This window comes from Dyadobacter sp. HNCC25DJ186 (assembly GCF_056895235.1).
In genome coordinates this window covers 57,672-173,014 of the sequence record NZ_JBXHAS010000008.1, presented here as the reverse complement: position 1 = coordinate 173,014, position 115,343 = coordinate 57,672, and the positions used below count along the sequence as shown (strand labels likewise).

Here is a 115,343-nt window from a genome sequence, read left to right as displayed (position 1 = left end):
CACCGCGCCAACATCAGAATATACTGCATTGTTCTTGCTGTCCAGAGGCAAAATGCCTTCCTGCCCAAAACTCATATAATTAACCGAAGTAAGTAACAGGAAGGCAACCAAAATTCTTTTCACGCGCAAATAGTTAGTGTGGGAAACTGAACAGAAATGACAAAACCTATGCCTCTGTCAAAGCGTTTATTTTTTTAACAATATCCTTCAAAACGATACTTTCATGGGAAATATTAAAAATACACGCTCCGTCTTTCACGATTAAAACCTGAGGTGATTCGTGTTTGACAGCAAAAGTTTTAGCGATAAGGCCAGAAACTTCGCGGTCCTGAATTACGTCCACAATATGAAATGGAATGCTATAATCTGACTCCGCACCCGATTTCATATTTCTGAAAGCCATTAAGCTTGTCATGCAGCGCGGGCTATGTTTATAAATTAGGGAATATTCGTTGGCATTAAAAAGTTCTTGAACGTCTGCTTCTGATTTTACTGATTTCCAGTTCATGCTTAAAAATTCTAATTTCTAATTTGGTTAACAAAGTAACAACAAATAACTGCGGTTTGCAGTTTAAAAATATTATAAATAAATACAAAAACTGCCATAAAAACTACCTGCAACGCCTTTTTGGCAACCTGTTCCCATACTTCAAGCGGACTTTTCAATTTGTTTAAGTATTTCGAACAAAGGACAATCTTTAAGTATCAATGAGTGCCTGATCGTCAGTGCATTCAGCTGTTTAAGAATACTTTATCCATCCTATTCTGATTGATATATTTAAAAATCAGTCATTTTGGAATTGTTCTGATAATCACAATACAGAAAAATAAATTGATAACCGATGAAGAGAAGAGATGCCATAAAAAGTGTTGCGCTCATGCTTGGCGGAACATTTTCGGCGCCGACACTGCTGGCAATGAATCAGTGGCAAAATCCTGAAACAAGCCTGGCGCTACCTGTTGAATTCGTCGTGACAGACAATCAAAAACTGATCATTGCAGAAGTTGCAGAAATCATTATTCCCAAAACCAGCACACCCGGAGCGAAGGATGTTGGAGTGCCTGCTTTTATTGTGATGATGCTTAAAGACTGCTACAAAATTCCCGAACAAGTCAGCTTTTTGGAAGGGGTCAAAAATTTGGAACAAAAGGATTTTCTTTCCCTGACCACGTCACAGAAAACCGAAATGCTAAAACAAGTGGAAAGTGATACCGTTGACCAAATGAAGGCATATCAGGTGCAGCAAACCAAGATGGGCGACAATGAAGATCGTGAACAGATGTCGGCGCAGGCGAAGGGTCTCCCCTATTGGCGTCTGATGAAAGAACTTACCTTGCTGGGGTATTTCACTTCGGAAGAAGGACTAAAATCATCTTTCGATTATGTACCGATTCCCGGAAAACTGGAAATGATCAAGTTGAAACCCAATCAGAAATCTTTCGCATACTAACGTCGGATCACCATGAATTTAAATCTAAAATCAGATAAAACACATACGTTCGATGCCATCGTAATCGGTTCGGGAATGACCGGAGGCATGGCCGCAAAGGAACTTACCGAACGCGGATTGCAGGTTTTAATGCTCGAACGCGGGCGCGAAGTGAAACATATTGAAGACTACGATACTGCTATGAAAGGCCCCTGGGAATTTGATCACCGGGGAAAGGTTTCGATCCAGTCGGCAGAAGAATATTGGGCAAACAGCCGGTTCGGAAGTTTGGCGAATGAGGAAACAGCCGAGTTTTTTACGGACGACAAGAAAAATCCATACATAGAAAAACGTCCCTTTGACTGGATCAGGGCCTATCACACTGGCGGAAAATCCATGCACTGGGGACGGCAGTCTTACCGGATGAATAAAAATGATTTTGAGGCTAATGCAAAAGAGGGAATCGCGATCGACTGGCCGATACGTTACGAAGATCTCGAACCTTGGTATGCACATGTTGAAAAATTTGTAGGTATCAGCGGGCAGGCCGAAGGATGGGAAGTATTGCCCGATGGTCATTATCTGCCAGCAATGCCGATGAGTGCGCCGGAAGCGTATTTTAAGGACACGATGATGAAAAAACTGAACCGACCGGTTACGATCGGACGGGTTGCCAATCTTACCAAACCGCAGCCCTGGCATACCGAATTAGGCCGGGCATCGTGCCAATACCGAAGCAAATGTTCCCGGGGATGTCCTTATGGAGGCTATTACAGTTCTTTGTCAGGATCCATTCCGGCTGCTCGGAAAACCCAGAAACTGACCGTTTTGCATGATACTATCGCCAGAGAAATTATTTATGACGAAAAAACGAAAAAAGCAAAAGGTGTCCGTGTGATCAAACAGAACACCATGGCTGTTGAAGAGTTTTATGCAAAAATTATTTTTCTAAACGCAGGTTCAATGAACTCTGCTGCCTTGCTTCTTAACTCAAAATCTTCCCGTTTTCCGAACGGACTGGGCAACGACAGCGACCAGGTTGGGCGAAATATTATGGACCATCATCTTGGTGTTGGTGCAAACGCGACTGTCGATGGATTTGAGAACGACTATATTTTTGGACAACGACCAAACGCGCTTTACATTCCCAGATTCCGAAACTGGGGAAATGATAAAAAAGATTTTCTTCGTGGTTATGGATATCAGGGTGGCGCAAGCAAAAGTGACTGGAAACGGGGTATCACGACCGATGGCTTCGGGGCAAGTTTCAAAGAAGATATGACAAGGCCAGGAACCTGGACGATGGGTTTTGGCGGTTTTGGAGAAATACTCCCGGATCCTTCCAACAGGATGTTTCTGGATAAAGACAAAAAGGATAAATGGGGAATTCCAATGATTGTTTTTGACGCAGCTTTTGGGGAAAACGAACTGACCATGCGTAAAGATATGATGGCTTCGGCCGTAGAAATGCTTGATGCCGCGGGTTTTAAAAATATCTCAGGATTTAACCGGACAGACACGCATCCGGGATTGGGAATTCACGATATGGGAACGGCAAGAATGGGGAAAGATCCGAAAACTTCGGTGCTGAATAAATTCAACCAGATCCATGATTGTAAAAACGTATTTGTTACGGATGGCGCCGCGATGGTTTCTTCTTCTTGCGTAAATCCATCAATCACTTATATGGCGATGACTGCAAGGTCAGCTAACCATGCGGTTGAAGAATTGAAAAAACAGAATTTGTAATATACCGTTTTGAAGAAAAAAATCACACAGTCAGATTTTGTAGGCTGACTGCGTGATTTTACATGGTTACCTCCATCCGGTAACCTATGCCATGAACCGCGGCGATTTTTACCTTTGCATCTTCGGCCAACATTTTCCTCAGCCTCGAAACAAAAACATCAACACTTCTGCCTACAATTATCCCTTCATCTTCCCAAACCGATTTTAGAATGAAATCGCGTTCCAGAATTTTATTTTGATTATTGGTAAACAGGTGGAGAAGCTTCGCTTCCCTGTATGTCAGATTATAAGTTTTACTTTCTGAAATCAGAATTAAATTGGTCATATTCAAAACAGAACTTCCGAAAATTATATTGTTGTCAATTTCATCGTGAAGTGGATCACTAACCGAATTAGTTTCCTTCTTGTTTCTTTTCCAAACAATCAAACCCAATCCTGCAAGCAAACTTCCGACTGGGAAAATCCACCAGTTACTGGTTGCAGACGCGGTTTTTTCTTCCGGATAAAAACTTACCTGCACAACATAACAACCGGCTTCCAACTTTCTTCCACTGCATGGCACGCCTTCTTTTTCATTTAAATCCTGAAAACTATAACCCAGAATAATCGCGCTGTTTTCGCAATGGAGTACTGAAACATTGTAGCCCTGATCTATTCCGTGGATTTTTAATGATTTCTGTAATAAATCGGGCAGCTTGTCATAATCAAAAAGTTTATCAATCCTTACAGAAAATGTGTTTGCGTCCAACTGTTGAACCGGCGTAATCACGGATGTAGAATCTCCATTTTCAACAAGTAAGAGATGAGCCGTTCGCCGCAAAGCAAGATTTACTTTTTCAGAAAACCGGACAGAATCATTGTTTCCGCTCACGTTTTCAAGCGCAGAAAATATCAGAAAAGTCATCACTAAAAAAGTGACTGTCGCGGTTGTTTTCGGTCTGACAGCTCTTAAATTCATCCTTTTAAAATTATATCATAAATTCGACAAAGCTGAATTAACATCCTCCCTTGTTTTTATTCAAAAATGGAAACCAGTTAAATGCCGGGAAAAGCATAGAATAACTAACATATATTATTTTTCTAGCCGAAACATTCGTTTTGTCCGCAGGTTCAATAATGATATCATCCCCCAATTTCGCCGATTCTAAAATCTGACTCAAATCAATACTACGGACTGAAAAATTATGTGCATAGGCATTTACATCGACGATTTTTCCAGCTCGTCTAAGATAAGCGAAAAATGGCAATCCGGTTCTCGTGCCCGACTTGGAATTTATTTCGATCAATGTCAAACGCCCATTTCTTATGTGAACAAAGTTTCCCGGTTCTACCGATTTTCCATTAAGAAGCAATGAAATATCATTGATGTTATTATTTGGTAAAGCATCGGAAATTGAAACTGTCGATATATAGATCAGAATGATCAAGAATCGCGGAATATGGTTTTTCATGTGTTTCAAATTAATTTTATAAAACAAGAATTTCATTATGTGGTAAAGCATATTGGCTATCCGTCGTGACCAAAACAATGTGATCTCCCTTTTCACATTTTTTCAGTACATTTTGAATACTGATCTCGCTGAAATCCAGGGCAGAAAATAAAGTCAGCATGTTCGTTCTTTTATCCCGGATTGCTACTTTAAAATGTATTTTCTCAATCGCCCTTGTCTGCGTCGGGCTACTTATTTCAGCCGTACATACGGTCAGCATACCCATGGCATTGGCGGCAAGTTCACTTTTGCCATTGTCACCATACGCACTGGCCACCATTTTATTATTTAGAAACACTGCCGAACAATTGCCAAAAGCTTTTTGTCCGAATGAAATTCTGCTGCTCATCAGCAGCAACGCGATTACCAAAAGTCTGTCTTTTCTCATGATTTGTTGTTTTAAATGTAAATGAATTAAACTCCGAATGCATGACTAAAAGTAGAGAAGCCAAACTTTGCTTTGGTAAAAGGCATGTAAAACATTGTAATGGAAATGTAAATGGGGGGAAGTTTTTTGCTAAATGATGCTTTAAATAAGGAAAGTCTTTCCGTTAGATCAATTTTACGTATCAAAAAGAATCCTATCTTGCAGCTTTGTTATAAATCATAATTCAGATGTCTAAAAAAATAATTCCTCTCTTCTTATTCATACTCCTCTCGGCTTCTGCATTTAGTCAGACGGGCATTGGTATCAAAAAAATTGCTCCGTTTCAGATGACGCTGACAAACGGAAAACCTTACAATTTTGCACAATTAAAACCGGGTCCGGTTGTCCTAATGTATTTTTCTCCCGACTGTGACCATTGTCAGGATTTTACAAAAGCATTACTGAAAAACTACACGGTCATTAGTAACAAGCAACTGGTAATGGTTACTTTTCAGTCGATGGAAATGATCAAAAAGTTTGAAAAAGACTACAATCTTGCTGCATATCCAAACATCAAAATCGGGACAGAAGGAACCTCTTACCTGGTACAGAAATATTATCAGATAAGATCATTTCCCTACATCGCGATGTACGATAAAAATGGAAAACACGTCAGAACTTTTGAAGGAGAACAGCCTTATACCGAGATTTTCAAGGCTTTAAAATCTTTCTAAGCAAATCTTGGAGGATAAAAGAGCTTCGCCAAAACTGTTCGGCGAAGCTTTTTTTTGGTTCTTAATATACAACGATCAGAAGATTTGTTGATCAATCCGTTAGCTTAAAGCACCAACTGATTGAATAACTGATCCAAAGTTTCTCCGGCATTTTTACAAAAACCGGGATGAACTTTTGAGGTTTGCACAACGGTACTGCGCGTTGCCGTTAACCAGCGAAAACGAGAAGCTATTGGCAAACTTCCAATTGGCCCGGATTTCGTTCCGCCGATACATATTTTGTTCAATGAAAATAAATATTCTTCCAATTCGGAGATGTCCAGAGAGCCGGAAAAAGCACGAAGACGGCCCAAGTCGAGATTAAATTTACTCTGTAAAAATCCTTGCTTCTGACAATAAAGGATCACGCCAACATTTAGAAATTCTTCACGTTCGACTCTGGGTACGACGCGGATGACGGCGTACTCAAATAAGTGATGTTCTTGCATTCTGCGCTTCTTTTACAAATACTTCCGATACTGAAACTCTTGAAATTAAAAACCGGGCGTAAGCCTGGCGGTGCTCTTCTGCGGTTTCAAAAGGAGCATCACGCAGCAGCCAGTCGTCCGGGATGAGCGAACAAATTGAATAAATGAGATCGTCCGTTAAGATCTCCCGGAAAAGCGCATCGACAACTTCCAGTTCACTTGCTTGCTTCAACAAAACATGATCCTTAACCTGCATGAAAGGTCGTTTTGCCTGTTCTTCCCAATTTGTCCACGAATGGTGAAAATACAACGCCGCGCCATGATCAATCAACCACAATTCTTTGTGCCACATCAGCATATTTGTATTTCTCGCCGTTCTGTCCACGTTTGTCAAAAGGCAGTCGAGCCATACAATTTGAGACGCCAGTTTTGAATCGACAGTCGTCACCTGGGCGTCGAAAGTGATTGCTCCGGACAAGTAATGCATGGCCAGGTTAAGGCCTGTACTTGCCTTCAAAAGATCCTGAATTTCTTCATCCGGTTCGGTCATACCAAACATTTCATCCAGATTTGCGAAAACTATTTCCGGAATTCTAAGTCCCAAAGCGCGGGCAATCTCTCCACCAATTATTTCTGAAATAAGCGCTTTGACGCCTTGTCCGGCACCCCGGAATTTTAAGACGTAAAGAAAGTCATCATCTGCCTCAGCGATGGCAGGCAGTGAACCACCTTCACGCAGAGGTGTGACATAACGTATTACATTGACGGTTCTTAGTTGAGGTCCGTTTTTAATCATATTATTATCATTTCGAAATTACATGAGATACGTATCCATACGTGAATAGCAGTATTTCGTGAATATAAAAGTAGTTGTTTTTGAATTTATAATGACAAGAATGACGATTGGATGGCAGGTGCATAACCAATTTTTTAGGTTATATTTCGGTGCGCTGCACCTATGAGAGAGTTCTAGTCTCACTGCTTGCTACAAATATTTCGGTGCTCTGCACCGTATCCCAGAAAAGAGTAACACCAAAACAATATTTGTAGAAAGAAAAATGTAAATTTCAAAGCAAGGTGCAACGCACCAAATTATTTGTAGCAACAAAAAGGCAAATTTCAAAGCAATGTACAGCGCACAGGAATTTTTGTAGCAAAAAATAGGCAAGCCCCAAATGCAAGGTGCAGCGCACCGGAATATTTGTAGCAAAAATAGGCAAGCTCCAAATGCAAGGTGCAGAGCACCGGAATATTTGCAGCAAAAGTAGGCAAGCTCCAAATGCAAGGTGCAGCGCACCGGAACACTTGTAGCAAAAAATAGGCAAGCCCCAAATGCAAGGTGCAGCGCACAGGAATATTTGTAGCAAAAATAGGCAAGCTCCAAATGCAAGGTGCAGCGCACGGGAATATTTATAGCAAAAAATAGGCAAGCCCCAAATGCAAGGTGCAGCGCACCGGAATATTTGTAGCAAAAAATAGGCAAGCCCCAAATGCAAGGTGCAGCGCACCGGAATATTTGTAGCAAAAAATAGGCAAGCCCCAAATGCAAGGTGCAGCGCACCGGAATATTTGCAGCAAAAATAGGCACGCTCCAAATGCAAGGTGCAGCGCACCGGAATATTTGTAGCAAGAATAGGCAAGCTCCAAATGCAAGGTGCAGAGCACCGGAATATTTGTAGCAATAATAGGCAAGCTCCAAATGCAAGGTGCAGCGCACCGGAATATTTGTAGCAACAGCCGTTAATTAAACTTCGGCTCCAACCAAACCGCGGTAAAACAAACCATGATAGCCAGAAACCATATCCAATCCGGCATACGGCTCTCATCCAATGGCTGAGATTTTGGATCCAATAATTTTGCTGAATCTGAAAGATTGGATTGAAGATCTGCCCGGGCATTCACAAAACCTTCAACTTGTTTGCGTTGGTAAACAGAATTGAAATTCAAACTATCATTTACCAAAATTTCAGAATCCTCTGCGAACGGCATCCAGGATGGTTCCTTAGGAATGAAAAGTGCATCTGCTGTTCGGCTATTGATCGTGGAATAATTCAAAAAAACGGTATCTTTTCCAATCGCCAGTGACTTTGAATTTTCTGTTAGATTATTAAGTCTCAGTACTGTTTGAATGTTTTTATAAACCGGTGCTGCAACTTCAATATTTGTCTTGTAAGTCGGGTGAATAGCAGCTAGAACAGAAGTCCAGAAATTTCCGTAAAGTAAACTGTCACCATTCAGCATAGTAGGAAAAGTCTCATTTAATAAGCTCACAGCAACCTTCCCAACACCTTTTTCAATAGCAACAGGATATTTTGGCAAAGGAATATAGCTATTTGATTTAGCGAAGTCGAATGGCAATTTTGTCAATTCAGCCGTTACAGGCAAAACCTCCTCATTTGAGATTTTTTTAATCCTCAACCTCGTTCCTAAGGCGGAATTAATAGAAGCAATTTCGGTTGAAGGATCGGTAAGATTTATAAATAAAATACTCTTTCCTGCATCATAAGCTTTTTTAACTTCAGCCGTTCGTGCGTTTTTTGGATCGGTGACGATGATGTCCGGATTCCCTTTTTTATTAATGGTAAGGTTGCTGCGAATATCTTTTGAAAGGTTGGTAGAAATTTCAACAGCATGACCTTGATTTGCAAGCCAGGATGCCAATGTTTTGCTTTCGAAATCGGGATTATCCAATATGAATTTGACCGTCAAAGGTGACAGTGACTGAGCAAAAAAACCAATTTCTCCGAGATTCTCGTCGCCCAAGAATAAATTTACCTTTGTCCGCTTCTCTGTAAATACCGGAAACGTCAGACTGAAATATTGCTGTCCTTTTTCAAGTTTTAAACTGTCCAAAACCTGCGCACCGAATTTGACTTTAATCCATTGGACATCAGAAAAATTGAGAACTCCCATAATTTTCTGAAGCTGGCCTTTTCTTAGTATACCTTTCCATGAAATGGACTGTATCTGATTTTCTGGAAAATAAGGAATCCAGTTTACACGACTTTTGGTCGGTAAGTACTGGCTGAGCCTCGCAAAAAAAGATGGACTAAAATCCTGCCCCACTAAAGTGAGCGTGTCAATATCTCTTCCTTTATAATTACTTTCTGAAAAAACTTTACTTACCCGCAAACTGTCTTTTATCCTGGCAATTTCTTTCTCAGGAACATCATTGCCAACAACCAGAATTTTGTTTGATATGACGTTTGATTTAAAAATTGGTTGAAAGATAAATGCAGCGATAACCAGCCATAATAAAAGGTTTAGCCCGATTTTGACATTCAGTCTTTGTCTGAAAACTTGCCCTGAGCTCCGCGACAGAAGCCTGGCCTGTAAGCCGCCAAAAAGAAAAAGAAGGAGGACCAGTACCAGGTTGAGCGGAGCTGACCAGTCAAAATCAAATGCAATCATACGTTGTCACCGGGTCGGATTCACCCGATTATTTAAGTTTCTTCCAGAATATATTTTCCAGCTTTTTTTCACTGGCATAAGAACGGGTACTTTGTAAACCAGTTCCGGCCCGCTTATAAAGTTCCGTTTTTAACTGCTGTTTTTCTTTTGCCGAAATCATTTTTCCACTAATCAACTTCTGCAAAGAACCAAGTACCGGCCAGTTTTGCATCCCGCCGTTAAACGGACCGCTGTTTATTAATTGATTTGATAACTGAGTTCCGGCAATTTGAAATTTAGCTTGTTGCGCCACACTCAATTTTTCATATTCCAGATAACCCAAAACTTCGGCTACCAATTGCTCTGTCCGGATTTTGTCAACCGTTTTTTCCTGATTAAAACTCTTGCTTAAATCAGTCAGTTCTCCGCTTAACCGCTTCTCCTTTTCTTTGATCGGAGGCGGGTCGTAGCTGCTTTTTTTCACAAATGCACGCGCTTTATGCTGCGCCTGTTTCAGGTATTCGAGTGCTTTATTTTCAAATGGCAAGGCCTTTTCCGGTTCATACATGCGTAAATGCAGCTCCGACTGCCACATTTGCTCCAAAGCCATTTTCAGTAAACTCTTCGTCGACTGTTCATGAAACGTGTTTACTTCTGCGTCGTCATGGGCATGCACATATTGCTCCATAAGTTCTGCGATGGCGTCTTTCGAACCTGCGTCAGCGTGACTTTCATGTACATGCTGATGCTCCTCAGGTTGTGACTTCCGGTTTTCCGACGCCTCTCCTTCGGAATCTGACTTATGCGTGAATTTATCCAGGATATTTTCCTGGTGACCTTCGTCGTGTGGCGCATCGCCTCCCCCGCCGCCAATATTTTGTTCAAATTCTTCTCCCAAAAACTGACCATAGCGTAACCGTAAAACTTTCTGGTCAAAGCCGATTTCATTCGACACACTATTAAATTCTTCCTTTTTAATTTTCTTGCGTCTGGCAATCAGTTTTTCAGTATCGATGATAATCTGGCGCTGACTTCTGAAATATTCCGGAACTGTGTTGACCGACATCGTTGCAAGCTCCGATTCCTCAACCTGGGCAGTATCCTTGTAAACAATAAAATAAGTATCCGATTTTGAGAAATTGGCTTCCGGCTCTCTGTTGTCGATGGCTGCCCAATAATAATAGAGCTCATCTCCGGGAGTAAAATCCAATGCTTTCAGATCGATGGATTGAGTCAGTTTCGCCTCCTTGAAATTGGCAGGTGAAAGTGGAATTTTCATTTCCCGAAATTTGACATTTTCGCCGGATCCACGTGCCAGAGTCGCAACGATAAAAGCTTGTTTCACCTTGAAGTCGTCTGAAATCTTTGCTGATACTTGTATCGTTTTATTGTCTTTTAAAAAATGATACTGATACAATTCTTTTGAATCTGGTTCTATTTTTGGAGTCAGATCCGGCCTCGCTTCCAGTTTGTAAAAGTCTGATTGATATACTAATGAATCTTTCCAATACGCCTTGATCGAATAAAGCCCTGAACCAGCCAACTTATCCTGATATGAAAATAATCCGTTCGTTTTCTTAAATAACTGCTCATCTCCGCGACTGTTAGCCAACCGAACTGACAAATTTTCCTGATAGCTGAAGGTAACATCCCATTTTAAAAATGAGCCAGAAATTGCACTGACGTTCAAATCTTCGCTTTTTGTATTCGGCAAGCCCGTGTATACTGGTGGAATTATACTGACAGACGCTGATTCAAAAGCAGGCGGAATTGATACAATTGCCTTCTCTCCATTTTTCGTTTTATTTAAGATATCACCGGGACTATTCGTGGAAAAGTTAAGTTGCGGATATAGGTTATAAAAAACAAGTGAGAACAGAAACATGACCGCATAGATCATTGTTCCATCATACAAATTCCGGAAGTGAAAACTTCTAGCGGAAATGTTTTTATTAAGCCTTTCCAGCTGTAATTGTTCAGCAATATTGAGTTCCTTCTTTTCCAGCAAATGAAGACTGTACTCCGACTCATCTACGGTTCTGTGTATCCAGATTATGGCCTGAGGTTTTTTACTTTGGTACAACTTCGTCAAATAAGCGCCGATACAAAGCCCGACTAATCCTGCAATAACGGGGACAACGACAGATGATTTCTCAAAAACAGATGCCAGGACAAACGCCGAAACAGCCAGCAACATACACCTGATGAAGGCGTTTGCATAGAGCTGCGCAGTTACAGAATTAATTATTTTTTTTAGCTCATGCATAACTTTTCTGGATCGTTTTCTTCAACGCCATCCAGCGTTCAAGAATTAGTAAGATTAGAAAAATAACCAAAAACCAGGATCTCAGATTACCTTCAACATTTCCTTCCAGAGGTTTTGCCCGAACGAAGAGCGAATTAATCTGCTGATTACTTAAAATTCCATTTGACTCGCCAAGATCAAAATGTTTGATTAGTAAGTCTCCAAGATATTCAGGCAATTGCCCCGAATTCACCATTTCTGATGTTTGAATCCGAAGCGAGTCGGCTAAGACAGCAACGTTGAGATGATTGTCAGGTAACCACCCGGTATTATTTCCTGAAAATACATAAAGCACATCCGGATTAATCTTTTCAATTTTCTGGTCCGTCAATATCCAGTCATATTGCTTATTGGCATTGGCTACCTCATCAATTTGAAAGGGCAAAGAATAAACTGCTCCAAGAGCGCCTATGGCTGCTTGCACCGTCTGACGTTCAGCCTTGTCTTTATAGTCAATTAAAATTTTTAATTTTCCTGAATGCGCAGGATAGGACGCCAGTTTTGGTAAATTCACAGACTTTGCATCTGACGTATTCAATTGTCCTTTGTAGACAAAAAGCTTTCTGTCATCTCCTAAATCCAGGTAATTGTGAATATAATTTTGCGAAGAATCAATGGCTGTGTGTATCGTGTAGTCGCCGGGTATGTAAGTTTTTGGCTGATCGAATATTTTCTGGTTATTCAACAAGTATATATCTAGCTTTGCACCGGGCTTGCCTACTTTATTAACAACATCCTGCAAATACCGGATCCCGCTGTTCTCTTGATTTGTAACAGACATTATATCCTCTATTTCTTCGCTAGAGGCATTTATCCAGTAGACCTTTTCTCCCTTCTTCAATGCTTCTTCCAGTTCAAACCGAAAGTTGTCAGCCAGATAAACTGATGGCTCGACCAAATGAATCCTTTCTGAATGCTCTGATTTTTTAAACCATTCCAAAACCGGCTGGGTCATCAAAAACACGAGGAGCAAAACCAACAGGCAGCGAACAATTAACAGCGGCAGGTCATCGAGGCGGAAACCACGGCTTTGCTGCTGGCTTTTGTCAATCAGCCATTGCATAGCGGCCCAGTCCAATTCTTTACCTTTTTTTTGATGCCAAAAATGGATAAAAACGGGAATGACAATTGCCAGAGCGCCCCAAAACATGAAAGGTTGTAAAAAAGTCATCAGCCCTTTCTTTTCGTTAAAAATTCTTTTAAAACCATCCCCAACGGATCGCTTAGTCGCGCCTGAACCAGATTTACATACGGAATACGAAGTTCTTCTTCCAGCATATCAAAATATGCCCTTGATGATTTCCGGAATTCATCCCGCACCGCTTCCGCCTGCAATTCGATTTCTTTTCCCGTTTCAAGATCGCGAAAACGGTAGAATCCATTCAGATTAAAATCCACCTCATGATCTCCTAAAATCTGAAAAATAACAATTTCCCGCCGCGGACTTGCGATAGATTTGATCAAAGTCAGCCACTCCTCGCCCACTTGAAGAAAGTCCGTAACAAAAACCAGTTGTTCTTTACTTTTTGTAGCAAATTCAGGAAACTGTAATTTTCCACTATCTGCATTAGCCGATCGCCATGCTCCTGATGCCAATGTTTTTTGCAGGCTAAACAAAATTTTATTGAACGCCTGTTTCCCGGAAGTCGAAGCGCCACTGGCCAGGCTGTTCACTTTCCCGTCCTGCAAAGCATATAAACTCATCTGATCGTTCTGGATATATCCTAAATATGCGAGCGATGCGATCAGTAGTTTCGCATATTCCAGACGACTCATACCATTTTCAGCATAATTCATCGATCCGGAAAGGTCAAGCAAAAAGCGGATCTGACGATTACTCTCAGCCGACGATTCTTTTACCAAATGTTTATCCGTTCTGGCAAACAATTTCCAATCGATGCGTTTTGGATCATCACCGGGCTCATAATGCCTATACTGCTCGAATTCTGTCCCCATACCCGATCGTTTGCTCGCATGAACACCGAGCATAAGTTCTTCACTCACCAGTTTTCCAACCAGTTGAAGATTCCCGAGTTTGATCAGATCGGCGGCAAGAAGACCAGTACGTTTCTGGGACATAGTTTTTGGGCTTTCGGCGGTCGGTAATCGGCTGACAGATTTTGGCGTAATAAAAGTGATGGCTTAACTAATATTTCTAGTTTAAAATATAGCTTTCGGCGGTCAGCTGTCGGCTGTCAGATTTTGGCGATCAGAAGCCGAATTATCAGCAAGCCGAAAGCCGACCACCGAAGTTATCTTAGGTTTTTAATTAAATCTGCAATCACATCATCCGATGTAATATTCTCTGCTTCTGCCCGGAAATTCATCGAAATCCTGTGTCTTAATATGGGATAGGCAAGCGTATGAATATCTTCCGGAATTACAGAAAACCTTTCATTCAGAACAGCTCTCCCTTTTGCACAAAGTACAAGCGCCTGCCCCGCTCTCGGACCCGCGCCCCAATCACACCATTGTTTTACATAAGCCGACGGACTTCCATCCGGCCTTGTAGCACGTACCAGCCTATTGATAAAACTGATCTGATCATCACTGATATGGACCTGTCGTGTCAGTTTTTGAAGCTGAACGATATCGATATCATTTAAGATCCGGTCAATTTCGACACTCTGGAAACCGGTCGTATTTTTCAAAACATCCAGCTCTTCCTGCTCGCTGGGGTAGCTAAGTTTGATATATAATAAAAATCGGTCAAGCTGAGCTTCCGGCAGCGGATATGTTCCGGATTGCTCGATCGGATTTTGAGTAGCAATGATTAAAAACGGATTTGGTAAAGCATAATTTGTCCCGGCATAGGTAACACTTTTTTCCTGCATGGCTTCTAAAAGGGCAGCCTGCGTTTTAGGCGGAGTTCGGTTGATTTCATCTGCGAGCACCACATTGGCAAAAATCGGCCCCTGGTTAAACTTGAAAAACTTCTTGCCCGTATCGTGGTCTTCTTCAAGAATTTCTGTTCCGACAATATCTCCGGGCATCAAGTCAGGTGTGAACTGAATCCGTTTGAAACTCATATGAAGAGCCTCCGACATCGTTTTCACCATCAGTGTTTTTGCAAGTCCCGGCACGCCTTCAAGCAAACAATGGCCGCCAGCCAAAAGAGAAATCAGAATTTCATTGATTGCATCTTCCTGCCCTACAATCACTTTTCCTATCTCTTTTTTAAGAAGTGGCAACTTGGCCACCAACGCTTTATAATGGGTTAGTTCCTGTGTTTCCAATCGTTAAGCGGTTAAAGCATACATGACAATATTGACACCAAACCTGGTGTTGTCGACTGCCAAAAAACGTTTATTTCTAAAATCATAATCCCATTCGCAGCCGTAATCCTTATTGCTGTAAAGCACTCCAATCCGCCCGTTGACGGTAATAGCTTTCAAATAATCATGCACCAGATCGTCTCCCCAGCCATTCAGTTCAAAAGATGTTGTCGGCGGGCCTTCTTCAAAATGAAAGAAACTGTTATAGATCGGATGGTTATTCGGGATTTTTTGTAAAGCCTTTGGACCAAAAGTTCTGGACATTTCCTGTTCAAAACTTTTGGCAAACAATCCGTCAATGTCATGATTGCAGTCGTCAACAAAAACAAAACCGCCGTTCTGGACGTAACGCTTGAAATGGTCACGTTCCTGCTGTGAAAATTCAACGAGTTTATGTCCGCTCAGATAACAGAACGGACTTTTAAAAATTTCATTACTGCTCAGCAACACTACTTTTTCTTTTTCGTCAATCGGGATTGTCGTATACTCCACAAGCGAATGCAGCAGATTCGACGGCATGCGCTGATCGGTATCCCAGTTCCCTGAGGTATATTGAAGACGGGTAAAGAAAAACGGTTTCATAAGTTGGGCAAATAGGTTTACAGTGAAAGATTTATTTTCATTGTAAACTAAATCTAAACGGCATCGGATAGTGACGAAAAGGTAAATTCCCGGATTTTCATCGGTGGAATCAGATAATTCTGGTTGGTTTCTGTACTGACCACCCTTTCCGATTTTCCAAGTGTTTCAAGATTATTGAGCATGATGACAGGACTTTCGTTAAAACGGAAGTTTTTGACCGGATGTTTGATCTTTCCATTTTCAATGTAGAAAGTACCGTCCCTCGTCAGTCCTGTAAGCAATAAAGTCTGCGGATCAACTTCGCGGATATACCACAACTTCGTAACCAGAATTCCCTGTTTCGTGGAAGCGATCATTTCTTCAAGCGTGGCCGTACCGCCTTCTACAATCACATTATTTGGATATGGAACAGGTTTCACACCTTTCTTCTCAGCCCAGTAACGTGAATAGGCCATATTTTTCACAACACCCTTTTCTATCCAGCTGGTCTTTTCCATCACCTGTCCGTCGCCAGCCCAGGGCGAAGAAGGCAATTCGGGATGGGCCGGATCAGAATAAATATTGATCCGCTCGTCCACAATTTTTTCGCCCAGCTTCGTCTTTCCTCCTTGTTTGCTAAGAAAAGACCGGCCTTCATCAGCGCTGCGGGCGTCGATATTGAAGAAAATATTTTCTAATAAAACAGCTGCTGCTATTGGTTCTAAAATAACCGTATACTTTCCAGGTTCGAGCGCCTTTGCCCCTAAGGAACCTTTTGATTTTTGGATCGCTATTTTCGTAGCAGCCTCAATATCCAGTTTAGACACGTCGCTGTAACCACGGGCAACATAACCTGAACCTGTTCCGTCGGGCGTCCGAACTGTCAACGAAAAGTTCACATTCGTACTTGGATAATAGGCAAAAAGCTGCTTCGAGTTCAGCATCGCAGAATATCCATGCTGATCTTCCCAGAAACCAGCAGCTGCGAGGTTTTGTGTTCTTGACAATTCCAGACTTTTGGCAACGGCACTTGCACGAAAATCAGGCGTTATTTTTGCAGTTGAATCAAAAAAACCTGATAACTTTTTATATTGCTGCGGTGCCAGAACACCCATATATTCAGGATTCTCAGGAGCAAGCTGCGCCAATTCTTCCGATTGACGAACTACTTTCTGAAAAGCTTCCTCACTGAATTCATTCGTAGTGGCAACGCCCACTTTTTTCCCAAAAGCCGACTGAACGACCAGATTTTGCGTTAATTGCGATCCACTGGTAGAAACCTCATTTCTGGCATACCGCAGATTTCCGCTTTTTTCACCAGAAATATTGATCTCACATTCGTCCGCTTTGGAATATTTTAAAACCTTTTGTAACAAAGCTTTCGCTTCTTCCTCTGTTAATATTACTGCCATTATTTATATCCGTTAAATCTTTCTGGCTGTATTAATTACGTTCACGCCGTTAAATCTCGCCGTTGAACTTCCATGTGATACGGCACTTGATTGGGATGGCTGTCCTTTTCCATCAAAAAACGATCCGCCAAGGCGATAATCTCTGTCGTCACAAACCTTCACACACGAATTCCAGAATTCCTGGGTATTGGATTGATACGCAACATCTTTCAGCATACCGGCAATCTTTCCGTCCTTAATTTCATAGAACAGCTGCCCGCCAAACTGGAAATTATAACGCTGTTGATCAATAGAAAACGAGCCGTCACCAATAATATAAATTCCCTTTTTCACGTCCTTGATCATCTCTTCAACCGAAAGCGGAGTTTTACCGGAAGCCAACGAAACGTTCGCCATCCGCTGGAACTGCACTGATCTCCAACTGTCGGCATAACAACAGCCGTGCGATTCTTTCTCGCCGATAATTTTAGCCTGATCACGGATTGCCTGATAATTAACCAGAACCCCATCTTTCACCAGATCCCATTTTTTCGTATTCACACCTTCGTCGTCCCATCCAACAGCGCCTAATGAACCAACCTGGGTTTTGTCAGCAATCAGATTCACCTGATCACTTCCGTATTTAAATGATTTCGATTGCCATTTGTCCAAAGTTGCGAAAGATGTTCCTGCAAAATTGGCTTCATAACCAAGGACGCGGTCAAGTTCCAGCGGGTGACCAACCGATTCATGGATCGTTAGCCAAAGGTGAGATGGATCCAGAACAAGGTCATATTTCCCAGCCTCAACCGACTTGGCACTCAGCTTCATTTTAGCCTGCTGGGCCGCAGACGTTATATCTTCCAGCATGTCATAACCCATGTTATAACGGGTCGTGATTCCGGAAATTTTATCTTTCGGATTTGTCTGTAAATAGTCATAACCCATCCCCATCGGGGCGCTCAGCGAGTTGCGCGTCTGAAATTTACCGGAAGCAGGATCAATCGCAGTGACGGTAAAATTCGGCCACATTCTATGAATATCCTGATCGATGTATGAACCATCCGTCGAAGCAAAATACTTCTGTTCATTTACCATGAAAAGAACAGAATTGACATAATTCGCGCCGTTTTTCATCGCCGCGTCATTTACACCTAGCAACAGATCAACTTTTTCCTTTACAGGCACCTCAAACGCATTTTTCTTGATCGGTGCTTTCCAGCTTACCTCACCAAATCCTTTCTGCGGAGCCAGTTCCACCGGCTCTTTCATCAATTTTGAATTTGCTTTTGCAATGGCCACCGCATCTTCCGCAGCTTTTGCAATCTGTGCGTCACTTTGCGCATCCGCCACCGCCGCAAACCCCCAGCATCCGTTCGCGATAACCCGGATACCTACCCCATAAGATTCCGTATTGACAATATTTTGAACCTTATCCTCTCTCGTAATTACAAATTGGTTCAGGTATCGTCCGATCCTGACATCCGCGTAGGTCGCTCCTTTTGATTTCGCTGCGTTAAGCGCCGCATCTGCCAGTCTTTTTTTAACAGCAACATCAAGCCAAGGCTCCATTAGGGCCTCCGGTGAAACAGTTCTGCCGCTGGCAAAACCGGGTAACATTATTGCTCCGGTACCAAGTCCGGCCATCTGGATAAAGTCGCGTCGGTTCAAGTTGAGTCCCTCCTTTTTAGTTTCGAATAATGATTAAAAAATAAACTGAATGTTGCATCAGACGGCTAAACAGCATCCGACAAACTCGTAAACGTGAAGTCACGGATCTTCAGCGGCGGTATCAGATTTCCACTGGCTCGCATGGGTTTCCCCGCTGCTTCCAGATTATTCAGCATGATCACCGGACTCTCGTTAAAGCGGAAGTTTTTTACCGGATATTTTATTTGCCCATTTTCTATGTAAAAAGTACCGTCGCGCGTTAGGCCCGTGTAGAGCAAAGTTTGCGGATCTACTGCGCGGATATACCAAAGACGTGTTACTAAAATCCCTTTTTCAGTTCCTTTAATCAGGTCAGCCAAAGATTCTGTCCCACCTGCAAAAATAAAACCAGACGGTGGAGCAATCGCTTTTACACCCTTTTTCTCAGCCCAATAACGGGAATAGTACATATTTTTCACCACACCATTTTCCACCCATACGACTTTTTCCTGTGCACGCCCGTCGCTTCCGCCGCCGCCAAAACGGCCGCCTCCGCCACCGAACGGAGAACCCGGAATTTCCAGATTTTGAGGATCGGAATAGATGTTCACGCGTTCGTCAAAAAGTTTTTCACCCAACCGGGTGCCGCCACCTTTTTTCCCTAAAAAGCTTCTTCCTTCATCCGCATTACGCGCATCCATACTTCCCATCATATTTTGAAGGAGATCAACGGCAGCGGTTGGTTCGAGAATTACGGTATATTTTCCAGGTTCGAGAGCTCGCGCCTTCGAAGAAGCCTGCGCTTTTTGAATAGCAACTTCTGTCGCCAGGGCAGTATCCAGTTTTGATACGTCGTTGTAGTCACGGGCGGCATAACCTGACCCCAGTCCGTCGTTAGTTCTAACAGTGATAGAAAAATCAACAGAGGTAGCTTTGTTATAACCAAAAAGGCCTTTGCTGTTTGCCAGGGCTGAAAATCCTGTCCGGTCTTCCCAATATCCTGCTGAAGTCAGATCTTTTTTGACACACGGATCTATACTTTTGAATGCAGCCTCTGCTCTGAAATCAGGATTTATAGCAGCAGTTTTTTCGGCAAAAGAATTGATTTCCAGATAATTTTGTGGTCCAAGCATGGGCACGTATTCCGGATTTTCAGGAGCCAGCTGAGCAATTTCCTCTGCACGCCTTACCGTTTTTTCCAATGATTTATCATCAAATTCATTGATGGTCGCTGTTCCTGATTTCTTGCCATATACAGACGTAATGGAAAGACCAAGGTTCGTTGCTTCGCCACTTGTAGAAACCGAATTTCTCGCATATCGAATATTCCCGACGCGGCTTCCCGTAAGGCCAACGCTCATTTCATCTGACTTTGAAAAGGCCAGCACTTTGTCCATTATTTGCTTTGCTTCCTCCCTGGATAAGACAGCCATATTTTAATTTTTTAATATTGAAAAACAGTCAATTAAGCACGCATTATTTATTCAACATATCATTTAACTACCGATTTAATAAGATCAGTATCAGATCTTCCTCGCTGTATTGATGACGTTAACGCCGTCGAAACGTGTCGTTGCACTTCCGTGTGATACCGCGCTGACCTGAGACGGCTGTCCTTTTCCGTCGAAGAAAGAGCCGAAGGTTCTGTAATCATCTTTATCGCAAAGCTGTGAGCATGAGTTCCAGAATTCCTGGGTATTGGACTGATAAGCAACGTCGTCAAGCATACCAACAACTTCTCCCTTTTTTATTTCATAGAAAACCTGACCGCCAAACTGGAAGTTATATCGCTGCTGATCAATGGAATAAGACCCTCTTCCGATGATGTAAATTCCCTTTTCAACGCCTTTTATCATATCCAGTACGCTACGTTTTTCTGTGCCTGGTTTAAGAGAAATATTCGGCATCCGCTGAAACTGAACCGAATCCCAGTTGTCCGCATAACAGCAGCCGTGTGATTCCTTTTCACCTATGATTTTTGCCTGATCGCGAATAGCCTGATAATTTACCAATATACCATCCTTGATAATATTCCATTCTTTGGCAGGCACACCTTCATCATCGTACCCAACCGCGCCCAACGTATGCGGCTGTAATCTGTCGGCAACAATGTTGACATGTTTGCTTCCGTAATTGAATTTTTTCGATTGCCATTTATCTAATGTCGCAAAACTGGTTCCTGCATAATTGGCCTCATAGCCAAGCACACGATCCAACTCTGTCGGGTGGCCAACCGATTCGTGAATTGTTAACCCTAAATGGTTTGGATCCAGAACTAGGTCATATTTACCAGGCAAAACCGATTTAGTTGTTAATTTTTCTTTCGCTTGTTTCGCCGCCCTTATCGCATCTTCAACCATGTCATAAGAATTCCGATAACCCACCAGGCCATTGGGTCCTGCAATTTTTTCAGAGGCCAGGCCGTCCAAATACTCGTAACCCATACCCATCGGCGAACTGATCGCATCACGGGTTTTAAATTTTCCGGCAGCTTTGTCAATCGCCGTTACCGTGAAAGTTGGCCAGATCCGGTGAATATCCTGATCAATATAGGATCCGTCAGACGAAGCAAAATATTTTTGCTCATTGATAAAAAACAGGTTTGAAGTAACAAAACCTGCACCGTTTTCCATCGCCCGGGCATTGACCTTCATCAAAAGATCAATTTTCTCTTTTGGCGCAATTTCAAATGCATTTTTCTTAACCGGCGTTTTCCAGGAAACCTCTCCTACTCCTTTTTGCGGCGCAAGCTCGACTGGTTCTTTCTGAAATTTTGAGTTTGCTTTGGCAATGGCGACCGCCGTTTCCGCACATTTTGCTATGCCTTCTGGCGTAACATCGCTCGTCGCGGAAAAACCCCAGGTTCCATTGGCGATAACCCGGATACCAACGCCATACGATTCTGCATTGACAATGTTCTGAACTTGTTTTTCGCGCGTGAAAACATATTGCTGCAAATAACGCCCGATACGGACATCAGTGTAGGACGCACCTTTACCTTTCGCCGCATTCAAGGCGATGTCTGCTAATTTTTTCTTGATAGCAGCATCAACTCCCGGTTCAAGCAAATGCTCACTCGAAACAGTATTCCCAAGTACAGGCACGGAAGGCATCATCAAAGCACCTATTCCCAAACCCGACATTTGCATAAAATCTCTTCTTTTCATTCGTTGCAGCTAATCTGTATAATTATACGATGAAGAATAATAATATTTTCAATAAGGAAATTTATAATCGTAACTGGAATACGGTTCTGTCGTCAATATAGATAAAAAGGCAACATATGACAATTTTACCAAATATTTTTTTGATTTTAATCCTATTTACCCCCATATCAAAACATCTTACAAATATTTAACCATACAATCTATGGATGACTTAAATGCAAAAAACTACATGGTTAACCAACATAGCATATTAAAAAAATTATATTAACAACATTCCTGGTTATTAAGGAATATTTTTCGGGCACTGTCGCCATGCAATGCCTTCCGACTATTATCTTGCGAATATTCCTATATGCAAATGGCTATTATGAACGATAAAAAGCACTCCATTTTATACCTCACTGATCTATATTTTGAAGCAAACGGGCGAAAATATTACGAAGAAGATCTATACCTGACTTCCAGCTTACGCACGGATTTTGAAATTTTGATCTGTCATCCGTGCGATTCATATAAATTTGAAAGTGCCGTGGATATGATTGTATTTAGAAATGCCGGTCCGGTTATGCACTTTAAAGAATATTTTGATGCCTTTAAAGTCAGAGTTAATTCGCATAATATTCTTTCCTACAATGCCATGAAAGGCAAAGCGGATATGAATGGAAAAGATTATCTGATTGAAATGACGCAAAAAGGCTTTCCTGTCATTCCTACAATCGAAAAATTAGATGATCTTCACCTGCTCCCGAATTCGGATCGCTATATAGTGAAGCTAAAAAACGGTGCGGACTCGATCGGTATGTTTGTTGTAAATCCAGCCGGGCTTACTGAAATAAATCTCGAAGGAAGCATCGTTCAACCCTTTGTGGATTTTATTTATGAGGTGTCGTTTTATTTCATTGATCAGAATTTCCAATATGCTTTATACGCACCAGACAAAAACAAGCGGTGGGAATTGACTACTTATGAACCCACAAAACAAGATATGGAATTCGCAAGCAAGTTTATTGATTGGAACCAGCTTTCTCACGGTATCCAACGGGTGGATGCATGCAGAACGCAGGAAGGCAAATTACTTCTTGTTGAACTGGAAGACTTGAATCCATACCTGTCACTTGATTTGCTAAGCAATGAATTGCGGGAAAAATTTGTTACTAATTTCCGGAACTCACTTTTGAAAGTAATCCGGACGCATAATCAGATTAAAAATTAATTAGATATGCAGGAAGTGGTTATCGGGCCAATCTGAATTTCCTTAGGAATATATACTTTTACCAGGATTATTACCGTCAGACGCACTCGAAAATAGCTTAACAAACCAAAGGTGCATTTGTTTTATTATTTGCATGACAAACACCGATTGTCAAACAGACACCAATTAAAGAGTATGATTTCCAGTATTTGGGGAAAGATGTGGGAGAATAAATCATATAAAACCACCATGTTCTCCGGCGTTATTACGCTTAGTATTATTTCGCTTTTTTTAAACCCGTTTTTCCAGGCGATAGAACTACGGGAAGGCTTTCAGATTAATGACATCCTTCTTTCGACTTTACCGGCAAAGGATTGTTCGGAAGCCATTTTCATTCTGATCTGGTCCTGCGTGGCATTAGCGACGATCCGTTTTTTGAATAACCCGATGTTATTTATCGTTTTCTTGTGGTCGTATGTTTTACTATGCCTTACCAGAATTATTACAATCTCGCTCGTTCCGCTGAACGCTCCCGACGGGCTGATTCCTTTACGGGATCCTTTAAGTAACTACTTTTATGGGCAGGTATTTATTACGAAAGACTTGTTCTACTCAGGTCATACAGCAACACTCTTTCTGATTTTCTTATGCCTTGAAAAAAAGCGCGACAAGCTCATGGTTCTGCTCGCCACAGCCGTTGTCGGTTTACTATTGCTCGTTCAGCATGTTCATTATTCCATGGATGTTCTGGCAGCACCATTTTTTGCTTATTTCAATGTTTTCTGCGCGCGAAAATTGCTTGGAACTGGAAAGTTATATGCAATTGAAAAAGCTCAAAATGAAACTAAGCCGATAACCGAGGCAACAGATTCAAAGGTTTAATTTTCTTCAGAGACATGTAAGGCCAGCAATTTTTCAAATTCAGCTATAAACTTCCCAACATGGATGCCATCGCACAGAGCATGGTGGACATGTACTGATACCGGCAGCTTCATACGGCCCTCGGAGAGATGAAATTTACCAAAAACAATCTGTGGAACGGAGTGTTTTGTACCAAGCTTTTGCGCATGTTGAAAGCTTGTAAATTGAACCAAAGGCAAGATGGAATAGTGAATTAGACTGATGAGATCAAAATCCGGTTTCAGGCCGACTTGTTTTTTCTCATTTGATAACGATTCTTCGACGTCAGCTCTGAACAATTGAAAGTTTGAATTATATTTAAAATTGGCGAACCCGAAAGTTTCATCCTCCCGCAAAACAGTGACAGATCCCGATATTTCACGGTATTCAACCACATCCTCCCCTTCAATTCGATATCTGAATTCTTTGATTCGGTTGGCAGCTAACAATGATTTGTGAAGGTAAAAAGCAAAAAATGGTATGTTGTTCTGCTTGCAATGCTGGTAGGCATCCGTGCAGTCCACCGCAGTGGTGACACCCCAGAACGGCTGTTCAAAGTTTTCAAAAAAGGCAAAATGTTCCCTTCGGTTCCAGGTTGCAAATTCAATTTTCGTTTTGTTTGTTGTATCTTTCATACCGCAAAATTACCAGCCTGAATCAGTTCCCGGATTGGCATAAAGGGATTAAAAATTAGCAGAAACGGATTATGTTTACACTTAAAGGAAATGAATTTTCCAGTTTGATATACCGGGAGTTTGTACAACACTTTTCTGTTAAGGAAACATCTGGTTCATTAGAAGGCAAATTCGACTGCAACAGTAAGAATATAAGAGATGAGCATTTTGACATTCTTTTCTTCTCCTCAGAATTCCAGGATGACATTAAGATCGAGAAATTACAGGACACAAGCCATGTAAGTCTGCATTTTCAAATGAACGGAAATTCCGCTGCCGATATTTCAGGTTTCAAACCAGGTATGCAGATGGGTACCGGGCAATTTAATCTAATAAACTGTGTAGATCCTGTTAGTACTTTTTTATTTCCAAAACAGAAAAAATACGAGTATATCTGCGTTGGATTAAAGCCTGATTTTTTTAGTGCTGTGTTGTTGGAGTGCGGAAGTGAGTTTGAAAACTTGTTAATAAAGATTCAAAGACCTGATCCATTTTCGTTATTCCCAACCAATCGCCTTATCAACCATTTTCAATTGGGTGCGTTGAGGTTTATACAAAACCCGGATCTGGCCGATTCTTTAAAAATTCCTTTTTTAAGATCGAAGGTGAAGGAGCTGGTCTTACTGACGCTGAATGATTTTCATGGCAGCGTTTCAGCCCATGTTAGCCAGATTAGCTCTTTAGATACTGATAAATTAATTGAACTCAAAGAATATCTGACCAAGAATTATCTCATCCCGCATACCTTGGAAAACCTTTCGAAGCAATTTTTGCTGAATGAATTCAAGCTTAAAAGTGGTTTCAAACATCTTTTCGGAACGCCCGTTTTTAAATATATTCAACAGCTCAGGCTTGAACATGCTTACTTTTTACTCATGCATACCGACTTTTCGATCTGTGAAATTGCTACGCTGATCGGTTATGAAAGTGACGCAACCTTCATAAGAGCATTCAAAAACAGGTATCATAACACCCCAAAGAAAATCAGGCCTGATCTTTAATTTTTTCTGTTTTTTAACGCCTTTAATGTCCTGCTATTGATTTTTGTAATTGTTCCGTGTTTATGATCTTTCGGGACGCTTACTTGTTTCGAAACATCTTTAAATGTTTTGAAATCATGTGTTTTTACCGCACCATAAGTCTTATCCCGGTACTGATCAAAATAAATCAGCCAATCTTTTCCAACTTCGAGTACTGTTGGCCCTTCGGTAAGGTATCCTGTAAATGGGGGCGACACATCGGTATATGGCCCTAAAACTTTTCCGCTGAAAGCCACTTTAATATTTCTGTTCGGGCGCGTGTTATCTTTTAATACCAAAACATATTTCCCCTTTTCCTGTCTCACAATAACCGCATCAATAATACTGAAACCAGGGTCAGAAAATAATGCAGCCTTTGAAAATGTTTTAAAATCCTTCGTGACGGTAAAATACATCCGGTGATTATTTTTTTCGTCTTCTTCGCCTTTCTGGAAACGAAAGGGAATTGTAGATGCCCAAATGATAATAAATTGCTCGCTTTCATGGTCGTAAAAAAGCTCAGGCGCCCAGACGTTTACGACATCAGGTTCATGTTCCATAACAGGAATAAATTCTTGTTTCGACCAATGCATGAGATCTTTGGAACTGGCATACCCAAAACCTTTGTCGCCTTTCCAATTTGTCGTCCATACGAGATGGTAAGTTCCATCCGGAGCTCGGACAATGGACGGATCCCGCATAAGTTTCCCACCAACTTCGGGTTTGAGAAACGAACCGGCAAGATCTGTCCAGTGGTAACCATCCTTGCTATATGCCAGATGTAAACCATCGGTTGCAGGTTCGCGAAAAGAAGTGAAAAGATATCGGTCCTTCGAACAGGAAATCTGGCTACAACCGATAATGATGAAAAGCAGCTGTCGAAAATTCATTAGTCGTTTTTCGCGTTGGATTTGTCGATGATCACTGCCAGTAATATCACGAAGCCTTTTACAACCTGCTGCCAAAACGGCGATACATTAAGCAAAACCAGCCCATTGTTCAAAACACCAATGATAATCGCACCCTGAACGGTTCCTAAAATGCTGCCGCGACCGCCGGATAACGATGTACCGCCAATGACGACGGCAGCAATGGAATCGAGCTCATAACTTGTTCCGGCGTTCGGCTGAGCGGAGTCAAGACGGGCGGTAACCAGAATTCCACCGATCGCTGCCAGTGCCCCCGCAATTGTGTATACTATGATTTTAACGCGGTTGACATTAATTCCTGATAATTTTGAAGCATTTTCATTACCGCCGATCGCATAAATATATCTTCCAAGCCGGGTTTTATTGGTTATTAAAACGGCTATCAAAACAATGATTCCCGATATCCAGACAGGTACCGGAATACCTAATAACCAGCCCGTTCCAAAATACAAAAACGTATCTCCCAAACCACTGATCGGGAAACCTTGTGTCCATAACATCGTTAGTCCGCGGGCAATCGTAAGCATCGCAAGCGTTGCTACAAAAGGCGGCACTTTAAATTTCGTGATTGCCCAACCATTAAAAGCACCTAATACAGAACCGGTCAAAATTCCAGCGATTACCGCACCTAAAAGTGTGAAACCTATAAAAAGATTACTTGATGGAATCTCAATTCCGTTCCTTAACAATCCGGCCGTTATTGCGCCACAAAGCGCGAGTGTGGAGCCTACAGACAGATCAATTCCGGCTGTTAAAACGATCAGTGTCATACCCGTTGAAATACAAATATTGACAGAAATCTGGCGCATCACATTCCAGGCATTGGATACCGTAAGAAATTTATCGGACAAGATACTCAGTGCCAGACACAGCAAAAATAATGCGATAAGTGACTGGAAACGAATCAGATTTGCCCGGTAGGTTTGTAAATTCATAACTGGTTTTCGTATACAGATTTAGGTATGGCAGCTTTGAGAATTGCGTCTTCGGTGGCTTCTTTTGAAGAAAATTCAGCAGTGATCATACCTTCCGCCATAACCAGAACGCGGTCTGAGACTGCAAGGATTTCCGGTAGTTCAGATGAGACAAATATGATTCCGAGTCCTTTGTCAGCCAAACCTAAGATCAGTTTATAAATTTCACTTTTTGCATGAATATCAATGCCTCTTGTCGGTTCGTCCAGCAACAGAAGTTTTGGTTTTGTAGCAAGCCATTTCGCCAGAACGATTTTCTGCTGATTTCCTCCACTCAGATTTTTTGCTTGCTGCGCAGGTGATGAAGTTTTGATTTTTAATTCGCTGATGTATTTTTTAGAAAGCAGACTTTCTTTCAGATCACTTAGAAAACCTCGTTCTTCGAGGTCGGGCAGAGTGGTCAGACAAATGTTTGTTTTAACATCCATACCCAAAACCAAGCCATCTCTTTTTCGGTCTTCCGGCACCAGTGCCAGTCCTGCTTTAATTGCATCCGAAGGTGAATTTAAGATAACTCTTGTGTTCTCAATCAGAATTTCACTTGTCGAAGCAAAGGGATGAAGGCCAAAAATAGTCTCCAAGAGCTCCGTCCTGCCCGCTCCCATCAACCCGAACATACCGACAATTTCTCCCTTTTTTACTGACAGCGATATATTTTTAAGCAAATCCTCTTTCGGTCTGACCGGATGTTTTAAAAATAATCTTTTTATTGACAACAGATTTTCTTCCTTATTTTCAACGGTTGCCTTGCGCTGTACCTGAATGCTGCGCCCGACCATTTTCTGTATCAGCAAGTCTTGGGTAATTCCTTCCATCTTGCCGGATTCAACCGATTTTCCGTCACGCAGCACAACATAATTATCAGCAATTCGAAACAATTCATCCAGCTTATGGGACACATAAACAATGGCCTTATTTTGATTTTTCAAATCGTCAATAATTTCAAAAAGTACTTCCACTTCACTTTCCGTGATTGCGGAAGTTGGCTCGTCCATGATGATTACCTCCGAATCTGTCAACAGCGATTTTGCGATTTCGACAACCTGCTGCTGACCGACTTTCAAACCTGCCACCAAAGCATCCGGCTTAACATCCAGTTTCAACCTGTTCAGCAATTCCTGCGTCCGCAGCTTCATTTTCCGTTTGTCCAGCGTGCCATATTGCGTAATCAGCTCACGGCCAAGGAAAATATTTTCTGTAATACTGAGATAAGGAATCAGGTTAAGCTCCTGGTGTATGATGGCAATGCCCTGCTCCTGCGCATCTTTGGGATTTTGAAAACGAACAACCTGGCCTTTGAAAATAATCTGACCTTCGTAATCCTGATAAATTCCTGAAAGAACTTTCATCAGCGTGGATTTCCCTGCTCCATTTTCTCCGATAAGCGCAGTAATTTTTCCGGCTTCAAGCGTCAGACTTACGCCATCCAGAGCAAGCACACCGGGAAACCTCTTGGTTATTTTATCTACTTTTAACATAGCTGATGCGTTGTTTCAATATCCCTGACCACAAATTTTTTCCTGTAAAAAAATATTAGTCAGTAATTTTCAGATCAACAGGAATAATCTCAATTGACCGCGTGTTCAAATGCTCCTTGTTTAATTCTATTGCGCCGGTAAAAACAATGGTGTCTCCATTTTTAACTTTTGACCGAAACGGCGGAATTACTTTTTCACGGATTATTTTATTTATTTCTGCCGAAACATTATTGAAGTCCATGGAATTGGTAAAGGCATTGATATCAATTTCACCTGACGCATCCCGGACTGCGTTACCAAAAATATACTCGGTCGCCAGCATAACCTCAGGTTTTTCATACTTCGAATCAATCCGAACAGAGACCTGATTTTCCTCCACACCCAGCACCTGACCTCGACCTTTTACAAGAAAATATCTGACATTTCCGATTCCCAGGGCATGAGAGTAATCAGCAAAAGTTTTGTTCTTATCGGTTTGAAGCAAAGTCAGTAACTGCCCTATTTCGACTGCTGTTACCGTATGCAGCGGCAACTTTTTTGTCCAGAAGTCAGCGGCGTATTTCGCCGCGTCAAAGGATGTTGTTCCCGCTTTGACCTCATCCAGTTTTTTGAAATAAACCGAATTGTATGCGACCACAGCGACCATCACGAGCAAAGCGAAATACCTGATATTTTTTTTCATTACTTTTTACCGTAAGCAGCGTAATTTTCTACGTTATCTTTCCTAACCATTTCAACGGCAACCGGCATTTTTTTAGGAAAATCCCGCTTTCCTTTGAAATATTGATCTGCCATCGTTGCAGCGGTTTGCGCCATAACTTCGGGAAACTGCATACCGGTGGCCTTAATTTTTCCGTCTTGAATAGACCTGACGACATCCTCAGCACCATCAAAACCAAAAACTTTCACTTTGTCCGCTTTTCCGGAAGCTACAAGTGCCTGGTAAGCACCCATCGCCATCGCGTCATTCCCACAGAAAACTGCGTCAATATCCGGGTTGGCTTGTAAAATTGATTCCAGCACTTCCATGGCTTTATTTCTATCAAAATCTGCACTTTGCTGCGCCACCATCTTTAATCCCGGATAATGATCTACGACACTATGAAAACCTTTCGAGCGGTTCCAGGTATTGTTGTCGCCCACCAAACCGAGCAGCTCGACATATTTACCTTTCTTATTTAAAGTTTCTACAAAATATTTCGCGATGGTAACACAGCCGGAGTAACTATCAGATAAGATTTGCGAGGTCGCAGCGTTGGTAGAATTAATTTCCCGATCCATACAAAATACCGGAATACCCGCCGCGGTGGCATTTTTCACATTGACCACCGAACCGTCAGCGTCCGTTGGATTAAATAAAATCGCGTCATATCCGGAGGATATTGCATTTTCGAAATGATCCGTTTCCAATGAAGTATTATTCTGACAGTCGAAAACTTTCGATTCATAACCAAGTTCTTTCGCCTTTGCAGCAGCTCTTTCTGCCAGAAAAACAAACCAAGGGTTATTCAGCGTAGAGACCACGATAGCCATTTTTTGGGGCTCATCTACACTTTGTCTGGTTTTACAACGGATTAATCCAATCCAAAAAAAGACAAGGATTAACGCTGTGAAATATTTTTTACCAAATCTCATTCAGGAAAATTTATTAATTGTTCAAGACCTGATTTTGTGAATAAAACCGTTGATTACTCAAAATTATTTTTCGGGAAAAACAGTTAAGATTACGCGCTGATATCTCGTTAGCGCTGGTTTCCCCTTGTCTGTAACCGCAAGAATAACGTGGATCGTTTCCGGTTTTGCGACTTTGGGTGCTACAAAACTTGTATTGGCAGCATGCACGTCCAGAATTTTTAAAGGCTCCTTTTCTGCGTAACTTCCCGGTTCCGGATAGTAGATCCATTCATAACCTAACTCATCTCCATCGGGATCAGTTGACCCTTCTGCGCTCAGGAATACCTTGTCGCCACTGATTGCTTTAAGTGTTTTGTCATGTTTCAAAGCAGCAACAGGCGGATGATTTGCCTCCTTATATGGCTTGATCGTCCAATCCATTCTTGCCGCAAAATCATTTTGAAAAGCAGACCTCCAACGCCATATTGTGGCCTTGTTACTAGTCTGATAACTGCCATCCTTGCCCAGCACTTCATCGACTGCATCTGTCCATAGCGGGCGGATCTCTAGCTCTAAAAACCATTTTTGTGTGCGTGGTGTATAGTATTCGTAGCGACCGCCCCAGCCCCCAAAATTCGGTTTTTCAGGATCATTTAATCCGTTACTGATCAGCCCTAAAAATGACGGAGTATCACCTTCCATGAGGAATTTCGTAAAGGGATATTCTGCACCTAACGGCCCATGGTTACGTACATTTTCGTCCAGCCAGGGGTTGTCTACAATGTCAAAATCTGCCCCGGAAAATCTGCCGTGGAATTTATCGCCACTGATGCCCGACCAGGTTGCATAATGATAGGCTCCTGCTGCATGGTATCCCGGACTTGCTACGAAGAACAGATCAGGAAAATTTTTGCGAATCCATGGCCCCGTATCATCCTGATCAGAAATGGAATAAACGCGAATTTTTGATATGAATTTTTTCAAATCATCAGGAGAGCGGGTCATACTAACTTTCCACAAAGCCTGTGCAAGACAATTCGCTCCGCCCCAGACGGGAATCCAGACAGGCCTGTCATCTTTTTTATCAACGACTGTAATAATCCAGTCCGAACCCTCAGAATCCTTACCTTTTCCCACAGCATTCATACCAAATTCGGGAAAGCCCGCTTTCGTGACATGAAGCAGATATTCGGTTTCCGGGTATCCTTTTTCATGAAGAAGCAGGTTCTTTCTTACCTTACCGTAAGCCCCAATTATTTCCTTAATCTTACTAACTGCAATCTTGTTTTTCTGATGAATTGAAGTCGTTGCAATCAACCCTTCCACATCCCACTGATTTGAATAAGTCAGAAAACGAATCAAAGACTGGGTGTCATCAGGTTCATTTTCAATATCCGTCAAAACCAACACCCGTTTTTTGACAGAAGTCTCCTGCGCCTGACAAATTGTGCAGAACAGATTTACTGAAAGTAGAATGAAAATCTTCAATAATTTCATAAAACGGGCTTGAATTTTTATTGATAGCTAATTTTGTGACTGGTAGTTTCTTTTTTAACCCTTACATAATTTTAATGCAACCTCAGCAATTCCACTTTCCGATATGCCATAATGATCAAAGATCTCCTGTTGAGAACCTGTCACAGTATATTCATCAGGGATACCCATGATCTTGAATTTATTTCTGAAATTATTTTCAAATAAAAAGGATGCACAAGCCTCACCCAACCCACCAAAAACGCTGTGTTCTTCTACGGTAATGATAGGTTTCCCATCTTTGGCGATTTCACCCAATAGATTATAATCGAGCGGCTTAATTGTATGCATACTAATAACCGTTGCCTCGATTCCGAATTCGTTTAACATTTTTTCAGAAGCTTTTAAGGCTATCGCAACTGTTTCTCCTGTGGCGATAAGTACCACATCAGCACCTTCCCGGATCGTCCTTCCTTTTCCGAATTCAAATGTTGTTTCTTCGGTAGAAAGTAGTGGCATCGCCTTTTTTCCAAAACGTAAATAAACCGGACGATCCGTCTCAGCAGCAAGACGAATGGCCTGTTCCGTTTCAAAATTATCTGCCGGCGCAGCAACGATCAGGTTATTGATCGTGCGAAGAACCGCGAAATCATGAAGGCTGTGATGCGTAGATCCCAAAGCACCATAACTGACGCCGGCGCTGATACCGATCAGTTTAACAGCATTGTTCGAATATGCGACATCATTTTTGATCTGTTCCAAAGCACGTGCGGTGAGAAAACAGGCGGGAGAGACTGCGAATACTTTTTTGCCCACCGAGGCAAGACCGGCAGCAACACCAACAAGATTTTGCTCAGCGATCCCGACCTCTACAACCTGGTCAGGGAATGCTTGTGCGAATGGTACCAACTTCCCTGAGCCACGTGAATCGCTCGTTACGATGATGATGTCCCTGTCTGTTCCTGCAAGCTCCTGTAGCGTAGCTGAAAAAATTTCCAGATTTGCCTTACTGCTCACAGATATATTCTCAAACGTAGCGTCCACTTTGAATATGATTATTGATTACCACAATATTTACAGCTTTACAGGATACTTCCATCCTGCAAATCAAGTTCTCGTAATGCATCTGAATACTGTTGCTGACTCGGAACTCCGTGATGCCATTTGAGCTGATTTTCCATATAACTCACACCTTTTCCCTTCACCGTATGTGCGATTACCATACTCGGCTTTCCTTTTACAAAAGGTATTGCGTCAAAAGTCTCTTTCAACTGTTTAAGATCATGACCGTCGACATGGCGCACTTCCCAGCCAAAGGCTTCGAATTTTTTATCAACCGGATCCGTATTACATACGTCTGTTGTTGGTCCGGAAATTTGTAAATTATTCTTGTCAATTATTGCGCAGAGATTATCCAATTTGTAGTGGGCTGCCGTCAGGGCTGCCTCCCAGTTAGATCCTTCAGGTAGTTCGCCGTCACCTAATAATGTGAAAACTCTGTAATTTTTCTTATCGAGCTTCCCGGCAATTGCAGTACCGACGCTCAGCGGTAAACCATGTCCAAGTGCCCCGGTATTTTGCTCAACGCCATGTACTTTTCTGGTGGGATGGCCAATGTAATGCGACTTATACTGACACAATGTTTCCAGATCAGATTCAGGAAAGAAACCTCTGGAAGCCAGCACTACATATAAGGCTTCAACGGTATGCCCTTTGCTCTGGATGTAACGATCACGATCCGGAGAACCGAAATTGTCGGCTTCAACATGTAATGTGTGATTGTATAGAACGTTTAAAATATCAATACAGGAAAGGCTGCCCCCGGTATGGCCAGCATTCGCCTTAACGATATACTTTAATATTTTCCGGCGGTAGTCAACCGACTTGTGTGCCAATTCCTGTTCTGACATCGTTCGTTAGATTATTTGTGGGACTAACATCCGTAGATTAGACCTTGGATGCCACCCGCGGGCGTTACCCGCGGTTAAGTTAATAAGTCCGTTGGACTGTTGTCTTTTGCGTATGGTTCACGATTCATGGTCGTGATCTTTAATTCCGCGGGCGTTACCCGCGGTTGAGTTAATAAGTCCGTTGGACTGTTGTCTTTTGCATATGGTTCACGATTCATGGTCGTGATCTTTAATTCCGCGGGCGTTACCCGCGGTTGAGTTAATAAGTCCGTTGGACTGTTGTCTTTTGCGTATGGTTCACGATTCACGCCTGGTTTTCGTTAACCCATGTTTGTTGTTTATTCAGTTGGCTCATTAAAATACTGGACTTCCCAACCCATGTAATTTTCAAAGGCTTCTTTTAATATGCCGGCAGTCTTTGATGCGTTCATGACCACATGGTGCTCAAATCCATTCCGGCATATGTATTGCATTAATCCCTGCAAGTTCGGAATCTCTGCAACTGCACGGTTCCCAAAGGTTTTTAACGTATCGTCTGTGAGTCTGCCTTCGCCGATATATGCTTTCATGATTCCTTTTGGATCATCCGTACTAATCCTGCCGAATGTCAGCGGAGAAGCTGGTGTGCGTCCTGAAAGTGCCCCATAGGTATTTTCCTCGCCGACCGATGTCCCGAGAATTGGCGCTGTACTGATTTCGATATCCGGCAAAAATGACTTCGCCCAGTTTCCACAATGGAAAAGAACGCATTTATTGTCATCATTTGCATAGTTGTTATTCCAGTCGACAAGCGCACTTGGGGAGCCGGATGCCAGTTGCAGGGCATACATGCTCAACGTTCCTGTAACATCCACCTCACATCCGCTCGGAAGCATATTCTCGCTCATCATGCTCATACTGGTACACACATTGCAGCCATAATTTTGCTGAATGGAAGTCCAGCATTGAATGGCTGTCGCGTCAAGTGCATGAAGCTGTACAAAATCATTCAACGCAACATCCAGTTTCGCCATCTGAATCAAAGACTCATCAGGGGTACGTCCAATAGGTGCATAATCTTTGATTTTCTGGATTCTTTGCTGGACACTGCTATCGTGTTTGGTAAGCTTGTTGGCATTGCCCAAAATTTCTGATAAATCGACAGTTACAACGGAAATACCGTTTCGCTGTAAAATTTTCTCACTGTAACGAACAGTGTTGAACCCGCCCGGGCGCGCTCCGATTGCACCAATCCTTACTTTCCGAAGCCCTCTCGTCACACGACAAACGCCTGTGAAATTTAACAAGTCCCTGATAAAAACAGGATCTGTCGGACGAACGACATGTTTTGTGGTCAGGGAATATTTTATACCAAACTGATACAAATTATTACATGCCGAAATTTTTCCGCACCAGGAGTCTCTGCGTCTGGCAACATCAAGTTTGTCCAGATCGTCAGGATATCCCTGCACCAAAACCGGCACATTTAACTCGGCAAGTTTAAGGGTTTCTGCAATTCCTCTTTCGTCGCCGAAATTTGGCAGAATAACGAGTACGCCAATTATTTCGTCGCGATGCTGCCTGAACAAAGCAGCACATTTTTGGGCATCCTGAAATGACTCAACCCCACCAAGTTTGGTATCGTTGGTATCCAGCATGATTGGTTTGATACCCAAATTTTGAAATAATTCAATAATTTCAATTCTCGCCTCAGCCACCAGCCGGTCCGGAAAAAAATCACGGTTTCCGATAATTACACCTAAACATCCTTTTTCGCCCATGTTCGTTCTTTACTGTTAGCCGATCTCTTTAATCGCAGCTGTATTTTAAATATTTTAGAAACTTTTTTAACCGGCGATAATGACTTCAATCTCGTTATCGCTGAAAAGCTGCTTGTGTTTTTCTTCTATGCCTCCGTCTGTAATAATATAGTCGATCAGCGACAATGCACCCAGGCTGGCGAAGGCACTTTTTCCAACTTTCGTCGAATCCGCAACCAGATAAGTAGTATCCGCCGCATCGATCATCGCCTTTTTTACGACCAGATCACTAATACTTGGATAGGTCAAACCTGATTTTAAGGATAATCCGGCCGTTGCCAGAAATAGTTTTTGGACATTCAGCCCTTTAAAAAAATCAGCAGCTTTTTGCCCTGTCAGTGATAATGTCGGCGGCTTAAATTCTCCCCCGGTCATAATCACTTCAATACCGGTTTCCGCACCCAGCAGCAAAGCAATGTTTAACGCATTGGTTATCACTGTCAAATGACGGTTACTCCCTCGTAACTTTTTCGCAATTTCGGTAGTCGTTGAACCCGAATCCAGAATAATCGTATCGCCGTTTTCAATAAATTCAAGACACTTTATCGCGATCAATTCTTTCTTATCCAGATGATCCTGATTTGCCAGAGAAAAATTACGAACCTGGTCTTCCACATTTTTCAAAAATGCGCCTCCATGTTCTTTTATTACCTGGCCGTCTTTCTCAAGTTTATCCAGATCCTGACGTATCGTTACTTCTGTTACTTTAAATAATTTAGCAAGGTTGATCACTTTTGCTGATCCATCCTCTTTCAGTAATTCAAGTATTTTATCCCTTCGCTGGTTTGCAAGCATTTTTGATATGGTTTGTAGTTCTTTTTATTTTTTACCTAAAAATAAAGGGAAAACAATTAACCCGAAACAATATCTTAAAAATAAACACACCAACAGCACAAATAGATAAACTTTAATTAACAAAAGCAAATTTTAGAAAATAAAAGAAAATAAAAATTAATAATTAAATATTAAATGATATCATTGTGTTGTTGTTGCCAGTCATCCGCAATCCCATTTAATACTCATGATTCGCTTAATCTCTTCGTTTTTTTATTTTTCAATTCTATTATCATTGACATTTAATACAAATGTTAACGGCCAGAATAACTCGTCGACTCCCGCTCTTCAATACAAAATTTTGCCGTTGGACGATTTGAGTCACTTTCAATCGTCGAAATCGAAAGACTGGATCATTGCGGGAAATATCTCCACGGACCGTAATCAGGAAAAAAATCTTGAAGTAAAAAATGGAACAGGCGTATTGGTTTATTTACCTAAACAAAAAGAAAGTAAAACACTACAAACAAAAATAGTACATAGCGATATCGACCTGAATCTGGATTTCCTGCTCAGCAAATCCGCCTCATTTCGAATACTCTTGCAGGGACGATACGAGGTCAGAATTATTGATTCGTGGCTAAAAAGCGGCAGTAATGCAATGAAAGCCCCAGGGCTTTGGCAAAATCTCTCTATCCGCTTTACTGCTCCCGAATTTGATTCAAACGGAAAGAAAATTAAAGATGCCCTTTTGGAGGAGGTGCTGATCAATGGAGTGAAAGTGCAAAGTTCATCGGCGATACTGGTTTCAAAAGCTGTTCCTTTTAAAGACGAGAAAAATCCCAGACCTCTGTCTATCCTGGGCGAACAGTCGTCTTTTGCTATTAAAAATATCCGTTATAAAACGTTTAATAAAGACAAGATTAAATTTACTGATGTGAAGTTTGCCGTCTACCAGGGACTTCACAAAAACATCGATACTTTAAAAAATCTTAAACCAAAGCGCACAGGAACCACGGATACCATTTCTCACCTCGTTGGTGACAAGAAGTTGCAGCTCGTTTTCGATGGTTTCGCGGATATTCCTGCTGATGGCGAATACCTTTTCAAATTGACGGCCGGCGGCGGTGCCTGGCTCTTTATTGACGGTGCTTTGGTCATTGACAACAAGGGGTCAAGAGACTTTGAAAAAGCTTATTTTGCTAAAAAAAGTTTAAAAAAAGGAAGAGCATCTTTCAAAATTATTTATTCCAACTCTGATGCATGCCTAGTTCTAAGTTATGAAGGTCCACAAATTCCTTGGCACTCACTGACAACCGCTGCTTCTGTCCGACTCGCTGAGCAATTTGAGCCACTTGAATATAAAATCGAAAACAAACCTGTTTTACAACGTGGTTTCATGCTGACCCACCGCGGAGTAAACCCCTATATCGCAGCTGTCGGTATTCCCGGAAATACAAACTCACCAGGCTTGAATTATGCTTACGACATGAAAAACTACAACCTGTCAGCAGTTTGGCACGGTAAGTATATCGACGTCTCCAACATGTGGACCGAGCGCGGAGAAAAACAGTTAGAAATTCCCTTAGGCGCAAAACTCGAACTTTCAGCTAAACCAGTTTTATCAAAAAACTTAAATAATAGTATGGCCTGGCCGGATTCTGTTCAGGCGCCGGAAGGGGTATACTCCCAGCGAGGTTACAGGTTGGACCAACATAACTTTCCAATTTTTTACTACGCCTTAGACAACACTTCTGTTGAAGACAGTTTTTATCCTAATCAGGCTAAAACCGGATTGACCCGATGCTTGAAAATTACAAATCCAGTCGGAGCCTTATATTGTTTATTAGCGGAAGGCAGTGTCATCGAAAAACTCGGCGAGGGTAATTTTACAGTCGACGATAAAAAATATTATATCGCAGATTTGGAAACAGGCGCGTTAGAGGCAACCATAAACCACGGCGCAGATGGAGATAAGCTAATTATCTCTATACCAACACAGAAAGAAAGTATTACGATTAAGTTTGATATAATATGGTAGTTCTTAACAGAAATTCTTATGATATTCTTTTGGCAAAAATGGAAAAAGTGAAATTTTTAAAACTTCAACGGAACGTCTTCATATTTGCCATTCTGGTCAGCTTTTTTTCACTAAAAACTTTCGCCCAAAGTGATATTTCCAATCTCGAAAATCAATATTATAAAATGACTTCTGTCCCCATACCAGACAGCATAAAACTCGAAGTGGGCGGACTGGCATTTACGGACGATGATAAACTTGGGGTTGCTACCCGTCGTGGAGAAATCTGGACGATCGAGGATCCTTACCAAAAGAAAAATGAGCTTCCGAAATATTCCCTGTTTGCATCCGGGCTTCACGAGCCACTGTGGCTGGCCTATAAAAAGGGAGCTTTTTATACAACCCAGCGATCAGAACTAACAAAAATTTCAGATACAAACGGCGATGGTTTGGCAGACAATTTTCACACCGTTTACTCCTGGCCAATTTCCGGTAACTACCATGAATATTCATACGGACCTCTGATTTTGCCTAACGGCGATATGCTTGTGACGCTTAACCTTTCCTGGGTTGGCCGCGGTGAAAGCCTTACTAAATGGCGGGGCTGGATGTTAAAAATCACAGAAGATGGAAAAATGACTCCGTTCGCAACCGGTATGCGATCACCCGCAGCCTTTGGATTGAATAAAGCGGGCGATATTTTCTTTGCTGAAAATCAGGGAGACTGGATTGGATCCGGACGAATTACCCACTTGAATCAAGGCGATTTCGCGGGTCACCCGGCAGGTCTGCGATGGTCCGGGGAAGCAAACTCTCCTATTCAATTAAAACGTGCTTCATTTCCGGACTCAATAGGTTTAATGTTTGATTATGCAAAAGGTAAACCGAACTTCAAGCTACCGTCGGTCTGGTTTCCTCATACAGTGATGGGCATTTCGACATCCGCGATTCTTTCCATAAATACTGATCAGTTCGGTCCATTTGGGGGACAACTTTTAGTGGGAGACCAGGGACATAGCAAAGTCATGCGTGCGTTTCTTGAAAAAGTGAACGGACAGTATCAAGGTGCTTGTTTTCCATTTCGGGAAGGTTTTGCATCTGGTATTCTTCGTATGGCCTGGGGCAGCGACTATTCGCTTTTTGTCGGTATGACGAGCCGCGGATGGGCCTCTACCGGGAAAGATCTATACGGACTTCAACGATTAAAATGGAATGGAAAGATTCCGATGGAAGTCAGGGAAATGCGCATTACCAAAGACGGATTTGCTTTGGAGTTCACAAAGCCTGTTGAGAAAAAACTTGCAGAAAATATCTCAAATTTTACAATGACTGGTTTTACATATAGTTATCATAAAAAGTATGGAAGCCCGATCATCAATTCAGCAAAATGTGATGTGAGACGCGCTACTGTCTCCGCTGATGGGTTAACCGTAAAACTGGATATCAGCGGACTTCGAGAGGGATATATTCATGAATTAAAAATCGCTAATCTTACATCTGTTGACGGAGAAGCCATTCTGCATCCGTCGGCCTATTACACCATCAACGCTTTTCCGGAAGGAACTATCCATAAACATCATGTAATGAACGAATCAGGGAAAACCGCGACTTCAGGATGCGGAGGAGATCCTGAAAAATCTGTGCATGAATTACCTGCGGATTGGCAAAAAAGTCCCGACATAACCATCAACATGGCTACAAAACCGGGACTAAAATTTGATACCGAGCTGTTTGAAGTAAAACCGGGAGCAAAAGTCAAACTTATATTCAACAACAACGACGACATGCTTCATAACCTGGTAATCACCAAGCCGGGAAAAGGTGATGAGGTCGGACAACTTGCGATGGATATGGGACTGAATGGGACAAATGCCGGATACATTCCTTCCACAGATGCGGTTTTATTTCATACCTGCCTTATTCAGCCTGAGACTTCACAAACCATTTATTTCACCGCTCCAAAAGCAGGTGATTATCCGTTTATTTGCAGCTTCCCCGGCCATTCGTTTGTAATGAAAGGGGTAATGCGTGTTAAATAGCAGTAGAATACGGCTTTTTGTTTTAATTTTTGATCAATTTACTTTCTTATGCAAAGTACATCAATTTTCACTTCGATACTGATCCTGTCGCTGGCGTATCATTATTCTTTTGCGCAATCAGACAATTTTCAGCCCCTCCCACCTGCCTCGGCCACGGAGGATTGGTCAAAGAAGCCTCCACTGGTAACGCCAGCTTCCTACGGAATGCCACCTTCTGACGCTATCATTCTATACCGTGACAAAACTGATCTCAATAAATGGCAGCACATCGGCGGTGAGCCTGTAAAATGGGATGTTATTGAAAACGAGCTTGTCATTGTTCCGAAGGCAACAGATATTGAAACAAAGCAAAAGTTTGGAAGCATACAGTTGCACATAGAATGGAAAACACCTGACCCTAAGGGAGATAAAAGTAATAACCGCGGAAATAGCGGCGTTTTTTTGATGGGATTGTATGAATTACAGATTTACGAATCTTATAACGATGAAACCCGGATTTATTACAACGGACAAGCAGGAAGCATTTATAAACAAAAAACTCCGCTCGTAAACGCCTCAACAAAACCCCAGTCCTGGCAAACTTTCGACGTCGTATTCGATGCTCCGGTTTTTAATGATGATAAAACATTAAAAACGCCCGGTTACCTGACCGTTTTTCATAATCATGTGCTAATCCTCAATCATGCGGAAATAAAAGGCCCGATGGTCTATCAGGGCTATCCGACATATGCGTATCACGAAGCCAAACTGCCACTCAGATTACAGGAACATAACAGCCGGGTTAGCTTTCGGAATATCTGGGTTCGGGAATTGTGAAAGCATGTGGAAAGTATTAAAAAAACTTAATCATAAAGTTCACTCAAATAACCAATCCAAAACGCGTTCATTTCCACCCTTCCCAGCCACTGCATTCATCAATTTTAGTTCCTGATTCCCGTTCATAAACCCAAGGATCAGCACTTTGCCTTTTCCAAGAACGAGCTTATTTTCACCCGATTTAAAGTAATAAGTATGGACATTAATATCAGGTAAATCGGAAAATTTGATAGCGCCCGCGAGCCGAACTTCCGCCTGTCCAAAATCATTAGCACTGGCATCGGTTTCCAGATTCGGAGGTGTTAAATAGCCATTTCCCTTAGTTTGAAAATAGCCTACCAGAACTTTTACTGGCTCTTCGTTCTTGAAACTGACAACGGTCTGCTGGTCAGTTTGACTATATGCACTGTATCGAATACCTTTTAATTGATTCAATACGGCGGGTATTTCCTTGATCTCCGACCCCATATCAGCGAAAACTTTTGCGCCTTTTTCGAGGTTGTATAACTCGGTTTTTTTTTGCTGTAAAACTATATTTGCAGGTTTCACAGCTACATCACCCGAAGTCGATAAAACCATTTCGGCTTTAAGCTCAGAAATATTTTTTCTAAAATTTCCCAATTCCGTTTTATAAAAGGGCAGCAATTCTACCCAAGTTTTATTTTTTCCATCATCCCCTCCAACTGGGATACGTCGCTGCGCGGTTTGCATACTATTCGCATACAAGTAAGTATCTCTCGTCAAAGCGGCTAGTTTTTCATAAAACACAACACTTTTTTCGAGATGCGGAAGAGCCTTTTCTAGATCTGTTATGTCTTTTGAATGACCATACCGGATAACCAAAGAAGCCGCTTTCACTTTTTCTGAAAAGAAATCAGCCAAGGCCTGGTTGCAGTAAATGTCATTTTTCACGCGGTCAAATTCATCCTTGTTCATCCTGACATTTGGCGCAGCCCTCTCAATAGCATCGACTGCCAATTTCCCATGTTTCACAACCTCATCAATGATCTGAACCGGCGTTTCTCCGATATGCTTTTCACCTTTCCATTCTTTCTCAACAAATTCAGTCAATTTTTCACCCTCCGGACCGTCTGAATTATACAGTTCAGGCCAGACACGGTATTTCCCGGGATTTACGAATTGGCTCATTGTCATACCCAACGTCAGCGTCTGGCGATTTCCATTGGTAATCCCGAATCGGCGTAGCAATTTTGGCGTTATTTCACCAGCTTGTTCGTAAGCTTCCAGTATGTCTTTTCCGGAAGATCCGGCATCAAAATCATCCCCAAGTTCTTTCGTCCAATATGCAACTTCCTGATTTCTGTCGCGACGACAATTCCAGGCATAACGCGCCCAGGCCTTGTACCAAACCCAGTCACGATCAATTTGCAGCTGCCGTGGTTTGACATTATCGGCTGAATATGGCCAGTCCCAGTAAGAGGCTTCTGGATATAAATGCAGCCCGTTCGCACCATGAATATCATGCATGGCCTGCACACTTTTCTGAATAAAATCCGCAGATCCATACCGGAAAGGTTCCAGATTCGCGAGTATGTGGACGTTATCAATGTGCGTAGAACCCAATTCGCTCATCTCTTTGTGCATTTTTGCCCACGGTCCTCGTGGCTGATAGGTCGTAAGCGCTTCGCCATTGTATTTGTTCATCGTGTAAAGATTTTTGTACATCGGCAGCGCAGCTTTCATAACAAGTTGCGGATTCGTATCATGTCCCCGCAAAACCACAGGCGGCTGAATGGTGGTCCCAAATGCCGCAAGGCCATCTTTTACACCCGGAAGAATTGTTTTTGTAAACCATTCCACGTCTGTATCATCTCCTTCCATAGCCTCTCCTAAGGTGATCAGCAGACCGACATTCGGATATTTCTCAACAAAGGCAGCGATTGATTTTCTGGTATAATCCGAAATTAAAGGTGTGATTGGCCTTTTCCGGTCCTGTGTTTTAATTCCATTCCGTTCTGCAAATGGCTTTGAAACAAGTATGTTGTAAAACATCTGGATGACCCAAATACCACGCCGGTCTGCTTCTTTGGTCAGAAAACCAAACATTTCTTCATTTTTCTGGAAAGTCGCATCGTCAACCTCCACGGCATAGGGATAATCCTTTAACTTTACCAGCGAAGCAAACGGATGTCCGTTCCACAGGTATAAAGAATTCATCCTGTTTTCGACCAGCATATCAAGGTATTTTATCCATAAAGCTTTATCGTAAAACCACGGAAAATTTTCAGGCGTATATGGGTATTCATACACCGTTCGGCCGGGAAGATAATACGGCTTTTGAATACCGATACATGCTCCCCTAAGAACCATCTCCGGCTGGTCTTTCATCGATATTTTGACAGGAATTTTTCCTGTTTTTTTAATTTGTTCCGATACTTCGAGGCAACCATATAAGACTCCGGATTCATCCGAACCCGTAATCAGAATATTTTGTCCGGAAGAATATATCGCAAAACCCTCCTTCTTTGGTTTTTCTCCAAGATTGACATTCAAAGCCATTGCTAGCTCTTTAATGTCAGTATTATCAATTAGTCCAATAGTGATTATCTGCCCTTTAACAGATTTTGATGAATTTCTTATATCCGTTTTTAAGCCGGCACTTTCGAGTGATTTTTTTAGTTTTTCAGTGCCATAGACAATTCTTGCATGTGCATTTGCGGGAACAACAATGGTCACTTGCTCCGTGCTTGACGCAAAAACATAACGCCCAAGGCAAGCGAGCAGTAAAAAAGTCAATAAAAACTTCATCATTTTAGTATTTAAATTTAGGCAGTCATTTTCATCCTTAAAACCGGGCAGACAAGGCTTATCCGTGTTACTCGGTTTCAATTTTAAAGACATAAGCGATATCGGACGGCACTCTGGTTTTTGCAGGAACTGTGAATTTTAATCCGTTTTCCATCTGCTGGCTTTCGCATTTTACAAGATTTTTCAATCCGAGTAACTGAACCGATTTAACGTTTCCTTTCAGATTCTCTTTCGATAATTGTTTAAGACTGACCGCGATATTATCACCTGGCCAATCCAGGAAAATAGCGTAAACATTTTTTCCTTTTTGAGTATAATAAACCTTCTTTTTTGAATCCGTTGTTTCACCAAAAACCGTGAATGGACGTGTATCATAAAGTGCTTCACCGAAAGACCACATCCACCGGCCGACTTTATAAACAACTTCCTTTTGATCATCAGGAAACGTTCCATCCGCTTTTGGGGAGAGATTCAAGAGCATTTGCCCGTTTTTACTCACCACTTCGATCAGCGTATGAATTATTTCTTTCGCCGGACGAATTTCCATTCCTTCGGTGTAACCCCATGAATAGGACAATCCCGTCCCGATAGAATAATCACACAACCATGGCTTATCAATTATTTTTTCAGGATTCGAGTTTTCGTGGTCTTCCATACCCACGCCCGCAGGAATATCTTCGCCTTTATAGGTGACAATAACATCCTGATTTCTTTTTTCAGCTTCGTTAAAATAGTGGGCGAGATAATTTTGCAGGTTTTTTTCAGGAACCTGTTCGAGCCATGCGTCGTGGTAAATAATGTCAGGGTGATACTTGTCAATCAGTTCATTGCACTTATCCATCCACATCTGCTCCCATGCTTCCTTTTTCATTGTCGACCCATATAGTTTGGCGTATTTCGGATCCGTTCCGGCCCATCCGGGTTTCATTTTTACATTGGTGTAGTTCAATTCATGGTGCAATTAAGTAAAAAACTTCATTCCCCTGCCTCGAATTGATTTTTCAAGTTCTCCTACAACATCCCGTTTCGGACCCATCTCCTTTGCATTAAACGGTGTCAGTTTGCTATCCCACATTGAAAATCCGTCATGATGTTCTGCGACAGGTCCGGCGAATTTGGCCCCACCTTTTACGAACAAATCAGCCCATTCATCTGCATTGAATTTTTCGCCTTTGAACATGGGGATAAAGTCATGGTAATCAAATTTCTCCAACGGACCATAAAGCGCAAGGTGACGCTTGTAAGTACCCAGTTTCGAATAGTCCGGATTGTCGTTGTGCATGTGCTGGATATAATGCTCATTATTATAAGCCGGCACCGCATAAACGCCCCAGTGACAGTAAATTCCAAATTTTGCATCACGGATCCAGTCAGGGACTTCGTTATGTTTTTCAAGAGAAGACCAGTTTGGCTGGAAGGTTTGTTGGGCCGATAATTCATTGTCTATGAAGAAAATCAGTCCAATTAGTAAAACTAATACGATTTTATAATTTAGCATTTTATTTCAATTATTAAAATATAATTTTAAATAAGGAAAGATTTGAGTAATTTTATCAAATTTCACACACTATAAAATGGTCATAATATCGAAGACGATTCTAATGAATTTATGGACAGAGAGCCCCGCGCTATGGATTCGCTGTTGTATTGGTATAAATCGACGAAGGACGCCGACTGGTCAAACTTTCAGGATGTAAAGAATACGTTTAATTCTGTCGATGCAGTGGGAAATGACCGCTATGTCTTCAATATCAAAGGAAATAATTACCGGTTAGTAGCAATTATTCACTTCAATATCCGGACGATATACATTGTCTTTGTTGGCACTCATTCGGAATATGATAAAATAGATGCTTCATATATTAAGTTTAAAAATTGAATCATGAAAAACAATAATGTAACCTTCCAGCAGGAAGCTGAATACAATTCAGCAATGAAAAATATTCTGACTTTGATGAACAAAGGAGAAGGAAACCTTTCACCTGCTGAAGTTCAAAAACTAAAAACGCTGGCGATTGCTGCCGAAAAATATGAAGACACGCATTATCCACTTCCCATGCCAAAAACGATCCCGGAGATGGTTGAATTAAAACGCTTTCAACTCAAACTTACCCAGGCTGCGTTAGCTGATATGCTGGGTTTGGGGAAACCAAAACTTTCGCAAATTCTAAGCGGAAAACGTGAGCCGGATGTTTCCTTTTTAAAAGCTGTCTACAAAAAACTGGATATTGACCCAGGATTTCTGTTAGACAATGCCTGATTATCGCGCCAGAGGCAACCAAACCGACATATCATTATGTCCACGGTTGCCCCAGGCGTAATATGGAACCAGTCGAACAGGAATTATTTTCAGTGTTTCAGTTGAAACCTCGCGGTATAACTTTTTAGTCCAGTTGGCATTATCGACAAAGATCGCCTGGCCATCCAATGCCATAATCGGACTATTTTCAATGGTTATGAGAGTAGGCTTTAGATTATTTTTAACGGGGATTGCGATATCGAAAATAGTCTTCCCCTTCGGAAGATCCGTAGATTCAAGACAATACACGATGGGCCCGCGCTTGACAGCCACCTGGTTTCGCGTTTCTTCAACCAAGGGATTGGATTCGATAAGGCGAACAGGCATTGGCAGCAGAAGCTCAATTCTATCACCTGCTTTCCAGGTCCTGTTTATCTCAGCATATTCTCCCGGAGTCAATTTTGTAGTTTGTGGTTTCCCGTTGACAAGCATCTTTGCACCGTTGCACCAACCCGGAATGCGAAGAAAAAAAGAAAAAGCTTCGACGGGTGCTTCTACCAATTTGACAGTAATTTTGCCATCCCAAGGATAATCTGTGCTTTGCGAAAGCTTCAGACCTGCACCGTTTTTTAGCCTGGTATCCAGATTGTTACCACCATATAGATTTAAAAAAATCCCTTTATCCGAAATGCTGTAAGCATACTGACTAACTTCTGAGATAGTACGAACGGTATTCGGTGGACAGCAATTTGATAAACCAATATAATGCTGACGATCTTTCGACCAGCGTTGCGAAAATGGCAGAGCATCGGAAGAACTCATTGGGTTTGTATATAAAAACTTATCGCCACTTAAACTGATTCCCGACAAAACACTGTTGTAAAGTGCGAGTTCCACAATATCTGCATACTTCGCTTCGCCAGTAATCTGAAGCATCCGCCAGTTCCAAAGGACATTACCGATATTTGCACAAGTTTCATTGTGCGCAGTAAAATTTGGAAGCTGAAAATCGCGACCATAAGCCTGATGTATTTTCTGCACTTCGTTGGTTTTGTAAGAAGTTCCATCCGGCGAGACACCGTCATATAGCGAGCCACAACCGCCAGTAACATACATTTTATGCTGTGTCACATCATCCCACATAACATGCAACTGTGACAGAAGCGCGGGGTCTCCTGTTTCCGCATAAACATCTGCCACACCGGCAAACAAATAATTCGCTCTCACCGCGTGCCCCATCACTTTGGTTTGTTTCAAAAATGGGATCCGATCCTGATTATCATCCGTTCCCTCTGTGGCTCCTTTTATTGCAATCAAATGTCTGACCAACGTGAGATATTTCCCGTCGCCTGTGGTTCGAAAGAGTTCAGAAAGCCCCATATAGTGTGACGGACAAATGGCATTTCGTGCTTGTTCATCCGAAGCGGTATCATAAAACCCGATCAGAAAATCAGCCGATTTTTTGGCCACATCCAACAAAGAAGTTTTTCCGGTTGCGCGATAATGAACGCATGCGGCCGTCATTAAATGGCCGAAGTTGTATGCCTCAAAACTCAGCCGATCTTCGAACATTTTAGCATCTCCCTTTTGCTTTTGCTCGATAATCGCCTTTGTATAAATATAACCATCCGCTCGCTGTGCTTTTGCGATCACAGCAATAGCGTGGTCCATGATTTTGTCCAGCTTTTCATCCTTAGTCACCGCATACATACTTGCTACGGCTTCAAAAGTTTTATAAAAATCTCCATCGTGGAAAGACGGCCCTTTAAATTTTCCCTCTTCCAAACCCGCGGCAATTTCAAAGTTCCGGAATGAATGACTCAGTTCCGGATTTGTGTACGTTTTCCAGAGGTCGGGAACCATCATTTCTTTGCACACCTTAAACCTGTCGGCCCAAAAACCGTTGGTCCATTTTATGTCATCCAGATCTGTACTGTATAGTTTCGCATGAGAGCTCCTGGACGTATTGACCAGACCTTTATTTTGTCCACTACTTTCCTGGCTTGCTAAAAAAAAACCAAGAAGTGCTCCCAGAAAATATTTTGAACTACTTCGCATCATCACTTTCATCTGATTTTTTCACCTAATTTTCACGATATATCTGCACATCATTTTTTAAACCTAATCCAATATTTCTTTTCAAATCCACAAGCCAGAATTAGCAAGACAGCCGAAATTGACTGTTCAAAAGCTGCTCGTTTTCAGGGACTTGATATAGTATTTAGCCTCTCTGTCTAGTTTTCCTGCATTTTTCAAATCATACATTTGGTCGGTCGGTGTATCTGCATTTGGGAAACGGCGAACTTCTCCGGTACGAAAAACGATACGTTCAACGTACTCCAAAGGTGCAAAAAGGATATTATTACCGGTATTTTTACCATTAACCATGACAGAATATAAACGGGTTTCCGTATTCAGTTTTACGATGATATTATAAGTCTCATCAGCGTCATATTTCAATAATGTTTTGTTACGATATCCGGCTTTCGTTTTAAAAACCCCTGTTGAATCAAAGGAAAGACGGATGCCCGGCGTGCCTTTCGAATCCTGAAACTCGATATCCAACAGCCCATTTCCATTTTGATCAGGCGTTAGAGAAATCTCTGCCTGTAAATGTTTTGTGGCAGGTATGACGCGCTCAGCTTTGGCATAGTCAAACCGATCTGAATCCTTTAAAACAAGTACTTTTTTACCACCAGACAGCTTTTCAATCCGCACAGGAGCTAATAACGGACTATAAATATTCCAGGAATCGAGTGTTGCGAGTTGCTGCATTTTGTCAAAATCTTCATCGGCATGACGTTCCGCTTTTTCCTTAATGGGTACAGGGACAGAGGATACCCAAATATCCTCTTTGTTCATGCTGTAAGTCAGCCAAAGTTTTTGGTCTGGCGGCGTGCCGTTTCCTTCTTCAATTCCCCGAACATATTGCGGCCCGTAAGATTTGTAATTACCTCCGTAGCGCATGGAGGTAATTTCTCCATTCACAAGTAACAAATTTTTGTAATCAAGGCCGTTATTGCTCACAGACAAAGCCAGAGGCCAACGAAATTCAGATGGATTGTACACAGTTACGAATTTATTATCAGACGTTTTTTGCCCCCAGATTTTCGCATTGCTGTTTACAAAACCCGGTGCTCTTTTGGGACTGTACAACCACGATTTGCCCTCATCTTTACTAAGGCTTGTCAAAGCATTTTTCCAAAGCCCTGCCACACGGCCATCCGGCAGGTGGTAGTAACTAAATGCTTTATATCCTCCTTTCAATGAGATAATTGTATCATCTCTATCTGCTTCCTCGACCCATTGCTGGGTCATTAATTTATTGGATAACAATTCTTCACAAGCAGCAATAAAATCTTTATCCTTACTTTGCGTGTACAAAGGATAATCCGATTTTTGTTTCCAGGAAGCATTATGGCGGATGAAATAAATCGGACCGAAATCTCCGTCTTGATATACTTCCCTAACAACACGCCCTATTCCATTTCCATCATTCGGATCATCTTTTGCATCAAGGGCTATTCCATAATAGCCTAACGTCAACAGTCGGTTACTCTTTGAAACAAAAAAACCCATACGCTGGTGCATAACCGAGTAAAGATCTTTGGCCACACCTGGATAATCCTTTTTTCTAGTCCCGTCAGGGATTTTATAAGGCGGAAATATAACTTTTGGTTTTGACCAGGAATAACCATCAGATGAAGTCTGCAAAAGAGTCTGCCCAGGGGGTACATGCTCACCAACCGGATTGCTGAGATAATTCAGATAAAATGTATTATTCCAATACGCGAGCATCGGAGCATGATTGTAGGTCCAGCTCGAACCTATTTCATCGACATCACGATTAACGCGCAGGGTCTGAATGTTATGTACGCCTATGGCCGGACTTAATTGGCCATGATGATAATCAACATTTACAAGTTTTTTTCCCGTATACCGAATCGTGTCCTGCGCATTGCTTTCACTGAAACTACTCAGAAGCCCAAAAACACAAAGTCCGATTGATTTAAAAGTCATTATTAATAATTTACTGTTATGAAGTTGACGCTACTTGACAAATACCAGAACCTTGTCATTTCTATTGATGAATCTATCGGCACGTCAAATTTGGACACAACGTTGACTGATATAATGCAACATTATTTTGACTAAAAATCAGGAAGTTAACAGACCTCACTGAACTGCTAACTTCCTGATTTAAAACATTAGTATCCAGTATTCTGCGTTATTTTATTATTTTGATCGCGAACGATATTCGGTATAGGTAAAACTAATTTGTCAGTGGTTACATTTTTACCCTTTGCCGACAAAACAGGTACCGCGCGATTGGTCCTTTTTAAATCAAACCAGCGATGAAATTCGAAGGCAAGCTCCACTCTGCGTTCGTGTTCCAACGCCAGGGGAACTGTTGCATACTGTGCAGGATAACCCGCTTCACCATACAAAGGCAGATTTACCCTTTTACGAACCTGATTCATGTAAGAAACTTCGCCTGTCGCTTCTGTAAGTAACAACAAAAGGTCGGCGTAACGCAGAACCATGAAATTATTATTAGCCGCCACGGATTGATTGATCAGCGGAGCTGTTTTATCCGTCCACTTTTTAGGAAATTTTGCAGCAGTAAAATTCCCTTTTGCATCCGTAAAACCCGTATCGATCGACGCCACACGGCGGCTGTCACCTGTCTCATATTCATTCCATACGTCATTGACTACCTGATTCATACCCGCTCCGTAAAAACCAAGCGCGTTGGAATTCGGAAAGAAGACGAGGTAATAATTGCTGTAAGGGTTAATCGCAGATCCGCCAAGATATTGAATTTCAAAAATCGACTCCTTTGTGTTTTTATTTTTCACATCCCACAACGAAGCGTAAGATGGCAGGAGCTGATATTGGTTACTGTCATAAACCTCTTTCAATTCTTTTGCACCATTTGTTTTATCTCCCATCGAAAGGTATACTTTCCCAAGCAACGTTTGTGCGGCGCCTTTTGAAGCACGACCAACTACTGCTGATGTCGCCAGAGGCAATTTTCCCTTAGCATCCTGCAAATCTTTTACAATCTGTGCATAAACCTCAGCCGCTGGAGAACGTAAAATGTTATAACTTTCAGCAGCAGAAACCGGAACGGTTACGATAGGCAGATCACCCCAGATCTGTACCATTTGATAGTAATACAACGATCTTAAAAACAACATTTCTCCCTGCATTTTTGCCTTATAATCCGCGTTCAACTCCGCAGTTTCAATTTTCGAAAGAATGATATTGATGTTATACAATGATTTGTAGAAATCCTGCCAAAATTGATACACCATCGTATTCGCCGGAGCCAGCGAATAATCCCTGAACTGCCATTTATCGGCCTGGTTCCCGGAAATATTATAAATTGTTACGTTATCTCCCATCAGCTCACCAGCATAAGAAACCGGGCCTTCCGGGTTATAGACCGTATACAATGTATTGTAGGCGGCATTTGCAGCCAGGTCAAAATCGGCAGTGGTTTTGTAAAAATTCTCTGCGTTAGGATTCGATACGGGAGCCAGTTCGAGGAACGAGTCGCCACAGCTCATACCTGTTATCAGCAGCCAAAACATTGCCAGATATCCTGCTATTTTTTTCATAATTTTTATCGGTTAGAAGGCTTTCTGCCTTCGTTGATTCTTTTAAAAGTTTAAATCAAAAATCAGCTTTGATACCTACCGTTATCACGCGGGGCAATGGATAGGACCCATAATCTACACCCTGAAAAGCACCAGGCACCGGTGCGTTTCCACTGCTGTAAGAACCAGAAGTTTCCATGCTGCTGCTATAAGATGTGGTTCCGTAGGTTGTGTTTTCAGGATCATAACCTGTGTATTTGCTGAACAAATGCACATTCTCAGCATTTACATAAATCCGTGCATTCGTCATGCTCAGTTTACTGATCAATTTCGACGGAACAGCGTACGAAATCCGTACATTTCTTAATCTCACGAAAGAAGCATCCTCAACCCAATAAGACGAAAATTGCTTTTGAAGACCCAGATAATTTACGTTTGGTTTGAAATGTTTTCCGTCGCCGGGACTGCTTTCCGAACGCCAGTAGTCATAAGTATTTGAGAAGAAATTTCGTCCATTGTCCCAGGTTCCCAGATAACGGATATTGTTGTTCGCAATTTCACCTCCAAACGAGCCCTGAAACATGAACGAAAGTTCAAAACCCTTATATCCAACTGTATTAGTGATTCCGGCGATGAAATCCGGCTGATAATTTCCAATAATTGTTCTGTCTGCATCCGAAATTTTCCCATCGCCATTCACATCTCTAACCTTCGGATCACCCGGGGTTGTGCTTGCGTGATGCGGATAAGCGTCTATTTCTGCCTGATTTTTAAAAACACCATCAAATTTATAACCGAAGAAATTGGATACCGGCTGACCCACTTCCGTTCTCACAGTCACCACATTATCGACGTACTGAATCGGTGCATTTCCTGGGCCGAGCTGCAAAACTTCATTGCGGTTTCTTGAAATATTAAAATCCGTCGTCCAGGTCAGACCACCACCTTGCCCATTGCCACCAATGTTCTTGCTTGAAATATTAAACTCAACCCCGCGGTTTCGCATTTTCCCGATATTGGAAAGTTGTGATGAAAACCCTGTGATATCAGGTACAGGAACATACAGCAGCATATCCCGTGTGATGGAGTTATAAAACTCCGCCGACAGCGTGATACGGTTATTGAAAAGCCCCAGATCGACACCCGCATTAAACTGATTTGTTTTCTCCCATTTTAAACCTGAATTGGCCAGACCGCTCACCTTCAATCCGTTGGAAAGATTAGTTCCGGTAACATAGTTGGCAGCTCCAAGAAGACTGATCGCCCCATAATTTGGTATTTGGTTGTTACCGGTAACACCATAACTAACACGCAATTTCAGATTATTCACCGCCGTAACACCTGACATAAAACTTTCATCCGAAATCAGCCAGCCTCCTGAAACAGATGGAAAATAACCCCACTTATTATCCTCACCAAACCTCGACATACCGTCACGGCGAAGGGCGCCGGTTACGAAGTATTTATTCTTAAAGTTATATTGGATACGTCCCAAATAAGACAACAATGACCATTCACTTGCGGTCGTATTTCCAGCTGTAACTGTTCCAGCGTTCAGGGTATGAACAAGGTCGTTCGGGAAATTATTTGCAGCGACATACATCGTTTCATCACGCTGTTTTTGAATCGTGTAACCAAGCAAACCTGTGAAAGCATGATCTCCGATTTTCTTATCATAAGAAAGGGTATTTTCACTTAGCCAGTTTAACATGTAAGCATCACCGGCATTCCCCTGGGCTGCCAGCACAGCGGAATAACCATATTTTTGTTTATCATTCCAATAGAAATGATTACGGTTATTAAAAAGATTTCCACTGATGCTCGTCCGGAATTTTAAATCATCAAGAATGTTATATTCAAGAAAGGCAGTACCTAAGGTATTGAAGGATTTATTTCCTTTGTCAACTTCTCTTGTCAGGGAATATGGATGCCATAAATTCATATCTGCATAAGGTGTAAAACGGAACCATGCCGAATTTGGATCCCGGAACCCATAGTTTCCATTTTCATTGTAAACCGGAAAAATCGGAGAGCTTTGCAAGCCCAGACTGATGACATCACTTTTCCCCTTTGTCCCTTCCGTCCTGTCGAAAATTGCGGTAACGCCGAGGTTAAGCCCGATGACGAGCTTTTTGCTAACCTGTGTTCTTATATTCGAGCGAAGTGATAATCGCTTGTAGTAATTTCTGTCTAAAACAGCTGTCTGATCCAAATAAGCTCCCGAAAACAAATACTGCGTTTTTTCAGTACCGCCGGAAACAGATAACTGCGCATTGACCGAGGGGGCCGTGCGAAACATGACATCCTGCCAATCAGTACCTTTACCAAATTGCTGAGGGTTATTTGTAAAATCTTCCGGAATTTTCAGCGTCGCCGGACGTGCGCTGTTTGGATCAGTAGCTTTTCCTCCCTGTGCCATCCAGGCATTGTTCTTTGCATCAATATAAGTTGAGATAAATTGCTGCGCGTCCATCATACCCACTTTACGAATCACCTTTTGCGATCCATACTCCACATTGGCACTAATATTGGTTTTGCCTGGTTTACCCATTTTTGTTGTAACCAGAATTACACCGCTTGAACCCCGGGAACCGTAAATCGCTGCTGACGACGCATCTTTCAAAACCTCAACCGACTCAATATCCTGAGGATTTATCAAATTTAAATTGAAGTTTTCGAGTGGAACACCATCCACGACGATCAACGGATTCGTTCCTGCGGTAATAGAGCTGACGCCCCTGATCTTGATAACCGGTGAAGAGCCCGGCGCACCCTGAGACTGAGAAATATTTACCCCTGGCAAACTACCTGCGAGGGACTGGGTAACGTTACTGAATGAACGATCTTTAAACTTGTCGTAATTCACGGAAATCACAGATCCTGTCACAGCTCTTTTGCTCTGCGTTCCATATCCTACCACTACAACTTCTTCCAGCGACTTATTTTCAGAAGAAAGTTTCACCGATAGATCCGAACGGCCTCCAACGGCTTCTTCTACCGATTTATAACCCACAAAACTAAATACTAGAACTGTGGAAGCATCAGGAACTTCAATTTGAAACTTTCCTTCGGCGTTGGTCGTGGTTCCACGCTGCGTACCTTTAATAACAACACTAACACCCGGAAGCGGATCGTTGTCGCTGGCGCCCGTCACGGTACCTTTTATAGTTGGACTTTGTGCATGAGCTGATGAAAGCAGCACGAATGCAAAGAGGATACAGAAAAGTTGTTTCATAAGCAGTAATCCGGGTTATAGATAAGCATAGATATTTTCTTTTACTTTCTTTTATATTTTATTTTTTACGAAAATTAATAACAAATAAATACAGATCAAATATTTTAGAAGTATTTATGACTTATTTTAATAAAAAATTGTTAAAAAGAACTTTTTCCGCAAGAAAAATCCTCGTAAAGTGAAAATCCATCCCTATACAGAGAAGATAAAAACACAGGAAATCGTAAGAGATTAACGAATTAGCGATATAATAAAAAGAAAAATGGAGTTTGCCGGGATTTCCGGAGAGATAGATACACAACAACGCCCCCTGATAGGCAGAGGTATTCGTTTTTTAAAAGGTCAAACCAAGGACGTTCTTATCATTGAATCAGGAAGAGCAGGATTAACTATTCTTTGCTTCGTCAGCTTTTTCGATAGCTTGTATTAAAAATTCGCATTCAGCTTCTTTACGATATAAAAGCTCCTGGATCTCATCGATCTTGGCCTGACACTCCGCGTCTTTCCTGGCTAACTCCTCAGTCTGGCCTTTTTTCGCTTCACTCATAATGTATAAGGAAAGCAAAAACATCCCTGCTGTGATAAATTTGAAAAAATTGTCGTAGGAAAAAGCGGCGACCATATAGGTCAGAATAAAGGTTATAAAGCCGATCATGAATCGCGCTATCGCAAATTGTCGAAACATTAGCAGTTAGTTTTCATGGAACACTCAGATATCTTCATTAAAAATGCCGTCCAAATAATACCAACTTCCGTTTTCAAAAACAAATGTAGATTTCTCATGATGGATTTGCTTTTTACCGGATCTGTCTTTAAAATATGCCTTGAACTCTACGGAAAACGTATCAGCCGTCACGATTTCAAGTTTTTGCCAACTATTACTTTTTGCCCATTGCGCTATATCTTTTTTAATGAGCTCAGCGCGTTTTGATCCATGTGTCGTCTCAAACAGGTAATCTACCTCGGCCATCACATAGGCACTGTAGCGGGATCTCATTAGCTTTTCGGCAGATACCGCACGAGCCGTGCCTTTTATGATGGGTCCGCAGCAACGGGAATAAGGTTGATCGAATCCACAGAAGCAGGTTTTCATATTCTAATTTCAGCATTTACAAGGTTGCATTATTTTTCAACCTCTTTCAAATGACTAAGATATTGAGAATTCCCAACTTTGCCAGCACTGAGTTATTAAGCTTGCAATGATTGTGAATCAGTGAAGGTTTGGTTCAGCGCCTGTAACGCGCGTAAACAGATGTTATATTTCTGTGATCCTCAAAGCAAGATAAGGCTTCATTGGCAATCGGATTTTCTTTCTGGTTTTATCAAAAATCCGATACTCTTCAGGTTTTGCTATTTCAAAAACCTCCGGCAACTTCCTGACAGTCATATCCCAGGTATCGATCAGCTCCACCTGAAATTTTTTCCCTGCTGCCGGGCCCCCTTTTTTTGGGAGACTAAACTCCCACTCCTCTTTCATTTCTTTCCCAAAATAAATCAAGTAATAACTACTGTCGGCTGTTGCAGTTTTATGATCTTTCCAAACATCGGCGAGCGCTATCGGCCCAGGAGCTTCCTCTAAAATTTTTCGAAGAAAACCAATACGAGCCGGACTGCTTCCAATTAATCTTCCTCCTTTGGCCCAAAAAATGGTATCCCCACTGTTTTTATACGTTTCTCCATGGGTCACATAAGTACCTGCAATAACGCCTTGCCAAAAAGCAGAAGTCATTTCCTCGCCGCTCAGATGCCCCCAGCGCTGCGGCAAGTCGCCTTCGTAACATACTTCGTCGTATAACATCGGACGGAAAAATACATCACGAAGCAAAGTTGCCCGTCCAAAATCTTCGACCGTCGATCCGTTCTGTATACTTACATGTGTGAATTCAGGCTTCCAGTTATCGTAATACACACTTCCGTTATGAATTGAGCATAAATGCTTATAAGGATCGTTTTTAACCACTGCTTTGGTATAAACATCCCAAACTTCACGCGGTTTTGTTTTGATATAATCAAACTCATTTGCCATCGACCACCAAACATTTCGGAACGATGAAAGTCTGGCTGTCAGGTATTTAATATAACGAAGATCATGTTCTTTACCTAAACTGTCGAAACCCCAGTGCCCTTTGTCATAAGGATGAAAAATTATAACATCTGCTTCTATGCCAAGATTTTTCAGGTCATCAATCCGTTTTTCCATGTGCTGAAAAAAGACTGGATCAAATTTTGAGAAGTCCCAGACAAATTTAATTTTACCGTTTTCCCTTTTGGTTTCGTCTTTTTTCACAAAAGGATAAAACTCAGGTTCATTTTCTACGCCTGAATAAAACTTTGGGAAAACACACATTCTGACCTTATTAAAAGGCGCTTTTTCAAGTGTTTTTAAAGTAATTTCCTCTAAAGCCTGCGGCTGATGTGTCCATGCATAAAGGGTAGTACCGAATGGATAATACCTTTTTCCGTCCGCATATTTAAAGTGATACGTATCAGCAACTTTTACGGGGCCGTGATTGTTTCCCGTGGCTTCTACGCATAGAAACTTCCCGGTTTTACCATTCAGAACTTTACTGTTACTTGCGGTTTTAAACTTCCACTCACCTGCTGTCTCAGGCATAAAACGAAGTTTGTATTTTCCATTTCCATCATAAAAACCGTTCACTTTAACGTTTTCTTTCCCATTGGTAAAATCGGCAGAGAGGTTTATTTCATCGAAAGGATTTCCCTCGTCAGGCCCCGGGAGCGTTATTTCAAAACGGTCCCAACGTTCGATTTTTTCCGACTGAGCAATGGCGGATATTGAAAATACCAATACAAAAACTGTCGTCAGAAGATGTTTCAAGTCCATGAAGTTATATTTTGTTAGCAATTGCAGCCAGCCAACCTTCGTAGCCCGCCTTGATTTTTTCATTATGAAGATTGGGCAGAACGGTAACGATGTGATCGCGGTTTAGATCCTTCAAATAATCAATACTTTCATAAACGCCTGATTTCAAGCCTGCGAGGTAGGCAGCTCCCAGACCAGAAATTTCTGCAAGGCCTAAATTTACGACAGGTTTTTCCAGAAGGTCTGCAAGAAATTGTACGACAAACTGATTAGAGGTCAGACCGCCATCAATCATTAATTCGCTCAGCGAAATTCCGGCTTCTGACTGCATCGCCTTAACAACATCTTTGATCTGATACGGAATAGATTCCAGTGCCGCTCTGATCACATGATTTTTATTGCAGTCAAACGTGAGTCCAACGATAGAAGCTTTTCTATTCATATCCCAGTGAGGCGCGCCCAGACCGCTAAACGCCGGTATCACATATACGCCGTTACTATCCAAAATGTTCTCTGCTATTTTCTCCGTTTCCTTAATATCCTGAAAAAGATTCATGCTGTTTTTCATCCACTCAATCGTGGCCCCGCATGTCACAATCACACCTTCCAATGCGTATTCTACATGACTTTCTGTGCTCCACCCAATCGTCGTAACCATCCCTTTATGCGAAGTTTGCGGCTCCGATCCGATATTCATCAGGATGGACGAACCGGTTCCCATCGTGGCCTTGGCAATACCGGAAGAAAAACAACCTTCCCCAAAAGCAGCCGCGTGAGAATCCCCTATCATGGCAGTGATATCAATTTGCTTTTCAAACAATCCATCGAAATTTGATGAACCAAAATAGCTGGACGACGCCTGGATTTCTGGCAGGTTGAGCCCTGAAAGCCCAAACTTTTCAATCAATTCTTCATCCCAACCAAGTGTTTTAAGATTAAAAAACAAGGTTCTTGAAGCATTTGTATGATCTGTCCGGTATGATTTCCCACCAGTCAGCTTGTAAAGCAGCCACGTATCGATCGTACCAAAAAATGCCTGCCCGGATGAGATCATTTTTTCAATCCCGGAATTATTTTCATTCAGCCACATCACTTTGGTTCCTGAAAAATAAGGATCAGCCAAAAGGCCGGTTTTCTCTTTTATCTCCGAACCTAAACCAGAATCCTGCAAGCGATTACAAATGGCTGTGGAACGTTTGCACTGCCAGACGATTGCCTGATGTAACGACTGACCATATTTATCCCATAATACAAATGTCTCGCGTTGATTCGTTATTCCGCAAGTTTTAATATCTGAAAGCTGGCCGCCGCGGTAAACAAAATCTTCAAGACATTTTCCAACTGATAACATCACATTGGCATAAATATCCAACGGATCCTGCTCCACAAAACCTCCATCCAAATATGAGGTTTTTAATGACTCAATACCTCTTGCAACAGCAACACCTTTTTGATCAAAGACAAGCGTTTTAGTACTGCTGGTACCTTGGTCAATCGCAAGAACATAGGATTTATTCGTCATGTGGCAATCGGGAAACAAATTAATTTTGATTGTTTAGTTACTAAAACAAATAAAAGAAAAACAATCGAAAGAAAAGAGAAAAATATAAAATATGTGTTATTTATATTTCTCTCTTTAATCTGAAAAAATGTTACATGATCTTCAAGTCCGAACTCAGGTGATAGGTTTTACCCTTGGCTGTCCCAAATTCAATAAATTTATTTCCGTAACGCACCTTGCATTTATTGCCCGTTTTGGAAAGAATATGGGCTGATACCAGTTTCCCGCTCTTCCATTCCAACGTTATTTCGAAAGCACCTCTCGTTACCAGGCCGTTAATTTTGCCGTCTGGCAGAGCAGATGGCAGAGCGGGTAATAAATTAATTTCTTCCTGATGACTTTGAACAAGACACTCCAAAATTCCGGCAGCTCCTCCGAAGTTTCCGTCGATCTGAAATGGAGGATGCGCATCGAAAAGATTGGGATAAGAGCCTCCACCTCCCTTTTTGACCGACGCGTCCATAATGGGATTGAATAATTTACGGATCATCGTGTAGGCGTGATCACCATCCAGAAATCTTGCCCAGTAATTAATTTTCCAGGCAAGACTCCAGCCCGTTCCGTCATCACCTCTGAATTCCAGTGATTTTTTTGCAGCCTTCAATAAATCCGGAGTTTTGGTTGGTGTGATTTCTTCTCCCGGATAAACACCCCAAAGATGAGACACATGTCGATGATGGCTGGTCGTATCATCTATATCAGTGTTCCATTCCTGCAGCTGTCCGGCTCTTCCGATTCTATTTGGCGCAATTTGCGGAATCATCGTTTTCAATTTTGAAGCGAAACCTGCATCTGTATTTAGAATTTTAGCACTTTCTATGCAAGCCATCAACAATCCCCGGATGATCTGGTGATCCATCGTCGGACCAGCAACCAGGCCTCCAATTTCCGGTGAATTAGATGGTGAACTGATTAAAAAGCCGGTTTTCGGATCTTTCACTAAAAAGTTTACAAAAAATTGGGCAGCACCTTTCATCAAAGGATAAGCAGTTTGTTTCAAAAAAACCTTATCCTGAGTAAAACGGTAGTGCTCCCACAAATGCAGGCTCAGCCAGGCACCACCCGTTACCCAAATTCCGTGATTCGAAGCATTGATAGGAGCAGCTCCTCTCCAGATGTCGGTATTGTGATGTACAAGCCAGCCCGCTGCGTCGTAATGTTCCCTGGCAACCTCAGCACCCGTTTGTGACAAATCTTTGATCATTTCGAAAAGCGGCTGATGGAGCTCGCTCAGGTTAGTCATTTCCACAGGCCAGTAATTCATTTCTGTATTGATATTAACGGTATACTTACTATCCCATGACGGCTTCAATTTATCATTCCATTTTCCCTGAAGATTTGCCGGATGGGTGCCAGGACGGCTGCTGGTGATCAGTAAATATCGTGCGTATTGAACGTACAAAGCCAGAAATGCCGGATCGTCCGATGTGTCTTTAAATTTTAAAAGTCGCTCATCCGTTGGCAAAAACGAATTTTCATTAACAGGGAAATCAATATGAAACCGGGAAAAAAGTTTCTGATAATCAGCGATATGAGTTTTTTTAGCCTGGTCGTAACCGATGATATTTTTTAAAACAGTTGATGTAATATCCTGCGGTTTTCCAGTCACAGTTTTGTAGTCAACATAGTTGGTTGCCGCAGAAAGAATCAGCGTCGCAGTCGTTGCATCCTCAACCGAAATTTTCCCATCGGCCTGTTTTACTTTTCCATCCGTTACCACTTTTACTTTCGCAACACCTTCCAGAATGCCGTTATCAACTTTGACATGTAGCGTGAGTTCATTATCATTTACCGTCACCTTTTTATTCGTGTGAATCGCATCCAGTCTTAAAGCAAAATTTAACTTACCGGATTGGTCACTTTTCAGGTGAACGAAGATCGCCTTAGCAGGAAAACTTGCAAATACCTCTCTCGAAAACCCAACGCCATTACTTTTATAGTCGATATGGCTAATCCCTTCGTTCAGGTCAAGCTCGCGCTTGTAGTCTGAAATGTTTTCATGATCGGAAAAGTCCAAATACAAATCTCCAAATGCCTGATATGCCATTTGACGCATTGGTTCGCCCATAAATTCTTTGGTAGCCAAATCCTCCGCTTCTTTTTGTTTTCCCTCGTTTAAGAGTGTCCGGATCTGTGTTAGATATTGACTTGCGCCATTGTGGGCATAACTGCGGGGCTCACCCGTCCAGAGTGTTTCCTCATTAAACTGAATACGTTCCGTTTTCACGCCACCGAAAACCATGGCCGCCAGTTTCCCATTTCCAACCGGCAACGCATCCTCCCACTGCTTAGATGGCTGTTTATACCAAAGTTTTAGGTTCTGCTGTCCGTATGAAACGGATGAGATAAAAAACAGAGAAGTAATAATAATACTTCTTAAACCAGCTGGAATATTTGTAAACCTCATTGATATTTTATTTAGATAATACCGTATATTTTTAGTGTTTATTTTTCAGATACACCTTTCCACAAGCTCCATTGTTTTGAATGCATCTTGTACACCGGTTACAAGTCTATCTTCTGAATACTCCGTAAAATGCATAAGTTGTGACATGCTTGTGATAAAAGCGTCCGGAAACCAATTGCCTGTCAGGTCATATCTGACCCATTCCGGACTACGAACTTCATTTAAAACACAATACTCCAATGTATCAGGCAGACCATTAGGATAACCGATCAACACACCCATCCGCGCCTTGATCGCACCTTTCGTCCCCTCCCATTTGATAAAACTTTCCTGGTGTTCTGAACCAAAATCGTGGTCATGATTGGTATTGATAACCGCGCGACGATTCTTTCCATAATCCAGTAAAATCGTACTTCTTGTGGAAGAAAAGAATTTCTCGGGATGTCCAAAACTTTTAGCAAAAACAGTGTCTGGCTCTCCCAGAAATGAGCGGATCAAATCGAGATAATGGATGCTGTGATACAAAATTTCCAGGTGTTCCTCCTGCGCCAACATCGGAAAATTCTGCCAGGGCGTATGCGTTGTCAGCCTTACTTCCATATCATATATATCGCCAATAACGCCGGATTCGATCATATTTTTTGCAGCCAGGACAAACGGCGCAAACCTTAACTGGAAATTCACCGCAGCTGTAAGATTTCTGGTCTGGCATATTTCAAGTAAAACTTTTGCTTCCTGGCCTGATCTACCGAACGGCTTTTGGATCAAAACCCTTGCATTTTTCGGCAGTAGTTTCAGAATCGTTTCATGTTGGTCCGGATTTAGCGCGAGGTCGTAAATGACATGCAGAGGTGCCAGTGTTACGGCATCCTTGACATTGGAAAAAACATGGGAAATATCATATTCCTCAGCCAAAGCAATTGCTTTTTCTATTAAAATATCAACAATACCGAAAATTTTAAAACCCGCTTTTTTATAAGCAGGCAAATGTGCATCTCGCACGATCCCACCTGCGCCAATGATCAAAATGGAGTAGTTTGTTGTACTTGATCCCTGCTCGTATTTCTCGCTATTATCTGCCATTAATTGTCCCGATACTTTATAGTCTGACTATTAATTTCAAATTCCTCCCTGAATAAAAAAAGCACATATTTTCACTTTTTTGTTATATAAAGCTGCAAATTGAAGAGAATATTGTAAAAATGACACATTTATTGATTCAACCTTCATTTTTAATATTGTTGGTTTACATATAAATCGTTTCTTTACAAATAAACCCACGCACAGATTAACTTCACCTGCATTATGAAGGATAACGAATCAAAATATCAGGCACCTGCGCTTGATAAAGGCCTTGATATCATGGAATATCTCTCGTTAAAAGCGACTTCTTTATCACAAACGGAAATCGCGGCCGGTGTGAACAAAAAACCAAATGAGATTTACCGGATGCTGGTTTGTCTGGAAAACAGAGGATACCTGATCAGGGATGAAGTTTCGGGCAAGTACAAATTATCCCTCAAACTTTTTCATTTATCACACCGCCATTCTCCCGTCGACGACATTCGCCGGGCTTCGCAGCTACCAATGGATGAGTTGTCGTCGGACATCAATCAATCCTGCCACCTGGGAATTTTGTATATCGAAAAACTTATGGTGATTTCCCAATCCAGAAGTCCGGGAGCAATTTCGCTTTCCATTGAAGAAGGCAGTTTATTTCCTCTCTTATTCACTACATCCGGCAGAGTTTTACTGGCTTTTATGCGGGACGAAGAACGCCTTCATTTATTACAAAGGAACGATCTTTATATGAGCCAGACTGTCAAACAACAAAAACAAACACTTGCTCTGCTTGACGAAATAAGAAAGTTAGGATACTGCGTAAAAGACAGTGATTCGACCCGAAGCGTTACGGATATCTGCATTCCATTATGCACCTCTCAGGGAGATATAATCGCAGCACTTACAGTGGCCGCACTTACTTCAAAATCAGACCAAAGCGTTTCATTTGAGCTGATCGTTGAAAAAACAAAGGTTGCTGCAAATAAAATTATGGAACGCCTGGGATTGAATTGATACTGATTATATTCCGGGATCTTCCGCTTTGGCCTATATTTCGCTGACCGGAAGTCCTACATTAACGTCCATTCGATTTTGCAGCCTTCAATCTTTTTTCCCATTCTTTGCGTTCTTTTTGAATATCATAGCCCGCAGAGGACAGATAATTGTTGATTCTCCCTTTGTATTTTCCGAAAATCTGATGTTTCGCATCTGATGTTCCCGCGTCCATGGCGAGCTCGCGCGCCTCCGTTAACCAGCTTAAAATTTGCTGTTTTTCAGCAGGTTTGAGTGTAGGGATCATATCTGCGTAAGCCTTGTAAGTCACCTGAAGAACGCCGTAAGTCATGCCGTCTTTTATCTGGTCAACCTGCTCAGAAGAAAGGTTTGATGAAAGGTCACCCAGGTATTCCCTATGCAAAATAAACAAATGCTTACCCGCTTCCGCTTCTATCAATTTCATATTTCTGTCACGCTGTTCCTTGTCGACACCTTCTCTGGATTTTTCCTTCTTTAACTGGTTATCTTTTTCTTCATGAATTTTGTTCAGGTTCAGATATTGCGACACAACGATCTGCCTAACCTTTCTATATTGTAAAGAGTCTGTTAATTGCAGAGGCACCAGTAATTTTTCAACTCTTTGCGTTATTATTTTAACGTAAGTCGCGTCATTATCTGTATTATTTTGTCCGAAGGACGCATTTACTGCAAGAAAAACTGTACAAATTAGCAGGAGTATATTTCTCATTATCTTCTGAATTACTGTTGAAAAATCGTTTTTAAATAAGCTGTATTTGCACTAAAATTACCCTTAACATCTTGCGGCTTGGATGCATCCCTTGACCGCTCGACGACCAGCCAACCTTTCCAGCCCATTTTATCCAGCGTCCTTTTTGCCTTTTTCATATCCAGCCGGGTATTGTTTTCCAGCCAGACACCATCTTTGTCGGTGCAATGGATCTGGCAAATCCTGTCCTTCCCCAGAATTTCTAATTCTTTATATAAATCACGGCCAGCTTCCAATGGGTTGGAAAAATTAAAATAAATCTGAATGGATTTCGAGCCAATCTCCTTTAAAAGAGCAACTTCCTCTGTTGCGGTCAACGAGGTTTCTATACCTATAATCACATTTGCTTTTTCGGCCATTTTAGCCACCAGCTTTAATTTTTCTACGATCACAGGCCGTAGTTCCGAATTTTTCACCAGATCACCCTGAACACCAAGCGGCAGAAAAGCCACCTTAATATTCATTGATTTCATAGAATTGATACAGTCCTCAACCATTTTGTCGGTATGCTCCCGTTTTGCGAAAGACTGAGCGTAAAAACCAGTCATTGCTAACGAGCAAAATTTCAGATTAAGCTCTTTGGCTTTGCTCATATATTGTTTTCTTATCTCAGGATCGGCGAGTTTGTTATCAAAAGTCTCCCTGTTTCCAAGTCCACCCATATCAATTTCTAACCCGTCGGCGCCAATTTCCTGTGCTAGTGGTAAGGCACTTATTTTTTGACGTTTTAAAATCATCAAGTCAATAACTGCAATTTGGTATCGCTGATTTTTCTGTCTTTTATCTCTTGCTTCAACATTTATCGATAGTAAAACTAATAGGAACAGTATTCGGATAAATCGTTTTTGTCTTACCATTGATATCGTTGTTTAATTTAAAGCCCCTGTAAAATCACCAGTTTGTAGAAAATTCCGACCTCCAATAATCTCTAAGCCGAGAAATCTATTCCGGCCATACTTCATTTACAATTGGCTTCGACTTCAACCTGGTCGGGTCAATTTTAACATATTTAATGCGTTCTCTGCGCCAGGTATACACGACGTGAACCATACCATCCGCAGATTGAATAACCGAGGGATAGGAATACTGACTAATCTGAGAATCTTCCAGGATCAGCGCTGCATTCCAGTTTTTCCCATCATTTGAAATGGCCATGTTTAATGGGGTCCGTGAACCTTTTTTCTCCTGTTCGGGTGTCTTCACATGGTTGTATGCCAGCAATTGCCGACCATCTTTCAGCGTCACAGCGTCCGTTCCTGAGTTGTTATTGGGCATATTGGTGAGTTGCATTTCTGACCAGGTTTTTCCCTGATCGCGAGACCATGATTCGGCGATCGAGCGATTTCTGCTTCTGCATAAAATCTGTAAATCACCATTTTTATAGGTAAGAATACTTGGCTGAATTGCATTAATTGTCTTCCCGTCATTTATCGGCCCAACTTTTCGCCACGTTTTTCCATGATCAGCTGTCACCTCAAAGTGAACCTTCCATCCATTCCCTTCTGTGCTCGACGGACACCATAATTCACCATTTGGCATCAAGATGGGTTTATTTTTTACCGGACCAATGAATCCTTCCGGTAACGAATTTGGCTTTGACCAGCTTTTTCCGTGATCCTTAGAGGCGGTCATATAACCTTTCCAACCAGCTACGTTCGGCCCGACTTTGTAAAAAAGCAAAAGACCTCCGTTTGGCACCTGATACAAAACAGGATTCCAGCATGCATATCTGAGCGTATCATTTACGATACCATTCGCAACTTCAACGGGTGGCGTCCATTGATCATTATTTAAAAAACTTATCCAGATACCCACATCGGGATTACGCTCCTTTGTCCCGCCAAACCAGGCAGCGACTAACCCGTCCGGAGTTTCTGCGATGGTCGCTGCATGACTTTCAGGAAAGGAGGTTTTTTCAAAAATGAATTCTTCTTTGATAATACCTTCCTTCCAAATCTGTGCAGGCAAAGTGACTGACATCAAACAGAATACCCCGCTAATCAGTAGTTTCGTTTTGTAATTTTCCATATTTATATGCTGTCAACTTTTTGTTTTTACTGATCAAATGATGAAAACACTGCCTGAGCTGCCTAATTGTTAACCAGAATCCGTTCTATGTTATCCGAAGAACCTACCTTTTTCCCATTGACAAACACCATCAATCCTTTTCCTTTTTGATAGTGGTCCCCATGCCTATCCCATACGACGGTTAGTATTTTTCCGTGGTATAAAATATTATCCAAACAGAACCAATCCCACTTTTCCTGAGGAATCAGCGGATTAATTTCAACTACCTCATCGGCTCTCGGACGCAACCCGATCAACCCTGAAATAATCAGGTCGTTGAAAGTGGAATGGTTATAATAACGGCTCCTTTCCTGATCACCTTTGAGCCAATAACCCGTAGATTCGTCTAGATATTCTCCAATGTATGGTTTCCCACGGTAGTATTGTGACTCTACGTAGAGTTCCAGCAATCGAAAATAAGCGGTGTCTGCCAGAATTTTCTGTTGGTCATTGTTCATCCGGTTCGCCATTCCCGTAAGTGTTTGCGAAGTGGCAAAAGGCCAAACGGCTCCATCCCACTCACATTTGCAGCAGCCATGTGTACGAAAATCAGGATGACGGCGCTCTGCGGTCGTAAGGCCGAAGGGTGCCTTAAAACCTTCCGGATCCGATACCTGTTTCCATGCGGCGTCATATTTTTCATCGGGTAAATTAAAGTACCACGGAATGAAACCTATTGCTTCGCGTACCTGCGCAAAATCTCCGTTCCCTTGTTTCTTAACCGTTTCAAAAAACTGGCTTTCCTTATTCCAAAGTCTGTTCTCGATCAAACTTTTTATGGTATCTGCTTTATATTGATAAAAAGAAGAAAGCCCCGTGTCGTTTTTCAACAAAGCTATTCCGGCGATGGCTTTGGCATTTCCAAACATATAACTGTTGATTGTCGGGCGTGCGTTCTGCTCCCGTCTGCCACCGCTGAGTGATTCCTCCATGCCATCTTTTACATCGCTTTGCCAAAACAGACCACTTTTCGCCCGACGCTCCTCTTCCCAGGACTTGTACTCGCCGACAAGGTCGGGCAACATATTTACCACGAAATCTTTGTCTGCATTTACTTTGTATCGATTAAAAAGTGCATCTGCCGTCCAACTGCTGAATGACAGTAATTTTTTCATCTTTCTGCCATCGTTTCCACGGTACCAGACATGTACATATTCATCCAGATACCGCTGATCATGTAGCCAGCGACCTTCATAAATGTGATGCCCCAAGGCACAGCTAATCATGTTGTATTTGTCGGCATAATTTCTATCGACCAGAAATTCTGTCAGTATGAAACCCTGCGGAGTCTTGTGGATATGCTTTCTGAATGTCCACCAGCGGTAATAGTATATCTCTTTAAAATTATCCTGGGGACAATCAAAAAGTGGAATGTTGGCTTTCATCCAGTCCCATGACTGCGCATTCGAAATTGCATTTACCTTGTTTTCATCTTCCATCCGGTTAAAATGTTCAACGTGGTGCCGGTAATTTTCAGATTTTAAAACAGCTGGCCCCCTACTTTTTGGAGAGCAGGAACATAAGAAAAATACAAAACACACCAGCAAATAAATCAATTGATTGAATCTCATCATTTCTTTTTTGATATCCATAATATGACCGGATTATCGGCCACTTTTGCGACCGGCAATAACTTCCCTCCTTTTACAGTTTCGACTTTCCCCAAACTTTTGCCTGTTTTCGAATCGATCTTCCGTAGAAAATAACTTCCTTTAAAATCCGACAGATCGAGGGTTATATTTTCCCCTCCCGGTTGATAAACGATCATTCCTTTTCCAGGACTAATCATTCCGTATTGTTTATCTTTCTTAGGAAACACCTGCATTTTTGAAGCATCCGACAAGAGTTTATTGTCAGCGATTTTCGGAATTGCACTGATTGATCCACCGGCAAAAAAGACTGCCCAGGCATGCTGATCAAAACCCGTAGAAGAGTATAAAACGGGCTTTTCAGGATATTTTTGGCGATAGTACAAAACCGCATTGTAGATGGCATCAAAGGACGTCCTCCCCGTTTTCTGAATGCGTGCGTGCTGTCTGGGAGCAAGATTTTTCCCGCCGGCAGGGGCGTAATATGTGCCGTCTTCTTTTTTGTTCCAATATCGAATATCAATGATATCCACCACTTTTTCATAATCCGGATCAGACAGGATAGTGTCCTGAACATCCTTGGTGGTACTTAATGCCACCAGCGCATTTTTCCCCTTTTCCTTTTCCCAATCTGCAATTACGTCCAGCCAAAATTTAACAAAATGCAGAGGCCCGGTATACTCGGCACTGATAAACTGGATGACTCCACTTTGATCAATAAAATTATCAAGACATTTCCGGATATAAGATTTGTGCAATTCTTTACGAACGGGGTTGCTGATATCGTAAAACTGATCTGCCATAAAAATCCGCTTGTCACCAGCATAAGGCGGTGGCTCCGGAAAAGCGGTTTGATTAATATTGTTGGCCGGCCGCCAGGGAAAGTCAGCATAGTGAGCACCTGCTTCAAGAATATTATGCTGGAAATAATTTTGATGAAACAAGACCAGTCCTTTCTCATCGGCCAGATCAACGAACTGGTGAAGTCTGTCCCAGTACCAGGTATTGTATTTTGTCAAATCATACTTACTCAGGCCATCCCATGCTTTCTCCTGCCCACTTCTGGAAAAAGGCAACTCGTAAAATGGCGACCATACTTCGCCATCAATCCTGCGGATACGCTCATGATCATCCCTTCTCCTATCATACCAAAGACCATAATTATGATCCAGAACAGTGATATTTTTTACCAAAAGAGAATCAGCCATTTCCTCAGGAATATCTGTCAATCCGTGGCCGATCCTGCCCGGAACAAAACGCGTGATATGCGGTTTTGCAGCTGGAATATCATCCGGACGAAGACTTCCGCGCCACCAGGGGACCTCCTGACGATTACCCGTAACTACCAAGTCTCCACGGACCAGCCATCCATTTTTTATTTCCAATGAAGGCAAATGTTTTCTAACCGGATTGTCTGTGATCCCAATTTCATCAATCGTTTTAACGTGATTCTGGATAATCGAAATAGGGTTTCGTTTCCCTGCTACATCTATCCATTGAGAAAGTTGAAGCATCGGCGCCAGGGATTGTCCAGTTAATTCCGCCGCCTGTTCCAGTGTCGGGCTGCTTGACGCCTCAGTTTCTTTCGGCATCAAAAATGCGTTTTTGTAGACATCCTTTGAAATTCTTTCGGCAAGCTGGGCATAGTAAAAACTTTGCGGCTTGATATGCTCATTCACATTTTCCCAATAACCGTCACCGGCAAATTGTGACCAGCTTCCAAATGCATAATTACGCGCATTGGGAGGACTGAAATTTTCAGTCTTTGATGCCGAACATTGCCAAAACACGCTGTTTGCGGCAGCCCAACCGGCACCATGACCATCCTGACCTCTATTTTTAAAACTTAATGCATTACCATCAATATTCACGATATCAAAAAGGACGCCCGATGCCCAGCTATCGATTGCGCCACTAAAACTATATGGGAGATGAGATTCGCACTGGACAAATGCATTGGGCCCAGACGCGCAAAAACCAACTGAAAAATCGTGATAGCCGTGCTCAGCATAACAGCGCTGGAAAAGCGTTTGCTGACCTTGCGTGAAAAAAGTGTAACGCCGCTGTCCGCCAATTTCGGAAACAGGGTTTAACGACTTGCAGTCTTCTACTGTAATCTTGGATGCCGTTTCATAAATAGCGACAGCAGATCCTGCCAAATTTTTAAAATTGATCTGACGAACCCAGCCATTTTCAATGTTTTTGAAAGTAATTCCCATCCATCGGTGGTCTTCATCTTTGGCATTTTCCGGATCAAAACTGGATTCCAAACTCAGGTTTTCAATGCCAACGTGAGTAATTCTTCCTGACCATTGATATGTAGAGACAGATCCGCCTCCGTATCTTTTTTCAAGTGCGGTCGTTATGGGCGCATCAATCGTTATTTTATTTCCTGAAACAGATGTGATAAGTCTGTCCCATTTAAGATCATGCTGTCCTGGTTTCCATCCGAGCCATCCGGTTTCACCGCCAAACGCTTCCATTTTTAAATCCTGAATCCAGGTTTTGATCGAAGGTCTCTTCACGATAATTCGGTCTCCTTTTTTTACCAATCCGGGATTTTGAATTTTAAAGGTTGAGGCATTCACGGGAACATAATCGTCTAGAATCGCCATTTCCCGACCGGCCTTGTTATCATTTTTCCCTGCAACTGTGATGATCGTTTCACGCGTTTTTCCATCACCAAACAGTACAGTCCCGTCCCTGCCAAAACCACTTCCTCTTAAAACAACACCAGACTTTGCAATCACAAGATGTCCGGAAATTTTGTGAATACCTTTTTCCAAAAGCACAGTACCACGAAAATTATTTTGATCCGGAGGCAGTGAGGCGACGTAATCAATGGCTGATTGAATTCTCAACGTGGCATCGCCTGATTTAACCGGTACCCGTATCTTGATCGGTACTTCCGGAATTTCTTCGTTTCCTCCCTGGTAACCACTATGAGAAAAATCCACGATCCTGTTGCCCAGCGAATCGGGGATGTACACAAGTTTGCCATCCTCTCCCAACGCGACAGGAGCGAGTAGTTTTACTTTTTTTTGAGCCATTACCTGCACGGTAACAAGAAAACACAACCCGCAAATCAGAAGGGTTGTATTGAACATGTCAGTCGATGAAGTGTATTTTCTTTTTTTCAATTGTTTTTAGAATGTTGAAGTATGTATTTTCATTTACCCGTCGGACGGCGAAACAGCAGTCCGACGGGCTTGCCACTCACTATTTCTTGCCGGATGCTCCTTTTGCGGAAGCCAGCGTATCGACATTGTTATCCGGATTCTTCCAATCTGTTTTCTTTTTGGGATCAATTCCGTTGATAAACTTTTCAATATTTGAGTATCCGTCTCCACTCATATCTTTTTGCGCATCCGACGGATCTTTCGGATTCAAGGCATATTTAATTTCCCATTCATCCGGCATACCGTCGTTGTCAGCATCTTTGTACGGCGTTCCCTTATACTCAGGATAACCACCAACCTGCGAAATATCAGTAATAATCCCATTTTTATAAGAGTCGATCGGCAGGCGACGATGTTCGAATTGGGTCGCAGGTAATTTTACGTCATTACGCGGATTAATCTTTCCTGTACGTACCTGTGTGGTTACCCGGATATCAACCGGATCGCGTTTGGGCAGCGTGGCACCCGCGTTTGCCAGTACATAATCAAACGACTCCTTCGCACTCATCATGGGAAATTCCGGCATGGGAAGCGGTTTATTCCACTTCATTTGGTCACGGTATTTGCCGGTATTGGGAAGCTCCTCCACCTGCACACCACCATCCCAATTATCTTTTGTAACATTTTCGTAACCTTCCATGACGTTACCATGCACATAGGCGCGACCAAAAACGAGATGGTCCAATTTACTTCTACCTGCTTCCGGTTTAAGAATCCGGTGACCAATCGGCGAGTTTTTGGGTGTTTGCGGCCCCGGTTTGAAATAGTTATTGATAATGTTATACATCGCCCGATAATCGCCTCCGTCAATCGATCGGTGAACCCAGTTGAACACGACGTTATTGGCAAAATTGAATATACCAAACCATCCTATCGATGGATTCCTTCCTGCGTTATTCGCCCACAGGTTCCGCATGAACGTACAATTTTCTCCACCCAAAGTACTTCCAAAAGAGTGGTTCCAGGTATCCAGGGTTTCTGAAAAAATTGAATTTTGAATGGTAATGTTCACGGTTGGAAGTTTTTGTTCAGCAATGCCTGTGCTGTCGTTATACATGTGACGATACATTGACATGTTCTCATCCAGACCCCAGCTCGCAGAAACGTGGTCAATCATGATATTCCCGATCGGATTCCCCCCGATGGAATCGTCGCGACGACCCACAAAAGTTTCGCCGCGGCGGAAACGCATGTGCCGGATCACGACGTCATGCGTATTGATCCAGACCGTTTCGCCAGCCACACAAACACCGTCGCCGGGAGCAGTTTGTCCGGCAATGGTAATGTAAGGAGCACGGATAATTAATGGTGTTTTGATCCGGATGATACCTGCTACATTGAAAACAATAATTCTCGCACCACCTTGTTCACACGCATCCCGGAGCGTGCCCGGACCGCTGTCAGCCAGGCTCGTTACTACGAAAACCTTTCCTCCGCGGCCTCCGAAACTGAATGCACCGCCTCCCTGGGCACCGGGAAATGCCGGGATTTCTGATTGTGGCAAATCGACAGGTCGGGCTGCCCAGGGAATATAAGGTTTACCACTTTTTGCCTCCTGCTCAATAACCGGCCAGGCCTTTTGCCATGCGATATCAGATTTTTTACTTGCTTCCGCCAGTAAGGAATCACTGGTTTTTTGTGCCGCGGCTGGAATTTTAGGATATTGTGCATAGGCTTCTGCCCCGATCCACAGCGAAATAACGAGAGAATAAAAGGAATAACGTTTCGTTTTCATAAAGCAACAGGATGATGATTTCAATTTATTTTAGCGGATCAAAAGTGCCGGATGGCCATCCGATATTTTGTTCCAGACGTGCGTTATTAGCAATGGCGGTTGAAGGAATTGCGAAAAAATAATATTCAGGCAGCCATTTGATTGCGTATTTTGTATCGAGCTGTTTTGGTACGATTTCAAAATAATTTCGATAAGCAGAGTCCAGACTCATACCATCACGCTGCGACGCAAAGTTTGCTGCTGAAATAGCCGAAGTTTTTAGATTGATCGTTACACCGCTTCTCCTTTTGCCGTTCAGCGTCGATTCGAATAATTTCCAGCGGCGCAAATCCCAGAAACGTTTTCCTTCAAAAGCCAGCTCAATCCGCCGTTCAAGAAGAATTGCCTGGAACATTTCGTCTCTGGTCATATCTGCTTTCAGTCCATAAAGCCCGTCAGCACCCGGCTCAATTCCTGCACGTTTACGAATTTCTGTCAATTGTTTGTAGGCTTCGTCCAGTTTGTTTATACCACATGCAGCTTCTGCAAAATTTAGCATCACTTCCGCATACCGCATTTCGATCCAGTCTGTTCCGCTATTCGCAACGGCACCCGTGGGGAGGTTAGGATCAATTGCTTTACGCACATAAAATCCGCTCACGGTTGCTTTTTGCTCAACCGTTTTATTCTCTACAAAATAAGTCCATAACCGGTAATTGGTGTTACCGTTAATGTGCCAGGTTGATCCGTTATAAGCAATCGTATTATCGAATCTTGGGTCACGGTTTTTATAGAATAATTTCGCATCATAACCCGACCCTGGTTCAGTAATATTTTTACCATTTTTCATAGGAAACGCCTGCGTAATCTCCCAGGTTGGCTGGTTGGACCCACTTCCTGTTCCGAGATACGACGGTCTTGTATTATTATCCCAGTTCTGGTTTTTATTGATCTGGTCGCCGACTTTATTATTGTAACCCGTCACCCAGACCGCCTCAGGATTATTTGCCTCAGTAAACCAGAGATCCTTGAAACTGGTATGCAGTTTAAATCCATTCGTTGTCAGTAATTCGATCGCTTTTTTACTAGCGTCATAGGCGGCCTGCCAACGCTCTGGCATATCATTTGGATTAAATTGCGGGCTGGCATAATGAAGCAAAATCCGACCCTTAAATCCCGCAGCCGCTCCGCTGGTAATTCTTCCCCAATCGTTCGTATTTGTCCATTTCCCCGGAAGATTCGTTATGCTATAATCAAGATCCTCAACAATTTGCCGGATGCTTTCCGAAGTGCTGCTGCGCGGTATTGCCGCCTCATCTTTTGCTTCCTGACCGACACCTTCCAGTGGTGTCAGTACCAATGGGACACCGCCATAAAGCTGCACAAGATCAAAATACCGGTACGCCCTGAAAAATGTGATTTGCGCCTGTAATTCTTTTTTATACTTTTCGCCTAAAACGCTGTTGGGCATTTTGGCCAGAAACTGGTTAATGGATCGAATCTTTCCATAGTTATTTGTTGCGTTCACAGAAGTACCGAAGTCCACCACCGTGTTAACCTGCACAGTTCCTTCGAAAAACCGTGTTTCTCCTGAAATCTCATCCGTAGCTTTTTGAAAATCTCCCGTCGGCCAAACGGGTAAATTCTGATCATAAACATAATCTACGTAACCTCTGGCCAGCAGCGAATCATTAAAAACCTGCTCTTCATTAAAGGCTGAAAGGTCCGTCTTATCCAGAACTTTTTCGCAACCTGACAAAGTTAAAGCCGTAAAAACAGCGATCAGATATCTTTTTTTCATTAGTTCAGACATTTAAAGTGTGAGGTTTAAACCAAGTGACCAGGTCCGCATGACCGGATAAACATTATACGACCCAGCAGCAGCTTTATAATCGTACGGATTGTAAAAATTGACTGGGTTCATCGCAACGCCTATAATTTTCAGAGAACTGACGCCCATTTTCTTAGCAATATTTTGTCCAAGTGTATAAGACAGATTTAGGCTTCGCATTCTGAATACAAAAGAATTTCTGAACCAGAATGATGAAACGACCGAATAGGTATCTTCATAAAAAGGGTCAGGATAGGCTGCGGATGGATTTTCGGCCGAAAAGTGGTCAGCCCAGAACACTGGCCGGGAAATGTCTTTTGCCGCCCTTCTTCTCGCATCACCTTCCACCAAAGCTTGTCCTCCAAAAGAGCCGGCTGTAACCATATCCAGCTTAAATCCTTTGAACCCTATCCCAAAAGAAAACCCGAATGTGTAGTGATTGTTTTCCTTATGTGTCAGCCAGTCAAGATCATCTTCTGTTATCTTTCCATCCGGGTCGGCATAAGTTCCGTCCGTTTGCCTTGGCCCGCGGATGTCTTTATAGTATAACATTCCTGGCTTGGGTGCCTGTCCGAAAATGGTGTAATTCGCATTGGTTTCCAGAAATTTGTTCACGTCGTCCTGCGACCGGAACATACCCAGATAATGATAGCCCTGAACACCGCGGTCGCTGGATTGGCCTGTCGGATCAAGCCAGGTTCCAACATTGGAGGGAGCCACATCCACCAGGATATTTTTGTTATCATTCCATGCCAGAAAAGCATTGAGGTTATAATTTATGTTTTTTCCAATCTTATCATTCCAGCCCAAAGAAATTTCGGTTCCGAATGAATTTATTGTTTCATAGTTTTCCGAAGGCATCACTGAACCGATCGTCAGTGGAACAGAAGATGACAGCGTGGTCAGCAGATTATAACCGTGATCGTGGTAGACATCGATCGTTGTCGAAAGTTTATTGTTCAAGAACGAAGCATCCAAACCGATATTTTTCTTCGTGACATCATCCCAGCGACCAAAATAATTAGGAAGTTTTTCAAGTTTAATACCTACGGCGCGGTCACTATTTCCGCCAAAAACAGCTCCATTTGATGCTTGTGGCGTATATCGCTGCATCCATTGCCAGTTTGCCGTCCTGTCTCCTCCCAGAAATCCGATCGACGCCCGCAATTTCATAAAGTTTATAAAAGCTACTTTCTGTTTGAAAAAATTCTCCTCTGTAATTACCCAACCCGCTGAAATCTGCGGAAAAGTCCCCCACCGATATTCTGGCGCAAACTTGGTCGAAGCATCGCGGCGGAAGGAAACTTCCAGTAAATACTTTTCAGCATAGCTATAATTCAATCTCCCGACGTAAGACAATACGCCACTTTCGTTAGCAAGGTTTGGACCTATATCTTTTGCGCCCAGCGCTGACATCAGATAGTCATTTCCACCTTCAAATATCCCTTCTTTCATCGTAGCAATACTCTCCGAATAAATTTCTGATTGCTCAACCAAAGCAAGTGCGCTTACAGAATGCCGACCGAAATCTTTTGCATAACTCAGGTTAACATTCATCTGATACCCATCCGTATATCCCGGGTTAAATCTTAATCTGTCACCATTATTAAGTCGCGTAGCCGGATTTGGAGTACCACCGTAAATATGCTTGTTATCCCCCAGCATCGAAAAACCATAAGTCTTATAATAGGTACCAAACTGTTTTCCCCAGTCGTTGCCCATATTTTTATTGTAAACAGTCCGGATTTTGAAACCTGGAATAAATGGCACATTGTATTCCAGAAAAGCATTAATATTCAGGACCGTATTTCGTGCTCTCGTGTAATTGTTCAGTTTTTGTGCTTCAAAAAAATGAAAACCTGTTGCATTACTTCCGCCGGGTAGCAGCACCGGCAAACCATCCACATAAGGCGGAATAAACTGAGGCGTATTCAATAAATTCGTCACATCTTTCTCCACATTTTCGCCTCCCTGTTTCAAATAAAACAATTTGTTATCCGACAGGTTACCGCTAACGCCTAGTCCAATTTTGATGTTATTGGTAACTTTCACATCCGCGCTGGCTCTGAAATTCCACTTTTTATAATCAATATTATCTACGTTCCCGTTTTGGTAAAAATAGCTGGCACCGGCAAAAAAAGTGGCTCTCTCCGTACCACCGCTGATATTCAAAGCATGGCGGGTATTTAATGAAGGTTTCCAGGCCATATCAAACCAATTAAAATTATTTTTTTTGAAATGTTCCAGTTCGTCCGCTGAGTAATATTCCGGGTCTGTTGCAGCAAGGCCCCTCGTTTTGTTATAGTCGTTGAGATAGGTCGCCAATTGGACGCCGTTCATCACCTTCGGCTTGTAACCCGCGTCAGAAACTCCGAAAGTCGTCGTGTAATTAAAAGATGGTTTTCCTGCCTTTCCTCGTTTGGTACGGACCAGCACCACACCCAAAGCTGCTCTTGCTCCATAAACTGCGGCGGCTCCATCCTTTAAAATTGATAGATTTTCGATCTCAGAAGCATCCAAAAGCTGAAAATCAGCTTCTGTCCTGATCACGTCATCAATAATGAAAAGCGGCGAGTTACTGCCTCCGTCTTTTGACGCTTTTGTCGGGTTACGTATCACAATAGACGCAGGTGTTCCCGGCCGGGCCGTTCCTCCACTCACTGCAACACCTGCTAACTTCCCTGCGAGGGCTGATGAAATATCACCAACCGGCAACTCGTCTATCTCGTTCATTTTAACCGTTGCAACCGCGCCTGTCAGATGTGATCTTTTTTGCTCTCCATATCCTATAACTACGACATCATCCAAAGCTTTCACATCTGGTTCAAGCGTGATTTCCAGGAAAGTACGATTACCGATGTCTATCGTCTGATTTATAAAACCTACATAACTAATGACGACCGAACTTCCTTCCACAGGTATATCCAACGTGAATTTTCCATCTGCATCACTGGTTGTACCACTCCGGGTACCTTTCACCAACACAGAAACGCCAGGTAACTTTTCTTTCGAAATACCGTCCTTCACCTCGCCTTTCAACTGGCGGGTCTGTGCTATTCCACTGAGCGACAGGCCCAGAAGAAGTAAAATAAGTAAAACATTTTTTGTCATCTGAGCGTGTCTTTTAAATATAACTTTACCAATATTTACTGCGATTTTCAATAGTAAAATGAGTTAAAACCCTTGATCAAGTCTATTTAGGCACTTGGTAGAATACAACTATTTATTAGATTTTTTTTATGCACACGTTGCCGGGAACGATTGCGTTACCTATTTAATATTTTCCGGCAAAAGAGAAAGTGTACAAAAGACACAATGTTTGGTGCGATTATGCACTATGTTATCACAGAACTAATGTCCGAAAAGTTGTATTATTCAAATATGAATGCTAGTATTAAATATAAATACAAAATACTTTTCTTCGAATTTTAACTCATTTCATAATTCATGAGGAAGTAGCGAAATGAAAAATAAATAAACGAAAACATATAACTAAAAAAATGAATATTCGGGGTATTATAAATAAAGTCACTATTTTGTTTTCGCTTAGCCTAAAACAAATGTTATGAAAATTATCGTCGTGCTGGGAGCACCTAACTCGGAGGAAGGCGTGTTGAGCGAAATGGCTATGAGTCGCGTAAAACTTTGTGTGTCGCTATATGAAAAGGAACACGCCGGTATCATCCGGACGGGTGGATTTGGAGCCCATTTTAATACAACGGAAAAGCCACATGCTTTTTATCTTAAAGAAATGCTCAAAAAAGAAGGGGTTCAGGAAAGCGCTATCCTGGGTATGATAGCGTCAAGCCACTCAGTGGAAGATGCAACACTTTCCAAATGGGTAATTGGAGCATTAAAGCCGGAAGAAATTTTGATCGTTACTTCGGATTACCATCAGAAACGGGCGAAGATTATTTTTGATGCAGTTTACGCGCCTTTTAAAAACCTTTCATTTTTCTCGGCTTCCAGCGAATTCGTCGATCCTGAAATACTGAATCCATTGGTTGCCCACGAGAAACAGGCGGTTGAGGATTTGTTAAAAAATGGCGTTAGATTTTAATACGCAGGTCAGACTTTTTTGAAAATAGCTTTTCTTCATTCTTAAACTCCGATCTATAAAATCGGGATACACTTCGGATCAAATGAAATGGTATTACAATCGAAAAAATATCATCATTATCCTGACCGTCAAGCATCATTTTGCATTTAAATCCATCGTTTAAAAGCTCAATGCGTTTTACTGAATTTTTATTCAGGTGAAACGGCTCATAGTCTTTCATCTGGATATCATAGAAAAAATACCTGGCGTGAATCAAATAATGTACCGAAGCGTCGGAAAGGTCTTCGATCGCTTTATAAATGATGGTTTGTAAAAACAGATCTATCTTTTTCATATTATCCAATTAGTTTGCCAGAATAATATCCCTTAAAAAGACTGCTGTTTAAATAAGTATGATCTGATCCCGTAAAAGAATATTTTCAACCTGCTTCCATGACTCGTTATCGGGTACCAGTGAACCAGAAAATTTGTAACCCAGGCACGCTTTCCTGTCAGCTGAATATTCAATAACTTCCAGTTCATGACGGCCTTCGTTCTCCCGGTTACCACAGAAATACCAGGATCTTTATAAATAAATCTTCGTAATTCTTTCTGCTCCGCCATGAGTTGGAAATTCCTTGCCAGGTTTTCTCCCTGCTGAATGGCCACCTGTGCTACTTGCGGATGGCCCTCCGGATATTCCAGAGAACTTGTTTCGAGGCAATTGTCGCCTATGGCGAAAATATTGTACGTACCATAAACCTTGTTATAACCATCTACCTTGATCCTGTTTTCTTTGCCGTAGGCCTCGTCATCAAGTCCTTTAACCTTTTTTCCCTTGATCCCGGCAGTCCAGATTAAATTCGCTGTAGGGATTGCAGCACCGGAAGACAGGAGAACTTTGTCACCTATATAATCCTGAACATAAGTATTTAATAGAATTTTTACGCCTGACTTTTGAAGGAATTTAGAAACATACTGTCCTGACTTTTCGGACATAGCGGGTAATAAAACCGAATCTTTCTGAACCAGATAAATTTCGCAACCATTATCAGAAAATTTGGGGTCTGACTTTTTAATAATATCCTCTTTTATTTCCGCCAGCAATGAGGCAATTTCTACTCCCGAAGGACCACCTCCAGCGACGACGAAGGTCATCATTTTTTTAACTTCATGCGGTTCTTTCGCATCAGACGCTTTTTTAGATTGCTGCAAAAGTCTTTCCCGAAGCGCCATTGCATCGTCAATTGTCTTCAAAGAAAATGCATTTTGCTCAATATTGCTGATGCCTGAATAATCGGTTTCAGTTCCCGTCGCAAGCACCAAATAATCATAGTCCAAGATTTCAGTGTCAAGTACGATCTGATTTTCAGTCGGACGGATGCTTTGCAGCATACCTTTTTGAAAACTCAGATTTTCCTTTCCTGAAAATAATTGCAGGAAAGGATTACTGATCTGAAATGGTTCAAAAAATGCGGACGTAACCTGGTATAAAAACGGAGGAAAAAAATTATAGCTGTTCTTATCCACCAGCGTGACCTGAAATTTGATGTCATGTGCCAGCGACAGTGCGAGTTTCACACCTGCAAATCCGCCGCCGACAATTATTATTTTCATTCTGAATCTTGTTGAAGGTCGTCGTATCAAATTTTAGCATAGCCGAAATCTGATGACTATGAATAATTTCAGGCAGATGCCATCTGCTTTGCTGACAAATATTGCTCAATCTGGCCAACCGTTTGAAGTTTTTCATAATCTTCATCCGGGATGGCAATGTGAAACTTATCTTCCATTTGTAAAACAAGATCAATTGTGTCCAGGCTATCTAACCCAAGATCTTTCGCCAAATGCGCATCTTGTGAGATTGATGACACCGGCAATCCCGATGTCATACTTAACAATTCAAAAAGCTGATTGTTCATTTTTCAGTCAGTTTAAGGTTATTGGGTAATAGTGGCAACCGAACCTTCAGGCTTAGACTTCGACCGAAATGACGCCCATTTTTCACCTAACCTATCGGCCAGGTAGTAGGCCATTGGAACAAGATAAATGGTCAAAATCATTGAACTTGTTAGTCCGCCGATAAGTACCCAGGCCAGCGAATTTTTCCATTCTGCTCCTGCTCCGGACGCTGTTGCAATGGGAATCATCCCGATAACCATAGCAATGGTCGTCATCAAAATTGGTCGCAAACGTTCTTCGCCGGCATGTAGAATTGCCTTCCTGAAAGGCACACCCGATTCCTTCTGCTGATTCGCAAAATCGACAATCAAAATCGCATTTTTCACAACGAGACCAATCAGCATCAGCATACCAAGCAAGGCAAAAATCCCGATATTTGAGGATGATAATGCCAAAGCAAGCAAAGCCCCGATGACGGCAACAGGAATTGAAAAAAGTACGACAAACGGGTAAATAAAGCTGTCGTAAAGCAAAACCATGATGAAATAAACCAAAAACAGACCAGCTAACATGGCAAGACCTAACGACCCAAAACCCTCACTTTGATTTTTGGCGTCACCACCCCATTTGATCGTTACACCTGCCGGAAGTGGATTTTTAGCAAGATCTGCCTGAATATTGGCTACCAAAGTTCCTGAACCAATTCCCAGAGTATTTGCAGTGACCGTGACTGAAGAGCGGCGGTCTTTACGTTCCAGAACGGATGGGCCCGTACTTAAAGTCACGTCAGCAAATTCTTCCAGACGTACCGTACGGCTTGCGGACGGACTGAAGAAAGTGATATGTTTTACGTCGTCGGGGTCTTTGCGATCAAAAGCGTCAAGCATGATCCGGATGTCATAATCTTCTCCTCCGTCACGGAATTTCGAGTCATCATTTCCTGCGAAAGCGTTCTGCATTGTTGCTCCCACCGTTTGAATGTCCAACCCAAGACGCGCCATTTTCTCACGGTCAATGTCAACCCGTACTTCCGGATTCCCTGATTCAACGGATACGTTCACATCATTTGCCCCAGGCGTTTTTTTCAATCGGTTGGCCAGGTTATCAGCCGAAGACAGGATTTCATTCAGATTGTCTCCTGCCAAAAATATCTCAATCGGTGCGGAACCCGAATTAACCATCCCCACAATTGCTGAATTGAATTCGATACCTGCGAACTTTTTTTCCAGCTCCTTACGAACGTCAAGCATATACTTTTCCGTTGGTACGGAACCTCCACGCTCTTCCAACGGTTTTAATTCCACCGTCAATTCAGTCCTGTTTGTTTCCCCCTGTCCGGAGCTGTTCATCCCGGTACTTGCCCCACCAACGTTCGCGAAAATAGTGGTCACATCCGGTTTTTTTCTCAAATATTCCTCCACACTTCTGGCAGTCAGGTTATTCTGCTGCAACGATGCACTTTTATCCAGCTTCATCGTCAGCAAAAACTTACCCTGATCACCCTGTGCTACGAATTCCTGACCGATTATTCCGAGTCCCATAACCCATCCTGTGATAACGAAGAGTGCAACGAGTCCGCCGGTAAAGATCAGTTTGTGACTTAATACCCATTCAAGACTTCCGTGATACCATGTTGTCAGTTTGGTCAATTGTTTTTCAAACCAAAGAAGAAAACGTTGAAATGGATTTTTCGGATCAAGGTGTTCAATACGCGCCATATTGGAAGTCATCCATGGTGTAAGTGTGAAACTTACAAGCAAACTGATCATGGTTGCAAACGCAACTGTCAGAGAAAATTGGCGGAGCAAATCGGCGATAACAGAATTCACCATCGTAATCGGAACAAAAACTACCACGATTACCAAGGTGATGGCAAGGGCAGCAAAACCGATTTCCGTAACACCATCTATGGTAGCCTGCCAGCGGTTTTTGCCCATTTCCAAATGTCGCTGGATATTTTCCAAAACCACAATCGAGTCATCCACGAGGATTCCAATTACAAGAGACAAAGCAAGCAATGTCATCAGGTTCAACGAGTAACCCATTAAATACATAAACAAAAATGCTGAAACCAGAGAAGCAGGCACAGAAACCATGACGATGAACGCATTTCTAAAACTGTGAAGGAAGAGCAACATCACCGCAGCAACGAGAACTACTGCCAGAATGAGGTCATGTGTTACCGCTTCCACAGATTCAAGCGTAAAAATGCTGCTGTCATAAGCTATTGCGAAATGTACTTTATCCTTTGCGTTCGCTTTCTCAATTTCAGATAATTTCAACTGAACGAGTCGGCTGATTTCAACCGCGTTCGCGTCGGATTGTTTTTTGATAAAAAGACCGATACCATTTTGTCCGTTATACCGGCTTATGCTTTCCGTTTCGCCCAACCCATCTGTGATATCTGCCACATCGCCTACACGAATCTGGCTTCCCTCTTTGGATGTTGAAATCACAAGGTTACGGATATCATCCAATGAGCTGAATTTTCCGGCAAGCCTCAGTGTCATGTTTTCTGAAGCACTTTTTACCTTACCTGTCGGAAAATCAAGGTTTGCCTGATTGATCACCTGCGTTACCTGCAAAAGCGATAGTCCGTAATATTTTAGTTTGTCGCCATTTACGTTCACACGAATCTCACGCTGATCTCCACCCACCATCGTGATTTCGGCGACACCTGCAATCTGCTGGATAACAGGCAAATATTTATCTTCCACCTGTTGGTAAAAAACTTCGTTAGGAAGTGACGAAGTTGCCAGAAGCTGCATGATCGGCTGATCGCTCGGCGAAATTTTGGATAAAGAAGGCGTTTCCGCGTCATCGGGCAAATCACTAAGCATGTTGTTGATGTCGCGCTGCGCATCTTCCAACGCCTTATCAAGATCAGTACCCGGTTTGAACTGAACAATTACGAGCGATGCACTTTCATAAGATTTCGAAGTTACGTCATCAATATTATCAAGACCTGATACTGCATCTTCAATTTTCTTGCTGATTTCTGATTCAACTTCCGATGGCGCTGCGCCGGGATAAAGCGTTGTAATGGTTACGATCGGCACCGAAAATTCAGGCAACAATTCATAACTTAACAGACGATAGGAAAATACTCCGCCAATGGTGAGAATCGCGAAAAGCACGATAATCATCGACGGGCGTTTGATGATGGATTCAATAAATTTCATAATGAATACTTTTGAGAATGAGGTTTACTGCGCTGATACAAGCGTTCCGTTTTGCAGGTTGATCTGGCCGCTCGTCACTACCCGATCTCCTGCTTTAAGACCTTTAGTAATTTCATAAAAATCGTTAGTGGCTACGCCGATCATTACATTTTTCAAAATTGCCTTACCATTTTCAACAACATAAACCTGCGGTTCTTTTGCAGAACCCATAATTGCCTGGCGCGGTATGGCAAGCGACTCACCTTTGAGCTCATTTGAATTGGCGATCGAACCGTACATACCAGCTTTCAATGGATTATTTGCCGTATTCTGAACCGCAATTTCTACCGGATAATTATGCGCTTCATCGCCCTGCGCACCGATCATAGAAACTTTTCCCTGGAATTTCACATCCGGATATACCTCCGTCTGAACGGAAATAACCTGTCCCATACGAAACTGGTTAACCGCCTTTTCAGGAACATTCACGAGCAATTTAAGCGAAGCAATGTCTGTAATTTCAGCCATAGGTGTTCCAATGGAAACAACCGATCCTTTTTCAACTAATTTGGAAGTAACGATTCCTGAAAAAGGTGCAACAATGCTCGTATTGGCAATCTGCTTGTTCAATTGTTTTATTTGCGCCTGCGTGCCACGGATACTAAGCTGTGTTCTTTCAAGATTTACAGCGGGAACAGCATCACCTTTTACCAAAATCTCATATCGTTTCAAATCATTTTGATAACCTTCCAGCGTAACCTGCAAAGCTTCCACCTGAAAACGAAGCTGATCATCGTCCAGTTTGGCAAGAAGCTGGCCAGCACCTACATGCTGACCTTCCTGAATATTCAATTTCACAATTTCCCCTCCCGCAAGCGGACGGATTTCAATTTGACGGTTTGGGGTAAATGACCCTAAAAATTTCGTATCCTGCGTCAAATTTTTCATTTCGGCAACCGTCGTTCTCACACCAACTTTAAGGTTGGGATCAGGTTGATAAACTTTGGCTTCCGTTGCTTCTTTGTTGCTTAGAAGTTTTGCAGCCGTGAGGCCGAGAACGGCAATGATTGCGACAACTATTAAAAGGCGTTTCATATTTTCTATATTGAAGGTTGGTATCTTTATTTATTATAATTATTTGGTCAATAAGGAGCCTGTTGCTTTTTTCCATTCCAGCTCTGCCTGAAGCAATTGCACAAGCGAAGTCAGGTAATTACTTTGTGAATCAAGCAAAGTCTGCTCCGACTGGATCACATCAGAAAGCGAAACAATTCCTTCTTTGAATTGAAGTTGAATTTGTTTGTAAACACGGCTTGCCAGCGCAACTTGTTCATTTTTTGAATTGATATTCTGCTGTTCAACGGCAAACTTATTCCGGGCGTTTATTTCTTCCATTTCAATGGATTGTTCCAGCTGTTTTAACTGCACCGAAAGTTTGTCGTTGTCAATCCGGTTTTGAGTCCGCTGCGCTTTTCTTGCCATACCGTCAAAAACATTCCAGTTTAATTGCAGACCTGCCCAGTAGCCGGGTACCTGTTTGAAAACCGAGTTTTCTCCGCTTTTGCCAAAATAAGTAAGGTTTGCAACGCCATAAGCATTCACAGTTGGCAAATATCCCGATTTCAAATTTTTATCCTGCAAAACATTCAAGTCCTTCTGACGCTCCAAAAGTGTGATATCTGTTCTTCGCATGCCGTTCTTTTCCGCTTGTGAAGGCAGCAAAACATTTTTAACCTGGATATCTATACGCAAGGAATCGGACTGCGGAATTCCGGTATAAAGTTTAAGCAGGTTAACAAGTTGCGCGTAAGAATTTTTCAGTGTTTTGAGCTGAGTTTCCGTGGTTGTTTTATTGATCAGGATCCTGTCCTTGTCAACGCGTTGAGCTAATTGATTCTGATATAAAAGGTCAGTAACCTTATAAAGCCTGTCCGTTGAAATAAGATTACTGTCTAAAAATGCCATTTGCTGAACAACCGTAACCAGATTGTAATATGCATCGGTTACATTGTATGCAATGTCTTCTTTTGTCTTAACCGTGGATAAAGCTGTCAGGTCTCTGTTCAAATTAGCTGCCTTCAGAGCATATTTTACCGATGGGTTGTACAGAGCCTGAGTTACTTGCGCAGAGGTTGAAAGATTGTAGGGCAACCCAAAGGCAAATGTGCTGTATGTTCCTTCCGGTCCTCCAAAAGCACTCGCCGGAACAACCTGTCCGGGAATTTTGAAGTATCGTTTGTAGTCGCCAGTGACGCTAAGAGAAGGTAAGAGATTCGATCTGACTTCATCAATTTTAGCATTCGTTTTTGCTTCGTCCAACACGGAAGACTGAATACTGTAATTATTTTTCATGGCTAACTCGAGCAGCTGTTCGAGATTACGCTGCTGGGCTTGTACACGGGTTGTCATCAGCACGACCAACAGCAGTGCAGTTTGAAATGAAAATTTCATTTAAGGAAGATTTAAATAAATATTTATTTTAAATGTTTGTTTAAAACCAGGGTAAAAAAATTTAGTGATTATATAGATAGCAAATAATCATCTCTTTGATTCGCTCTTTATGATCTTTCGCGTAGGCATCAAACTGTTCTTCGTTGGTTTCAAAAATCTTCATGTGCATACTCTTACCAAGGAAGATAAATTGGATATATCCACAAAGCATCGGAACAATATTCTCGATTCCGATCGGACGAACATTTCCCATTTCAATCTCTTCTTCCAGTTGCTCGCCAAATTTCGTACGCCTGATCTGACGCAAAAAATTCAAATCCGGAATCAGGCGCTCGGGTGCCCGGTGAACCTCATTCACAATAAAATTACATAGATCCGGTTCATTGCTGACCATCTCATAAGTGTGGTCTATTGTCTCAAAAATTTTAGACTTAAAATCAATATCCTTATTCAGGATATCGATGGTATTTTGAAAATACAGATTTAACAGATCTTTAAAAATCTCTAAAAACAGTTTTTCTTTACTTCTGAAATAATAGTTGGTCAGTGCAATATTCATGTCAGCCTCCTCAGCAATATCTCTTGAAGTGGTTCCGTCGAAACCCTTTTTCAAGAATACTTTTCTTGCCGCCTCCTTAATCCGCTCTTCACTCGGCTTACTACTGATACACTTCACTTCACTATCTGTTTTGTAATTACAATTCAAAAGTGTTTAATAAAATTCAAACTTCCAAATCTTTAAATGTATAATTTAAACAAACATTTAAAATTTATATTTAATTATACAATTTAGGGTCATCATTATATTTTAGTGGGGTGAAACTTACATTCTGATAATTATTGAACAATTAATTCAACTTCTACACGTCTGTTCTTTTCTTTATTTTCATTAGAATCATTTGGTGCAGCACTAAGGTCTGGACCTTTCCATTTTGCAGCAATTTGCTTCGATTTCACGCCTTTAAGTTTGAGATAATTAACGACAACCTTCGCCCGATATTCCGCCAAGGTCATATTCAAATCTCTCCTTCCAACATTGTCTGTAAAGCCGGTAACAATGGCTAGAAATTTCGATTTTTTATTCAAAACTATTGATATCGAGTCTAGTATTAATTTGGCTTCGGGTCTCAATTCATAACTGCTTTGATTGAAATAGAGAACTTTCTGAGAATGTGTCGGGGAATGAAACGAAACTGGCGAAGCTATTAATGTATCTTTTACCAAATGCTTTCGCTTGTCAACATGTATGGCTTTGAAGTTAATCCCAGGCTTTATTATTATCCTTTCGCTTTTTAAAAGTCCCTCTTTATCGGAAGCATCCATATCATAAGTGCCAGGCAAAACGTCATTTAGAAAAAACGGATGCAATCCCTTTGGAATACTAAAACTATGACTGGATTTAGAAGAAACCTTCTTGTCGCGCATCAAAAAACCTACACTTTCATTTTCGGTAATATCGAAGGAAAATGATAGGATGTTCTGAGGTTTTATTGTGGTGGTGCTGGCAGAATCTCTCAAAACGAAAGGTATCGCAAGGTTAAACTCTGTTCCCTTTTCTATTTTTCCGGAAAGATTCACAGCAATTTTTGACGTTACGTAACCGTCCGCTTCCAGCAAAAGATATCTTGTCGAATCCGGGATATGCAGCAAGAGAATTCCTGATTCATTGCTTTGCCCCAGCACCTGTTGGCTTGTTTTAAAAATGGCAGTTATCTTTCCAGTAAGACCAGTTGCATTATGATGGTTATAACACCTCAACATAACGGAAATGTCTTCGTGCCTGACAGTTGGATTTTTGGGAAAAGTCCATAGTAAACAGAAAAGTACAAGCTTATCCATGATACAGAGAGGTTATAAAAAGATAACGAAAAAGGCTGACGTTTATACATCAGCCCTATCCTAATTTTCATTTACTTAACCTTTTCCCACCAGGCGGCGTATGTTTTATCCTCATTCAGATTGACCATCTCCCCGATCATTGGCGTGACCAGCGGAATATTTTTCAATTTGCTGGCGGCAGAAACCCTGATTATCGGCTCATCCCAGTCATGTTGCGCCAGCTGGAATTTCGCCCAGTGCACCGGCATCAATTTCCTTGCTTTTAAATCCTCTGCCGCCTGCGCAACCTCCTCCGGCATCATATGAATATATTTCCAGTTTTTGTTATACTGCCCGCATTCCAATAAGACCAGATCAAACGGACCGAATTTTTCACCTATCTTTTTAAAATGCGTGTCATAACCGGAATCTCCTCCGAGGAATAATTTCTTTGTTGGTGTTTGCAGTACGAATGAAACCCACATCGCCCCGTTTCTTGACAAACCGCGTCCGGAAAAGTGTCGTCCCGGCGTTAGGTTAACCGAAAAACCATCGCCTAAATTCACAGCCTCATTCCAATCTCTTTCTTCTACTTTTGACATATCAAAACCCCAGGCCTCGAAATGCTCTCCTGTCCCAAGCCCGGTAATGATCTTCCTGACTTTCGATTTCAGCTTCATGATGGTGTCAAAATCGAGATGGTCCCAATGATCATGAGAAATAAAAAGGAAATCAATTTCCGGAAAATCTTCAACGGTGTAAACATCGCTTCCGGGGAAACTATTTGTTGTGAAGCTAACAGGAGAAGCGGCTCCGCTGAATACAGGATCTACCAGCATCGTCTTGCCATCAATTTGCATGAAATAAGAAGAATGCCCGAACCATACCAGAATATTTTCTCCGGGATTCAAATGAAGCAAATCCGATTTTACTGAAGGTAACGTAGATTCTGGTTTTACGCGTACACTCTTGTTGAAAATAAACTCTTTCAAAACCTGGAAATAACTTACACCCTCTGCAAGGTCTGGTGTGAAGCTTAGATTTTGGAATTGCCCATTTTTAAAATTTGAAGACTTTTCAATTTTTGCCTGACGGGTACCAGAAGGCATTTTTCCAAATTTCGGCTGATTTAAAAAAATATAGAATGAGACAGCAACAACTGCTATCAGGGCAATGATGATGAATAACATTTTTATAATTCGTTTTTTCATTGAAGCATATTGAAAAAGGAAAACTCAATCACCTAAACTTGACTGACCAATCACTCTATAAAACTACTCAATATTCTTTCATTCAAAAAAATAAACCTGACAATTGTTGATGACTGGTTTGAAAAGAGTATTGCCGGATAAAATCAGCAACTCCGAATGTTATACAAACAGAAAAAACTCCCGTTTTGAGCAGGAGTTTTTTCTGTTTTAACTAAAATAGTCAGGAGGCTTATGCAGCTACCGATTTACGAATAATGTTCAAAGCAGAACCTTCTTTAAACCATTCGATTTGTTGTTCGTTATACGTGTGGTTAACCGGGAATTCCTCAGTTGTTCCATCTGCATGATGAAGTACAATGGTCAATTGAACGCCGGGGGCAAATGTTTGCAATCCTTTGATATCAATGGTATCGTCTTCCTGAATTTTATCATAATCAGCCGTGTTTGCGAATGTCAGAGCTAACATACCTTGTTTTTTAAGGTTTGTTTCGTGGATACGGGCGAAAGATTTCACAAGAATCGCACGGGCACCCAGGAAACGAGGTTCCATTGCCGCATGTTCACGTGAAGAACCTTCTCCGTAGTTTTCGTCACCTACCACAATTGTTCCGATACCGTTCGCTTTGTAATCACGTTGAACCGCAGGAACTTCGCCGTAAACACCAGTCAGCTGATTCTTAACCGTGTTTGTTTTTTCATTGTAATAGTTAACAGCGCCGATCAACATGTTATTAGAAATGTTGTCAAGGTGACCTCGGTATTTCAACCATGGACCAGCCATAGAAATGTGGTCAGTCGTACATTTTCCTTTTGCTTTGATCAGTAGTTTTAATCCGTTAAGATCAGTACCTTCCCAGGCTTTAAATGGTTCAAGCAATTGCAGACGATCAGAAGTCGGGCTGACAATAACCTGAACGGCTGTCCCATCTTCAGCAGGTGCCTGATATCCGGCATCTTCAACAGCAAATCCCTTGGCAGGAAGTTCAAGTCCTGATGGTTCTTCAAGCATCACGGTCAGACCTTCCGAATTGACAAGCGTATCTATTAAAGGATTAAACGTCAAACGGCCAGCGATTGCGAGAGCCGTTACAATTTCAGGTGACGCTACGAACGAGTGCGTGTTCGGGTTACCATCAGCACGTTTTGAAAAGTTGCGGTTGAAAGAAGTGATGATCGAGTTTTTCTCACCTTTTTCAGCACCATGACGCGCCCACTGACCAATACAAGGTCCACAAGCATTTGCCAAAACTACACCACCAATCTGCGCGAAAGTATCAAGAAATCCATCACGGTCCACAGTATAACGAACCTGTTCCGAACCTGGTGTAATTGTATATTCAGAAGTAACAACCAATTTTTTGTCAACAGCTTGCTGCGCAACAGAAGCTGCGCGGCTGATATCCTCATATGAAGAGTTGGTACAAGAACCGATCAAACCTACCGAAAGCACTTCCGGCCAACCATTTTCTTTAACCGCCGTAGCAAATTTAGAAAGCGGCCAAGCCAAATCCGGCGTAAACGGACCGTTCACATGCGGTTCAAGGGTTGAAAGATCAAGTTCGATTAATTGATCATAAAACGAAACAGGATCAGCATAAACTTCATCATCCGAACGTAAATAACCTGCAACCGCGTTTGCAGCATCCGCCACATCCGCCCGATCCGTTGACCGAAGATAAGCGGCCATTTTCTCGTCGTATGCGAAAATAGAAGTTGTTGCTCCTATTTCAGCACCCATATTACAAATGGTTCCTTTTCCGGTACAAGACAGACTTTCAGCTCCTTCACCAAAATATTCAACGATGCAGCCAGTACCACCTTTTACAGTAAGCTGGCCCGCAACCCAAAGAATAACATCTTTTGCAGCAGCCCATCCGCTCAGTTTCCCTGTCAGTTTTACACCGATCAACTTGGGCATTTTTAGCTCCCAGGCCAATCCTGACATAACATCACTCGCGTCCGCGCCACCAACTCCGATCGCTACCATGCCCAGACCACCAGCATTTGGCGTGTGCGAGTCTGTACCAATCATCATCCCGCCGGGAAAAGCATAGTTTTCCAAAACAACCTGATGAATAATTCCAGCACCAGGCTTCCAGAATCCGATACCATATTTATTTGATACCGAAGCCAGGAAATCATAAACCTCTTTATTTTTATCTTTTGCAGTCTGTAAATCGGCAACTGCGCCGATCTCAGCCTGGATAAGGTGATCGCAGTGGACAGTAGACGGCACGGCAACTTGTGGCCTTCCGGCCTGCATAAACTGCAAAAGGGCCATCTGCGCAGTAGCATCCTGCATCGCAACGCGGTCAGGAGCAAAGTCTACATAGGATTTACCTCTTTGATACACCTGTGTGGGAGTACCTTCCCATAAGTGGGAATACAATATTTTTTCTGCCAAAGTCAACGGCCGCCCTTCAATTTGACGGGCAGCTTCAACTCTTTCCTGCATACGGGCGTAAACACCCTTAATCATATCTAAGTCAAAAGCCATAGTAATTAAATTAATGTCTAAACATTCACACTTATCAAAAACCGAACCACTGTCAATTCCTTAAACAGATTTTATCTGGCTAACTGCTTCACAGGCGGTGCGAACTTGGTCAGGTCAATGCCAACCACCGCAGCTTTATATTCTTCCATATTAGGAATGCGTCCAAGGATTGCAGACAACACTACAACCGGTGTGGATGCCAGCAGTGATTCTCCTTTTTTACGTTCTGAATCTTCAACAACTCTTCCCTGGAAAAGACGGGTCGATGTTGCCAGAACAGTATCACCTTTGGCAGCTTTTTCCTGGTTACCCATACAAAGGTTACAACCCGGACGTTCCAGATACATCATATTTTCGTATTCCGTACGAGCCGTGCCTTTTGGTGCATTATCGTCAAATTCGAAACCTGAATATTTCTGCAATACATCCCAGTCACCTTCGCTTTTCAGCTCTTCGATAATATTATAAGTTGGAGCTGCTACCACAAGCGGCGCATGGAATTCTACTTTACCTTGTTGTTCTTCCAGATTTTTAAGCATCTGGGAGACAATTTTCAAATCTCCTTTATGTACCATGCAGGAACCAACGAAACCAAGATCTACCTTTTTATCTTCTCCGTAATAAGACAGTGTACGAATGGTATCGTGCGTGTAACGTTTGGATACATCCTTATTATTCACATCGGGATCTGCAATCATAGGTTCTACGATCACATCCAGGTCAATAACCACTTCGGCGTAATATTTTGCGTTCGCATCCGGCGCTAAAGCTGGCTTTTCGCCGGATTTAATTTCCGTGATTCTTTTATCCGCTTTATTGATCAGTCCCTGAAGAACCTGCTTGCTATTGTCCATACCCTTGTCAATCATGATCTGGATTCTGCCTTTGGCAATTTCCAATGATTCGATCAGGGTGTCATCCTCAGAAATACAAATAGAAGCTTTTGCTTTCATCTCTGCCGTCCAGTCTGTAAATGTGAAAGCCTGGTCAGCCGGAAGTGTTCCCAAATGAACCTCAATAATTCTTCCCTGGAACACATTCTCTCCGCCAAACTTCTGAAGCATCTGAGCCTGGGTAGCATGAACCACATCACGGAAATCCATGTGAGACTTCATTTCTCCCTTGAAAGTTACTTTCACGGATTCAGGAATCGGCATGGATGCTTCACCCGTCGCAAGCGCAAGCGCAACAGTTCCCGAGTCAGCACCAAACGCAACACCTTTGGACATTCTTGTATGTGAGTCACCACCGATAATGATCGCCCACTCGTCTACAACGATATCGTTTAGCACTTTGTGGATCACATCCGTCATAGCATGATATTCGCCTTTCGGGTCGCGCGCTGTAATAAGACCAAAATCATTCATGAACTTCATGAGTTTCGGAATATTTGCCTGCGCTTTTTTATCCCAAACCGAAGCCGTGTGACAACCCGATTGATACGCGCCATCAACAATCGGAGAAATAACCGTTGCAGCCATTGACTCCAATTCCTGAGAAGTCATCAGACCCGTGGTATCCTGTGAACCTACAATATTTACCTCAACACGAACATCCGAACCGGCGTGTAAAACTTTACCAGGCGTTGTTCCAACCGCATTTTTGTTAAATATTTTTTCAACCGCAGTTAGACCTTGCCCTTCGTGAGAAATCTCTTTTGAAGGAGCATATACAAGAGGAATATCAATACCCAGAATCCGGCATGCGATGGTTTGTATTTTTTTACCAAAAACAATCGCGTAGGATCCGCCAGCTTTGATAAATTCCATCTTCTGTGGCGTCAGTGCCTTGGAGATGTCAATCAGTTCCTGATCGCCGTTGTATAATTTTTTTGTTTTTGTGTTGATCGTAAGCACGGTACCTGTCGCAACAGAATACACTTCTTCAAGCACAGGATCACCACTTTCATTGCGGATAACCTCGCCATTTGCATCCACCTTTTTTACCCAGTTTTTCAGGTCAATTCCGATACCGCCGGTAACATCAACCGTTGTAAGGAAAATCGGAGAAATACCGTTTGTACCTCCAACGATCGGAGCGATATTAACGAATGGAATATATGGACTTGCTTTTTTCCCTGTCCAAAGTGCAACATTGTTCACACCCGACATCCTTGATGAACCAACACCCATGGTGCCACGCTCAGCGATTAACATCACACTTTTGTCTGGATGTTCTTCCTGCAAAGCCTTGATTTCCTGCTGCGCCTTCGGCGTGATCATACACAATCCGTGAAGTTCGCGGTCTGAACGGGAATGAGCCTGATTACCCGGAGAGAGCAAATCCGTAGAAATGTCGCCTTCACCAGCAATAAAAGTAACGATCTTGATTTCCTCCGCTACTTCCGGCAGTTTAGTGAAAAACTCAGCCTGTGCGTAACTTTCAAGAATTTCTTTCGCGATTTCATTTCCGCTTTTATATGCTTCTTTCAGACGATCAACATCGGCGTCGTAAAGGAAAACCTGTGTTTTAAGAACCTTCGCTGCTTCTTTGGCAGTGAAGACATTGTCACCAAGCGCGATATCAAGCAAAACCTCAATCGAACGCCCGCCTTTCATGTGAGACAAAAGTTCGAAAGCGAAAGCTGGGGATATTTCCTCAACTACCGATTCGCCAAGAATGATTTCTTTTAAAAACCTGGCTTTAACGCCCGCCGCACTTGTGGTACCTGGTAGAGTATTGTAAATAAAAAAGTTTAGAGAGTCTGCCCGGTGCTCATTACTTGAATCTTTGATCTGCCAAATAATTTCGCTCAACAATTCCGCACCATCAATAGGCTTAGGATTCAGCCCCTGGGTTTTTCTTTCTTCAATCTCCTTGATGTAATCCTTATAAATATTCATAATAATGGAATTCTTTTCAATGTTAAAGGTTTGCCTACTACTTTACGAACAACTCATGTCCGCTCTTGCATGTGGGTAATTTCACCCTTAATCATGTTCTAAATTAAAAGCCATAGTGATTCAACGATCAAATTATTTGTTAACAATAAAACGCATAAAAGTACAAAATTCCTTATAACGTAGCCGGCCAGCGTTATTTTTTTGCTTTTATTTACAATGATTATGAACTAAGCCGCTATAAGTACAACCTGCAAACACATTTTTTTGTTCTTTCTACTGCTTATTCTCAGTGCTGAATGTCAAAATTATCATGTTTTTGGTTCTGACAAAAAGAAGTTTCTCGGACACCTTTTCACAAGTACTTTGATTTTTTCCTGCTTTCTGCCCTATATTTGAGCTCCAAAGAGCCACCTAGTATCTTAATTCAAAAATTATGTCAAAAAATCTGGTGATCGTAGAGTCACCGGCGAAGGCCAAAACCATAGAAAATTATTTAGGGACAGACTTTATCGTTAAATCCAGTTTTGGGCATGTACGTGACCTTCCCGAACATGATATGGGTGTCGATGTAGACAATGGTTTTCAGCCGTCTTACGAAGTCTCAGGTGACAAGGTGAAAGTCATTAATGAGTTAAAGAAATTAGCGAAGGGCACAGAAGTATGGCTCGCAACTGACTCCGACCGTGAAGGGGAAGCCATATCATGGCACCTCAAAGAGGCCTTAGGGTTGCCTGACGATACAAAGCGAATTGTTTTTCGTGAAATCACTAAAACAGCTTTGCAAAATGCGATTGCCACGCCACGTGTTATAGATGTAGATCTGGTAAACGCACAGCAGGCACGCCGTATTCTGGATCGTCTGGTGGGTTATGAACTTTCTCCGATTTTATGGAAAAAGATACGGATCGGGAAAACCAATCTTTCCGCTGGAAGAGTTCAATCCGTGGCTGTACGCATTATTGTGGAACGTGAAAGAGAAATTGATGCTTTCAGAGCAAAGGGAAGTTTCAAGGTAACGGCTCACTTTGATCTTGGAAATGGTAAGGTTTTAAACGCAGAATTGCCTAAGAACTTTGCAGAGGAAACGGACGCAATGACATTTCTTGAAAAATGTATCAAAGCGACTTTTTCAATCAAAAACCTTGAAGTTAAACCAGCTAAAAAAACGCCTGCTCCCCCATTTACAACTTCTACTTTACAACAGGAAGCTTCACGTAAACTGAGTTTCTCTGTGCTTCAGACGATGACCGTTGCACAGCGTTTATATGAAGCAGGGAAAATATCATACATGCGTACCGATTCGACGAACTTGTCGGAGGAGGCGATGGAAAAAGCCCGTGTTCAGATTACAAATGAATACGGAGATAATTTCTATAATAAAAGGGTTTTTAAAACTAAAAATGAATCAGCACAGGAAGCGCACGAAGCGATTCGTCCCACTGAGTTTTCTGTGTTACAGGGAAGCAGTGACCGGAACGAACAACGACTTTACGAGCTGATCTGGAAACGTGCTATCGCTTCACAAATGGCTGATGCACAACTTGAAAGAACAACTGCAACGATCGGAATTTCATCTACAAATGAAGAATTGGTCGCTCAGGGTGAGGTCATCAAGTTTGAAGGATTTTTAAAGGTATATCTGGAATCAAGTGACGAGGAAGATGAAGAGCAAAAAGGAATGCTTCCTCCTTTGAACATTAATCAGATTCTGAACCTTGCCGATATGAAAGCAACGGAACGCTTCACCCGTAACCCACCCCGTTATACGGAAGCGAGCCTTGTGAAGAAATTGGAGGAAATGGGCATTGGCCGACCTTCAACTTATGCTCCTACGATTTCTACAATTATCAGGAGAGAGTATGTCATCAAAGAAGACCGCGACGGAACGGAGCGTGCTTACAGAGAGATGACGCTCGCAAAAGATGAAATAAAAAGTGTGGTGCTGAAAGAGATCTATGGTACTGAAAAGTCGAAACTTTTCCCGACAAGTACTGGAATGGTGGTAAACGATTTTCTGGTAAATCACTTTCAGGATATCATTGACTATTCTTTTACGGCAAGTGTCGAAAAAGACTTTGACCATATCGCCGACGGGCAACTTGCCTGGCAAAAAATGATCACCGACTTCTATACCCCCTTCCACAAAAAAGTAGATGAGGCAAAAGAAGAAGCGATCGACCGCAGCCTGACTTCCCGCGAATTGGGAGAAGATCCTGCTACGGGCAAGAAAATCACTGTTCGGATTGGTAAATATGGACCTTACGTTCAGATCGGCGATGCGGAAGATGAAGAAAAACCAAAGTTTGCCAGTTTGAAAAAAGGCCAGCTGATGGAAAACATCACGTTGGATGAGGCTTTTGAACTTTTCAAATTACCGCGTACAGTAGGTTTGTTTGAAGATTCGGAAATGATCGTGAGTGTTGGAAAATTTGGCCCGTATGTAAAACACGGCGGCAAATATTACTCGCTTGCAAAAACGGATGATCCCATGGCGGTTACCGAAGATCGTCTGGTTGAAATCATAGAAACAAAACGTATCTCCGACAGCAACAAAACGATCAAGGAATTTACTGAGAATCCTGACGTAAAGGTTTTGAATGGCCGTTACGGGCCTTATGTTGCTTTTGAAAAACGTAATCTTAAAATTCCAAAAGGGACGGAACCGGCGGACTTGACTTACGAGGCGATTTTGCAGATAGCAGCCGATACGCCTGACAAACCGACGGGAAGAGGTGGTTTCAAAAAAGCAGCACCCAAAGCTCCAGCAGCGGAAAAAGCTCCGGCAGTCAAAAAGCCAGCAGCTAAAAAACCTGCCGCAAAAAAAACCGCTGCGAAAAAAACGACCAAGAGCTGATTTTAGACAGATTTCGTACTATTAACCTGCCGAAAGCTGACCGCCGACGGCCGAATGCCAAAACATGAAAAAGCTCGTTGTTCTCTCAGGTGCCGGAATTAGTGCTGAAAGCGGGATAAGTACATTCCGTGACAGTGGTGGCTTATGGGAAAATCATCGGATTGAAGACGTAGCGACACCGGAAGCCTGGCAGAAAAATCCTGATCATGTGCTGGATTTTTATAATGAAAGAAGAAAACAAGCACTTTCTGTGAAACCGAATCCGGCTCATTACTCGCTGGTTGAGCTTGAAAAATATTTTGATGTACAAATAATCACGCAGAACGTAGACAATTTGCATGAAGTAGCAGGGTCGTCGAACGTGGTTCATTTGCATGGAGAATTGTTCAAATCAGAAAGCACAAAAAATCCTGAACTGGTCTATGATATAACATCGTGGGAACTGAAAAATGGAGATTTGTGTGAACTTGGGAGCCAGCTTCGTCCGCATATCGTATGGTTTGGAGAAGCAGTTCCAATGATGGATATCGCCGTTGAAATTACTGAGCAGGCTGACATATTCGTCGTTGTCGGCACTTCCCTGGCCGTTTATCCAGCGGCAGGACTTGTTCATTATGTACATGCCCATAAGCCGATTTATATCATCGATCCTGCCAGACCAGACATCACTTTCCGAAAAAATATGACTTTTATTCAGGAAAAAGCGTCGACCGGGCTGGAAAAACTGAAAAATGAACTGAGAATTGCAAGTGACGCCTGAGTCTTAAATGATTCCTGCTTTACTTTAAATATTGATTATTAGACCTTTTAATAAAATGCAACTACTTGACGGCAAGGCTATTTCAGCCCAGATTAAGTCAGAAATAAAAATTGAAGTTGAAAACTGGATTTCTGCTGGTGGAAAAAAACCACACTTGGCCGCAATTTTAGTAGGACAAGATGGTGCCAGTGAGACTTATGTAGCTTCTAAAATTCGCAGCTGTGAGGAGATTGGATTCACTTCCACCCTCTTACGTTTTGGACCTGAAACGACCGAAACTGAACTTTTGGAGGCGGTTGAATCATTGAACAAAAATCCTGATGTGGATGGATTTATTGTCCAGTTACCTTTGCCAAAACATATCTCTGAAAATACGATTATGGAAGCAGTGGATCCGTCAAAAGACGTAGATGGTTTCCACCCGATTAACGTGGGCAGAATGTGTAAAGGACTTCCTGCCTATATTTCCGCAACACCTTTTGGAATTCTGGAAATGCTGATTCGTGCCGGAATCGAAACCAGCGGAAAACATTGCGTCGTGATCGGCCGCAGTCAGATTGTCGGTTTGCCGATGAGTATTTTGATGCAACGCAACGAATATCCGGGAAACTGTACCGTAACGATCACCCATAGCAAAACTAAAAATTTGAAAGAAATTTGCCAGACCGCTGATATCCTGATCGTAGCTTTGGGGCGTCCGGAATTTGTGACAGCGGACTATATTAAAGAAGGTGCTGTTGTCATTGATGTTGGTATCACACGCGTTGAGGATGCTTCCAAGAAAAGTGGTTTTGCCATTAAAGGCGACGTAAACTTTGCCGATGTTGCGCCAAAAAGCAGTTTCATAACACCGGTTCCGGGTGGCGTAGGTTTGATGACTATTTGCGGATTACTTACTAATACTTTGAAAGCGGCGAGGAAGGAGATTTATAAGTAATCAATTGATTCATTTTTAATTACTGGAAAATATAGCGCAGAAAATTGAATATAAATTCGGTTTTCTGCGCTTTTTCTTTTGGAAAAATAACTTTCTTAGTCAAAATTTGATTAAAAGATCCCAGCAGTTTTTAAACTTATTTAATTTTGTTACGTTTGATAAGTATAACACTTAGAATATGGACAAGTCACTTATAGTTAAGACAAAAGAAGTTATTTCAGCTAGCCGCAGAAAGGCGGTTAAGTCTGAAATGTTTCAAAAAATGCTGGATGACAATAAAGTGATACATGCGTATCTGGACGGAGAAATTTCCAAAGAACAGTTGGACTCTAAAGGTATCAAATTTGTCAAATCCTTATAACTATTCCTTGTCGGACACGGATTTGACTGAGATCACGTTTATCACTCAATTCGGTATTAGTTACCTCGTTTATTTAACTGATGGTAGCAGCTACTTTTCAGATTACCCTGAATTCAATCAAAGAATCTTCATGTTTGGTTTCAAACCAGATCAAACATTAAACAGACGTGATCCCAGAGTTAAAGACACTATACTTGATTTTTTAACTAAATATTTTGAGCAAAAGCCTGAGACCGCTTTAATATTTGTTTGTGACACATCGGATAAAAGACAAGATGCTCGTTTCAAAATGTTCAATAACTGGTTTACGAAACGTATCGAAAAATCAACTTATAACTCCGTTATTCATAAAACCAATATCAGTTTTTGTGATGAAAATGAGAGCAACTGCGCCCATGCCTCATTGCTTATCTCAGGTCAAAATACTATGTTGAACATGATTACAACTGCATTTCTTGAACTAGATACAACATTTAGAGCAAAGTATGAGGATGAATAAACGCCAGTAAAACACAATTTCCCTCAAAAAATATTCCAATTCGACCCGCTCAAATATAATTTTGCTAAAAATTTTGTCATTTCTTTGTAACTTTCTCGCAAAGGATATTTCATGAGCATCGTCAGCAATAATATAAAGTATCTCCGCAGGCTCAATGGCCTTACACAAGAGCAGTTTGCACGTAAAATTGCTATTAAGAGGTCTCTTTTAGGCGCCTACGAAGAAGCGCGCGCCAACCCTAATCTTACTAATCTTAAGAACATGGCCGCTGCTTTCGGTATTTCCGTAGATAATTTGCTAAAAAATGACCTGAGGAAAATCAGGGAAACGCCGGAAATGTCTTTGCCGCTTAACGGATCCAGGCAGATGACGGTTTCACATTCCGGCTCAACAGCAACTCCACCAAGAATGCCCACTTATTCGGAGCCTCAGCCTCTGTCGAAAGTGATGGATCATTACCAGCAGCCGGAGCCACCGATTCGTACAGTTTCCCGTCAGGTTACGTTGAAACCGGTTAATGGGGATGCATATCAGCCTGTGCAGCATCAGCGGCCGGCGCAATCTCAGGTGCCAAATCCTCAGTCAAACCTGGTTGACCACCGTATGCCTGTTTTTAACAATCAATATGCGGTAAATCCTGAACCTGCACCCGTCTACCGGGAGGAAAGAGTCGCTAATTATCCAACGATTCAGTGGGTTGGGAAAAGCCAGTGGATGGAGTATATTGCAAATTATCAGAATCCTGCTTTTCTGACACACCTGCCCTCTTTTCAGTTACCGAATTTGCCTTCTGGTTATTACAGAGCTTTTGAAAGTGGGTCTGATTTTGAATATCCGGGCGCACTGCTCGTAGGCTCATTTATCCGGAACTGGTACGAAATTAAAGACGGGTCGCACTATCTGTTCGTTCTGAAAAATCAGGGTTTCCTTTACAGGAAAGCTTATAATCAGGTCAAAACGAAGGGTGTTTTGCTTTTGAGCTCTGATATCGCTGAAATTCCAAATATCGAAGCTTCGCTGCATGATGTGCTGGAAGTGTGGGAAGTAAAGGCCTTCATCAGCCTGCAATTGCCCAATCCTTCTCCGTCTATGGATCGAATCGGGCAATTGGTTGACGAGTTGCAGAATGAACTTAACCGAAATAAGCCATTCGGCGGGTTACCGTACTAGTTTCGAAAAAAGAGATTCTATCATTTGTAAATCTTTGCTTTTGGCCGTTGTTTCAACAACAGCTACGCCAAGCTCATACCAAAGCTGATCACCTATATAAAGATATTTCCCCTTTTTGGTAGGTTTCTTTTCACTTGCGTTATCGTATATAAATTCCGCGCGATACACTGTATCCATCACCTTTTGCAAAAATCCCCAGTCCAGCTGTTTCAGTGGCCCTCCATTTTGGCTCATCGTAAAAGTTTTGTCTGCAAAAGATGCTTTTAATGCCACTTCGCTTTTAGGCTCAGCATCGTAATCCAGATAGGTCAGCTCGAAAGGAAGTTCACGACCCGAAGTTTCCAAAATCGCCTGCATAAATTCCTGAAGAAAATATACCCAGCGCTCTTTGTCAACCGGATAAACCGTTACGCGTTTATCGTCTTCTTCGATTTCTATTTCAACAAAATCTTCAAATTCTTTTTCTTCACGCTGACGAATAATTTTTGAAGTGCTGTAAATCGCATTGAACTCCTTAATCCAATTGGCAGGGACCGCCCCTTTCCAGGAAAAGTCATCATCCAAAGTAAATCCTTCATCAATAATTTCGTCCTCATCCAGATCTTCGCGATCCGTATATTTTATTGAAAAGTCCAAACTCAAATCGTCTTCTGAAATCAGATTGAGCTTGATCGTCTGAAAATTTGCATAGGGTGCAGGAACAACGCCCGCCGTTTGAAAACGGATGATGTAAAACCCGGGTATTTGAAGATTTTTATCCATGTAAAAAAAATCGTAATATGTTAAAAACTAATCAGATAGATGACCAAAAAGCAGCTGAGCCGTCTTTCGTTTGTCAATCTTTTCAGTTGGTGTTTTTATAAAATCTTGCACAAAGTAAACATGTTTTGGTGTTTCGTAGGTTGAAATCCGTTTTCTTATTTCTTCCAGCACATGTTCAGCAGACAATTCCGCTCCGGCTTTTTGAATAATTAAAATCAATTTTTGGCCCAATTTCTCATCGTTTTCATACCAGGAGAAAAATTTATTTTCATAACCTAAATTATAAAAAACCGCTGCAATTACCTGATCCACTTTATCCAGGACAATTTTTACACCACCCGAATTGATCACGTTGTCAACTCTGCCTATCCAGTTAAATGTATTTTCCGAAGTGATTTCAACCAGATCATTCGTTTGGATTTTCTCATTATTGGTGATAGCTCCCTGTAAAAAAATACAGCCCCGGTCATCTACACCAAATTTAACTCCCGGCAAAACGGTATAGTCATTTTCGGATTTGGGATGATTAAGTTTTCTTAAAGCGATATGCGAAACTGTTTCTGTCATTCCATAACTATGGTAAACAGGAATGCTCAAAAGTTCAATTTCTTTTTGAAGACTCAGATCGACCGGAGCTCCGCCCAGCAAAATTTTGCCGAGACGATTAACCTTGGTTTTAGTCTTTTCGTTCGCCAAACAGGTCGAAAGCTGCAAAGGGACCATGGCCACGAAATCAAAATCAATGATATCCAGTTCCAGCAATGGGTTGGATGAAGGCCCTACAATACTCAAATCCAAGCCAAGCTCCATGCCGCGCACCAGCATCATGGTTCCTGCAATATAACTTACGTTCAGGCAAACCAGTGCGCGGCTTCCTTCTAGTAGATCAAGAGCAGCACCCGTCATTAACGCACTGCTGCGAAGCTGATCTCTCTTAATTAAAATGTCCTTTGGAGTTCCGGTAGATCCGGAGGTATGCAGGATAAAATCGTCTTTCCCCGTCAGCCAGGACATCATGAAGTCATAAGCCTGGCGAAAATATGGATAGTCAGGAACCTCTTGTGTTTTTATTAAAATCGAGTTGGTATTCCAAATCATTATTCGTCAAATTGTTTATAAATCAGGCAGCAAACGGCTGCCAGTCTGATGTATCAGTAATTTCCTACGCTGAATAAACAAAGATGGCAACCTCATAGCCGTTTTTCAGTATCGAAAGTTATCATTTTGTTTTTGATGGAAAGCCAAACAATCCGTAATTTCGCCAATTAATTGGAATGTTACGGTCCGTAGAACCGTTCATTGATATTCACTCATTCACAGATTGCTCATATGTCAAGTTCAATAAAATGGGAAACCATTAAGGAATACGAAGAAATCCTTTTCACCCTGCACGAAGGAATTGCCAAAATCAGTATCAATCGGCCACATAAACATAATGCTTTCACTCCGCAGACTGTCACAGAAATGATTGACGCCATGCACATCTGCCGTGAAGATACACGTATTGATGTGATCATTTTGACCGGTGAAGGCGGAAAAGCATTTTGCTCCGGCGGCGACCAGTCTGTTCGCGGTCATGGAGGTTATATTGGCGAAGATCATGTTCCGCGTCTTAATGTTCTGGATCTGCAAAGAATGATCCGCTCAATCCCTAAGGCTGTTATTGCCATGGTTGCTGGTTGGGCAATTGGCGGTGGCCACGTTTTACATGTTATCTGTGACTTATCGATTGCAGCTGATAATGCACGTTTCGGACAAACAGGACCTAAAGTTGGTAGTTTCGACGGTGGTTTTGGCGCTTCGTACCTGGCACGCGTTGTCGGTCAGAAAAAAGCACGAGAAATCTGGTTCCTTTGCGACCAGTATGACGCCCAGGAAGCCTTGCAGATGGGATTGGTAAACAAGGTTGTGCCTTTGGAAGAGCTGGAAACGACCACTGTTGAGTGGTGTAAAAAAATACAGCAGAAAAGTCCTTTGTCAATCCGTATGCTGAAAAGTTCTTTCAATGCAGAACTTGACGGACAGGCCGGAATTCAGGAACTCGCAGGAAATGCAACACTTTTGTATTATCTAAGCGAAGAGGCCAAAGAGGGACAAAGGTCATTCCTGGAAAAACGGGATCCTGATTTTAGTAAATTTCCAAAATTCCCTTGATATAGTTGAAAGCGCCAGGCGCCCGACGCCCGGTAAAGAGTTGAAAGTTTGGCGATTTGGTATATCAAAATCTTAAATATTGCCCAAATCAAAAAACCTTCAACTTTCCAAAATTTCGCTTCCGCAACCACTTTCAACTTTCAACTCTCAACTAAACAAAAATGAACTACTGGCTTATAAAATCCGAACCTTTCAAATATTCATGGGATCACTTCGTTGAGGAAGGAAAATCGATGTGGGACGGCGTCCGGAGCTACGAAGCCCGAAATAATATGATGGCGATGAAAAAAGGAGATCTGGCTCTTTTTTACCACAGCAATGAAGGGAAAGAAGTTGTCGGTTTAGCAAAAGTTTCAAAAGAACACTACCCGGATCCGACGACAGAAGATGACCGCTGGGTGGTGGTTGAATTTGTTCCGGTTGAACATTTCCCTAAAACTGTTACATTAGCACAAATAAAAGCAGACGAAAACTTGAAGGATATGGCGCTTATCCGTCAGTCCCGGTTGTCTGTAATTCCTGTAAAACCAGAAGAATTTGACCATATTGTAGGATTGGCACATGCATAAAAACCGTTGTTTCCTTTATCAGGCATTGCTCGCACTCTGCTTTTTTCTAGTCTGTTATAATGCTCAGGGGCAGGTCGTAAAAAGAATAGAATTGCCTCTGCAAAATGCAAATGCTGCTTTTCAAACCATGCCATTAGGCCCAAAAGGTGTTTTGCTGATATCAAAGCCGGATAAAGGAAATTACAATGTGCAGAAATTTGATAACAATCTGGAACGTATCTGGTCTATCGATGGGCCAGTTGAAGGTAATCTTGACTACGTGGCTTCCTGTTATGACGGGCAGGCTGTTTTTCTTTTATTCAGTAAATACAGAAGTTCTGTTTATCAGATCGTCAAGGTAAATGTCGGGCCTGGATTTGTTGAAACTTTTACCATTAATACTGTTGACCGTTTTGAAATAACTGACTTCAAAACCCTTGGTTATTCCGTTTTTATGGCAGGAATGGTGAGAAATGAGCCAGTCTTGATCCACACCAATCTCACAACTTCCCAAACGCGGGTTTTGCCATCGGCTATCAAGGGTTCCAATGCGATTCAAACTGTTGAGGTGGACACGACGCATCATCTTGTCAACGTTTGTTTCGCTGTAAAAAAAGGACGTCAGACAAAAATAGTAGCCCGGTCTTATGAAGAATCCGGCGAGCTTTATGTGCAGGCATCCATTGATCCGGAAAATGATTATTCACTTTTGAACGGCCGTTTGCAGATATTAAATGATTCTGTTCGCATGGTTATTGGCACTTATGGATACAGAAATATGCAAAGCACCAGCAACGCCGCTTCCCAGGGACTCTACATTGCCAAAATTGTTTATGACGATGTTGTTTTCACTCAATATCACAGCTTCACAGATTTCAGTAATTTTTTTAGTTACATGAGCGAACGGCAGCAGGAAAAGATTGAAAAAAAGATCCGTAAAAAGAAAGACAGCGGCGATGATCTTAAACTAAATTATCGCCTTCTTGTACATGACATCTTACCGAAAAATAATCAGTTTTTATTGATCGCAGAAGTTTTTTACCCCGAATACCGATACCAGAATCCTAACATGATGGGCGGTTATGGTTATGGCTCGATGATGATGGGTGGCGGTTATCCTTTCGGGATGGGCCTGTACAATCCTTACCTATGGAATCCGATGTACGGTGGCCGTGGGTTTAATCAGCAGGTTTTTGATGGTTTCACTTATACGCACGCAATTATCGCCAACGTCGACCAGACAGGAAAATTGCTTTGGGACAACATCATCAGTTTTGATAACGTCAAAAGCATGGAGCTACGTGAAAAAATCAAGGTACAAACCGAGCCGAATGGTACCACGCAACTCGTTTACAGCCACAACGGCGGTATTCGCAGCAAAATAATTAAAGGAAGTAAAGTTGTCGACAACAATCGCGTGATCGAAAATGGTACGACGGTTGAAGGTGATAAAGTAAGAAAAACCAGTACGGATGATATCGATTACTGGTTTGATAATTTTTATCTTTCCTGGGGCGAGCAGCGGATTGTCAATGCGCAGGGAGATGTTCAAACCCGCGGCAGACGCAACGTTTATTATTTAAACAAAATATCATTTTAAGTTATTGGCGATTAGCTTTTTTAACGATAAAAGAGTCGAAATCAAAGCCATTAACAATTAACCATTAATAATTAATCCTTAAATAAGTGATACTTCTTTCACCAGAACAACATACAGAATATCAATTAATTGATAGCGGCGGATTCGAAAAACTGGAACGTTTTGGGCCATATATTCTTTCCCGTCCTGAGCCTCAGGCGATCTGGGACAAATCCATGACCGAAAAAGAATGGGCTGACAAATCGAATTCTGTTTTCAAGCGTGATAAGAATTCTCAGGAAAAAGGACAGTGGGTCGTGAAAGACGATATGCCTGAACGCTGGGTGATGCAGTATCGTTCCGGCTCTCTGCATCTTCGGGCTAAGCTGGCGTTATCTTCTTTTAAACATGTTGGTGTTTTTCCGGAACAGGCGACGAACTGGGATTATATTGCAAAAAAGGTAAAACAAATTCCAGAGGACAAACCCAACGTTTTAAATTTATTTGCCTACACGGGCCTCGCTTCTCTCGCTGCAAAAGCTTCCGGCGCGGATGTTACACACGTGGATTCAGTGAAACAGGTTATTAATTGGTCGAGGGAAAATATGGAACTGAGCGGATTGGATAATATTCGCTGGGTTGTGGAAGATGCCTTGAAATTTGTAAACCGTGAAGTTCGTCGTGGGAACCAGTACAACGGAATTATTCTGGATCCGCCCGCGTATGGCCGCGGCCCTGATGGCGAAAAATGGCTTTTAGAAGAGAACCTGAACGAGATTTTGAGGCTTTGTGCTTTATTATTGAAGAAAGAAAACTTCTTTTTTATCATTAATTTATATTCACTTGGTTTTTCAGCGCTTATTCTTGAAAACCTTATCAAGGCACATTTTGGCGATCAGATAAACCACGAGTTCGGCGAACTATTTATACCTGATTCATTTGGAAAAAAGTTGCCACTTGGCGTTTTCTCACGATTTTCTGATCAAAAAAATTAAAATAAACGTTCCGCGGTTTTGCATATAAATTATTTTTTGACTGTTTGTGTTCCCCTATTGATGGAGGCTATTTTTGCATGAGAAAAAGTCACTTTTCATTAAGCATATTGTTAATTTTCGCTTTATTCACATTTAGCGGCATGTTACAATCATGTCAAAGTGATGCCAGGAATGCGACCCGCATACCCCCTACTATCAAAAAATCGAAAGCGCAATGGCAAATTGACGCAGTGAATTCACTTTCCGATCTGATCTACCGAAATATCGACGTCGATTTGAATTATTTTAAAAGGTCCAGGATCTATTTTGACCGCGAGCAATATACCGAGGCGATGGCGGACATCAACGAAGCGATTAATGAGAAGGATAATGTTGCGGAATATTTTCTTTTGCGAGGAAAAATAAATCGTGAATTAGGAGCAATCGACAATGCATTGGAAGATGCTGAGCGCGCAGAAGCATTGCAGCAGAACACACCTGATTTGTATGTATTGATGGCAGATATTTTTCAGGTAAAAAACCGCTTTCGTGAGGCCGGAGCTTATTTGAACCAGGCTATGAAAATGGCTCCTTACGATGGCTCTGCATATTATGTAAAAGGCATGTTACTCGCCAGACAAGGTGATTCATTAGCTAGCTTAGCAAATCTTAACAGCGCAATCACAATGAATCCACGGCTTGTCAGGGCTTATCAGCAAAGCACTATGATTCATTTGAAGCTGAAAGATTATGGTAATGCGCTTGCCTTCAACAACCGTGGAATAAAACGTTTTCCAAATAATGCGGAGCTTTATTTTCAACGGGGAGAAATTTATAAAAACCTGGCGGTACTTGATACTGCCATCGTCAATTACCGGAAAGCAACAGCACTTAATCCTAAACTTGCTGATGCTTTTTTTCAGATCGGTGCTCTTGAGATAAAACAGCGGGGATATTACAGTGCTTTACTGGCTTTTCAACAATTACAGAAAGTTAATCCTAAACATCCCCAAATTAACTACTTGATTGCGTTTTGTTATGAAAAATTGGGGAATGATATCAAAGCGAAGGAATATTTTACCTATGAAACCGAGATAAACCCGGCAGATCAAATGTCGATTTACGGTCTGTGGCGTATACGGCAAAGAGAAAATGGACGGATGTATCCGTCGTTTTATGCGGATGAAAATATCGAGTCAGATTATAAAACACTTGATACAACGCGCGTTAAAATTGATATGATTAAACCACGGGGAACCATAAATATGAGAATTGATTCTTCTCGCAATGCTAAAATTCAATAGATTTGTAAGAATTAAAAGTAATAGAATTATTTTTTTGAATGAAAGACGAGTCTCTAATTAAAATAACCCTGCCCGATGGTAGCGGGCGCGAATACGAAAAAGGCATCACTGCCCATGGTATCGCGTTGAGTATCAGTGAAGGTCTGGCACGTAATGTTATCGCGGCCAAAGTAAATGGCGAAGTGTGGGATCCAACGCGCGCTATTGAAAAAGATTCACTTGTCGTGTTGCTCACCTGGAATGATGAAGATGGGAAATCGACATTCTGGCATTCTTCTGCCCACTTGTTGGCGGAGGCATTGGAAGCATTATACCCTGGCGTTAAATTAGGTACGGGTCCTTCGATCGAAAGAGGATTTTATTACGACGTTGATTTAGGAGAAAATACGATTTCATCCGATGACTTTCCAAAGATTGAGGCTAAAATGCTTGAACTGGCGCGTCAGAAAAGTGAATTCAAACGTATCCCGATCAGCAAGCAGGACGCGATCGATTTCTTTACCAAAAAAGGTGATGAGTATAAACTCGAACTGATTGACGGTTTGGAAGACGGATCGATTACGCTTTACGAGCAAGGCGCATTTACTGACCTCTGCCGCGGACCGCATATTCCCAATACTGGTATTATCAAAGCTATCAAGCTGACAAATATTGCTGGCGCATACTGGCGTAACAAGCAGGAAAATAAAATGTTGACCCGTATTTACGGGATTACTTTTCCGAAACAGAAAGAACTGGAAGAGTATGTAACATTAATGGAAGAAGCAAAAAAACGCGATCACCGTAAACTTGGAAAAGAACTGGAATTGTTCGCTTTTTCAGAAAAAGTGGGTCAGGGTTTACCGTTGTGGCTTCCGAAAGGTGCTATGCTCCGTGAACGCTTGCAGGCATTTTTGAGCAAAGCGCAGTCCCGCGCAGGATATTTGCCGGTTGTTACGCCGCATATCGGTAGCAAGGATTTATATGTTACTTCCGGTCACTGGGATAAATACGGAAAGGATTCCTTCCAGCCTATTAAAACACCCAATCCGGGAGAAGAGTATTTGTTGAAGCCGATGAACTGTCCGCATCACTGCGAGATATATAAAACTTCGCCGCGTTCTTACAAAGATCTTCCTTTACGCTTCTCCGAATTCGGAACTGTTTATCGTTACGAACAAAGTGGAGAATTACACGGATTGACTCGTGTACGTGGTTTTACGCAGGATGATGCGCATATTTTCTGTCGTCCTGATCAGGTGAAAGAGGAATTTATCCGCGTGATCGACCTGGTACTGTATGTTTTCAAATCCTTAGGTTTTGAAGATTACAGTGCTCAGATTTCTTTGCGTGACCCTAACGACAAGCAAAAATATATCGGAAGAGACGAAGATTGGGAACGTGCAGAGAGCGCGATCATCGAAGCTTCGGCTGAACGTGGATTGAGCACTGTTACCGAACTTGGCGAAGCAGCATTTTACGGCCCAAAACTGGATTTCATGGTACGCGACGCTTTGGGAAGAAAATGGCAGTTGGGAACAATACAGGTTGATTATCAGCTTCCGCAGCGTTTTGAACTGGAATATACCGGTTCTGATAATCAGAAGCACAGACCGGTGATGATCCACCGCGCGCCTTTTGGTTCTATGGAACGTTTCATTGCCATTCTCATCGAAAACTCAGCCGGACAATTTCCGCTATGGTTATCGCCTGACCAAATTGCGATTCTGCCAATTTCAGAAAAGTATGCGGAATATGCGGAACAGGTATTTTTACAATTGCAGGAACATGATATCCGTGGTTTCATTGATCACCGTGATGAAAAAATTGGTCGTAAGATCCGTGATGCAGAGGTTACCAAAGTTCCTTTCATGCTGATTGTTGGAGAAAAAGAATCCGCAGAAGGCACTTTATCAGTCCGCAGAAAAGGAGAAGGTGATTTGGGAAGTATGGCGATTGAAGAATTTGCCAGCTATTTTCAAAAAGAAGCAAAAATAATTGGATGATTTTGTAATTTTTGTTATTATTCCCACAATAACGCACTATTTTTGTATCAGCATTGTTAAATTTCTGATTTCCAACTAAAAAATAAAAATCACCAAACCAAGTAATATGGCATTAAGACCCCCAAGTGGACGTTTCAGAGTTGTCGAAGAACCTTATAAAATCAATGAACGTATCACAGCTAAGGAAGTTCGCCTTGTTGGCGAGAACATCGAAGCTGGCGTTGTAGATATAAATACCGCGAGAGCAATCGCAAAAACACAGAATCTTGACCTGGTTGAAATCGCACCAACGGCAGTGCCGCCTGTGTGTAAAGTAGTTGATTACTCAAAATTCAAATACGAGCAGAAAAAGAAACAGAAAGAGATCAAGGCAAAAGCAATGAAAGTTGTTATTAAGGAGATTCGTTTCGGCCCTAATACCGATGATCATGATTTTGACTTTAAGCTTAAACATGCTATCAATTTCCTAAAAGAAGGTTCGAAAGTAAAAGCATACGTTCACTTCGTTGGTCGTACGATCGTTTTCAAGGAAAGGGGAGTTAATCTATTGAACAAATTCTCTGAGGCCCTTACAGAATATGGTAAGGTTGAGATGGAACCGAAACTGGAAGGAAAAAGAATGACGATCATCCTTGCTCCATTACCTCCGAAAAAATAATTTTTATTAGCTGTTGGCTTTTGGCGATTGGCAATAGCTAAAAGAACGCAGCAAAAGCCGGGCCTATTTTTTTATATATTTTCTTTATCAAGGAATAAAAATCGTGTCATTGACATTTGTCTTTGACACGATTTTTGTTTTACGAAGAAAATGACTAATTTTGCGCGCTGTTTTATATTTTTTCAACTATTATTTTTTTGTACCATGGGTAAAATGAAAACAAATTCTGGTGCTAAAAAGCGTTTTTCGCTTACTGGTACTGGTAAAATCAAACGTAAACACGCGTTTCACAGCCACATCCTGACCAAAAAATCAAACAAGCGTAAGCGTGGATTGGTTAAAACGGGTCTTATTGATGTGTCTAACCACAAACAAGTATTGGCCTTGCTTGGGAAGTAATTCCGAAAGCCAATAAAATTACCAAATACCATTTCGGTTTTTTGTTCAACCCGATAGCCGGCCTTAAAGTCCCAAAATGGGCGCCGTCAATCAAAAACAGTTAATATTATGCCACGTTCGGTAAACCATGTTGCGTCACGCGCAAGACGTAAAAAAGTGTTAAAATTAGCGAAAGGCTATTTCGGCCGTCGTAAAAATGTATGGACCGTAGCAAAAAACGCCGTTGAGCGTGGATTGCAGTACGCCTACAAAGGTCGTAAACAAAAGAAACGTAACTTCCGCGCATTGTGGATCCAACGTATCAACGCTGGAGCACGTTTACACGGATTATCATATTCTGCTCTTATGGGCAAGATTAATGCGAAAGGCATTGAATTAAACCGTAAAGTACTTGCCGATTTGGCAATGAACCACCCGGATGCATTTAAAGCAATCGTTGATCAGGTTAAATAAAACAGCAACCCGCTTCGGCGGGTTTTTTTATGTTTAGGGGTATCGTTACTTTTAGCTAAATTTTAGTCAAAGATATACACAACTAAACATACCAATCATGCTCGACCAACTTATGGGCCTTATTCAGGATAACTCTCAACAGGCCATCATACAAAACCCTGAAATTCCCAATAGCCAGAATACAGAAGTAATGCAGACATTGCTGGGTTCAATCACAGGCGGGCTGCAGCAACAAGCACAAGCAGGAAACGTGCAGGGCGTTATGGGCTTGCTTTCGGGTAAGGATACTGGCGGAGGTTTAATGAACAATCCTATCGTGGCCTCCATCGCAGGAAATGCTATCTCTGCAATCACTCAAAAATTTGGCTTAAGTAACGGTGCAGCAGGCGGACTTGTTGCTTCTGTCCTTCCTGGCGTTATAGGCGGTCTGATCAGCAAAGTCAGCAATCCGGGTGACAACAGCCTTGATTTTAACGGGGTGCTGGGCGGCTTACTTGGCGGAGGCGGTGCCGCTGCTTCTGGAACTGCGGCGGCTAGCTCAGGTTTTGACTTTAACCAGATCGGTTATGCGATGGCAGACGGAAAACTTGATATGAATGACATCATGAACATCGGAGGAAGCTTTTTCGGTGGCGGAAATAACAATGCCGCTCCCCAGACAGGACAGCAGAAAGAAGGTCTTGATCTTGGCGGATTACTGGGAGGCCTTTTTGGCAAATAGTAAAAAAATTATATATTTTTATAGCAGCAAATCGGAAGAAATTTTCGGTTTGCTGCTTTTTTCTTGACAGAACTGTTCAGCAATCAGACATCAGAAAGATAACTGTTATTTAACAGCGCAGTATTTAGAAACGATAGTACTTTTGCAAAAATTTCAGGTAACACTGAAAGGACTCCCAAACCCATAAATTTTACCATGGATTCAAGAAGAGATTTTTTAAAAAAGGCTGCTATGCTTTCCGGCGGAGCTGGCCTTTTCAGTGTGCTTCCCCCTTCTATTCAACGGGCCTTAGCCATTGATCCGCAAGCTGGAAGTACATACCTGGATGCTGAGCACGTAGTGATCCTGATGCAAGAAAACCGTTCTTTCGATCATTGCTACGGATCTCTTCGTGGCGTAAGAGGATTTAATGACCCACGGGCGATCACATTACCCAACAAAAATCTTGTTTGGTTGCAAACAAATTCAGCGGGAGAGACATATACGCCCTTCCGGTTGAATATGAAAGATTCCAATGCGACCTGGATGGGTTCTCTCCCACATTCCTGGCCAAATCAGGTGGACGCACGAAATGATGGAAAATATGACAAATGGCTGATCGCTAAACAGGCCGGGCATAAAGATTACAGGAAAATGCCCTTGACACAAGGTTTTTACAACCGTGAAGATATTCCGTTTTATTACGCCCTTGCCGACGCCTTTACTGTTTGTGATCAAAATTTTTGCTCCTCATTAACAGGAACAACGCCAAACCGACTTTACTTATGGACAGGTACGGTCCGCGAAAAAGCTGACCCGGAATCATATGCAAATGTGCGGAATGAGAATGTGGACTATGATAAGCAAGCGAATTGGACAACATTTCCTGAAAGGCTGGAAGATCACGGCGTTTCGTGGAGAATATATCAAAATGAGATAAGCCTTCCTATGGGATTTGAAGGAGAGGAAGAATCCTGGCTGGCGAATTTTACCGACAATCCTATTGAATGGTTTTCGCAATACCACGTCAGGTATTCGACTGGTTTTCAAAAACATATCAAAGCTCAATCGGAGAAACTTCCGAAAGCAATTGCGGAGCTCGAAGTTAAGATTAAAACTTTACCAGCAACAGGTAAGGAAATTGAAACGGCGCAAAAATCTTTGAAGGAGAAAATTGCTTTGCTGGAAATTGTAAAAAAAGAGCAGGCAGAATGGAATCCCGAAAATTACGCGAAGTTATCGCAGCGTGAAAAAAATCTGCACCAGAAGGCTTTTACAACCAATATAAATGATGCAGATTACCACGAAGTAACAACATTTAAATATACCGACGGAGATACAGAAAGGGAAGCAAAACTTCCTAAGGGTGACGTTTTACATCAGTTCCGGGATGATGTAAAAACAGGGAAATTACCGACAGTTTCCTGGTTGGTAGCACCTGAAAACTTTTCCGATCACCCAACTTCACCCTGGTATGGGGCCTGGTACGTATCCGAAGTAATGGACATTCTGACAAAGGATCCGGAAGTCTGGAAAAAGACAATATTTATTTTATGTTATGATGAAAACGACGGATACTTCGACCACATTCCTCCATACGTAGTGCCTAATCCTTATAAAGAAGATACGGGGTTAACTTCCGAAGGAATTGATTCCAAAGTTGAATACGTGACTTTGGAACAGGATATGAAGAAAAAAGCGGAAAAGGAATCCCGTGAAAGTCCAATTGGTCTGGGTTACAGAGTTCCGCTTGTCGTTGCTTCGCCCTGGAACCGGGGTGGAAATGTTTGTTCACAAATTTTCGACCATACCTCGATCATCCAGTTTCTTGAAAAATTTGTTAACCATAAATCCGGTAAACAAATTAAGGAAAC

General features: G+C 42.0%; 93 protein-coding genes and 1 pseudogene (2 of these 94 cut by a window edge). 30 read left to right on the top strand and 64 right to left on the bottom strand.

Annotation, left to right across the window (positions count from 1 at the left end):
* Together AC1XUO_RS21875 and ytxJ are read right to left on the bottom strand one after the other, a co-directional pair.
* Window positions 1-123, bottom strand: the 5' portion of a protein-coding gene (locus AC1XUO_RS21875; RefSeq protein WP_483331913.1) for a DUF4468 domain-containing protein. It extends 441 nt beyond the left edge of the window; only the first 123 of its 564 coding nucleotides appear in the window; its start codon is at window positions 121-123; its stop codon lies beyond the left edge, outside the window.
* A gap of 43 nt (window positions 124-166) precedes the next feature.
* The gene (gene ytxJ / locus AC1XUO_RS21870; protein ID WP_483331912.1) at window positions 167-508 is read right to left on the bottom strand and encodes a bacillithiol system redox-active protein YtxJ; all 342 of its coding nucleotides are present in this window, start codon (window positions 506-508) and stop codon (window positions 167-169) included.
* A 334-nt stretch (window positions 509-842) separates the two neighbouring features.
* Here ytxJ and AC1XUO_RS21865 point away from each other — a divergent pair, with 334 nt between their 5' ends.
* Complete coding sequence (locus tag AC1XUO_RS21865; RefSeq protein ID WP_483331911.1) at window positions 843-1,451, top strand: gluconate 2-dehydrogenase subunit 3 family protein; 609 nt, start codon at window positions 843-845, stop codon at window positions 1,449-1,451.
* Window positions 1,452-1,463: 12 nt separating this feature from the next.
* Window positions 1,464-3,179, top strand: a complete 1,716-nt coding sequence (locus AC1XUO_RS21860; RefSeq protein WP_483331910.1) for a GMC oxidoreductase — start codon at window positions 1,464-1,466, stop codon at window positions 3,177-3,179.
* A gap of 58 nt (window positions 3,180-3,237) precedes the next feature.
* Here AC1XUO_RS21860 and AC1XUO_RS21855 read toward each other — a convergent pair whose 3' ends face one another.
* From AC1XUO_RS21855 to AC1XUO_RS21845, 3 genes are read right to left on the bottom strand one after another with little or no spacing between them, the layout of a single operon-like run.
* Window positions 3,238-4,137, bottom strand: a complete 900-nt coding sequence (locus tag AC1XUO_RS21855) for a winged helix-turn-helix domain-containing protein (protein WP_483331909.1) — start codon at window positions 4,135-4,137, stop codon at window positions 3,238-3,240.
* 37 nt (window positions 4,138-4,174) lie between these two features.
* Window positions 4,175-4,630: a hypothetical protein gene (locus AC1XUO_RS21850; RefSeq protein ID WP_483331908.1), complete on the bottom strand. Its 456-nt coding sequence runs from the start codon at window positions 4,628-4,630 to the stop codon at window positions 4,175-4,177.
* Between the two features lie 16 nt (window positions 4,631-4,646).
* Window positions 4,647-5,057 carry a hypothetical protein gene (locus AC1XUO_RS21845; RefSeq protein WP_483331907.1) on the bottom strand — a complete coding sequence of 137 codons (411 nt, stop codon included), beginning with the start codon at window positions 5,055-5,057 and terminating at the stop codon, window positions 4,647-4,649.
* 227 nt (window positions 5,058-5,284) lie between these two features.
* Between AC1XUO_RS21845 and AC1XUO_RS21840 the strand changes: the two genes are divergently transcribed.
* On the top strand, window positions 5,285-5,770 hold the full coding sequence (locus AC1XUO_RS21840) for a TlpA family protein disulfide reductase (protein WP_483331906.1): 486 nt from the start codon (window positions 5,285-5,287) through the stop codon (window positions 5,768-5,770).
* A gap of 104 nt (window positions 5,771-5,874) precedes the next feature.
* Here AC1XUO_RS21840 and AC1XUO_RS21835 read toward each other — a convergent pair whose 3' ends face one another.
* The 13 genes from AC1XUO_RS21835 to AC1XUO_RS21775 all read right to left on the bottom strand — a co-directional run bounded on the left by AC1XUO_RS21835 (window position 5,875) and on the right by AC1XUO_RS21775 (window position 21,976).
* The gene (locus AC1XUO_RS21835) at window positions 5,875-6,258 is read right to left on the bottom strand and encodes a DUF3037 domain-containing protein (RefSeq protein WP_483331905.1); all 384 of its coding nucleotides are present in this window, start codon (window positions 6,256-6,258) and stop codon (window positions 5,875-5,877) included.
* Window positions 6,236-7,033 carry a HipA family kinase gene (locus tag AC1XUO_RS21830; protein WP_483331904.1) on the bottom strand — a complete coding sequence of 266 codons (798 nt, stop codon included), beginning with the start codon at window positions 7,031-7,033 and terminating at the stop codon, window positions 6,236-6,238. Before AC1XUO_RS21830 ends, AC1XUO_RS21835 begins: the two co-directional genes overlap by 23 nt.
* A gap of 271 nt (window positions 7,034-7,304) precedes the next feature.
* Window positions 7,305-7,877 (bottom strand): hypothetical protein, encoded by a 573-nt coding sequence (locus tag AC1XUO_RS21825; protein ID WP_483331903.1) that lies wholly within the window; start codon window positions 7,875-7,877, stop codon window positions 7,305-7,307.
* Between the two features lie 100 nt (window positions 7,878-7,977).
* Window positions 7,978-9,648 (bottom strand): hypothetical protein, encoded by a 1,671-nt coding sequence (locus AC1XUO_RS21820; protein ID WP_483331902.1) that lies wholly within the window; start codon window positions 9,646-9,648, stop codon window positions 7,978-7,980.
* A 28-nt stretch (window positions 9,649-9,676) separates the two neighbouring features.
* Window positions 9,677-11,893, bottom strand: coding sequence for a hypothetical protein (locus tag AC1XUO_RS21815; RefSeq protein WP_483331901.1), 2,217 nt, complete (start codon window positions 11,891-11,893; stop codon window positions 9,677-9,679).
* Window positions 11,886-13,103: a BatA domain-containing protein gene (locus AC1XUO_RS21810; RefSeq protein ID WP_483331900.1), complete on the bottom strand. Its 1,218-nt coding sequence runs from the start codon at window positions 13,101-13,103 to the stop codon at window positions 11,886-11,888. Before AC1XUO_RS21810 ends, AC1XUO_RS21815 begins: the two co-directional genes overlap by 8 nt.
* Window positions 13,103-14,011: a DUF58 domain-containing protein gene (locus AC1XUO_RS21805; protein WP_483331899.1), complete on the bottom strand. Its 909-nt coding sequence runs from the start codon at window positions 14,009-14,011 to the stop codon at window positions 13,103-13,105. The genes AC1XUO_RS21810 and AC1XUO_RS21805 overlap by 1 nt, the downstream gene beginning before the upstream one ends.
* A 173-nt stretch (window positions 14,012-14,184) precedes the next feature.
* Complete coding sequence (locus tag AC1XUO_RS21800) at window positions 14,185-15,168, bottom strand: AAA family ATPase (RefSeq protein WP_483331898.1); 984 nt, start codon at window positions 15,166-15,168, stop codon at window positions 14,185-14,187.
* Window positions 15,169-15,171: 3 nt separating this feature from the next.
* Window positions 15,172-15,789, bottom strand: a complete 618-nt coding sequence (locus tag AC1XUO_RS21795; protein WP_483331897.1) for a DUF4159 domain-containing protein — start codon at window positions 15,787-15,789, stop codon at window positions 15,172-15,174.
* A gap of 53 nt (window positions 15,790-15,842) precedes the next feature.
* Window positions 15,843-17,180, bottom strand: a complete 1,338-nt coding sequence (locus AC1XUO_RS21790) for a TldD/PmbA family protein (RefSeq protein ID WP_483331895.1) — start codon at window positions 17,178-17,180, stop codon at window positions 15,843-15,845.
* A gap of 12 nt (window positions 17,181-17,192) precedes the next feature.
* The gene (locus AC1XUO_RS21785; protein WP_483331894.1) at window positions 17,193-18,830 is read right to left on the bottom strand and encodes a TldD/PmbA family protein; all 1,638 of its coding nucleotides are present in this window, start codon (window positions 18,828-18,830) and stop codon (window positions 17,193-17,195) included.
* A gap of 65 nt (window positions 18,831-18,895) precedes the next feature.
* Window positions 18,896-20,242: a TldD/PmbA family protein gene (locus AC1XUO_RS21780; RefSeq protein ID WP_483331892.1), complete on the bottom strand. Its 1,347-nt coding sequence runs from the start codon at window positions 20,240-20,242 to the stop codon at window positions 18,896-18,898.
* Window positions 20,243-20,332: 90 nt separating this feature from the next.
* Complete coding sequence (locus tag AC1XUO_RS21775; RefSeq protein ID WP_483331891.1) at window positions 20,333-21,976, bottom strand: TldD/PmbA family protein; 1,644 nt, start codon at window positions 21,974-21,976, stop codon at window positions 20,333-20,335.
* Between the two features lie 367 nt (window positions 21,977-22,343).
* On the opposite strand from AC1XUO_RS21775, the gene AC1XUO_RS21770 reads away from it, so the two are divergent.
* Window positions 22,344-23,189: a hypothetical protein gene (locus AC1XUO_RS21770; protein ID WP_483331890.1), complete on the top strand. Its 846-nt coding sequence runs from the start codon at window positions 22,344-22,346 to the stop codon at window positions 23,187-23,189.
* A 174-nt stretch (window positions 23,190-23,363) separates the two neighbouring features.
* On the top strand, window positions 23,364-24,050 hold the full coding sequence (locus AC1XUO_RS21765; protein ID WP_483331889.1) for a phosphatase PAP2-related protein: 687 nt from the start codon (window positions 23,364-23,366) through the stop codon (window positions 24,048-24,050).
* Here the strand turns inward: AC1XUO_RS21765 and AC1XUO_RS21760 are convergent.
* Entirely contained in the window at window positions 24,047-24,703 is a 657-nt protein-coding gene (locus AC1XUO_RS21760) for a CatA-like O-acetyltransferase (RefSeq protein WP_483331888.1), read from the bottom strand. The genes AC1XUO_RS21765 and AC1XUO_RS21760 overlap by 4 nt on opposite strands.
* Window positions 24,704-24,774: 71 nt before the next feature.
* Between AC1XUO_RS21760 and AC1XUO_RS21755 the strand changes: the two genes are divergently transcribed.
* Window positions 24,775-25,743, top strand: a complete 969-nt coding sequence (locus AC1XUO_RS21755) for a helix-turn-helix transcriptional regulator (RefSeq protein WP_483331887.1) — start codon at window positions 24,775-24,777, stop codon at window positions 25,741-25,743.
* Here AC1XUO_RS21755 and AC1XUO_RS21750 read toward each other — a convergent pair.
* From AC1XUO_RS21750 to AC1XUO_RS21700, 11 genes are all read right to left on the bottom strand, one after another.
* Window positions 25,740-26,651, bottom strand: a complete 912-nt coding sequence (locus AC1XUO_RS21750; RefSeq protein ID WP_483331886.1) for a glycoside hydrolase family 43 protein — start codon at window positions 26,649-26,651, stop codon at window positions 25,740-25,742. The two genes, AC1XUO_RS21755 and AC1XUO_RS21750, sit on opposite strands and share 4 nt — an antisense overlap.
* Window positions 26,651-27,625 (bottom strand): ABC transporter permease, encoded by a 975-nt coding sequence (locus AC1XUO_RS21745; RefSeq protein WP_483331885.1) that lies wholly within the window; start codon window positions 27,623-27,625, stop codon window positions 26,651-26,653. The genes AC1XUO_RS21750 and AC1XUO_RS21745 overlap by 1 nt, the downstream gene beginning before the upstream one ends.
* Window positions 27,622-29,142 carry a sugar ABC transporter ATP-binding protein gene (locus tag AC1XUO_RS21740; RefSeq protein WP_483331884.1) on the bottom strand — a complete coding sequence of 507 codons (1,521 nt, stop codon included), beginning with the start codon at window positions 29,140-29,142 and terminating at the stop codon, window positions 27,622-27,624. The genes AC1XUO_RS21745 and AC1XUO_RS21740 overlap by 4 nt, the downstream gene beginning before the upstream one ends.
* Window positions 29,143-29,197: 55 nt before the next feature.
* Window positions 29,198-29,824: a DUF2291 domain-containing protein gene (locus tag AC1XUO_RS21735; protein WP_483331883.1), complete on the bottom strand. Its 627-nt coding sequence runs from the start codon at window positions 29,822-29,824 to the stop codon at window positions 29,198-29,200.
* Window positions 29,824-30,675, bottom strand: a complete 852-nt coding sequence (locus tag AC1XUO_RS21730) for a substrate-binding domain-containing protein (RefSeq protein WP_483331882.1) — start codon at window positions 30,673-30,675, stop codon at window positions 29,824-29,826. Before AC1XUO_RS21730 ends, AC1XUO_RS21735 begins: the two co-directional genes overlap by 1 nt.
* Before the next feature lie 165 nt (window positions 30,676-30,840).
* Window positions 30,841-32,253 carry a DUF1593 domain-containing protein gene (locus AC1XUO_RS21725; protein ID WP_483331881.1) on the bottom strand — a complete coding sequence of 471 codons (1,413 nt, stop codon included), beginning with the start codon at window positions 32,251-32,253 and terminating at the stop codon, window positions 30,841-30,843.
* 54 nt (window positions 32,254-32,307) lie between these two features.
* The gene (locus AC1XUO_RS21720) at window positions 32,308-33,273 is read right to left on the bottom strand and encodes a transketolase family protein (RefSeq protein ID WP_483331880.1); all 966 of its coding nucleotides are present in this window, start codon (window positions 33,271-33,273) and stop codon (window positions 32,308-32,310) included.
* A gap of 38 nt (window positions 33,274-33,311) precedes the next feature.
* Entirely contained in the window at window positions 33,312-34,139 is an 828-nt protein-coding gene (locus AC1XUO_RS21715; protein ID WP_483331879.1) for a transketolase, read from the bottom strand.
* A gap of 74 nt (window positions 34,140-34,213) precedes the next feature.
* Window positions 34,214-34,357 (bottom strand): hypothetical protein, encoded by a 144-nt coding sequence (locus AC1XUO_RS21710; RefSeq protein WP_483331878.1) that lies wholly within the window; start codon window positions 34,355-34,357, stop codon window positions 34,214-34,216.
* 120 nt (window positions 34,358-34,477) lie between these two features.
* Complete coding sequence (locus tag AC1XUO_RS21705) at window positions 34,478-35,899, bottom strand: L-fucose/L-arabinose isomerase family protein (RefSeq protein ID WP_483331877.1); 1,422 nt, start codon at window positions 35,897-35,899, stop codon at window positions 34,478-34,480.
* A gap of 66 nt (window positions 35,900-35,965) precedes the next feature.
* Complete coding sequence (locus tag AC1XUO_RS21700; RefSeq protein WP_483331876.1) at window positions 35,966-36,733, bottom strand: DeoR/GlpR family DNA-binding transcription regulator; 768 nt, start codon at window positions 36,731-36,733, stop codon at window positions 35,966-35,968.
* A 226-nt stretch (window positions 36,734-36,959) separates the two neighbouring features.
* Here AC1XUO_RS21700 and AC1XUO_RS21695 point away from each other — a divergent pair, with 226 nt between their 5' ends.
* The 3 genes from AC1XUO_RS21695 to AC1XUO_RS21685 are packed head-to-tail and all read left to right on the top strand — an operon-like array spanning window position 36,960 to window position 41,587.
* Complete coding sequence (locus AC1XUO_RS21695; protein ID WP_483331875.1) at window positions 36,960-38,753, top strand: PA14 domain-containing protein; 1,794 nt, start codon at window positions 36,960-36,962, stop codon at window positions 38,751-38,753.
* Window positions 38,747-40,771 (top strand): plastocyanin/azurin family copper-binding protein, encoded by a 2,025-nt coding sequence (locus AC1XUO_RS21690; protein WP_483331874.1) that lies wholly within the window; start codon window positions 38,747-38,749, stop codon window positions 40,769-40,771. The genes AC1XUO_RS21695 and AC1XUO_RS21690 overlap by 7 nt, the downstream gene beginning before the upstream one ends.
* 48 nt (window positions 40,772-40,819) lie before the next feature.
* Entirely contained in the window at window positions 40,820-41,587 is a 768-nt protein-coding gene (locus AC1XUO_RS21685) for a 3-keto-disaccharide hydrolase (protein WP_483331873.1), read from the top strand.
* A gap of 39 nt (window positions 41,588-41,626) precedes the next feature.
* Here the strand turns inward: AC1XUO_RS21685 and AC1XUO_RS21680 are convergent, their stop codons facing one another.
* The 3 genes and pseudogenes from AC1XUO_RS21680 to AC1XUO_RS21670 form a co-directional block, all read right to left on the bottom strand.
* The gene (locus tag AC1XUO_RS21680) at window positions 41,627-44,359 is read right to left on the bottom strand and encodes an alpha-d-galacturonidase (protein WP_483331872.1); all 2,733 of its coding nucleotides are present in this window, start codon (window positions 44,357-44,359) and stop codon (window positions 41,627-41,629) included.
* A 64-nt stretch (window positions 44,360-44,423) separates the two neighbouring features.
* Window positions 44,424-44,756, bottom strand: coding sequence for an alpha-L-fucosidase C-terminal domain-containing protein (locus AC1XUO_RS21675; protein ID WP_483332017.1), 333 nt, complete (start codon window positions 44,754-44,756; stop codon window positions 44,424-44,426).
* Window positions 44,751-45,854, bottom strand: a pseudogene (locus AC1XUO_RS21670) (alpha-L-fucosidase); the annotation flags it as partial. The pseudogene AC1XUO_RS21670 and the gene AC1XUO_RS21675, both read right to left, overlap by 6 nt.
* 111 nt (window positions 45,855-45,965) lie before the next feature.
* On the opposite strand from AC1XUO_RS21670, the gene AC1XUO_RS21665 reads away from it, so the two are divergent.
* Both AC1XUO_RS21665 and AC1XUO_RS21660 read left to right on the top strand, forming a co-directional pair.
* Window positions 45,966-46,235 (top strand): type II toxin-antitoxin system HigB family toxin, encoded by a 270-nt coding sequence (locus AC1XUO_RS21665; protein WP_483331871.1) that lies wholly within the window; start codon window positions 45,966-45,968, stop codon window positions 46,233-46,235.
* A 3-nt stretch (window positions 46,236-46,238) separates the two neighbouring features.
* The gene (locus tag AC1XUO_RS21660; protein ID WP_483331870.1) at window positions 46,239-46,616 is read left to right on the top strand and encodes a helix-turn-helix domain-containing protein; all 378 of its coding nucleotides are present in this window, start codon (window positions 46,239-46,241) and stop codon (window positions 46,614-46,616) included.
* Here AC1XUO_RS21660 and AC1XUO_RS21655 read toward each other — a convergent pair whose 3' ends face one another.
* From AC1XUO_RS21655 to AC1XUO_RS21610, 10 genes are all read right to left on the bottom strand, one after another.
* Window positions 46,617-48,656, bottom strand: coding sequence for an aceric acid hydrolase (locus AC1XUO_RS21655; RefSeq protein ID WP_483331869.1), 2,040 nt, complete (start codon window positions 48,654-48,656; stop codon window positions 46,617-46,619).
* Between the two features lie 123 nt (window positions 48,657-48,779).
* Window positions 48,780-50,615 (bottom strand): six-hairpin glycosidase, encoded by a 1,836-nt coding sequence (locus AC1XUO_RS21650; RefSeq protein ID WP_483331868.1) that lies wholly within the window; start codon window positions 50,613-50,615, stop codon window positions 48,780-48,782.
* 188 nt (window positions 50,616-50,803) lie between these two features.
* A complete protein-coding gene (locus tag AC1XUO_RS21645; RefSeq protein WP_483331867.1) occupies window positions 50,804-52,219 on the bottom strand; it encodes a RagB/SusD family nutrient uptake outer membrane protein in 1,416 nt (471 codons plus the stop codon).
* A gap of 55 nt (window positions 52,220-52,274) precedes the next feature.
* On the bottom strand, window positions 52,275-55,433 hold the full coding sequence (locus AC1XUO_RS21640; RefSeq protein WP_483331866.1) for a SusC/RagA family TonB-linked outer membrane protein: 3,159 nt from the start codon (window positions 55,431-55,433) through the stop codon (window positions 52,275-52,277).
* Between the two features lie 385 nt (window positions 55,434-55,818).
* A complete protein-coding gene (locus tag AC1XUO_RS21635; RefSeq protein WP_483331865.1) occupies window positions 55,819-56,118 on the bottom strand; it encodes a hypothetical protein in 300 nt (99 codons plus the stop codon).
* A gap of 24 nt (window positions 56,119-56,142) precedes the next feature.
* Window positions 56,143-56,526, bottom strand: a complete 384-nt coding sequence (locus tag AC1XUO_RS21630) for a YchJ family protein (protein WP_483331864.1) — start codon at window positions 56,524-56,526, stop codon at window positions 56,143-56,145.
* Window positions 56,527-56,688: 162 nt separating this feature from the next.
* Window positions 56,689-58,341: a DUF5060 domain-containing protein gene (locus tag AC1XUO_RS21625; RefSeq protein WP_483331863.1), complete on the bottom strand. Its 1,653-nt coding sequence runs from the start codon at window positions 58,339-58,341 to the stop codon at window positions 56,689-56,691.
* Window positions 58,283-59,779 carry an FGGY family carbohydrate kinase gene (locus AC1XUO_RS21620; RefSeq protein WP_483331862.1) on the bottom strand — a complete coding sequence of 499 codons (1,497 nt, stop codon included), beginning with the start codon at window positions 59,777-59,779 and terminating at the stop codon, window positions 58,283-58,285. The genes AC1XUO_RS21625 and AC1XUO_RS21620 overlap by 59 nt, the downstream gene beginning before the upstream one ends.
* 130 nt (window positions 59,780-59,909) lie before the next feature.
* Window positions 59,910-62,225, bottom strand: coding sequence for a glycoside hydrolase family 95 protein (locus AC1XUO_RS21615; protein WP_483331861.1), 2,316 nt, complete (start codon window positions 62,223-62,225; stop codon window positions 59,910-59,912).
* Between the two features lie 45 nt (window positions 62,226-62,270).
* Window positions 62,271-63,308 (bottom strand): Gfo/Idh/MocA family protein, encoded by a 1,038-nt coding sequence (locus tag AC1XUO_RS21610; protein WP_483331860.1) that lies wholly within the window; start codon window positions 63,306-63,308, stop codon window positions 62,271-62,273.
* A 222-nt stretch (window positions 63,309-63,530) separates the two neighbouring features.
* Between AC1XUO_RS21610 and AC1XUO_RS21605 the strand changes: the two genes are divergently transcribed.
* Window positions 63,531-64,301 carry an IclR family transcriptional regulator gene (locus tag AC1XUO_RS21605; RefSeq protein ID WP_483331859.1) on the top strand — a complete coding sequence of 257 codons (771 nt, stop codon included), beginning with the start codon at window positions 63,531-63,533 and terminating at the stop codon, window positions 64,299-64,301.
* 61 nt (window positions 64,302-64,362) lie between these two features.
* Here AC1XUO_RS21605 and AC1XUO_RS21600 read toward each other — a convergent pair whose 3' ends face one another.
* The 8 genes from AC1XUO_RS21600 to AC1XUO_RS21565 all read right to left on the bottom strand — a co-directional run bounded on the left by AC1XUO_RS21600 (window position 64,363) and on the right by AC1XUO_RS21565 (window position 78,561).
* Complete coding sequence (locus AC1XUO_RS21600; RefSeq protein ID WP_483331858.1) at window positions 64,363-65,031, bottom strand: DUF3826 domain-containing protein; 669 nt, start codon at window positions 65,029-65,031, stop codon at window positions 64,363-64,365.
* Between the two features lie 11 nt (window positions 65,032-65,042).
* Entirely contained in the window at window positions 65,043-65,927 is an 885-nt protein-coding gene (locus AC1XUO_RS21595) for a sugar phosphate isomerase/epimerase family protein (RefSeq protein WP_483331857.1), read from the bottom strand.
* An 85-nt stretch (window positions 65,928-66,012) separates the two neighbouring features.
* Window positions 66,013-67,098, bottom strand: coding sequence for a sialidase family protein (locus AC1XUO_RS21590; protein ID WP_483331856.1), 1,086 nt, complete (start codon window positions 67,096-67,098; stop codon window positions 66,013-66,015).
* A gap of 62 nt (window positions 67,099-67,160) precedes the next feature.
* Window positions 67,161-68,729, bottom strand: a complete 1,569-nt coding sequence (locus AC1XUO_RS21585) for an MGH1-like glycoside hydrolase domain-containing protein (RefSeq protein ID WP_483331855.1) — start codon at window positions 68,727-68,729, stop codon at window positions 67,161-67,163.
* Window positions 68,708-71,833, bottom strand: coding sequence for a DUF6298 domain-containing protein (locus AC1XUO_RS21580; protein WP_483331853.1), 3,126 nt, complete (start codon window positions 71,831-71,833; stop codon window positions 68,708-68,710). The genes AC1XUO_RS21585 and AC1XUO_RS21580 overlap by 22 nt, the downstream gene beginning before the upstream one ends.
* Before the next feature lie 112 nt (window positions 71,834-71,945).
* Complete coding sequence (locus tag AC1XUO_RS21575; protein WP_483331851.1) at window positions 71,946-73,640, bottom strand: pectate lyase family protein; 1,695 nt, start codon at window positions 73,638-73,640, stop codon at window positions 71,946-71,948.
* A gap of 25 nt (window positions 73,641-73,665) precedes the next feature.
* Window positions 73,666-75,420, bottom strand: coding sequence for a RagB/SusD family nutrient uptake outer membrane protein (locus AC1XUO_RS21570; RefSeq protein WP_483331850.1), 1,755 nt, complete (start codon window positions 75,418-75,420; stop codon window positions 73,666-73,668).
* A gap of 12 nt (window positions 75,421-75,432) precedes the next feature.
* Complete coding sequence (locus tag AC1XUO_RS21565; protein ID WP_483331849.1) at window positions 75,433-78,561, bottom strand: SusC/RagA family TonB-linked outer membrane protein; 3,129 nt, start codon at window positions 78,559-78,561, stop codon at window positions 75,433-75,435.
* Between the two features lie 454 nt (window positions 78,562-79,015).
* Here AC1XUO_RS21565 and AC1XUO_RS21560 point away from each other — a divergent pair, with 454 nt between their 5' ends.
* On the top strand, window positions 79,016-79,510 hold the full coding sequence (locus AC1XUO_RS21560; protein ID WP_483331848.1) for a YdcF family protein: 495 nt from the start codon (window positions 79,016-79,018) through the stop codon (window positions 79,508-79,510).
* Here the strand turns inward: AC1XUO_RS21560 and AC1XUO_RS21555 are convergent.
* The 11 genes from AC1XUO_RS21555 to AC1XUO_RS21505 form a co-directional block, all read right to left on the bottom strand.
* Window positions 79,500-79,844: a hypothetical protein gene (locus AC1XUO_RS21555; RefSeq protein WP_483331847.1), complete on the bottom strand. Its 345-nt coding sequence runs from the start codon at window positions 79,842-79,844 to the stop codon at window positions 79,500-79,502. The genes AC1XUO_RS21560 and AC1XUO_RS21555 overlap by 11 nt on opposite strands.
* A 32-nt stretch (window positions 79,845-79,876) precedes the next feature.
* A complete protein-coding gene (locus tag AC1XUO_RS21550; RefSeq protein WP_483331846.1) occupies window positions 79,877-81,106 on the bottom strand; it encodes an NAD(P)/FAD-dependent oxidoreductase in 1,230 nt (409 codons plus the stop codon).
* Between the two features lie 68 nt (window positions 81,107-81,174).
* On the bottom strand, window positions 81,175-81,411 hold the full coding sequence (locus AC1XUO_RS21545; protein ID WP_483331845.1) for an acyl carrier protein: 237 nt from the start codon (window positions 81,409-81,411) through the stop codon (window positions 81,175-81,177).
* A gap of 18 nt (window positions 81,412-81,429) precedes the next feature.
* The gene (locus AC1XUO_RS21540) at window positions 81,430-84,573 is read right to left on the bottom strand and encodes an efflux RND transporter permease subunit (RefSeq protein WP_483331844.1); all 3,144 of its coding nucleotides are present in this window, start codon (window positions 84,571-84,573) and stop codon (window positions 81,430-81,432) included.
* A gap of 24 nt (window positions 84,574-84,597) precedes the next feature.
* Window positions 84,598-85,647 (bottom strand): efflux RND transporter periplasmic adaptor subunit, encoded by a 1,050-nt coding sequence (locus tag AC1XUO_RS21535; RefSeq protein ID WP_483331843.1) that lies wholly within the window; start codon window positions 85,645-85,647, stop codon window positions 84,598-84,600.
* Between the two features lie 39 nt (window positions 85,648-85,686).
* Window positions 85,687-87,003: a TolC family protein gene (locus AC1XUO_RS21530; protein ID WP_483331842.1), complete on the bottom strand. Its 1,317-nt coding sequence runs from the start codon at window positions 87,001-87,003 to the stop codon at window positions 85,687-85,689.
* A 61-nt stretch (window positions 87,004-87,064) separates the two neighbouring features.
* Window positions 87,065-87,679, bottom strand: a complete 615-nt coding sequence (locus AC1XUO_RS21525) for a TetR/AcrR family transcriptional regulator (protein ID WP_483331841.1) — start codon at window positions 87,677-87,679, stop codon at window positions 87,065-87,067.
* Window positions 87,680-87,840: 161 nt separating this feature from the next.
* A complete protein-coding gene (locus AC1XUO_RS21520) occupies window positions 87,841-88,842 on the bottom strand; it encodes an OmpA family protein (protein WP_483331840.1) in 1,002 nt (333 codons plus the stop codon).
* Between the two features lie 71 nt (window positions 88,843-88,913).
* Window positions 88,914-90,032, bottom strand: coding sequence for an MBL fold metallo-hydrolase (locus AC1XUO_RS21515; protein ID WP_483331838.1), 1,119 nt, complete (start codon window positions 90,030-90,032; stop codon window positions 88,914-88,916).
* Between the two features lie 229 nt (window positions 90,033-90,261).
* Window positions 90,262-92,529, bottom strand: a complete 2,268-nt coding sequence (locus tag AC1XUO_RS21510) for an aconitate hydratase (RefSeq protein ID WP_483331837.1) — start codon at window positions 92,527-92,529, stop codon at window positions 90,262-90,264.
* Between the two features lie 71 nt (window positions 92,530-92,600).
* Window positions 92,601-95,372, bottom strand: a complete 2,772-nt coding sequence (locus AC1XUO_RS21505) for a bifunctional aconitate hydratase 2/2-methylisocitrate dehydratase (protein ID WP_483331836.1) — start codon at window positions 95,370-95,372, stop codon at window positions 92,601-92,603.
* A gap of 433 nt (window positions 95,373-95,805) precedes the next feature.
* On the opposite strand from AC1XUO_RS21505, the gene topA reads away from it, so the two are divergent.
* The 6 genes from topA to AC1XUO_RS21475 all read left to right on the top strand — a co-directional run bounded on the left by topA (window position 95,806) and on the right by AC1XUO_RS21475 (window position 101,953).
* Window positions 95,806-98,226, top strand: a complete 2,421-nt coding sequence (topA, locus tag AC1XUO_RS21500) for a type I DNA topoisomerase (protein ID WP_483331834.1) — start codon at window positions 95,806-95,808, stop codon at window positions 98,224-98,226.
* A gap of 64 nt (window positions 98,227-98,290) precedes the next feature.
* On the top strand, window positions 98,291-98,986 hold the full coding sequence (locus AC1XUO_RS21495) for an SIR2 family NAD-dependent protein deacylase (protein ID WP_483331833.1): 696 nt from the start codon (window positions 98,291-98,293) through the stop codon (window positions 98,984-98,986).
* A 55-nt stretch (window positions 98,987-99,041) separates the two neighbouring features.
* Window positions 99,042-99,923 carry a bifunctional 5,10-methylenetetrahydrofolate dehydrogenase/5,10-methenyltetrahydrofolate cyclohydrolase gene (locus AC1XUO_RS21490; protein ID WP_483331832.1) on the top strand — a complete coding sequence of 294 codons (882 nt, stop codon included), beginning with the start codon at window positions 99,042-99,044 and terminating at the stop codon, window positions 99,921-99,923.
* A 178-nt stretch (window positions 99,924-100,101) separates the two neighbouring features.
* A complete protein-coding gene (locus AC1XUO_RS21485; protein WP_483331831.1) occupies window positions 100,102-100,284 on the top strand; it encodes a hypothetical protein in 183 nt (60 codons plus the stop codon).
* Window positions 100,285-100,414: 130 nt separating this feature from the next.
* The gene (locus AC1XUO_RS21480) at window positions 100,415-100,783 is read left to right on the top strand and encodes a DUF6169 family protein (protein WP_483331830.1); all 369 of its coding nucleotides are present in this window, start codon (window positions 100,415-100,417) and stop codon (window positions 100,781-100,783) included.
* A gap of 111 nt (window positions 100,784-100,894) precedes the next feature.
* Window positions 100,895-101,953: a helix-turn-helix transcriptional regulator gene (locus tag AC1XUO_RS21475; protein ID WP_483331829.1), complete on the top strand. Its 1,059-nt coding sequence runs from the start codon at window positions 100,895-100,897 to the stop codon at window positions 101,951-101,953.
* Here the strand turns inward: AC1XUO_RS21475 and AC1XUO_RS21470 are convergent.
* Together AC1XUO_RS21470 and AC1XUO_RS21465 are read right to left on the bottom strand one after the other, a co-directional pair.
* A complete protein-coding gene (locus AC1XUO_RS21470; RefSeq protein WP_483331828.1) occupies window positions 101,942-102,715 on the bottom strand; it encodes a hypothetical protein in 774 nt (257 codons plus the stop codon). The genes AC1XUO_RS21475 and AC1XUO_RS21470 overlap by 12 nt on opposite strands.
* A 27-nt stretch (window positions 102,716-102,742) precedes the next feature.
* Window positions 102,743-103,813, bottom strand: coding sequence for an AMP-binding protein (locus tag AC1XUO_RS21465; protein WP_483331827.1), 1,071 nt, complete (start codon window positions 103,811-103,813; stop codon window positions 102,743-102,745).
* A 231-nt stretch (window positions 103,814-104,044) separates the two neighbouring features.
* Between AC1XUO_RS21465 and menB the strand changes: the two genes are divergently transcribed.
* From menB to AC1XUO_RS21410, 11 genes are all read left to right on the top strand, one after another.
* Window positions 104,045-104,869, top strand: coding sequence for a 1,4-dihydroxy-2-naphthoyl-CoA synthase (menB, locus tag AC1XUO_RS21460; RefSeq protein WP_235149723.1), 825 nt, complete (start codon window positions 104,045-104,047; stop codon window positions 104,867-104,869).
* Between the two features lie 161 nt (window positions 104,870-105,030).
* Window positions 105,031-105,438 carry an EVE domain-containing protein gene (locus AC1XUO_RS21455; protein ID WP_483331826.1) on the top strand — a complete coding sequence of 136 codons (408 nt, stop codon included), beginning with the start codon at window positions 105,031-105,033 and terminating at the stop codon, window positions 105,436-105,438.
* Window positions 105,431-107,017, top strand: a complete 1,587-nt coding sequence (locus tag AC1XUO_RS21450) for a hypothetical protein (protein ID WP_483331825.1) — start codon at window positions 105,431-105,433, stop codon at window positions 107,015-107,017. Before AC1XUO_RS21455 ends, AC1XUO_RS21450 begins: the two co-directional genes overlap by 8 nt.
* 86 nt (window positions 107,018-107,103) lie before the next feature.
* On the top strand, window positions 107,104-107,991 hold the full coding sequence (locus tag AC1XUO_RS21445) for a class I SAM-dependent methyltransferase (RefSeq protein ID WP_483331824.1): 888 nt from the start codon (window positions 107,104-107,106) through the stop codon (window positions 107,989-107,991).
* Between the two features lie 140 nt (window positions 107,992-108,131).
* Window positions 108,132-109,274 (top strand): tetratricopeptide repeat protein, encoded by a 1,143-nt coding sequence (locus AC1XUO_RS21440; protein ID WP_483331823.1) that lies wholly within the window; start codon window positions 108,132-108,134, stop codon window positions 109,272-109,274.
* A 38-nt stretch (window positions 109,275-109,312) separates the two neighbouring features.
* The gene (thrS, locus tag AC1XUO_RS21435) at window positions 109,313-111,259 is read left to right on the top strand and encodes a threonine--tRNA ligase (protein ID WP_483331822.1); all 1,947 of its coding nucleotides are present in this window, start codon (window positions 109,313-109,315) and stop codon (window positions 111,257-111,259) included.
* A gap of 106 nt (window positions 111,260-111,365) precedes the next feature.
* Window positions 111,366-111,917 carry a translation initiation factor IF-3 gene (gene infC, locus AC1XUO_RS21430; RefSeq protein WP_235149717.1) on the top strand — a complete coding sequence of 184 codons (552 nt, stop codon included), beginning with the start codon at window positions 111,366-111,368 and terminating at the stop codon, window positions 111,915-111,917.
* Between the two features lie 204 nt (window positions 111,918-112,121).
* A complete protein-coding gene (gene rpmI, locus AC1XUO_RS21425; RefSeq protein ID WP_483331821.1) occupies window positions 112,122-112,316 on the top strand; it encodes a 50S ribosomal protein L35 in 195 nt (64 codons plus the stop codon).
* A gap of 108 nt (window positions 112,317-112,424) precedes the next feature.
* A complete protein-coding gene (gene rplT / locus AC1XUO_RS21420; protein ID WP_483331820.1) occupies window positions 112,425-112,769 on the top strand; it encodes a 50S ribosomal protein L20 in 345 nt (114 codons plus the stop codon).
* A 97-nt stretch (window positions 112,770-112,866) separates the two neighbouring features.
* Entirely contained in the window at window positions 112,867-113,490 is a 624-nt protein-coding gene (locus AC1XUO_RS21415) for a hypothetical protein (RefSeq protein WP_483331819.1), read from the top strand.
* A gap of 195 nt (window positions 113,491-113,685) precedes the next feature.
* Window positions 113,686-115,343, top strand: partial view of a phosphocholine-specific phospholipase C gene (locus AC1XUO_RS21410; RefSeq protein WP_483331818.1) — the 5' portion only. 883 nt of this gene lie beyond the right edge of the window; 1,658 of the gene's 2,541 nt are visible here — the first part of the coding sequence; the start codon lies at window positions 113,686-113,688; the stop codon falls past the right edge of the window.

Coding starts and splice junctions, on each gene's coding strand:
- AC1XUO_RS21860 (WP_483331910.1), top strand. CDS start 1,464: ATGAATTTAAATCTAAAATCAGATAAAACACATACGTTCGATGCCATC.
- AC1XUO_RS21680 (WP_483331872.1), bottom strand. CDS start 44,359: ATGATGAAGTTTTTATTGACTTTTTTACTGCTCGCTTGCCTTGGGCGT.
- AC1XUO_RS21605 (WP_483331859.1), top strand. CDS start 63,531: ATGAAGGATAACGAATCAAAATATCAGGCACCTGCGCTTGATAAAGGC.
- AC1XUO_RS21465 (WP_483331827.1), bottom strand. CDS start 103,813: ATGATTTGGAATACCAACTCGATTTTAATAAAAACACAAGAGGTTCCT.
- AC1XUO_RS21485 (WP_483331831.1), top strand. CDS start 100,102: ATGGACAAGTCACTTATAGTTAAGACAAAAGAAGTTATTTCAGCTAGC.
- AC1XUO_RS21480 (WP_483331830.1), top strand. CDS start 100,415: ATGTTTGGTTTCAAACCAGATCAAACATTAAACAGACGTGATCCCAGA.
- AC1XUO_RS21735 (WP_483331883.1), bottom strand. CDS start 29,824: ATGAAAAAAAATATCAGGTATTTCGCTTTGCTCGTGATGGTCGCTGTG.
- AC1XUO_RS21685 (WP_483331873.1), top strand. CDS start 40,820: ATGCAAAGTACATCAATTTTCACTTCGATACTGATCCTGTCGCTGGCG.
- AC1XUO_RS21520 (WP_483331840.1), bottom strand. CDS start 88,842: ATGGATAAGCTTGTACTTTTCTGTTTACTATGGACTTTTCCCAAAAAT.
- AC1XUO_RS21700 (WP_483331876.1), bottom strand. CDS start 36,733: ATGCTTGCAAACCAGCGAAGGGATAAAATACTTGAATTACTGAAAGAG.
- AC1XUO_RS21540 (WP_483331844.1), bottom strand. CDS start 84,573: ATGAAATTTATTGAATCCATCATCAAACGCCCGTCGATGATTATCGTG.
- AC1XUO_RS21840 (WP_483331906.1), top strand. CDS start 5,285: ATGTCTAAAAAAATAATTCCTCTCTTCTTATTCATACTCCTCTCGGCT.
- AC1XUO_RS21545 (WP_483331845.1), bottom strand. CDS start 81,411: ATGAACAATCAGCTTTTTGAATTGTTAAGTATGACATCGGGATTGCCG.
- AC1XUO_RS21495 (WP_483331833.1), top strand. CDS start 98,291: ATGAAAAAGCTCGTTGTTCTCTCAGGTGCCGGAATTAGTGCTGAAAGC.
- thrS (WP_483331822.1), top strand. CDS start 109,313: ATGAAAGACGAGTCTCTAATTAAAATAACCCTGCCCGATGGTAGCGGG.
- AC1XUO_RS21750 (WP_483331886.1), bottom strand. CDS start 26,651: ATGAATTTTCGACAGCTGCTTTTCATCATTATCGGTTGTAGCCAGATT.
- AC1XUO_RS21810 (WP_483331900.1), bottom strand. CDS start 13,103: ATGACTTTTTTACAACCTTTCATGTTTTGGGGCGCTCTGGCAATTGTC.
- AC1XUO_RS21740 (WP_483331884.1), bottom strand. CDS start 29,142: ATGTTAAAAGTAGATAAAATAACCAAGAGGTTTCCCGGTGTGCTTGCT.
- AC1XUO_RS21660 (WP_483331870.1), top strand. CDS start 46,239: ATGAAAAACAATAATGTAACCTTCCAGCAGGAAGCTGAATACAATTCA.
- AC1XUO_RS21535 (WP_483331843.1), bottom strand. CDS start 85,647: ATGAAACGCCTTTTAATAGTTGTCGCAATCATTGCCGTTCTCGGCCTC.
- AC1XUO_RS21675 (WP_483332017.1), bottom strand. CDS start 44,756: ATGTGGTCTTTCGGTGAAGCACTTTATGATACACGTCCATTCACGGTT.
- AC1XUO_RS21805 (WP_483331899.1), bottom strand. CDS start 14,011: ATGTCCCAGAAACGTACTGGTCTTCTTGCCGCCGATCTGATCAAACTC.
- AC1XUO_RS21695 (WP_483331875.1), top strand. CDS start 36,960: ATGATTCGCTTAATCTCTTCGTTTTTTTATTTTTCAATTCTATTATCA.
- AC1XUO_RS21470 (WP_483331828.1), bottom strand. CDS start 102,715: ATGGATAAAAATCTTCAAATACCCGGGTTTTACATCATCCGTTTTCAA.
- AC1XUO_RS21690 (WP_483331874.1), top strand. CDS start 38,747: ATGGTAGTTCTTAACAGAAATTCTTATGATATTCTTTTGGCAAAAATG.
- menB (WP_235149723.1), top strand. CDS start 104,045: ATGTCAAGTTCAATAAAATGGGAAACCATTAAGGAATACGAAGAAATC.
- AC1XUO_RS21775 (WP_483331891.1), bottom strand. CDS start 21,976: ATGAAAAGAAGAGATTTTATGCAAATGTCGGGTTTGGGAATAGGTGCT.
- AC1XUO_RS21770 (WP_483331890.1), top strand. CDS start 22,344: ATGAACGATAAAAAGCACTCCATTTTATACCTCACTGATCTATATTTT.
- AC1XUO_RS21585 (WP_483331855.1), bottom strand. CDS start 68,729: ATGGATATCAAAAAAGAAATGATGAGATTCAATCAATTGATTTATTTG.
- AC1XUO_RS21795 (WP_483331897.1), bottom strand. CDS start 15,789: ATGAAACCGTTTTTCTTTACCCGTCTTCAATATACCTCAGGGAACTGG.
- AC1XUO_RS21530 (WP_483331842.1), bottom strand. CDS start 87,003: ATGAAATTTTCATTTCAAACTGCACTGCTGTTGGTCGTGCTGATGACA.
- AC1XUO_RS21415 (WP_483331819.1), top strand. CDS start 112,867: ATGCTCGACCAACTTATGGGCCTTATTCAGGATAACTCTCAACAGGCC.
- AC1XUO_RS21450 (WP_483331825.1), top strand. CDS start 105,431: ATGCATAAAAACCGTTGTTTCCTTTATCAGGCATTGCTCGCACTCTGC.
- AC1XUO_RS21820 (WP_483331902.1), bottom strand. CDS start 9,648: ATGATTGCATTTGATTTTGACTGGTCAGCTCCGCTCAACCTGGTACTG.
- AC1XUO_RS21575 (WP_483331851.1), bottom strand. CDS start 73,640: ATGAAAACGAAACGTTATTCCTTTTATTCTCTCGTTATTTCGCTGTGG.
- AC1XUO_RS21565 (WP_483331849.1), bottom strand. CDS start 78,561: ATGACAAAAAATGTTTTACTTATTTTACTTCTTCTGGGCCTGTCGCTC.
- AC1XUO_RS21505 (WP_483331836.1), bottom strand. CDS start 95,372: ATGAATATTTATAAGGATTACATCAAGGAGATTGAAGAAAGAAAAACC.
- AC1XUO_RS21645 (WP_483331867.1), bottom strand. CDS start 52,219: ATGAAAAAAATAGCAGGATATCTGGCAATGTTTTGGCTGCTGATAACA.
- AC1XUO_RS21475 (WP_483331829.1), top strand. CDS start 100,895: ATGAGCATCGTCAGCAATAATATAAAGTATCTCCGCAGGCTCAATGGC.
- AC1XUO_RS21835 (WP_483331905.1), bottom strand. CDS start 6,258: ATGCAAGAACATCACTTATTTGAGTACGCCGTCATCCGCGTCGTACCC.
- ytxJ (WP_483331912.1), bottom strand. CDS start 508: ATGAACTGGAAATCAGTAAAATCAGAAGCAGACGTTCAAGAACTTTTT.
- AC1XUO_RS21715 (WP_483331879.1), bottom strand. CDS start 34,139: ATGTCAGAACAGGAATTGGCACACAAGTCGGTTGACTACCGCCGGAAA.
- infC (WP_235149717.1), top strand. CDS start 111,366: ATGGCATTAAGACCCCCAAGTGGACGTTTCAGAGTTGTCGAAGAACCT.
- AC1XUO_RS21655 (WP_483331869.1), bottom strand. CDS start 48,656: ATGATGCGAAGTAGTTCAAAATATTTTCTGGGAGCACTTCTTGGTTTT.
- AC1XUO_RS21845 (WP_483331907.1), bottom strand. CDS start 5,057: ATGAGAAAAGACAGACTTTTGGTAATCGCGTTGCTGCTGATGAGCAGC.
- AC1XUO_RS21705 (WP_483331877.1), bottom strand. CDS start 35,899: ATGGGCGAAAAAGGATGTTTAGGTGTAATTATCGGAAACCGTGATTTT.
- AC1XUO_RS21850 (WP_483331908.1), bottom strand. CDS start 4,630: ATGAAAAACCATATTCCGCGATTCTTGATCATTCTGATCTATATATCG.
- AC1XUO_RS21640 (WP_483331866.1), bottom strand. CDS start 55,433: ATGAAACAACTTTTCTGTATCCTCTTTGCATTCGTGCTGCTTTCATCA.
- AC1XUO_RS21455 (WP_483331826.1), top strand. CDS start 105,031: ATGAACTACTGGCTTATAAAATCCGAACCTTTCAAATATTCATGGGAT.
- AC1XUO_RS21745 (WP_483331885.1), bottom strand. CDS start 27,625: ATGAATTTACAAACCTACCGGGCAAATCTGATTCGTTTCCAGTCACTT.
- AC1XUO_RS21440 (WP_483331823.1), top strand. CDS start 108,132: ATGTTACAATCATGTCAAAGTGATGCCAGGAATGCGACCCGCATACCC.
- AC1XUO_RS21755 (WP_483331887.1), top strand. CDS start 24,775: ATGTTTACACTTAAAGGAAATGAATTTTCCAGTTTGATATACCGGGAG.
- AC1XUO_RS21625 (WP_483331863.1), bottom strand. CDS start 58,341: ATGAAAAAATCAAGGCGGGCTACGAAGGTTGGCTGGCTGCAATTGCTA.
- AC1XUO_RS21790 (WP_483331895.1), bottom strand. CDS start 17,180: ATGGCAGTAATATTAACAGAGGAAGAAGCGAAAGCTTTGTTACAAAAG.
- rplT (WP_483331820.1), top strand. CDS start 112,425: ATGCCACGTTCGGTAAACCATGTTGCGTCACGCGCAAGACGTAAAAAA.
- AC1XUO_RS21665 (WP_483331871.1), top strand. CDS start 45,966: ATGGACAGAGAGCCCCGCGCTATGGATTCGCTGTTGTATTGGTATAAA.
- rpmI (WP_483331821.1), top strand. CDS start 112,122: ATGGGTAAAATGAAAACAAATTCTGGTGCTAAAAAGCGTTTTTCGCTT.
- AC1XUO_RS21555 (WP_483331847.1), bottom strand. CDS start 79,844: ATGAAAAAGATAGATCTGTTTTTACAAACCATCATTTATAAAGCGATC.
- AC1XUO_RS21865 (WP_483331911.1), top strand. CDS start 843: ATGAAGAGAAGAGATGCCATAAAAAGTGTTGCGCTCATGCTTGGCGGA.
- AC1XUO_RS21570 (WP_483331850.1), bottom strand. CDS start 75,420: ATGAAAAAAAGATATCTGATCGCTGTTTTTACGGCTTTAACTTTGTCA.
- AC1XUO_RS21515 (WP_483331838.1), bottom strand. CDS start 90,032: ATGAAAAAACGAATTATAAAAATGTTATTCATCATCATTGCCCTGATA.
- AC1XUO_RS21830 (WP_483331904.1), bottom strand. CDS start 7,033: ATGATTAAAAACGGACCTCAACTAAGAACCGTCAATGTAATACGTTAT.
- AC1XUO_RS21765 (WP_483331889.1), top strand. CDS start 23,364: ATGATTTCCAGTATTTGGGGAAAGATGTGGGAGAATAAATCATATAAA.
- AC1XUO_RS21710 (WP_483331878.1), bottom strand. CDS start 34,357: ATGAATCGTGAACCATATGCAAAAGACAACAGTCCAACGGACTTATTA.
- AC1XUO_RS21550 (WP_483331846.1), bottom strand. CDS start 81,106: ATGAAAATAATAATTGTCGGCGGCGGATTTGCAGGTGTGAAACTCGCA.
- AC1XUO_RS21780 (WP_483331892.1), bottom strand. CDS start 20,242: ATGGCTGTCTTATCCAGGGAGGAAGCAAAGCAAATAATGGACAAAGTG.
- AC1XUO_RS21855 (WP_483331909.1), bottom strand. CDS start 4,137: ATGAATTTAAGAGCTGTCAGACCGAAAACAACCGCGACAGTCACTTTT.
- AC1XUO_RS21580 (WP_483331853.1), bottom strand. CDS start 71,833: ATGTTCAATACAACCCTTCTGATTTGCGGGTTGTGTTTTCTTGTTACC.
- AC1XUO_RS21760 (WP_483331888.1), bottom strand. CDS start 24,703: ATGAAAGATACAACAAACAAAACGAAAATTGAATTTGCAACCTGGAAC.
- AC1XUO_RS21725 (WP_483331881.1), bottom strand. CDS start 32,253: ATGAAATTATTGAAGATTTTCATTCTACTTTCAGTAAATCTGTTCTGC.
- AC1XUO_RS21600 (WP_483331858.1), bottom strand. CDS start 65,031: ATGAGAAATATACTCCTGCTAATTTGTACAGTTTTTCTTGCAGTAAAT.
- AC1XUO_RS21620 (WP_483331862.1), bottom strand. CDS start 59,779: ATGACGAATAAATCCTATGTTCTTGCGATTGACCAAGGTACCAGCAGT.
- AC1XUO_RS21630 (WP_483331864.1), bottom strand. CDS start 56,526: ATGAAAACCTGCTTCTGTGGATTCGATCAACCTTATTCCCGTTGCTGC.
- AC1XUO_RS21510 (WP_483331837.1), bottom strand. CDS start 92,529: ATGGCTTTTGACTTAGATATGATTAAGGGTGTTTACGCCCGTATGCAG.
- AC1XUO_RS21730 (WP_483331882.1), bottom strand. CDS start 30,675: ATGGCTATCGTGGTCTCTACGCTGAATAACCCTTGGTTTGTTTTTCTG.
- AC1XUO_RS21635 (WP_483331865.1), bottom strand. CDS start 56,118: ATGTTTCGACAATTTGCGATAGCGCGATTCATGATCGGCTTTATAACC.
- AC1XUO_RS21615 (WP_483331861.1), bottom strand. CDS start 62,225: ATGAGGTTTACAAATATTCCAGCTGGTTTAAGAAGTATTATTATTACT.
- AC1XUO_RS21610 (WP_483331860.1), bottom strand. CDS start 63,308: ATGGCAGATAATAGCGAGAAATACGAGCAGGGATCAAGTACAACAAAC.
- AC1XUO_RS21490 (WP_483331832.1), top strand. CDS start 99,042: ATGCAACTACTTGACGGCAAGGCTATTTCAGCCCAGATTAAGTCAGAA.
- AC1XUO_RS21650 (WP_483331868.1), bottom strand. CDS start 50,615: ATGACTTTTAAATCAATCGGACTTTGTGTTTTTGGGCTTCTGAGTAGT.
- topA (WP_483331834.1), top strand. CDS start 95,806: ATGTCAAAAAATCTGGTGATCGTAGAGTCACCGGCGAAGGCCAAAACC.
- AC1XUO_RS21815 (WP_483331901.1), bottom strand. CDS start 11,893: ATGCATGAGCTAAAAAAAATAATTAATTCTGTAACTGCGCAGCTCTAT.
- AC1XUO_RS21590 (WP_483331856.1), bottom strand. CDS start 67,098: ATGGAAAATTACAAAACGAAACTACTGATTAGCGGGGTATTCTGTTTG.
- AC1XUO_RS21560 (WP_483331848.1), top strand. CDS start 79,016: ATGAAAATTATCGTCGTGCTGGGAGCACCTAACTCGGAGGAAGGCGTG.
- AC1XUO_RS21595 (WP_483331857.1), bottom strand. CDS start 65,927: ATGGTAAGACAAAAACGATTTATCCGAATACTGTTCCTATTAGTTTTA.